Here is an 83692-nt window from a genome sequence, read left to right as displayed (position 1 = left end):
CGGATCTGCACCATAGCAAGTGTGGCATTCGTTATTACGGGAGCCGAAAACGGCTCCCCTACAACAGTCTTCGGCTTTGTGTAGGGGCGGCGTTCTCGCCGCCCGTGTCGCGGATTTGCACCATAGCAAGTGTGGCATTCGTTATTACGGGAGCCGAAAACGACTCCCCTACAACTGCCTTAGGTCTTGTGCAGGGATGGCGTTATCGCCGCCCGGAAGATCACTCACACCGTCAGCCAATCGCCTGAATGGCATGTTCCAGTGCCATATGCAGTAACCGACGGTCATGACGATATTTAATATCGGCCGCTTCCAGCGGTTCACGGATCACCAGCCGGTCTTCCACGCCCTCAATATCACTATGCGGACTTACCACTACCGCATCAATCACCTTCTTACCGATATATTTTTCCATCAGCGACAGTTTATCGGCCAGCGTCAGGCTGGCCGCTGCCGGGCTGAGTTCGCGTCCCAGGTTATCAATAAACACCATAGTGGCCGGAGTACGCCGCAGCGCCTGCGCCATTTCACCCATCAGCAATACCGGCATCAGGCTGGTATAGAAACTACCAGGGCCTATTAAGATCAAATCGGCATCCGCAATTGCCTCAACCGCTTCGCGCGTGGGGCTTACCGACGGTGACAGCATCAGCTCCTGTGGTGGCAGTTTCATCTGGTCGATATCGGTTTCGCCGTAAATCAGGTGGCCTTCACTGTCCAGCGCTACCAGATCCACCGGTTGTTCTGACATCGGGATCAGAAAAGCATCAACCTTCAGCAGATTGCGAATCAGGTTAATCGCTTCAATCGGCCGCACGCTAAGATGATCGAGCGCTTTCAGCATCAGGTTGCCAAGGTTATGGCCGGAGAGTTCGCCATTACCGCTAAAACGATACTCAAACATTGCTGACGCCACGCTGGGCTCGGTAATCAGCTGATTCAGACAGTTGCGCATATCACCCCAGGCAATACCGCCTTCTGAACGGCGAATACGTCCGGTGGAACCGCCATTATCGGTGGTGGTCACGATGCCAGTCAGCCGTGAACCCAGCGGCGAAAGCGCCGACATTACGCGACCTAATCCATGTCCCCCGCCAAGGGCGACGACGCGGTCTAAGTCCGCCAGGGTGCGATTACGCATAATTCTCCAATAACACTTATTGATAAATGTAAATATTGGCGCATTTTACCCGATTGTGCGGTGAAAATGCGTGTAATTCGTTATATATCATAATATACAACGAAAAGTGTTTGTGGTATCGCCATGCAGTTAGCGTTAGAATTATTTTACCGCGATTGACAGCCTTGCTGCCGATCACACTCTAGCCTTTATGCCTAAGTCCTCGCGATAAGGTGTACTGGCCGTAGCCTTTGAGCTGCCAGGGTGCAGAAAGAAATGACTGCATCTCCCGTATTTGGAAAGGTGTTCTGGTGTCACAATTTACTGATAATTTTGAGCGCAAGTTTTATTACTTGCGCTTGTCGATCACTGACGTATGCAACTTTCGTTGTACCTATTGCCTGCCCGACGGTTACAAACCGCAAGGCGTCACCAACAAAAGCTTTCTGTCACTGGACGAGATCCGGCGCATTACCCGTGCTTTCGCCGCTTCGGGCACCGAAAAGGTGCGCCTGACTGGCGGGGAACCTTCGCTGCGCCGTGATTTCTGCGACATTATCGCCGCAGTGCGCGAAAACCCGGGGATTCGTCAGCTGGCGGTCACTACCAATGGTTATCGCCTTGAGCGCGATGTTGCTGCCTGGCGCGATGCCGGACTGACTGCGCTGAATGTCAGCGTCGACAGCCTTGATGCCCGCCAGTTTCACGCCATCACCGGTCAGGATAAATTCCATCAGGTGATGCGCGGTATTGATGCCGCATTTACTGCCGGTTTCAGCAAAGTCAAAGTCAATGCCGTACTGATGCGCGATGTCAATCATCACAGTCTGGAGACCTTTCTCGACTGGATCCGCGATCGTCCGATTCAGCTGCGCTTTATCGAACTGATGGAAACTGGCGACAGCAGCGCGCTGTTTCGCCAGCACCATATCTCCGGTGAAGTTATCCGCGATCGGCTGCTGGCGCGCGGCTGGCAACGACAGGCGCGCGAGCGCAGCGATGGTCCGGCGCAGGTATTCCGCCATGCGGATTATCAGGGCGAAATCGGCCTGATTATGCCTTACGAAAAAGATTTCTGCGCCAGCTGTAACCGTCTGCGCGTCTCCGCCGTCGGCAACCTGCATCTGTGCCTGTTTGGTGAGGGAGGGGTGCCGCTGCGCGATCTGCTGGCCCGCGACGACCAGCAGCAGGAGTTGCAGGCGCGAATTGCCGCCAGCCTGAACAGCAAAAAACAGACTCATTTCCTGCATCAGGGCAATACCGGCATTACTCAGAATCTGTCATTTATTGGTGGCTAACCGGCCTGGAGAAGCGTAATGGACAAACCCGAATCAGAATTTAAAGCCGCGGCGATTGCGGTACTGACCGTTTCCGACAAACGTGATGCCTCGAATGACAGCTCCGGCGACTATCTGCGTGAAGCCGCCAGTGAAGCGGGTCATGAAGTGATTGATCACGCCATCGTAAAAGATAACAAGTACCGTATTCGCGCCATCGTCTCCAGCTGGATCGCCAGTGACGACGTGCAGGTGATCCTGATTAATGGCGGCACCGGCTTTAGCGCCAGCAACAGCACGCCGGAAGCACTGCAACCGCTGTTTGACCGCGAGATTGACGGTTTTGGCGAGCTGTTCCGCATGGTCTCTTATGAAGATATCGGCAGCGCCACCCTGCAATCGCGCGCGCTGGCCGGAATGGCAAATCAGACGCTGATCTTTGCGATTCCCGGCTCCGGCAACGCCTGTCGCAGCGCCTGGGAACGGATTATTGCCGACCAGCTGGATGCCCGTACCCGCCCCTGTAACTTTATTTCGCATTTGAAGAAGCCATAAGTATGTCGCAATTAACCCATATCAACGCCTCAGGCGAAGCCCATATGGTGGATGTTTCCGCCAAAACTGAAACGGTGCGCGAAGCGCGCGCCGAAGTATTTGTGGTGATGCATCCTGACACCCTGCAAATGATCATTGATGGCAGCCATCATAAAGGCGATGTGTTCGCCACCGCACGCATTGCCGGAATTCAGGCGGCGAAGCGCACATGGGAGTTGATCCCGCTCTGCCATCCGCTAATGCTGAGCAAAGTGGAAGTGACCCTCTGCGCCGAGCCGCAGCATCATCGGGTGCGCATCGAATCACGCTGCCGTTTAACCGGTAAGACCGGCGTGGAGATGGAAGCACTGACCGCTGCCTCGGTGGCCGCGCTGACCATTTATGACATGTGCAAAGCGGTGCAAAAGGATATCACCATCGATAATCTGCGCCTGCTAAGTAAAAGCGGCGGCAAGTCCGGTGATTTTCAGGCGGTAAGCCATGATTAAGGTGCTGTTTTTTGCTCAGGTTCGCGAGCTGGTGGGGGTTAATCAGCTGGAGATGGCGGCAGAGTTTGCCGATGTTGAAGCGCTGCGCGTGTCGCTGGCCGCGCAAAGCCACCGCTGGTCGCTGGCGCTGGAGTCCGGCAGGTTACTGGCGGCGGTTAATCAGACGCTGGTGGCGTTACAGCATCCGCTAAAAGATGGCGATGAAGTGGCATTCTTCCCGCCGGTTACCGGAGGCTGATATGGAAACCCGTATTCGTGTTGGCCATCAGCCATTCAGTATGGCCGATGAGTACCAGTGGCTGGCCGCCTGTGACGAAGATGGCGCCGTGGTGACCTTTACCGGCAAAGTTCGTAATCACAATCTCGGCGATGATGTCTCGGCGCTGACGCTGGAGCACTATCCGGGGATGACGGAAAAAGCGCTGGAGGAGATTGTCGCCGAAGCGCGTCAGCGCTGGCCGCTGCAACGTGTGACCCTGATTCATCGTATCGGCGAACTGTTTCCCGGCGATGAAATCGTGATGGTGGGGGTGACCGGCGCGCATCGCAGCGCTGCCTTCGCCGCCGCTGAATTTATGATGGATTATCTGAAAACCCGCGCGCCGTTCTGGAAGCGCGAAGCCACACCGCAAGGCGACCGCTGGGTCGATGCGCGTGACAGCGATAAGCAGGCTGCCCGCCGCTGGGAGTAAGTAGCAAGCCGCATAACAACAGGTGCTAAATAGTCCCCGTAACGTTAAGATTAGCGTTACGGGCAAAACCTCGTTTTTTCACACACCATAAAAGGGACTTTTATATGTGGATCTTACTTGCCTTCTCGCTGCTGGCTGCCGGCTTTAACCGCTATATCGGTGCTTTACTGCTGCTGCTCACCACCGTCTGGGCTGTTTGGGCTGGGGTACTGGAGCCGGTTGGGGTTGGAGTGATGGTGACAGTCGCTCTGATTGCGTTGCTGCTGCATCGCTATCGCCATATCAGCACGCTGGCGATTGGCGCGGAATTACTGCTGTTATTTGTGGCTATCAATTTGCTCAGCCATTTTGCTCCCGGTTTTAACAACGTCAGGGTGCTGGATCAGGTACGCGCAGGGGAGATGAGTGCACCGTTTTCAATGTACTTTAATTTTGATAAAGCGCTGTTACCCTTTGTTTTTCTGGCGATTATACCCACGCTGTTTCGCTCACGCCCGTTGCGTCAACCCTCCGCTTTTCACTGGCTGCTCCTTATACTCAGTTTGCCGTTGCTGCTGTTGATAGCGACTGCGTTTGGTGGCTTAAAAATTGAACCCCATGCGCCGCAGTGGATTGGCCAGTTTTTCCTCGCCAATCTGTTTTTTGTCTGCCTGGCCGAAGAGGCGCTGTTTCGTGGCTATCTGCAGCGGCGTCTTAGTCAGTTTATCGGGCCACTGGCGGGTCTGCTGATCAGTGCGCTGCTGTTTGGCATCTGTCACCTGTCGGGCGGTGCGCTGCTGGTGCTGTTTGCGACGCTGGCCGGGGTGATTTACGGGCTGGCATGGATGTGGACTGGCCGTCTGTGGGTCGCAACCCTGTTCCATTTTGCGCTTAATCTGCTGCACCTGCTGTTTTTCACCTGGCCAGCATATCAGCCCTGATCGGGAAAACTGGCCTAATCTGATGGATTCACGGCGACAGGTTAGTTAAGGTGCCTGCAGCATAAAAATTCCTGAGGATCTGCATGTTATCTCCATTTTCCCCGCGCGGTATTGCGCTGCTGGCGTTGCTGATGCTGGCGGGATGTAGCAGTAAAAAAACCATTGAAGCACCGGCCAAAAGCCCGGCCGATGTCAAAGCCGATATCATCAGACTGATGCCGGCGAAGGTGACCAATAAAGCGGGCTGGGCGACGGATATCGCCACCGCCTTACGTACCCAGGAGATTGCGCCGAGCGCCAGCAATATCTGCGCGGTGATTGCCGTTACCGACCAGGAATCAACCTTTAACGCTGACTCGGCGGTTCCCGGTCTGCCGAAAATCGCCTGGGGCGAGATTGAACGTCGTGCCGCTAAAGTGCATGTGCCAGCGTTTGTGGTGCGTACCGCATTACTGATTAAATCGCCTGACGGCAAAAGCTACAGCGATCGCCTCGACAACGTGCGCAGCGAAAAAGAGCTGAGCGCCATTTTCGATGACTTTATTGATATGGTGCCGATGGGACAGAAGCTGTTTGGTAATCTCAATCCAATTCACACCGGCGGGCCGATGCAGGTGAGTATTGCCTTCGCCGAAGCCAATGCAAGGGGTTATCCGTATCCTGTAGATGGCAGTATTCGCCATGAAGTGTTTAGCCGCCGTGGCGGGATCTGGTTTGGCAGTAAACATCTGCTGGGCTATCCGGTCAGTTACAGTCAGCCGCTGTATCGTTTTGCCGATTTCAATGCCGGCTGGTACGCCAGCCGAAACGCCGCGTTTCAGGCGGCAGTAACGCGCACGACCGGGATGAAACTGGCGCTGGATGGCGATCTGATTATCTATGGTTCTGACCAGCCCAGCTCGACGGAACTGGCGGTACGCACCCTGAGCAAGCGGCTGGATCTCAGTGAGCGGTCGATCCGCCGGGCGCTGGAGAAGGGCGATAGCGAAGAGTTTGCCGATACCGACCTGTATCGCGATCTGTTTACGCTTGCCGATAAGATGGCGGGCCGACGAGTGGCGCGTGAAATGTTGCCCGGTATCAAACTGGAAAGCCCGAAAATTACCCGTAACCTGACCACCGCCTGGTTTGCGAAGCGGGTGGACAGTCGCTATCAGGCTTGTATGGCGCGCTAAGGCGCCATACAGCGACGATTAAACCTGATCCAGCTGGAATTTATCGACCGTTTGCGCCAGATGTTTTGCCTGATCTTCCAGTGATGCGGCGGCGGCAGACATCTGCTGCACCAGCGCTGAGTTCTGCTGGGTTACGCCATCCATTTCGTTGACGGCGATGGTTATCTGGCTGATCCCCTGTGACTGTTCGTCGGAGGCGTGGACGATTTCGCCGATAATACTTTGTACCGACCCTACGGCATGGGTCATCTCCTGCATGGTTTTTCCGGCGTCACGTACCAGCGTGACGCCGCTGGTGACGCGCTGAGTTGACTCTTCAATTAATGCGGCGATCTCTTTAACCGCGCCAGCACTGCGTTGCGCCAGGCTGCGCACTTCCGCCGCCACCACTGCAAAACCACGCCCCTGTTCACCGGCACGCGCCGCTTCCACTGCGGCATTCAGCGCCAGAATATTGGTCTGAAAAGCAATGCCGTTAATCAGGCTGGTAATATCGCCAATCTTGCGGGAACTCTCGTCGATTTGCTCCATAATCGCCACCACCTGGCTGACCAGCAGTTCGCCGCGGCGGGCAATATCGGTGGCCTGTCCGGTAAGGGCCGTAGCCTGATGAGCATTATCAGCGTTGTGCTTCACCGTGGCGGTAAGCTGTTCCATACTGGCGGCGGTCTGTTCCAGCGCGGCGGCCTGCTGCTCGGTTCTGGAAGCCAGATCGAGGTTGCCACTGGCAATTTCACTGGCACCGTCGCGTACCGAACTGCTGGCGACCAGAATATCGCTGACAATATGGCGTAAATGCTGCTGCATGGTGTACATGGCAAAGAAGATGCTCTGACGGTCATTGTGGCGTACCGGCACTTCCCCCGCGAGATTACCCTCAGCAATCGCCAGTGCGATTTCCGCAGCCTGCGACGGTTCACCGCCAATCGGCTTCACCACTTTTCGGCTGAAAATACTGCCGAGCACCGCACAGACAATAATGATACTGAGCAGCATCATTCCCAGCGCATAGCGGAGCTGGCGATTGGCTTCGGCCATCACGTTGCTGACCGGGGCGACAACTGCCAGCTGCCATGGCGTGGCGCTGTTACCGATAATAATCGGTTGCCACACCACCAAGGCGTCCTGTTGTAAGACCACATCAAAGATTTCACTAATCCCCGCAGCGGCCTGCTTGCCGTTGGCGTTATACACTTTGCCGATGCTGCTTTTATCCGGGCTGGAGACCACTTTGCCATCGTGAGACAGCAGTAGTGCGTAGCCGCTACCCTGCCAGGGTTTAATCGCATCAATGGTTTTTTGCAGGGTTTCCAGCGAGAAATCTGCGGTGGCCGAGCCGATAAACTTGCCGTCCACCATGATCGGTGCGGCAATCGATGTCAGCATGACATCCACGCCGTTATAAGGATAAATATAGGGTTCGAGAATCACCTCTTTCTGCCGCTGACGTGGCAACAGGTAGTAATTACCGCTGCCGGCGACGTTATAATCGGTGAGGTTATGCGCGGCGGGTTGCCCGGCGCTATCGCGATCGACATAACGCACATAGCGTCCTGCCGGATCCTGCCCGGACTGAGTGGCGAATTCGCTGTCTCTGCCATCAAAGGCGTTGGCTTCAAATGCCAGCGACATTGAGAGAAAATCGCGGTGGGCGGCGAGGCTATTTTTCAGCAGCACATCGGCGCCCTGACGTTGCGCAAGATTAGCCTGTTTCAGGCTGTAAGCGCCCTGTCCGAGTGCACGCGCGGCATACAGGGCAACATCCAGTTTTTGCTGGACGACAAGGGTGTTAGAGCGCGCAATCTGCTCCAGATAATCCTTAGCCAGGTTGCGCTGCTGCTGACTGGACTGCCAGCTCAGCAGACCAATCGTCACGCTAAAACCCAGGCCGATAGTCAGGACACCCGTGATTAGCATCAGGGTGCGGGTGCTCATTTTGTTTTTGCGCAGCGAGATGCTGGACATAGAATTCCCCGGTGAACAGTGAAGTTATTACAGTAAAAACGATGATAACTTCCTGTCAGGCGAGCTCCTGTGTGCCTCACTATCGGCCTGGCGGCGGTAATCTTGATAGTTATCGCGCATTGATGGCGAAATGAATGGTAAAACTGTAACGATGCCAATTTGCTGCGGCTTGTGCCAAACTTCAAAGTGGTCACTTTTACTTAACGCTAAGGAGCGCATCATGGATCGATTTCCACGGTCGAACGATTCGATTGTTCAACAGACGAGCACCGGACTACAAACCTATATGGCGCAGGTGTATGGCTGGATGACCTGTGGCCTGTTACTGACGGCATTTGTCTCCTGGTTTGCGGCCAATACGCCAGCGGTCATGGAGCTGGTGTTCGCCAACCGCATCACCTTTTTCGGACTGATTATCGCCCAGCTGGCGCTGGTGTTTGTGCTGTCGGGGATGGTGCATAAGATGAGCGGGGTGGTCGCCACCGGGCTGTTTATGCTCTATTCGGCGCTAACCGGTTTGACGATGGCCAGCATTTTCCTTGTTTACACTTACTCCTCCATCGCCAGTACCTTTTTTATTACCGCCGGGATGTTTGGCGCCATGAGTTTCTGGGGCTATACCACCAAACGCGATTTAAGCGGAATGGGCAGTATGCTGTTTATGGCGCTGATCGGTATTGTGCTGGCGTCGCTGGTCAATATCTGGCTGAAAAGCACTGCACTGATGTGGGCTGTGACCTATATCGGCGTAGTGGTGTTTGTCGGTTTAACCGCGTATGACACCCAGAAGCTGAAAAATATCGGTGAAGGGATCAATGTCGATGATAAAGAGAATCTGCGTCGTTTCTCGATTATGGGCGCGCTGACCCTCTATCTCGACTTTATTAACCTGTTCCTGATGTTGCTGCGTATTTTCGGTAATCGCCGCTAAACGTAATACAAGGTACGGCGCCCGCCGTACCTTGTCGTGTTACGCCGAGGGTTCGCGTTCCAGCTCATTCTTTTTTCGTAACGTACTGGCGCGCCCCTCCAGCCACAGATAGAGCACCAGCGCCAGCAACAGTGGGGCGATAAAATAGATCACCCGGTAGGCCAGCAACGCGGCGATAATCGCGCCATGTGAGGCATGTTGCCCGCTCAGCAGCGCCAGAAATACCGCTTCCAGCACGCCAATTCCTGCCGGAATATGAATAATCACCCCGGCAATACTGCTGATCAGCAACACGCCCAGCACAATCGGATAATCGACTTTCTGCGCCAGCAGCAGCCAGATAATGGTGCCCATCACCATCCAGTTGGCACAGGAGACGGCAAACTGAAACAGCGCCATACGCAGTGACGGCAGCGCCAGTTTCTGTCCTTTTACCGTCCAGCGGCGACGTTTTGAGAAGGCGCACAGGCCGAGGTAAAGCACCACCACCGCCAGTAGCACCATGCCGATAATGCGCAGAGTGCCTTCGCCGATAAACCAGCCGGCGGGAATCGGCACCATTCCCCCGCTAAAGACCACTCCGGCCAGCAAAATATACCCCAGCCAGTTAGTGGCAATACTCAGTGAGAAGATGCGTGTAATGGTGCTGCCGGAGAGGCCGAGACGGGAATAGAGGCGATAACGCATCGCCACGCCGCCGACCCAGGTACTGAGCGTCAGGTTAAAGGCGTAGCAGATAAATGACACCAGCATGACCTGACGCTTCGCCAGTTTATGACCGCAGTAGGCGCGACCAATCAGATCGTAGAGGCCATAGGTCGCGTAGCTGACCACCACCAGCGCAACCGCTGCCAGAATGGCCGTGCGGTTGTAGTTGATAATGACGTCCCAGACATCTTCCCAGTTCACTTTTTTGGCGTATACCACCAGCAGTGCAATAACGGCGATAAAAAACAGCCACGTCAGCGCTTTTTTGACCCGCGCCCAGGTTGGATGAGCTTTTGACATCAGGATTTTGCCCCCGGATTATCTGTTTCGACACGATCCTGAGTTTCCATTTCCGGTTGCACCGGCGGTTCCACCAGCGCCAGCTTTGGCGTATGGGCGGGCAACCAGCCGGCAATTGCCGGGAAGTGGCGTAAAAAGTGGAACACCAGCACGCTTTTGCTCAGCTGCCACCAGCTGCGCTTCGGCAGTTTGCTGCCGTCAACGCGCTGACAATCGCGTGCGATTAACCCTTCCAGATTGTCGCGCAACAGCTGATTAAACTGACGGTCATGAATCACCAGATTGGCCTCCAGGTTCAGCGACAGGCTCAGCGGATCGAGATTGCTGGAACCCACGGTGGACCACTGCTGATCCTGCACGGCGATTTTGCCGTGCAGCGGGCGGCGAATGTACTCATAGATCTCCACCCCGGCATCCAGCAGATAGTTGTACAGCAGCTCGGCGCCGACTTTGACGATCGGCATATCCGGTTCGCCCTGCACAATCAGTTTCACCCGGACCCCGCGCTTTGCCGCCTCACGCATCTCACGCAGCAGGCGATAGCCAGGGAAAAAGTAGGCATTGGCAATAATCACCTCCTGTTGCGCCTTGCGCAGCATATCCATGTAGTGCTGCTCAATATCATCACGGTGCTGATCGTTATCGCGAAACACAAACAGCGCTTGCGCATCGCCCGGCGTACTGTTGTGCGCCGGGCGATGAGAGCGATGTCCCCACCAGCGGCGCGTCACCTGTTCGCTGCCGATCTGCTGCTGCACATAGCGCGCAATATCCTCGACAATCGGTCCTTTCACCTCAACCGCATAGTCCTGCTTGGCCTGTGGGCCGTAGCTGGAGATATGCTCTTCGGAGAAGTTAATGCCGCCAACAAAGGCAATTTCGCCATCCGCCACCACGATTTTACGATGCAGGCGGCGAAACACATTGGTACGCATACCAAACACCAGCGGGCGCGGGTCGTAATAGATAAAGCGCACCCCTTCGGCGGTCAGACTGTGAACATACTCGTCCGACAGATCCGGTGAGCCATAGCCATCGACCATCATTTCAATTTTTACGCCGCGCCGGGCGGCGGCCAGCAGTTCGGCGTGCAGATCCTTGCCGACCTGGTCTTCAAACAGAATAAAAGTTTCCAGCAGCAGGTAATGTTGCGCACGCCGGATCGCGCCATGGACCCGGGGGAAAAACGCTTCGCCATTTTCCAGCAAGCGAATGCGGTTGCCATCGCGCCATTGCATACTCATAGATGAATCTCCACAGCCAGCGGCGCATGATCGGAGAGATGTGACCAGGGTTTGCGCGGGAGTTTCTGCGGATGACTGGCGCTGGCATTGCGCACATAGATTCGATCGAGGCGCAGCAGCGGGAAGCGGGCAGGGAAGGTGCGTGCTGGCCGTCCATTTTCACGGCTGAACACCTCTTCCATACCTGCACCTTCCGCCAGCAGCTGATTGGCGCGCTGCTGCCAGTCATTGAAATCCCCGGCAACCACTACCGGCGCATCGGCGGGTAGAGATTGCAGTAGCTGACACATCATATCCATCTGCGCGTTGCGGTGCGCGTCGCGCAATCCAAGGTGAACGCAGATAACATGCAGAGTGATATCCCGGTCCGGCACCTGCACTTTGCAGTGCAGCATGCCGCGTTTTTCACTATCGGGAACCGAAATATCGAGATTTTCGTAAGTAACGATAGGAAAACGCGACAGCACCGCATTGCCATGGTGTCCTTCGGGATAGACCGCGTTACGGCCATAGGCATAATCATTCCACATGGTATCGGCAAGAAATTCGTAATGGGGTGTTTCAGGCCAGTTCTCCACGTTTAACAGATGCGTTTCGTGGGTGCCCATCACCTCCTGTAACAAGACAATATCTGCACTGGTTGCACGCACTGCTTCACGCAGTTCTGGCAGAATAAAGCGCCGGTTGGAGGCGCTAAAACCCTTGTGAGTGTTAATCGTCAGGACTTTAAATGAAAATCCTTGCGCATTTTGTGACATACTGTGTGCGCTCTCCTTTTCGTTTTGTTAAGGATAAAGTGTAGTCTTTGTCACAAAAGAGTGCCGATATGAGCGGTAATTTGCGGCAAAATCCGAAAATTGCGTTAGTCTGAGGAAATTGTCACCGGCACCTGTCGGTAACAGCTTGGGCGACCTTTAATTGGGTCTGCCAGGAGAAAATGATGAAATGGTCGAACCGTATTCAGATTGTCACCGGACAAACCTGTGTACATATTTCACTGCACCTGTTGCTTATCGCCGCCCTGGTGTGGGGCTGGAAGCATCAGGCGCTGGTCCAGGTCAGCATGGTTTTACTGGCGATGTATAGCAGCGTGTTCGTTGCTATGATGCTGACACAGCGCATTCCACGCCTGCGCAACCTCGGTGACTTCCTTGAAGACGTCACCACCACGTACTACTTCGGTGCCGCGATGCTGGTGCTGTTGCTGCTGTCACGGGTGATTCACAACAACCTGTTGCTCGGCGGTATTGGTGTATTGATGGTAGCCGGACCGGCCGTGGTCTCGTTGCTGGCGAAAGAGCCAGCACGCAATGTAGAAAAAAAGCGCGGCTAAAGGCGGCGCGGAAAAAAAGAGGCTGAGCAATCAGCCTCTTTTTTATTGCTCTGTCAGGTAGAATTAGGGAGTTGGCGGCAGAGATGTTACAATCCCAAACTTACGCACCGTAGTTTGTGCCCCCCTTTCAAACGTCAGGCTCGCCTGGCGTCAAGTTATCCCCCTGGAAACTACACCGTCGAACACGGTCAGGGCGGATCCGGAGTTACTCTAATTTATGTCATTTGATTCTCTCGGCCTGAGTGCCGACATTCTGCGCGCTGTTGAAGAGCAGGGCTATACTGAGCCAACGCCAATCCAGCGTCAGGCGATCCCGGTAGTGCTGGCAGGTCGTGACCTGATGGCCAGTGCGCAAACCGGTACCGGTAAAACCGCAGGCTTTACCTTGCCGCTGTTGCAGCTGTTAAGCAGCAGCAATCCGCACGCGAAAGGCCGTCGCCCGGTGCGCGCGCTGATCCTGACACCGACCCGTGAACTGGCGGCGCAGGTGGGCGAAAACGTCAGCGAGTACAGCAAACATCTGAACATCCGTTCAATGGTGGTGTTTGGCGGCGTCAGCATTAACCCGCAGATGATGAAACTGCGTGGCGGCGTTGATGTGCTGGTGGCGACACCTGGCCGTCTGCTGGATCTGGAACATCAGAATGCCGTGGATCTCTCCCACGTTGAAATTCTGGTGCTGGACGAAGCTGACCGTATGCTGGATATGGGCTTTATCCACGATATCCGTCGTGTGCTGTCTAAACTGCCTGCGAAGCGTCAGAACCTGCTGTTCTCTGCGACCTTCTCTGATGAGATTAAAGGTCTGGCGGAAAAACTGCTGAGCAATCCTGAGCAGGTGGAAGTGGCGCGTCGTAATACCGCTTCTGAGCAGGTCACTCAGCATGTGATGTTTGTTGATAAGAAACGCAAACGCGAACTGTTGTCCTTCCTGATTGGCCGTGACAACTGGCAGCAGGTGCTGGTGTTTACCCGTACCAAACACGGTGCTAACCATCTGGCGGAACAGCTGAACAAAGATGGCATCACCGCAGCGGCGATCCACGGTAATAAAAGTCAGGGCGCCCGTACCCGCGCACTGAGTGATTTTAAAGATGGCGGTATCCGTGTGCTGGTCGCCACTGATATCGCGGCGCGTGGTCTTGATATTGAAGAGCTGCCGCATGTGGTTAACTATGAGTTGCCTAACGTACCGGAAGATTATGTCCACCGTATCGGCCGTACCGGTCGTGCTGCAGCAACCGGCGCAGCGCTGTCACTGGTGTGCGTCGACGAGCATAAACTGCTGCGTGATATTGAGCGTGTGCTGAAGCGTGAAGTGCCACGCAGCGCGATCGAAGGCTACGAGCCGGACCCAAGCATCAAAGCTGAGCCAATTCAGAATGGTCGTGGTTCAGGTGGCGGCGGTGGTGGTCGTGGCGGCAATGGCGGCGGCCGCGGTCGTGGGCCAGCGCAGGGCCAGCGTGGTGGTCAGAGCAGTGGCGATCGCAGCGCGAGCAACGGTGAACGTAGCCAGGGCAATGGTCAGCGTCGTCAGGGCGCAGCGCCTGCCGCGCGTGGCAGCAAACCGGCTGGCAGCAGCAGCGGTGCACCACGGACCAACGTGACGCGTCAGCGCCGTTCGAACCCAGGCAATAACGGTTAATCACCGTGGTAGTGGGCCGCATTAGCGGCCCATGATTTTTTCTTCTCCCGCGCTTTATCCCCGTTTCACATCTTCGCGAAAACCCTTAAACTTGCGCGTCAATTTTTATGAGTGTAATCAGCATGCGGGTTTTACTGGCTCCAATGGAAGGCGTTCTCGACTCTCTGGTACGTGAACTGCTCACTGAGGTGAATGACTACGATCTCTGCATTACCGAGTTTTTGCGGGTGGTCGATCAGCTATTGCCGGAAAAGTCGTTCTATCGTCTCTGTCCTGAACTGCGGCATGCCAGCCATACGCCGTCGGGCACCCGCGTGCGTCTGCAGCTTTTAGGTCAGTACCCGCAGTGGCTGGCGGAAAACGCCGCCCGCGCGGTGGCGCTTGGCTCCTGGGGTGTTGATCTTAACTGCGGTTGTCCTTCAAAGCTGGTTAACGGCAGCGGCGGCGGCGCGACCTTGCTGAAAGACCCCGAGCTGATCTATCGCGGTGCGAAAGCGATGCGTGAAGCGGTGCCGGACCATCTGCCAGTCACGGTGAAAATTCGTCTTGGCTGGGATTCCAGTGCGCGTCAGTTTGAAATTGCTGACGCCGTGCAGCAGGCCGGGGCAACCGAGCTGGCGGTGCATGGCCGCACCAAAGAGGATGGCTATAAAGCCGAAAGGATTAACTGGCAGGCGATAGCGGATATCCGCCAGCGGCTGACCATTCCGGTGATTGCCAATGGTGAAATATGGGACTGGCAAAGTGCGCAGGATTGTCTCGCCGTCACCGGCTGTGATGCGGTCATGATTGGCCGTGGTGCGCTAAATGTGCCCAATCTGAGCCGGGTAATTAAATACAACGAGCCGCGAATGCCATGGCCGCAGGTGGTGCAGCTGTTGCAGAACTACACCCGGCTGGAGAAGCAGGGCGACACCGGGTTATATCATGTGGCGCGCATCAAGCAGTGGCTGGGTTATCTGCGTAAAGAGTATGCCGAGGCCAGCGAGCTGTTTAGCCAGATTCGCACCCTGAAGCGCTCAGCGGAGATTGCCAGCCTTATCCAGCGCGTTGCCGGTTAAGTTATCTCGCGGATCGGCTGCTGATCGAGCCAGGCGCGGATATTTTCCAGCGCTTCGGTAAAATAGCGCTGATAATTGCTGTCACTGACATAGCCCAGATGCGGCGTAGCCAGCAGATTGGGTAACTGACGATACTCATCATCAACTGCCACCGGCTCCTGCTCAAACACATCAATGCCCGCGCCCGCGATTTGCTGATTTTTTAAGGCGTTAACCAACGTTCCGGGCGCGATCAATCCGGCCCTTGAGGTATTGATCAGGTAAGCGCTGGCTTTCATCGCCGCAAAATCTGCGCTGTCGATCAGCCTGGCGCTTTGTTCTGACAACACCATATGCAGGGTGACAAAATCACTTTGCGCTAACAGCGTGTTTTTCTGCGCGCAGAATTCAACTCCAGCCGCTTCGGCCCGTGCTGGCGTCAGATTCGGGCTCCAGGCGCAGACCTGCATGCCAAATGCCTGCGCGATAGTGGCGACCCGGCTACCGATTTTCCCCAGGCCGATAATTCCCAGCCGCTTGCCGGCAAGCGTGGTGCCCACCGTTTGCTGCCAGACGCCGCCGCGGGTGAATGCATTATTCTCAGTAACCAGATGACGCGCCAGCCCGAGAGTCAGCGCCCAGGTCAGTTCCAGTGGCGCATCCGCAGCGCTGGCGGTGCCGCACACCGTCACGCCTTTTTCCCGCGCCGCAGTGAGATCAATAGCCGCATTGCGCATGCCAGAAGTAATCAGCAGCTTAAGATCAGGCAACTGATCAAGCAGCTGGCGATCGATCGGGGTTCTTTCGCGCATTACGATCACAATAGCGGCGTCTTTTAACCGCGCGGTCAGCTGTGCGCGGTCGGAGAGGTGATCAGTGAAGGCGACGACGCTAACGCGATCGCTGATGCTGTGCCAGTTCGCGAGGCTTAACGCGACGTGCTGATAATCATCGAGAATGACACATTTTATCTGACTCATAAGCCTCCGGTGAATGCGCTGAGCAATCTTAGCAAGATCTCTTAGCATGCTATGCGTATGATAGGGTGTTAATTATATACCGTTAACGGCTTTAGCATGTCTTCGACCGCAGCACTCAGCAACACCCAGCTTAATAAGCGTATTTTCTCGGTAATTGTTTTTACCTTTTTCTGTTATCTCTCAGTGGGTTTGCCACTGGCCGTGCTGCCGGGTTTCGTGCATAACCAGCTCGGTTACAGCTCGCTGCTGGCCGGTTTAATTATCAGCATTCAGTATTTCGCTACCCTGGTGAGTCGTCCGCAGTCGGGGCGTCTGGCCGATATGCTCGGACCCAAACGCGTGGTGATGCTGGGACTGGTCTGCTGTGGTATGAGCGGCGTACTGACGATTGTGGCGATGCTGGCGCAGAACCTGCCCTGGTTAAGCCTGCTGCTGCTGGCGGTCGGACGACTGTTTCTCGGTGTCGGCGAGAGCTTTACCAGTACCGGTTCAACCCTGTGGGGCATTAATGTGGTGGGGACAACGCAAACCGCCCGGGTGATTTCGTGGAACGGCGTGGCGACTTATCTGGCAATGGCGGTCGGTGCGCCGCTGGGTGTGATGCTGAATCAGCTGTCTGGTCTGGCTGGCTTTGCTTCGCTGATTGTTCTGATGGGCGTAGTGGGGTTCTGGATGGCGAGCAGAAAACCGGCAATCAAAGTCAGCGTCACCAGCCGCACGCCGTTTCGTCAGGTCTTTTCCCGCGTCTGGTTGTATGGTTTCGCACTGGGACTCGGCACTATCGGCTTCGGCGTTATTGCTTCATTTATCACCCTCTACTACGCCAGTCGTGACTGGAGCGGCGCGGCGCTGGCGCTGACGCTGTTCAGCCTTGGCTTTATTATGATGCGCATCGTATTCAGCAGTTATATTACCCGTTTTGGCGGGCTGAAAGTGTCGCTGTTCTCGTTGCTGATTGAGTGCGCCGGTTTGTTAATTATCTGGCAGGCCAGTTCGCCACTGCTGGTGGATTTCGGTGCCTTTCTGACCGGCGCTGGCTTCTCACTGGTATTCCCGGCGCTCGGCGTCGAGGCGGTGAAGCAGGTGTTGCCGCAGAGCCAGGGCAGTGCGCTGGGCACCTATTCCGCCTTTCTGGATTTGGGATTAGGGCTGAGCGGTCCGGTCGCCGGGATATTAATCGGCTTCTGGGGCATGCAATCGATCTACCTGGCGGCGGCGCTGGTGGTGCTACTGGCAGCGGCCATCACTGTGCGGATGCTCAGTCTGCCGCAGAAAACCCCGGTCTAAATCTGGCTAAACAGCCAGTAGAGCAATGCTGACAGCAGCACTGAAACTGGCAGGGTGAGCAGCCAGGCGCAGGCCAGATTGCGTAAGGTGGCGATTTGCAGTCCGGAACGGTTCGCCGCCATGGTTCCCGCTACTCCTGATGAGAGAACATGGGTAGTGGAAACCGGCAAACCGAAACCATCAGCGGCGCCAATCGTCGCCATCGCTACCAGTTCCGCGCTGGCACCCTGCGCATAGCTGAGATGGCTTTTACCAATCTTCTCACCGACGGTCACCACAATCCGTCGCCAGCCCACCATGGTGCCAAGACCCAGCGCAATCGCCACCACCACTTTGACCCAGAACGGGATAAAGCGCGTGGCGCGATCCAGCTCTTTTTTTATCGCAGTCAGGCTCTGTTGCGTGGCGGCAGGCAATTTTAGCTCGCTGGATTTCAGCAGCTTGATGCTCTCCGATGCCAGATACATATCATTGCGGGTATTCGCCACCGCCTGCGCCGGAATATTATCCAGATCGCCATAGTGGCCGATCTCGTCGCCAATCGAGCCTATCAGTTGCCCCAGCGCCGGCATCACCTGCGGCAGCACTTCGCCATTGGCCACATAGGCGGTAAGTACCGATCGCGGCGCATCCATCCGGGCGTGGGGCGGAAATTGTTGCAGCAGTTGTTGTTCGGTCTGGTTCGCCAGCACCACCACGCGCGGAATCTCTTGTGGCGGAATCGAGCGATTCAGCGCATAAGCAATCGGCATACTGCCCACCAGGATCAGCATAATCAGCCCCATGCCTTTTTGCCCGTCATTCGAGCCGTGGGCAAAAGAGACGCCGGTACAGGTCAGAATCAGCATACCGCGGATCCACAGCGGCGGTGGATGGTTGCCGTCCGGCGCGCGGTATAGCTGGCGATTGCGAATAAACAGCTTCATTAGCAGCAACAGTAGTCCGGCAGCGATAAAGCCAATCAGCGGCGACAGCAGCAGTGCGTAGCCTACCTTCAGCGCCTGATCCCAGTCGACGCCGCTGGTGCCGCTGCGGCCATGGATCAGCGCGTTCGCGATGCCGACACCAATGATTGAACCAATCAGCGTATGCGATGAGGAAGAGGGCAGGCCCAGCCACCAGGTGCCAAGATTCCAGATAATCGCCGAAAACAGCAGGGCATAAATCATGGCGAACCCTTTGCCGCTGCCCGCCTGCAAAATCAGCTCAACCGGCAGCAGCGAAATAATGCCAAACGCCACCACACCACTGGAAAGCATCACGCCAAGAAAGTTAAAAAAGCCTGACCAGATCACGGCAAAGGTCGGCGGCAGTGAGTGGGTGTAGATCACTGTGGCGACCGCGTTAGCGGTGTCGTGAAAACCGTTGACGAATTCAAAACCTAGCGCGATTAACAGCGCGAGTCCCAGCAGCAGAAAAGGGATATAGCTGACGCCGCTGATACCCGCATCCTGCACATCCCGAAACAGATTCACCCCGGCAAAGGCAATACCCAGTACCAGCAGCAGAATAAACAGCAGTATTGAGCCACGGCTGTTTTTGGCATAAATATCCGGGCGTCCGCTGGCAGGCTGGCGATACGGAGCAATTGCGTTATGCTGGCTCATTACACACCTTTTCGGTCTGACGTTGGCGACAGTACGCTATCTGAGCTGTATTACGCGGTTTCTGTGACAGAAAAATGATCGCCGGGCCGACTACTTTTTCAGTGCGGCAATAAATTCGCGGCTCATCTGCGGCGAGGTGAGACGCACAAAATGCAGATGCTGATAGCGGCGGTCATTGAGCATCGCCTCGTAGCGCTGACGGTTGCTGCGCCATGTTTTGATGGTCCACAGAATAATCGAGTCGCGGCTAAAGAAGCTTTTGCGGAAGGTTTCCCGGCAGTTGGTGTCTGGCCAGATCTCCTGCTGCCGCCATGCGCGGCTGACCGCGCGACGCACCGCCTGATACAACGTGCGCAGAAAACCGTAATCGACCCAGATAATGGTATCGACCTCGCGCCATTTAATCGGCTGGCTGCGTTTATAGTTACCATCGAGTACCCAGCCCGGCTGTTGCAGCGCCTGTTCAAGGCGGGCAAACAGCTGCTCGTCACTGCTTTCACCCCAGTCGCGCTGCCAGAACAGGGCATCCATTTCGATACAGGGCAGTTCCAGCTGGCGGGCAATCGCACGGGCAAGGGTTGATTTCCCGCTGCCACTGGTGCCAATCACGTTGATCTTCATCACTTATCTCCATGTCGGTGATAATATTTAAGCATAAAAAAAGCGGGCCATCATGGCCCGCTGGTTCTGGCAGCCGTAAAACTTAGAAGTTGCTGCTGGCAGCCGGTGCGGCTGGCTCTTCTGCCGGGGTGTCAACGGGCTGAGCTTCTGCCGGGGCAGGGGCTTCAGCGTTGCTGTCGTCGCTCTGAGGCAGGGCTTCCGGGGTGGCCACATTGACGCCCTCGGTGGTGGCTGGCGTCAGCGCATGTTCCTGCGGTTGTGCACCGGCCGTTTCCGGCACCGCAACAGGTGCAGATTCGCCGTTGTCAGACAGGCCGGTAATCTTCGTCGGCATACCGCTACGGGCTTTCAGCGCCGCATCCATTTCCGTCTGATTAACCGTCGCATCAATCACCACTTTGCTTACCGCAGGGGTAATGGTGATTGGCATTGGCTCACGCGAGTTAAACTGCTCTTCAGTCTGCGAAAGCGGATTGTGGATTTCCACATAACGCGAACCATCTGGCTCAACGCTGGCTTTTACCGGCTGGTTAATAAACTGCACGCGCGTGCCGACCGGCACGTTGTCGAACAGCCATTTGATATCGTCAGCACGCAGACGGACGCAGCCGTGGCTTACACGCAGGCCAATGCCGAAGTTGGCATTGGTGCCGTGGATGGCATACAGACGGCCAATATAGAGCGCGTAAAGGCCCATCGGGTTGTCCGGGCCAGCAGGGAACACGTCCAGCAGCTTTTCACCGCGAGCAGCATACTCTTCATGCATCTTTTTGGTTGGCGTCCAGGTTGGGCCGTCTTTCTTACGCTGCACACTGGTCACCCAGTCCATCGGCGTATCTTTGCCTAACTCACCGATACCGATTGGCAGAACCACCACGGTTTTGGTGCCTTTTGGATAATAATAGAGACGCATTTCAGCGCTATTGATCACAATGCCTTCGCGTGGCGCATCCGGCAACAGCAGCTGCTGAGGGATAATCAATTTGCTGCCCGCTTTCGGCAGGTAGACATCCACACCCGGGTTAGCTTCCAGCAGATTGCTGAGGCCCATTTGATATTGCGCAGCAAAAGCCTCCAGCGGCAATTTGCTGTCTTGTGGAACGGTAATTTCCAGGTTTTCCCCGGTTAACCGGCTATTTTTGGCCGGAAGAGGATAAACCACAGCAAAAGCAGATTGGCTAAAAGCCGCAACTACCAGTGCCAGTGTGACGATCGCGCGCATGCTCTTTTTCATAGTTCTTCAGGTGTTAGCGCCTTAGCAGGCTGTTAGAGAATCGACCCATTTCCGGACTGTGACCGGGTGCACATTATATGTGCATAATGGTGCCAGAAGGAACCAGGATTTTTCGTAGTTGAACTAACTTTACGTAGAATTGTCTCTCAGAGCGTCAATATTTACCGGCAGTGACAATTTTTTTTCGCTTAAGGCTGCCAGAGTGGGACTTCACCGCTGAGTTTGCGGTTAAGAAAGAAGGCGGTACTGATCAATGCCAGATGGCTAAGTGCCTGCGGCGTATTGCCCAGCGGATAGCCGCGTGCGTCAAATTCCTCGGCATACAGCCCCAGCGGATTGGCGTAACTCAACAGCTTTTCAAATTCAAAATGAGCTTCCTCCACGCGGCCAGCCCGCGCCAGACATTCAACATACCAGAATGAACAGGCGGCAAACGCGCCTTCGTCGCCACGCAAACCATCGGCTGGCGTTTCCGCCATGTTATAGCGCCGCACCAGGCCATCGCTGACCAGGTTCTCTTTAATCGCATCCAGGGTGGAGATCCACTCCGGATCGGTAGCGCCGACAAAACGCACCAGCGGCATCAGCAGCATTGAGGCATCCAGCGCATCGCCATGACGGGTGGCGGTAAAATGCCCCAGATCTTCGTTCCAGAAATGGTTCCAGATATCGGCACGGATCTCGGCGCGCACTTTATCCCAGCGTTCGTAGGGCATCGACAGCGAGCGTTTCATGCCCAGCCGCAATGCGCGGTCCAGCGCCACCCAGCACATCAGGCGTGAATGCAGAAAGTGCTGCGGCTCGCCGCGCATCTCCCAGATCCCGGCGTCCGGCTGGTTCCAGTTTTCGCAGACGTAATCGATCATCCGCTGCACATTTTCCCAGCCGCGATGAGAGATCGCTTCGCCATATTTGTTCGCCAGATAGATGGCATCCATTAATTCGCCGTAAATATCCAGCTGCGTCTGCTGCCAGGCATCATTACCAATGCGTACCGGCGACGAGCCTGCATAGCCGGCGAGATTAAGCAGTTCGATCTCATGCAGTTCCGTGCCGCTGTCGAGGCGATACATCACCTGCAACTTCTCTTCGTCGTGGTGGCTGTTTTCGACGCAGCGCGCCACCCATTGGGTAAAACGTTTCGCTTCCGAGACATAGCCGAGGCGCATCAGGGCATACATGCTAAATGACGCGTCACGGATCCAGGAGGCACGGTAATCCCAGTTACGTTCGCCGCCCAACTCTTCCGGCAGCCCGAAGGTGGCGGCGGCGGCAATCGAACCATGTTGCCACGAGGTGAGCAGCTTCAGTACCAGCGCTGAACGGTTGACCATCTCCTGCCAGCGGCCGTGGTACTGGCTTTTGCCCGCCCAGCGTCGCCAGAAACTCAGGGTTTCCTGAAAACAGTAGTCGGTTTCCAGTTTATCCAGATGTTCATCGTCGGCGCCGCCAAACATAAACTCAGCATACTCGCCGCTTTTCAGGGTAAAGCTGGCCACCGCGGCGCAGCCTTCGATAGCCAGTTCGCGGCTGCCCGCCAGGCACAGCGTTGGCTGTCCGGCGGCGGAAAACTCGACTAAACCTGCTTTCAGACTGGCCTGCGTATTGGCGCGGGCATAATCATGCACCGGCGCGCAGCGCAGTTGAAAACGAGCTTCGCCATGCACCATTTTTACCCGACGCACAATACGCGGCTGCTTATCCAGATCGTTACACAGCGGCATATAGTCGGTAATTTCGGCCACCCCTTCGTCTGCCAGCCAGCGGGTTTGCAGAATATTGCTGTCGGGCAGGTAGAGCTGCTGGCGTCGCGCTTGCGGCCAGTCGGGGGCAATGCTGAACAGCCCCGACTCATCGTTGTCGAGCAGCGCAGTAAACACCGAGGGACTGTCAAGATTAGGCCAGCAGAAGTAATCAATAGCACCATCACTGGCGATCAACGCACAGGTTCGCAGGTCGCCAATCACACCGTGATCACCAATTTCTCTTTTTACGTGGTTCATAACGCTCCCGTTTTAATTCGTTAGCCTTAAGTGACTATAGTCAATCAACCGAACCGCCGGGCGGCGTAAGCGCAACGAAGTGTAAATCAGGTTATAGATTGTTAAAGAAAAACAGCGCGTTGCTGCAGGGGTCTATACTTGCAGGTCAGCCATTACTGAGTTCAGGAGGAAACTATGAGTAAGCCGACGAACAAAGTTGCCATTGTCACCGCATCGGATTCCGGTATCGGTCAGGCTTCGGCGATTATGCTGGCAGAGCAGGGTTTTGATATTGGCATTACCTGGCGTTCGGATCACGAAGGAGCGGAGCAGACCGCGCAGCAGGTCAGGGCGCTCGGCAAGCGAGCCGAAATTGTGCAACTGGATCTCGCCGATCCTGAGCAGGGCGGCCAGTCGTTGCTGAAACTGATTGAGACGCTGGGGCGGATTGATGTGCTGGTGAATAATGCCGGCGTCAATATTAAAGCCGATTTTCTTGAAACCACGTTTGCCGACTGGCGCAAAGTGTTTACCGTCAATGTTGACGGCGCGTTTATTTGCGCACAAATCGCCGCACGTCAGATGGTGCAGCAGGGAGAAGGGGGGCGAATTATTAATATCACCTCGGTGCATGAACATACCCCGCTGCCCGGCTCCGTCGCCTACAGCGCCAGTAAACACGCACTGGGTGGTTTAACTCAGTCGATGGCGCTAAGCCTGTTGCCACATAAGATTCTGGTTAACGCCGTTGCGCCGGGCGCGATTGCCACGCCAATGAATCAGATGAGTAACGGTGATGCGCATCAGGTGTCGATGCCGGAGATCCCTGCCGGACGCCCGGGCGACACGCGTGAAATCGCCAGTATGGTCGCCTGGCTCTGTTCGCAGTGGTCGACCTATACCACCGGCCAGTCGTTTATTATTGATGGCGGCTTTAGTCTGGCGAATCCGCAGTTCTTTATGCAGAAGTGATCCCATCCCCCGCCCGGCGGGGGAAGCCGTTACTCTTCGCGCTTATTTGACCAGTGGCGAAAGGCCAGCCGCAATCCCCATGCCAGCGCCAGTGCGCCGATCAACCACAGCAGATGTTTCAGATGCTGATCAAGCTGATGCAGCCATGGCGCGATCACCTCACCGCCAACATAACCGAGGCTGACAAAAATCAGTGACCACAGCAGGGCGCCAGTCACATTGAGCAGAAAGAATTTCAGCGGGTTTAAGCGGCTGGAGCCAATAATAATCGGGCCGATAAGCCGCAAGCCGTACATAAAGCGCACGCCAATGACAAACAGCACCGGGCGGCGGCGGATCATCTTATTCGCTTTGGTGATTTTGCCCTGATGTTTACGAAACCGTTGCAAAATGCTGGCGCCATAGTAGCGACCAATAAAGAACAGGATTTGATCACCAAGCGTGCCGCCCAGCGCCGCGACCAGCACCACCCAGCCATAATGCAGCAATCCTTCATGGGCCGCTACGCCGCCAAGCAGCGTAAAGGTTTCCCCTTCGGCCAGGCAGCCAATCAACAGCGCCCAGTAACCATATTGTGAAATCAGTCCATTTACATCAATCGGCAAAACTTACCTTCCCGTGATTACGTTCGAAGCCCTAATTTTATACCCGGATGCACGATGGGTGCGCGAAAAGCGCCAAATTTCGGTTTTTTCCGCAGTGGCTTCGTTTAATTGATGGAAAAATGTGCGATCCAACAGCTAAAAGCGCCAGCGGCAATTATACTTGTTTATGAATCCGCCGCAGGCGTTCGCTAGCGGTAAGTCGTTTCAGAGGAGTGATTTTATGAATCATGTCTGGGGACTGATAGCGCATCCCAACCGTGAAATGCGCAATATTAAGCAAGAAAACGAGAGCGTCTCGCACCACTACACGCACCACGTACTGATAATGGCGGCGATCCCGGTGATCTGCGCATTTATCGGCACTACCCAGCTGGGGTGGGATCTGGGCGCAGAGCGGACCATTCAACTGAGCCTGTTTACCGGCATTGCGCTGGGTATTCTGTTTTATTTGCTGATTCTTGGTGGTGTGGCGGTAATGGGCCGGGTGATCCACTGGATGGCGCGCAACTATCCGCAACGCCCCAGCCTGCAACGTTGTACGGTGTTTGCCGGTTATGTCGCTACGCCGCTATTTTTAAGCGGACTGGTGGCGCTCTATCCGCTGGTATGGCTCTGCTTGCTGGTGGGAACACTGGCGATGGTCTATACCGGTTATCTGCTGTATGTCGGCATCCCGATGTTCCTGAATATCGACCGTGAGGAGAGCCTGCGTTTCTCTGGTTCGACGCTGGCAATCGGTATTCTGGTATTTGAAGTCTTACTGGCGCTGACCGTGGTGATCTGGGGTTATGGCTATCTGATGTTTTGAGTGCGGGCTTCTCAGGTTGCAGCGACGCTTGCGCCGCTGCAACATTCTCGCCGTTTGTTTACGCCCGGAAACGAATCTCCTGTAGGAATTTACTGAATCGCCGGAGTATGATGCTGCGGCCAGCCCCCGTGTGGCTTTACTTTCGCGGATGGCGGCCTGTGCGTTTTGCACTGTTAAACATCCACCCGCTTAAGTTTTCACACGATGCCTGCAAAAATCCGTTATTCACTGTTGAGTTTAGCCATTCTTTTTTCTGGTCAGGCACTGCTGAACCAGGCGGTTGCCAGTTCCGCAATTAGCGCGCAGTCACAGCCGGAAATTGCCTCTGGTAGCGCCATGGTGATCGATTTAAATACCCATAAAGTGATCTACGCCAGCCATCCCGATCTGGTACGGCCGATTGCCTCTATCACCAAGTTGATGACGGCGATGGTGGTGCTGGATGCGCATCTGCCGCTGGATGAGAAATTAAAGGTCGATATCAGCCATACCGCTGAAATGCGCGGCATCTATTCCCGCGTACGCCTGAACAGTGAAATCAGCCGCAAAAATATGTTGCTGCTGGCGCTGATGTCATCAGAAAACCGCGCGGCGGCCAGTCTGGCGCACCATTATCCTGGCGGCTACGATGCCTTTATCCGCGCGATGAATGCCAAAGCGCGCGCGCTCGGCATGACCAATACGCGCTACGTTGAGCCAACCGGTTTGTCGATTCACAACGTATCGACAGCGCGTGACTTAACCAAATTGCTGATCGCCAGCAAAAGCTATCCGTTAATCGGCCAGTTAAGCACCACCCATGAGGATATGGCGAATTTCAGCAGCCCGAACTACATCCTGCCATTCCGTAATACTAACCATCTGGTTTATAAGCCGGACTGGAATATTCAGCTGACGAAAACCGGCTTTACCAATCAGGCCGGACACTGCCTGGTGATGCGCACCATCATTAAACAGCGTCCGGTAGCGCTGGTGGTGCTGGATGCGTTTGGCAAGTATACCCATTTTGCCGATGCCAACCGCCTGCGCGCATGGATGGAAACCGGCAAGGCTGCCCCGGTTCCGGCGGCTGCGCTAAGCTATAAAAAACAGAAAGCAGCGGAAACCGCCAGTAATCGCGCCAGCGACGACAGCGTAGCCGAGTAGGGGTTTTCCGGCCCTGCGTGTAGCTGGCGCGGGGCGGTTAATTGCCGGGGTGCAAAAACCCACGCTGACGCGGCCTGGTGCGGCGGCGGCCAGCAAAAAAGCTTATCGTGACAGCGCCCCGATTTGACCATAAATCCTATAGTGAAGGCCGCTGCAAAAGCATAAACTAACGCGCTGAATTGCTGCGGCCTGATGCCGTGCCAGCCATCGATAACCGTATGGATCGCTCTTCTTATGTCTATGTTGTTAACTTATTGTCGTATTTTTTTGCTGGCGCTGATGACCCTGACGCCAGTGGTCAGCATGGCTGCGGAGGTGAACTCCCCTCCGGTTGCAGAAGGTGATGCAGCGCCTAAGGTCAATGCGTCGGTGGAACTGCCGAAAATGCAGAAGATCCTCGACAAGATTAAAGGACAGGTTTCCGGCGAAAATAACGACGGCAAGCTGGTGCAGCTTAACGATATGGCGCTCGAACTGTCCGCTAACGCGGATACTCTCGGTCAGGCGCTGATCCCACAGCGTGTGCAGCTGATTTCGCAGCTGGCGGTGCTGGGTCCGGCGCCGACGGCGGAAAGCGGGGTGAAAGAGACGCCGGAAGTGACGCGCAAGCGTAATACGCTGGAGAATCAGAAGAGCAAGCTTGACGATCAAATCAAGCAGGCTGACGCGATTAAAAACAGCGCGCAAAATCTCTCGGCACAAATTATCAACCTGCGTCGCGATGCGATGAAAACCCAGCTGGCGCTGAACTCCGGCAGTATTTTTGGCGCGCGTTTCTGGGCGCCGCTGTTTGGCGATCAAAACCTCGACGCTGAGAAAATCAGCGGCTTTGCCAATGAGCTGGCCGCTACCGCGGCGCTGTCGTGGGAGTCAGGCTGGCGCTTTGGCACGGTCGCCTGGGTGCTGTCAGCGATTCTGATTGCCACGCTGGGCCGCCGCTATTCTGAAGAGTTTTTCGCCTGGATCAGCATCCATAAAATGCCGGAAGGGCGTCTGCGTCGCAGCTTCCTTGCGGCGACGATTGCGCTCAGTACCCTCGCGGCGATAGTGCTGGCGTTTAATTTTATCGACCTCGCCTTTACCCGGCGTGAAGAGGTCTCTGACGACGTACAGAATTTTGTCGATAAACTGGTGCAGCTCAGCGTGTTCTGCGGCCTGATTGCCGGACTGGGTCGTGCATTTCTCTCTACACGTCGGCCATCATGGCGACTGCCCGCCATCTCGAATGAAGTGGCGACCGCGCTGAAACCTTTCCCGCCGCTGACCGCTTCACTGGTGTTTGTGTTCCAGGCGCTGGAATCCTTTAACAGCAGCGCTGGCACCAGCGTCGGCACCACTATCTGGGCCAACGGCCTGACGGCGTTGCTGATCGGCGCCACGGCGCTGTCGATCAGTTTCCGCACCAGCCGTGCGCGGCGCAAAATGGTGCAGGAAGGCAATCAGCCGGAAGCGCGATCTACGCTGGTCGGGCTGATTCAGATGGCGATTACCCTGACCGGCGGCGCAATCCTCGCGTCGCTGGTGATTGGTTATGTCACCCTCGGCCGCTTCCTCAGCTATGAATTGATCTGGATGGGCATCGTTATTGGCTCGTTCTGGCTGCTCAGCCATCTGGTCACCGATGCCTGTGAAAGCCTGCTCTCCACCAGCAACACCACCGGTAAACGCCTGCAGAGTTCGTTAAATATTGATGAACGTCATCTGGCGCAGGCGGCGGCGCTGCTCTCCGCGCTCGGCAAGACCATCCTGATTCTGTTCGCCGCTATGTCGCTGCTTAACGGCACCCTCGGCAGTTCGACGCCGATTGAGCTGCTGCAAAAAGCGGTGGAGTTCTGGGGCGGTAAGGGACTGGAGTCACTGAATATTGTGCCGGCGCATATGGTTAACGCGCTGCTGTGTCTGGTGATCGGTATTTATGTATTGCGCTCGGTAAAGCGCTGGCTGGATAAAGATTTCCTGCCGAAAACCACCATGGACGTGGGAATGCGCGTCTCGCTGGTGACGCTGTTCAGTAATATCGGCTATGTGCTGATTATTCTGCTGACCCTGTCGATTATGGGTCTGCAGTGGAACAAGCTGGCGTGGATTGTCAGTGCGCTGTCGGTCGGTATCGGTTTTGGTTTGCAGGAGATTGTGAAGAACTTTATCTCCGGTCTGATTCTGCTGACCGAGCGTCCGGTGAAAGTCGGCGATCTGGTGAGTATCAGCGGGATTGAAGGGGATATCCGCCGGATTAACGTGCGCGCCACTGAGATTCAGCTCGGCGATAAATCAACGGTGATTGTGCCTAACTCACAGCTGATTTCACAGAACGTACGTAACGCCACTATGGGTAATGCACAAGGGGTGGCGACGATTACGCTGACCTTCCCGCTGGATATCGATCCGGTGCTGGTGCGCCAGCTGCTGCTGGATGTGTATAACGATAATGAGCGCATTCTCGAAACGCCGGAACCGTCGGTCTCCTTTAAGGATCTGACGCCAGCAGGGATTGTGCTGAGCGTAACCGGCAATGTCGCCAGCCCGCGTCAGGTGAGCGGCGCGAAAAGCGATCTGCTGTTCGATATGCTGACCCGCTTGCGTAAAGAGGGCGTGATGCTGTCAACGCCGCAGACGATGGTGATTGAGCGCAGCAAGTCTGGCAATGTGACGCTGAAAGAGGCGCCGGAGCAGTAAATCGGTTACAGAGCAGGGGCATCGATATGCCCCTGCTCTGTAAACAGGGTCGCCAGCATATGGCGGGAAGTTGGCACTAAACCAACCTGCAGGCCAAAAGGTTTGAATAATTTGTTGATGATATCTGAAGTATAATTTCCTTTATCGTTTTCTACTTCAGACAGCGTTTTGCGTGATACCGACACCAGTCTGGCAAAAGACTCCTGTTTCAATCCCAACACATCTATTCTCAGGGTTTTTAGCGCCTCTCCCTGGGTCATCTCTCCAAGTAGTAACGCTTTAATGATCGCCAGCCTGGCGGTATTGCGGCCATCAACAGTAATCGCCTGCGAAAGACCAGACGCCCTCTGGCGTGAAACGCTTTTTTTAGCAGAGGGAATATCGGTTCTGGATGTTGTCGCGTTCACTGTGCCAGCACTTTGCTTCACACTATTTTGTTTTGCTCTGATTCTGTTAATTGTGTCTCTTGCCGAGTCGGCGGCGCGGTCTTTCATAGTAAATTCCACCGGGTTAATTTTTCAGCAATAAAATTAAGGTTTATTGCGGGCATTTCAAGAATTTGCTCTGGAACGCCTCTGGCCTGCAGCCGCTGCTTGAGCTTAACTAATTGCTGAGCGGTCACTTTCAGTGCTTGCAATAATTTATCCGCAGGGACCAGATCGGCAAGTGCCCCGGCAATACCAGCAAAATCATACTCACCACCAATTTCTAACGGGGGCACCCATTTAGTGGTTCTGGCGATGCCTTCCGGATCGGCCTTCATGGGGGCGAAGTCGTAGATTGGCGCGAGCCTGATACTTTGTTCGTCTTTAATAAACGAGGTGTTTCGTCCATGGTTATCGCTGTTGCCGAAAATAATATTCAATAAATCCCGCCGCACCCACTCGATAACAAATGCTGCAATATCAAAATGAAACCCCTCGCCGGTGACCATATTGCTGTGAGTGATTTTATCGATCAGCGCTCTAATCGTCTCCTCATGGTACAGGGTGACGCCAGGGGATTTTTTCAATAACGAATAGACGGATTCCATGCCAAACCGTTTAACCTGGTTTTGAGCCACAAAAGCGATATCAAATCTGGGCAGCCACAAGGAAGGATAATTTAAACCTTCCTCAAGGCGCATATGTCGGGTCGGGATGGTATCAAATCCCATTGTTTCCAGTTCATGGTAGTAATGGAATTCAGCCCTTAAAATATTACAGTCGACTTCACTCCTTGATCCGCGTGGATATTTGACTAAATAATGGATATCGCGATTAGTTAAATCATTTTGCCAGGTGTCGATCCAGATACGTTGATCCTGACTGCAACGTAGCAGCAGTTTCGGTGCTTCCCCACCTGCTCCTGTTGCACCACCTGCGGTAGCGCCTCGCTGCTGGGCATAATCCAGAAAGTCACCCGCTCTGTTTTTAACGTCATCAACCGTAAAAAACAGCGTTTCGGCCAGAGGATAGTACTCAGGTAACGATTCTTTGATACGTAAATTGCCGACCGGGGAAATGGTGCCATGTTTTAGCAACACAAAGCTTTTTTGATCTGCGGTTAACCCCGCAAGATCCAGATAATTTTCCCAGTAGCGTTTGCTGGCACCGCTGGGAATGATGTCATCAAGGAACCTCAGCCAGCCGGGCTGTCCGTTATCTTCAAAGAACAGCGATACGGGATGATTGAGCGACACGGCATGATTATCATCGCGATCAAGATTTTCAATCGCATAGTCAGATTGATACTCTAATTCGCTAACCAGATAAGAATTAATATCACTATCGGGAAAAGTAATATAAGCAATATCAACCCATTGATTGCTCAGGAAAGCTTGCAGTGTTAAAGATTCCATATTAATCCCCCACTTGTTTGTGAGTGATATACTACACGTTAAACAGTGAAATCTCAATTATTGTAACCTTTAGCACTCATTATTTGGGTTTTGTGTTTTATTGGTAACCTATATCACTCATTAGCGGCGGCAAACCTGTTAGCTGCCAGAAGCGATTGCCATATTTATACGCGAGGAAGTTGACAGCTGGATTCTGAAGGTGGTTGTATAGTGCAACTATTAATTTCTTTGGTCAGCCCCGATGCCCAGTCACCCTTTAATCGAAAAAATTCGCTCATCTTCACGTCTGATGGTTCGCGAGCTTGGATTTATGCATTCAACACTGGCGGCAACAGCGTATTCCCCTTCCGCAGTCCATAGCCTGCTTGAAATCGAACATCGGGAGGCAATGACCGCAGCGCAGCTGGTGCAGGTGCTGGGGCTGGAAAAATCCACTGTCAGTCGGATGCTTTCCAGGCTACTGGCCGCCGGTGAGCTGTTGGAAACTCAGTCCAGTGAAGATGCGCGATTTAAACAACTCAGGCTGACGGCAAAGGGTGTGGATACTGTCAGCAGGATCAATGAATACGCTTCCATGCGGGTTATCAACGCGTTAGGGCATCTTGACTTAATACAACAACAAACGGTTGCTCAGGGGCTTTCGGCGTATGCCCATGCACTTGAGCGCTGCCGTCATGGCGACGATCCTCCTGAACAACGAACCCTTGATATTATTACCGGCTACTTGCCTGGCATGATCGGCAGAATTACGGCAATGCATGGGGAATACTATGCAAACCATTATCATTTCGGGCATTTCTTCGAAGAGAAAGTCGCCAGCGGACTTGCGGAGTTTTCCGGTCGCCTGGATAACGAATGCAACCAGGTCTGGCTGGCTGTGCGCGACGGCAAAATTGTCGGTTCTGTGGCTATCGATGGGGAAGACTTAGGAAATAATCAAGCTCATTTGCGCTGGTTTATTCTCGATGATGACTGCCGCGGAACGGGGATTGGCAGAAGACTGCTGAGTGAAGCTATCGCATTTTGTGACCAGCGTAAGTTTACTGGTGTCCAGCTCTGGACCTTCAGTGGTCTCGATGCAGCACGTCGCCTGTATGAGTCGTTCGGGTTTACGCTTTTCAAAGAGTGGCAGGGTGAGCAGTGGGGCAAAATGATGACGGAACAGCAGTTCAGCAGACAGAATAACGCTTCTTAGCGAATGCGATAACCTGCCAGGCCCGGTTTAACGAAGCGCAGGGCAAATTAACCGGGCCTGGAACGTGCATTTATTGCCGATGCGAATCGCCGCAGCCGCAATCCGCCCAGTTTTTCACTTTGCTGGTTTTACCAATGCCGGGGTTAAAACTGTTGGTGGGATCCAGCTGGCGATAAAAGGCTTTTAGCTGCGGCTTCGCTTTGTACAGATGGCCAACGTTATGCTCCGCCGGATATTCCGCGCCGCGCGCCGCCAGCAACGCCAGCATCTTCTCCTTCAGCGCATGCACATCTGCTCCTTTCTTCACAATGTAATCCTGATGGAAGACATGGCACAGGAAGTGGCCATAGTAGAGCCGGTGCACCAGTGCATCGTCAAATTCTGCCGGGAGTTGCTCAAACCACTGTCGATCGTTGCGACGCAGCGCAATATCCAGCGCCAGAATATCTTCCACTTCCTGATGATGTACCGCGTGATAGCGCACGGCGGCGCCAGCGGCGGCAAAACGATGCAGAAACGCTTTAGCGCCTTCCTGAGGATCGCACTCAAAGAAGTCGCCATCGGCCTGCGTAAAGTAGTGTTTTAAAAAGTCGCGCGCTTCCTGGATGCCTGCACCAGACATCTTGAGCATCAGATGATGCTCAAAACGGTCGCGGTACTGCTTCAGGCGCTGCGGCAGATGGGACGGCAACAGCGAACTGACTTTTTGCAGCAGACGATCGATAGCGTTGGGCTTGATAAATGACAGGCGACTAAGCAGGGCGTCAGCGCGTCCCTTCAGGGTGAAGAACAGCGGCATTTTATCGGTGCCCAGCTTGTCGATCATGACAAAGGTATCTTTGCCATACACTTCGGCGATATCAAAAATATCGCGATGCATATATTCGCCGGCCACCGGCAAGTGAGTGAAGTTCGCCAGCATATGTCGGCGCAAATCATCAAGCACCGCTGTATGGTTGGTGCCGATATAGAACACCTGCTGCGCGCTTTCGGCGACAAAGGTATCGAGGCGGACGGCAAATACCGCCAGCTTGCCAGCGCAACCCGAGGCTTCAAACAGACGGCGTGCATCAGCGTTAAAACGCGACGGTGTATCCGCTTCGACATCGCGCACCCGCGCAGCATAATCGTTGTCTGAGGCGTGGCGCTGGTCATGCAATACATCGCTGGCGCGCCAGTTTTCATCATCAAGGCGGCCAAGGATCTGCTCAGGCGTGACGCCAAGATCGATGCCCAGATGATTGACCAGCTGTAGTTCACCTTGTGCCGTAATCTGCGCATACAGCGCCATCTCAGTATATGCCGGGCCGCGTTTCACCAGTGAACCGCCGGAGTTATTACAGATGCCGCCCATTACCGAAGCGCCAATACAGGAAGAACCAATCACCGAATGGGGTTCACGTCCCAGCGGTTTCAGCACTTTCTCCAGCTGGTACAGGGTGCTGCCCGGAAAGGCCAGCACCTGTTTACCGCTGTCGATTAACTGAATCTTATCCATCCGCAGGGTGCTGATAATCACGATGTCACGCTGATAGTCGTTACCGTTTGGCGTCGAACCTTCGGTAAGACCGGTATTCGCCGCCTGCATCAGAATAATTTTATCGGCGGCGACAGCGATTTTCAGCACGCGCCACAGTTCGGATAACGAACCAGGGAAAATCACCGCCAGCGCCTCGCCCTGGCCCGAACGGAAGCCTTTGCGATAACGTTCGGTTTTCGCCGGGTCGGTTAACAGATGGCCGCGGCCAACGATGCGGGCAAACTCGCTAATCAGGGTTTTATTGCTGTCGGTTTCAGAGGGTTGCATATCCATTGTCCTGTTTTATCTCTCGATAATACTGTAGCAGACCCTGGTGTTCATTATGGGAAAGGGCAACGATAACGCCGCTCCTGCATCAGATCAGCGTAGGGGCGGTGTTATCGCCGCCCGTGCCAATGATACGCATGCCGCTACACTGAACTCTCTGCCACTCGCCAGTGCACCGCACTGACGCTTTTCTCCAGGCTGATGCGGCAAACAATATTTTCCAGTTCGCGCTGGGCATGCGGAAACGCCAGAATCCTGGCGCTGACTTCCAGCTGGCCGGGGCGGGCGATATCCGCGCTGCACAGTGACTGCAGGCGCAACGCCATGCCGTTAATCGCCTGCAGAATCAGGGTGCGCACCAGAATTTCATCTTCGGCGCCACAGGTGATCTGAATGCAATAACACTGCTCGATGTCCAGTTCCGGCGTCTTTGGTTGCAGATTAATGCGCTGCGCGGCTTCACGCAGCAGAATATTCGCGCACAGCAGCACCAGCGTCGCGGCGCTGGCATTGGCAAATTGCCCCAGCCCGCACAGCACGCCCACTGCGGCGGAACACCACAGCGTGGCCGCGGTATTCAGTCCACTGATGCTCATCCCCTGACGCATAATCACGCCCGCGCCGAGAAAGCCAATACCGGAAACCACCTGCGCGGCAATTCGCCCGGGGCTTTCCGGCGAGGTGCTGGCGGAACTTAAAATAAAAATTGCTGCCCCGGTAGCGACCAGCGCATTGGTGCGCAGACCTGCCATCCGTTGCCGCCACTGACGCTCTGCACCGATTACAGCGCCGAGCAGAACCGCCAGCGCCAGATGCACGATAAAAGGAGACCATGCCATGATAACGACCCGTATTTTCCCGGCGCAGAACGCCAGGCAATGATTAATCAACGGGTAGCATCAGCGAAAAAATCGGGGTGAGTGCCTTGCCCGCCGTGGAGTACGGCAAGCAACGAAACAGGAGAGACGTCAGATTGCCGTGGAGATGTAATGACGACTTTGCGTGTCCAATGAGTTTCTCCATAAAAATTTGCCGGGACTATAAGGGGTAATTTTCAGGCTGTAAATTGTGAGCTGGCGGTTGGTTTAATCACGGTTAAGCTATCGCCAAATAAAGATTCTGCCGCTAGCATTGAAGTAAGCCATGAATTTTCAGGCGATTTTTCCCGATGGTGGTGGTTTGTTAACGGGTGCAGAGCGCTAACTTATGGCACACTGCAACTATCACTACCGTGTAGTGAAACAATAAATCGTTATTGCGCAGTTACTTAAGAGAAGCCAATCTGATGAAATGGATTTACTCTGTCAGCCTTGCTGTCACACTGGCGATGCAGCCAGCTTTTGCCGATGAGCTCTTTGGCCAACATCCGTTAACCCCTGAAGCACGAGACGCCTTTGTCACCGATTTGCTGAAAAAAATGACCCTCGACGAGAAGATCGGTCAGTTGCGGCTGATTACCGTCGGTCCGGTGGTCACCAAAGAGGTGATCCGCGACATGATTCAGCATGAACAGGTGGGCGCCATCTTTAATACCGTGACCCGCCAGGATATTCGCGCCATGCAGGATCAGGTTATGCAACTCAGCCGCCTGAAAATCCCCCTGTTTTTCGCTTACGATGTGATACACGGGCAGCGTACCGCGTTCCCGATTCCGTTAGGACTGGCCGCCAGCTGGGATCTGGATGCGGTGGCGCAGGTCGGACGGATTTCAGCGTATGAAGCGGCCGACGATGGCCTGAATATGACCTGGGCGCCGATGGTGGATGTCACCCGCGAGCCGCGCTGGGGCCGGGTATCGGAGGGCTTTGGTGAAGATACTTTTCTCACTTCCGCCATGGGCCGTACCCTGGTAGAGTCGATGCAGGGTAAAAGTCCGGCAGATCGCTACTCGGTGATGACCAGCGTAAAACACTTCGCAGCCTATGGCGCGGTGGAAGGTGGTCGTGAATACAACACGGTTGATATGAGTCCGCAGCGGCTGTTCCAGGATTATCTGCCGCCGTATAAAGCGGCGCTGGATGCGGGCAGCGGTGGTGTAATGGTGGCGCTGAACTCGGTCAATGGCGTGCCCGCCACCTCCGACAGCTGGCTGCTGAAAGATGTTTTGCGTGATGACTGGAAATTTAAAGGTATTACCATCAGCGATCATGGTGCGATTAAAGAGCTGATTAACCATGGCGTCGCCAGCGATCCGCGCGATGCAGTGCGGGTGGCGATCAAGTCCGGCGTCAATATGAGCATGAGCGACGAGTACTACAGCAAATATCTGCCGGGCCTGGTAAAAAGTGGCGAGGTTAGCGAGCAGGAAATTGATGATGCTACTCGTCATGTGCTGAATGTTAAGTACGATATGGGACTGTTTAACGATCCCTACAGCCATTTAGGGCCGAAGGGCAGCGATCCAGTGGATACTAATGCCGAAAGCCGCCTGCATCGTAGTGAAGCGCGCGATGTGGCGCGCAAAGGTATCGTGCTGCTGAAAAACCGTCTGGAAACACTGCCGCTGAAAAAATCGGGCACGATTGCGCTAATTGGCCCACTGGCAGACAGCCAGCTCGATATGATCGGCAGCTGGTCGGCGGCGGCGGTCGCGGCCCAGGCCGTCACGTTGCGTCAGGGGATGGAAAATGCCGTCGCCGGTAAGGCGACGCTACTGTATGCCAAAGGGGCGAATGTCACCGACAATCAGGGGATTAAAGATTTCCTTAATCTGTATGAAAATGCCGTGCAGGATGAGTCGCGCAGCGCACAGCAGATGCTGGATGAAGCGGTAGCCACCGCGCAGAAAGCTGATGTGCTGGTGGTGGCGGTGGGTGAGGCGCGCGGGATGGCGCATGAAGCATCCAGCCGCAGCGATATCACTATTCCACCGAGCCAGCTGAAGTTGCTGGATGCACTTAAAGCCACCGGTAAGCCGCTGGTGATCGTGCTGATGAATGGTCGTCCGCTGGCGCTGGTGAAAGAGCATCAGCAGTCCGATGCGCTGCTGGAAACCTGGTTTAGCGGCACGGAAGGCGGTAATGCGATCGCCGATGTGCTGTTTGGCGATTACAATCCGTCAGGTAAGTTGCCGATGTCCTTCCCGCGTTCGGTGGGACAGATCCCCATCTATTACAACCATCTGAATACCGGCCGTCCGTATAATGCGCAGAAACCGAATAAATACACTTCGCATTACTATGATGCGGCAAATGGTCCGCTGTTCCCGTTTGGTTACGGCCTCAGCTACACCAGCTTTGATGTGTCGCCGGTAAAAATGTCAGCTACCACCATGCCGCGTAATGGCAAGGTTACTGCCAGCGTAACGGTCACTAATACCGGCGATCGCGACGGTGCGACGGTGGTGCAGATGTATCTGCGCGACCAGGTGGCCAGTATCAGCCGCCCGGTGAAGGAGCTGAAAGGCTTTAAACGCATTATGCTGAAAGCGGGCGAATCACAAACCGTGAGCTTCCCAATTGATGTCGAAGCTTTGACGTTCTGGAACGCACGTATGCAGCAGGTTGCCGAGTCGGGTAAATTTAGCGTGATGATTGGACTGGATTCCGCCAAAACGCAAAATGCCGAGTTTACTTATCTGTGACTGCCAGTGAACTCAGGGGCGCAGGCCCCTGAGTTTGTCGTAAAGCACACAATCAGCAGAGGCAGGATGAACGGGTTGCGCGCAAAGATTCAGCAGCAGGTGTTTCGTCTGAACGGCCTGGCGCTGAATGAGTTTGATATTTCTCAACCGCCGGGCGATGCGGGACTGTATGGCCCGGACAGCGTTATCTGGCGGGTACATGGCGATTTTACCTCGATGTTATGTGGCGGCATTAGCGCGCTGCTGATGCAGATGTTGCATCCGCTGGCGCTGGCGGGTGTCTGGGACCACTCCACTTTTCGCGATGATATGCTGGGGCGTTTACGACGCACCAGCCAGTTTGTTGCGGTCACCACCTTTGGCAACCGCACTGATGCCAGCACGTTGATTGAACGCGTCAAACGTATTCATCTGCAGGTTAACGGCGTGGATGCCGAAGGGCATACTTATGCCGCCAGCGATCCGGCGCTGCTTACCTGGGTGCATGTGGCGGAGTCCAGCCGCTTTCTTGCTGCGCATCTGCGTTACAAAAATCCTCATCTCAGTCTGGCGGAACAGGACCGTTACTATGCCGAGGCCGCCGTGGTGGCAGAAGCGCTTGGCGCCGCTGCAGTGCCAAAAAGTCAGCGTGAGATCGGCGACTATCTGCATGATATGCGCCCGCAGCTGCGTTGTGACGATCGCACCCGTGAAGTCACGAGGTTGCTGCTGAATGCGCCTGCGCCGAGCTGGCAGGCGAAGCCAGTGATGAAAACCATGATGCTGGCGGGGATTGCCTTATTACCGGACTGGGCGCAGCAGCAGTCGGGGTTTCGCTTCTCGCGTTTGCAGCGTTTTACTATCGACAGCCAGATTGGCATTATCGCCGCCGGATTACGCTGGGCGGTGCAGAATGGAGCTTATCAACGGGCGATGCGGCGGATGGGAAGGGAAATTTGAGAGTTTTGCCTCTTGCTCTGTACTGCTACAACAGCGAAGCTACCCACTTGATTTGCTGTAATTTTAATTTTTCTGAGAGCAGGTTAGCAAGATGATTCAGATGCAGATGGTGTATGACGACGCGGCGCGAAAGACCGGGCGCGCACAGTTAACGGTGTATGGTGTTGGCACATACGCGGTGCTCTCCGGGCGCGATAAGTTTATCAACAATGCCAACTGCTCATTTGTCACCGACTATGGTTCGATCCCAGTGGGGGAGTATTGGATCGTGGCTTTACCTTCCGGCAGTTTTGCCAATAGCGTGTTACGCGAGGTAAAAGATCTGGTTAATCGTACTAACCACGATGAATGGTTTGGCTTGTTCAGTACTAAAACTATGTCTGATCATGTACTGGTCAATGAAGTTCAGCGCGGATCGTTCCGTCTGCATCCTTTACGACCCGACGGGTCGGGAGAGTCTTGGGGTTGCATCACTTTTTTCAAGGTTCAGGAATTTCAGATCGTCAGGCAGGCGCTGCTGCGTACTGAGCAGAGCAGCGTTGCGGGTTCGCGCAATGGATTAAAAGCCTACGGGAAAGTCACAGTCAAAGGGACGCCAGATTATGCGCAATGTGATGTTTAAAGCCGCTCGCGCGGTAATCTATATCGTGCTGGCGATGTTACTAATCCGCTTTGTCTGTCCGTTGGGCAATCTGGTCGGCAGACTGCAGGATAAATCGTATCATCTGCTGTCACCTGAAGGGCTCGGCCTGATCGATCATGCGCAGGAGTGGGGCAATGACTGGGCGAGTTTTATCACCGGTGTCGCCTGCATTCTGTTGATTGCACTGATTATCGCCCTGCTGATCAGAGTGGTGATATACACCGCTAAACGCAATTTTTGAGAGTTTTACCCTTGTCCTGACGTGGCGTGAAGGAGGATCCTGCTCTATTCTCGGGGAAAAGGATCCCTCCACGCTACGTAGAGGCTTTATGACACAGTCGCATCTGATTGCTGAAGTAGCGAATCAGCAACAAACGCTAACCGCCGTCATCGAACAGGATGAGCGTGCCGCCTACTTCTATATCTGGCCTGCTGAGCCGTTTCGCACGCAATTTGCGGTGCGTGGTTGCTGGCTACGTAATCTGTTACCCGCCCCCCAACAGGAAGATCGTGAGGCCATGGCGCAGGGGATTGCGCCGTTGCTGAGTGCCGAATATTGCCGCACGCTGGAAGCCGAGCCGCCGCTCGATCCTGCTGGTATCCAGATTATCTGGGAGCCAGCCGATGATGGCGCTGCGGTCTGGTATCAGGGACAGCTGCTGGCGGTGATCCCCGGCTGGAGTCTGTATCAGCAACAGCAGGTCAGTTTCTCCGCCGGTTGCATCAAAGAAAATCGCCTGACCGCACCTCTGGGTTCCGCCTCCACCAATGAACATTACGAGCAGGCCGGTAAACACCGTCTGTTCTGGCGCGACTGGCACGATGGCCATCTGTGGGAGCCGATGCAACGTGAGATGCTGAAGTGCTACGAAGCACATTATGGCGAGTCGTTAAAATATTACGCTATCGATCAGGGCAACTGGCCGCCGATGGCGATTTCCCAACACTATCATCAGGGTGTCTGGTATTTCCTGACGCTGGGGATGAGTATCCGTCCGATGCCATGGGTGGATTTCCTGTATGAAGATCTGGCGCCGCAATATCGCCGTACAGAACTGGCGATGGCGATCGATGCCGAAGTGATGACCGAAGATAACGCGGTGCAGATGGCCAGTGCGCTGGCGGGCTTTGCCCATCTTCCGTGGGGCCGCTTAAGCTGGATCGGCGAGGGGCATACGCTGGAATCGGCGGTTGCGCCGGTCGGTTTTGAAGGCTTTATTCTCTCGGGTGCGCTGGCGCGCGAAGAGGGGCAGTTCCCGCTGCCGAAGCGCGAAGGGGAGAAAGTTAATCTGCTCTGGGCCAGTCCGGTGACCACCGCTGAGCGCGAATTTGCGCAGGCCGATGAGAATGGCGGCTATCAGCTGGTCGCGCGTCTGTTGCAATATGGTTCTGGTCATATTTTCCGCCCGCGCCAGCAGGTGGTGGAGATCGACAGCTAAATCCATTCAGCTACTTCCCCGATCGCGTTGCACAAATCTTTACGCAGAATGTGACGTTGATCGCCTCAAGTTGTCGCCGTGTACGCCGTTAACTCGATCAGGTAATCGTGCCTTTATCGAGTCAAGTGGTGTGCATATGCTAAAAACAACACAGTCCCGCTTTACCGTTATGATAGTCAGCTTTTTTCTGCTGTTACTGCTGGTGACGGTAGTGGTCATAAAACAATTTGTCGCACCACAATTAACGGCTAATGAGAGTCAGCGGGTGCGCTATCAGGTAGACGCGCTGGCGGCGAATATCGTCGAACAGATGAATCGGGTGCAGGCGCAGCAGCGCAGTATCACCGAAGCCGCTGGCGTGATGGACAGCAGCACTATTGATACCCTGTTGCCGGTGCTGGTTAACCAGTATCAGGACGTAAACGTATTCGGCGGAGGGATCTGGCCACTGCCGAATATGCGTGATCCCGCCCGTGAAAAATTCAGCAGCTTTTTTGCCCGCGACAGCAGCAACCAGCTGAAAGTCAACACCTTCTGGAACTCCGCCGAAGCGCCAAAATATTATGAGCAGCCGTGGTATAAGGATGGCCTTGCCGCGCCAAAAGGGCAGTGCGCCTGGGCAAAAGCATATCAGGATGCCGCCAGTCCACAGCCGCGTACCAACTGCGCCATGGCGATTTATCGTGATGGTACCGCATGGGGCGTGGCGACCATCGACGTTACCCTTGGCTTCTTTAACCATCTGGCAAAACAGATGGGCGAAGCGATTGAAGGACGGGTGCTGATTGTCGAAGCCGATGGCAAAGTGGTCGGCGATGCCGCGCTGGCCGACGGCAGCGCCAAACTGCAAAGCCTTAAGGATCTGTCACTACCGATGGCGGCGCCATTGCAGGAACTGTTAGCTAAAGCCAATGGCGAACCGACTCAGGTGGAGTACAGCAGCGACGATGGCGACCATACGCTGCTGGTGCAGCCGATTGCCGGTAGTCCGTGGTATCTTGCCAGCGATGTCCCTTCCAGCCTGCTGGTGCAGCAAACCAATTCAATGTTAACCCGTCTGGGTCTGGTACAGATCCCGCTGGCGGTGATCCTGTTGTTAGTGCTGCTGGGCTTTATCCGTACCATGATGAAGCGTCTGGGCGGACTGAATGACAATATCCTCGCGCTCTCCACCGGCGGTGCGGATTTAACCCAACGGCTGCCACAGAGCAGCAGCCCGGAATTTAATGCCGTGGCGCAGAGTTTTAACAATTTTATTGAATACCTGCAGGGGCTGATGCGCCAGGTGGGTGACAGCGCGCTGGCGATTACTGCCGCTTCACGTGAGATTGCCAGCGGTAATGCCGATCTCTCTTCACGTACCGAAGAGCAGGCCAGTTCGATTGTCGAAACGGCGGCGTCAATGGAGCAGTTAACCGGCACCGTCCGTCAGAACGCCGATAACGCCACGCATGCTAATCAGCTGGCTGGCGATGCCTCGCAAGTGGCGGCGCGCGGTACCGAAGTGGTGCGTCAGGTGGTGTCGACTATGGGAGCGATTAACTCCTCGTCGCGCAAAGTGGTGGATATTATCAGCGTGATTGACAGTATCGCCTTCCAGACCAATATCCTGGCGCTTAACGCTGCGGTAGAGGCGGCGCGCGCCGGTGAGCAGGGACGTGGTTTTGCGGTCGTGGCGTCTGAAGTACGCAACCTTGCGCAGCGTTCCGCCAACTCGGCGCGTGAAATCAAAAAGCTGATTGAAGAGTCGGTCGCCAATATTGACACCGGTAGCCAGCTGGTTGAACAGGCGGGCAGCACCATGGACGAGCTGATGCAGGGGGTAAGCAGTGTCACCACCCTGATGAGCGAGATTATGTCCGCCAGCCGCGAGCAGAGTATGGGAATCGATCAGGTGAATATCGCGATTAACCAGCTCGACAGCACCACTCAGCAAAACGCCGCGCTGGTGGAGCAGGTCTCTTCCGCCGCCCAGGCAATGGAAGAGCAGAGTGTGCAGCTTGAGCTGGTGGTCAACAGCTTCCGCCTGTAATACCCCTTAACTGAGAATGGTTATCAGGCGGGATTTATCCCGCCTGAGTTATTTTTCTCACATTTGTCATAAATTCGCACGATTTCATACGCCAGATCTGGCCAGGGATATGTCAGAATAGTGAGATAAGTCCTAAGGAGTAGTCATGTCCGCGATAGAAGTCATCCTGGTCGACCATCTTGATCGTCCGACCGGCCGCATGGAAAAGCTGGAAGTACACGAGAAAGGGTTGCTGCATCGTGCCGTGACGGTCTACGTGTTTAACTCGCAACATCAGTTGCTGTTGCAGCAGCGCGCCAGTGATAAATATCACTGTGGCGGTCTGTGGAGCAATACCTGCTGCGGCCATCCTTACCCGCTGGAATCAACGCAACATGCGGCGGAACGTCGTCTGTACGAAGAGATGGGGATGCGTCTGACCCTGACGCCAATGTTTGAATTAAGCTATAACCTGCCAATGAGCAATGGGCTGACCGAGCATGAATATGGTCATGTCTACTTTGCGGTCAGTGACGATCTGCCCCGTCTCAATCCACAAGAAGCGGATAACTGGTGTTATGCCTCGATTGAAGAGGTTACACGCCGGGTTGAGCAGGACCCTGATGCTTTTACGCCATGGTTTTTACATACCTTCGCGCGTATTCCGCAACAGCTGAAATACTTTACCCGCAAAATGTAAGGCCGGGTCACCCCGGCCTGAGCATTATTGTGCAAAGTCCTCGGCATCAACGTCGTAGCCAGATGGCTCCCAGCGCATCAATAGCATCGCCAGTAAGCCAATCACCGGCGCAAGCGCAATGACCCAGAACACGCCGGTGTCCAGCATCGCCGCCAGTACCGGGAACAGGAACAGCGACAGCGTCGAGCTGGCGCGTACCACCGTCTGGTTAAAGCCGACACCGACGCCACGCAGTGAGGTCGGGTAGCTTAATGAGGCGTAAGTCATGGTGTGCGCACCTGGACCAAAACCCTGGCCCAGCAGGAACAGCGCCAGCATGGCGATGGCGAATGCTGCTTCTCCGCCGCCATCCGGGCGTCCGGTCAGCGCCAGTCCAAGCAGCGCCACCAGCTGGAAACTGTAACCGAGTACGGTCATTTTCCACGCGCCAAAGCGCGGCACCAGGCGTACGGCGAAGATGCCACCGACAAAAGCAAACAACAGATTCAGCGCCAGCGAGATCAGAATGGTGGTCAGCAACGACTGGGCGAGGAAGCTGGAGATAATCACCGGCAAACCAAAGGCTACCGCGTTGTAAGCAAACGGCGAGACGGTGGAGATAATTGTCGCCAGCACGGTGCGCTTCAGATAGACCCCTTTCAGCAGTTCACCGTAGTTACTCCAGCTGGCACGCCGCACAGGTTTCGCTGGCGTCAGATCGGCGTCCTCAGCAACATGTGCATTAATGCCATAGGAGTTGCGCAGAATATGGGCCGCCCCCTTAAGATCGCCCTGATTGGCAGCCCAGACCGGTGATTCACTCATATAGCGACTACGAATGGCAATAATGATCAGCGCTGGCACCGCGCCAAAGCCGAGGATCAGACGCCACAGCCAGTCGGTATGGCTCTCCGGCAGCACCGCATACAGCAGCAACACCAGCAGATAAGAGGTGCTGATCGCCGCGTACCAGGTCGGACACCACATCGCAATACTGGCGGCTTTATTGCCGCGCCCCTTCAGCTTTGAGAACTCGGCGAGAAACGCCATCGCCACCGGCAGGTCAATCCCCACCCCCATACCCATCACAAAACGGGCGGCAGCCAGCACATACTCATTCGGCGCAAAAGCGCAGGCCAGTGCGGCAAAGACAAAAAACAGCATATCGGCCATAAATACACGATAACGGCCAATTTTATCGGTGAGATAGCCGCCAATCAGCGCACCGACAATCGCGCCAAAGGTAATTGCTGACGCGACCATACCGGTACCGGCCGGTGTCAGATTAAATTCGCGCGTAATATCTTTAATGCCAAACGCCAGCGAGCCGAGATCGTAGGCGTCAAGAAATACGCCACCGAGCGCGATGCCGATGACGATGCGCGCATTGCTGCGTGAGTGGCTGCTGTGGTTAACCAGTTGCGAGACGTCAGCCGCGCTGCGAATCAGTTCCGCCTTGCCAGACGGTGCTTCCCCTGCCAGCGCGACGTGCGCCGAAGATGTAATTTCAGACATGATGTTGTAAACGCATTATTAGAATGGAACCAGCAGCATACTCAGCACCAGCCGGGCGTTAAATTCTTTCTGGTTATATGTTACAACCGTTTGGCGGTTGATTAAGAGAACGGAAAACTGTTATCGACATCTGTTGTGGCGAGAAGCACGTTTTTCCTGCTTGATGCTCAGCGACCGCAAGATTTGCGCTACGCTGAAAGAGCTTGCTTAAGGGTATGTTTAATCAATCATAAGGATAAAAAAAGATGACTTTCAACGCATTGCGTAGCGGGTTACTGGGATTTGCCGCACTGATGACGCTGGCCGGGACCGCGTCGGCGGCCGATCCGGTGCGTGTTGGTTCAAAAATTGATACTGAAGGCTCATTGCTGGGCAATATCATTCTGCAGGTACTGGATAAACACGGGGTGAAAACCGTTAATAAAATTCAGCTTGGCAATACGCAAGTGGTGCGCGGCGCGATTACCGCTGGCGAGCTGGATATCTATCCTGAATATACCGGCAATGGCGCGTTCTTCTTTAATGATGAGAAGGATGCGGCGTGGAAAAATGCCAAAGCCGGCTTTGAGAAGGTGAAAACCCTCGACCAGCAGAAAAATCAGCTGACGTGGTTAACCCCGGCACCCGCCAATAACACCTGGACCATTGCGGTACGCAGCGATGTGGCAGAGAAAAATAAGCTGCACTCGCTTGACGATCTCAGCCGTTATCTGAAGTCGGGCGGTGAGTTTAAACTGGCGGCGTCAGCGGAGTTTATTGAACGTGCCGATGCGCTGCCGGCATTTCAGAAAGCCTACGGTTTTCAGTTAAACCAGGATCAGTTGTTGTCGCTGGCCGGTGGTGATACTGCGGTGACGATTAAAGCCGCCGCACAGCAAACCTCCGGCGTCAATGCCGCGATGGCTTACGGTACTGATGGTCCGGTGGCGGCGCTGGGTCTGCAAACGCTAAGCGATCCGAAAGGCGTACAGCCGATCTATGCGCCCGCTCCGGTGGTGCGCGCTGCGGTGCTGAAACAGTATCCGGATATCGCCAAATGGTTGCAGCCGGTATTTGCCTCCCTTGATGAAAAGACGCTGCAACAGCTAAATGCCAAAATCGCGGTTGAAGGACAGGACGCAAAAAGCGTGGCGGCCGACTATCTGAAACAGAAAAAACTGCTGTAAGTCGCCGTGCAGACGTCGTTATCACGGCGCCTGCACGTCAGCCATCTGAACCAGACGGGCGCCGAACCGCTGGCTGAACGGAGTCATTTTGCGAATCACACTGTATAACCGCGTGTTGCTGGTTCTGACGCTGCTGATGCTGATTGCCATCAGCACGCTACCTTTCCTGACTTATGCTGCTAATCGCCTGGTTTCTGGTCAGCCGCTAACGCTATGGTCGCTGCTGGACGGCGTGAATAGTCTGCTGCTGCTGCCGTTGCTGCTGTTATTACTGCTGGCCTGGCGTCCGGTGACGCGCGGCAATCTGGCGCTGGTGGTGATCCTCAGTGAAATTCTGCTTACCCTGTTGGTGGCGTTTAGTGGCCACCAGGCGACAACGCTGGCGCAGCAGGGCAGTCCGCTGGCACGCACCTCATTTGGCAGCGGTCTGTGGCTGGCGGCGGCGCTCTGTCTGTTAATCGCCGCCGACGCGCTGGCGCGCGCCACCCGCAGCGCCTTCTGGCGGCTGTTGCTGAATGCCCAGATGTGGCTGCCGGTAATTGCTCTGCTGCTGCTCGGTCAGCTCGATCAGCTGGCGCTGTTAAAAGAGTATGTTAATCGCCGGGAGGTATTTGATCAGGCGCTGTCGCGTCATCTGCTATTGCTGCTCAGTACGCTGCTGCCGACATTGTTGCTGGGACTGCCACTTGGGCTGCTCTGTTACCGCCAGCCGCGTTGGCAGTCATCGGTGTTTGCGCTGCTGAATATTATTCAGACCGTGCCATCGGTAGCGCTGTTTGGCCTGCTGATTGCGCCGCTGGCGGGACTCGCCAAAAGCTTTCCGTTGCTGGCGGACATCGGTATCAGCGGCATCGGTATGGCGCCAGCGCTGATTGCCTTAGTGCTGTATGCGTTGTTGCCGCTGGTACGCAGTGTGGTTGCCGGCTTGCAGCAGGTGCCTGCCGGAGTGATTGAGACCGCCAGAGGCATGGGTATGACGCGTATGCAGGTGTTCTGGCATGCGGAAGCGCCGCTGGCCTTGCCGGTGATGCTGAGCGGCCTGCGGGTGGTGGCGGTGCAAACTGTCGGTATAGCGGTGATTGCCGCGCTAATCGGCGCCGGCGGTTTTGGCGCGATTATCTTTCAGGGCTTACTGAGTAGTGCGCTGGAACTGGTGCTGCTTGGAGTGATCCCGGTGATTGCTATGGCGGTAGTGGTCGATGCGTTGTTTAAATTTGTGATTTCGCTGCTGGAGGCCGAACGCCGATGATCCATTTTAACCAGGTGAGTAAATATTTTAATGGCAGTGCGGCGGTCAGTGACTTAACCCTGAATATTGCTGAGGGCGAGTTTACCGTGCTGATTGGCACCTCCGGCTCGGGCAAGTCCACCACCCTGAAAATGATTAACCGGCTGATTGAGCACGATGAAGGCACTATTCGTTTTGCCGGTGAGGAGATCCGCAGTTTTAATCCGCAGGATCTGCGACGTCGCATGGGGTACGCCATTCAGTCGATTGGCCTGTTTCCGCACTGGACAGTGGAGAAAAATATCGCCACCGTGCCGTCGCTGCTTAACTGGCCAAAAGCACGTATCCGTGAGCGGGTGAGCGAATTGCTGGCCTTGCTGAATCTGGATAACGAATTCCGCCAGCGTTATCCGCATCAGCTTTCGGGTGGTCAGCAGCAGCGGGTGGGGGTGGCGCGTGCGCTGGCGGCCGACCCGGAAGTGCTGCTGATGGACGAGCCGTTTGGTGCGCTCGATCCCGTCACCCGGGCTGCGCTACAGCAGGAGATTATCCGCATTCATCAGCTGTCGGGACGCACCATCGTGCTGGTAACGCACGATATTGATGAAGCGCTGGCGCTGGCGGATAAAATTGTGCTGATGGATGGTGGACGCGTGATCCAGCAGGGCACGCCGGTTGAGTTGTTAACCCGTCCGGCCACTGCTTTTGTACGCGATTTCTTTGGTCGTAGCGAGCTGGGCGTACGCCTGCTGTCGCTGGGCAATGCTGGCGCCGCCGCCAGACGCGGTGAGTGGCTGGAGGCGGAACCGGTGGCAGCCGATATCAGCCTGCGAGAGGCGCTTTCGCTGTTTATTGCCCGTCAGACCGATAAGTTACCGGTCGTGGATCAGCAGCAAAAGCCACTGGGCGTGCTGCATTTTATCGATCTGCTGCGTCAGCGGGAGGAGATATGATGCGCTGGTTGCGCGATCCGCTGCTGTGGCTGTTGCTGTTATTTATTGCGCTGCTGCTGGCGCTGCCACACAGTGGTGAACTGTTTGCTTACTGGTTTCCGCAGCTGGAGCGGCCGCTGTATCAGCAGGACAGCTTTGCCCGGCTGGCGCTGGCGCATATTGAACTGGTGGCGATCTCCAGCCTGCTGGCGACGCTGCTGGGCGTGGGCGCCGCGATTCTGGTGACGCGCGGCGCCGGACGCGAGTTTCGTTCGCTGGTCGAGACGCTGGTGGCGGCCGGACAAACCTTTCCGCCGGTGGCGGTGCTGGCGATTGCAGTGCCGGTGATGGGATTTGGCGATCGACCGGCGATTATTGCGCTGCTGTTATATGGACTGTTGCCGATTTTGCAGGGCACGCTGGCCGGGATCAGTGCGGTGCCAGCCAGTGTGCGGGAGATTGCCGAAGGGACAGGTATGAGCGCATGGCAGATCTTATGCAAAGTGGAGCTGCCGCTGGCGGCGCCGGTGATCCTCGCTGGCGTGCGCACCTCGGTGATCATTAATATCGGCACTGCGGCCATTGCCTCAACGGTTGGCGCCAAAACCCTTGGCTCACCGGTGATTATCGGTCTCAGCGGCTTTAATACCGCCTATATAATTCAGGGCGCGTTGCTGGTGGCCCTGCTGGCCATTCTCACTGACAGAGTGTTTGAACGGCTACTGCAGCGACTTAAGAAGCATGCAGAATAATGGCGTAGCCCACCAGCATCAGGCCGCCAACGCCGCCGATAGCCAAAACCAGGAAGCCAGAGATAATCGCAACTTTTTGCAGGTTCATTACCGTGCCTTTTAACAAAAAAAAGAGGGCGGATCATAGCGCGATCCGCCCTCTCAGCATAGACGATTAAAGGGTTTTTATTTCACGTCATCCGCTTCTTTATTGAAAAAAATCGTCACGCGCGCCACTTCGATGCCAAATTTTTTCAGCGAGGTGACGTTGAGTAAATGGCGTTCATCCTGCTGCCAGATCCAGTCATCAAAGTTCAGACGGTAGCTGGAGGAGTCGGTTTTCACCTCCATCTGATAGCGCCAGTTAAAGGCGTTGCCCGCCGTATGGCCGATGGCGCGACCAATAATATCGTTTGCCGTGCCGACATAACTGCCATCCTGCAGACGGCGAATCTGCCAGACGCGCGTCTGCTTCTCGCCATCATCCCAGGCAAACTGCTCATGCAGGGTCAGGGTGTCGCCCAGCACCTCACCGCGAATGGTGACTTCAAAACGTCGAATCTGTTTGCCACTGAAATCCTGCATCATCCCCCAGGCGCGCGACTGACCGTCAAAATAGCGGAAGATATCGATCTTCGGTGTGGCGGACTGATATTCATCAATACTGCTGCCGCAGCCGCTGATCACCAGGCATAGTCCCAGACAGAGTGCTTTCCACATATCAGACTCCTTCAGTCAGACCCTGACGGATTTCAGGGTACTTGTGTTGCGCTGACAGCCCGCTTTTTATGCTATCGGTTCCGCAATATCCAGCCTGTTAGCGGCAGATAGATCGCCCAGCCACAGGCCAGCAACGGGTAAACCAGCGCGGCGCTGCGTTGCAACTGCATCGCGCCGAGCTGGGCACCAATCAGATAACTTAACGGCCCGCCGATAGCGCCCAGCGCGATCAGCCCGCTGACAGGCAATTTCAGCGTCGCCATCAGCGTTCGCCACCAGCAGGCAAAGGCCAGCCATAACGACAGCATCCACAGCGGCAGCCAGTGACTGCCGCTAAAGTGAAACAGATCAAGCGCCAGCCACAGGCTGTCGAGGGCAATGCCGAGGATCGCCAGCGTTAACAGCGGCCAGCGGCTGCCATTGGGCGACAGCAGCAGCGCCAGCACAGCAATCGCCGCGGCGATCAGTTCGCCACGCTCCCGCAGGCCGACGGCCAGCGCCCAGTAAGCGTCGAAGCCGAGGGTCAGCAGCCAGAAGCGCCAGTTTTTCATGCGCGTGCGGCAGTCAGCTGCACAGTGCCAATGGTGCGTGCCATAAAGCCCGCTTCGCAGTAGCAGAGATAAAACAGCCACATGCGGCGAAAACGCTCATCAAACTGGTTGCTTTCCAGCTGCGGCCAGGCGTGGTCAAAACGCAGGCGCCATTCACGCAGCGTTCTGGCGTAGTCGTTGCCCATCTCAAACACATCCTGCACCACGTAGTCGCTGACCTCGCTCATCGTCTGTTGCAGCAGGGTGACGGAGGGTAAAAAACCACCGGGAAAGATGTAGCGTTGAATAAAATCAACCCCTTTGGCGTAACTGCCGTAGCGTGCTTCGCTGATGGTTATCGCCTGCAATACCATGCGGCCACCCGGCTTCACCAGCTCCTGACAACGCTGGACAAACAGCGGAATATAGCGGCGACCTACGGCTTCAATCATCTCTACCGATACCAGCTTGTCATACTGGCCCTGCAGATTGCGGTAATCTTCACACAGCACCGTGACCCGATCGCTCAGTCCGGCCTGCTCAATACGCTGGCGGGCAAACTGATACTGCTCGCGCGAGATGGTGGTCGTGGTCACCCGGCAACCGTATTCACGGGCAGCAAATTCCGCCAGCGCGCCCCAGCCGGTGCCAATCTCCAGTAAGTGATCGCCAGGGCGCAGCGCCAGCTTGACGCAAAGGCGGCGTAATTTCGCGTCCTGCGCCTGTTCCAGCGTGGTGCTGTGGTCGTGAAACCAGGCGCTGGAGTACTGCATCGATTGATCGAGAAACGCGCGATAGAAGTCGTTGCCGAGATCGTAATGAGCGGCGATATTGCGTTTCGCCTGACGCACGCTGTTACGTCGTAAGGCGTGAATCAGTTTGTTAACCGGGACAGTGAGCCAGCTTAAGCGCGTTTCCAGTTTATCCATTACCGCCATATTCAGCGCCAGTGTCTGAATCACCGCGGTCAGATCCGGTGTATCCCAGTCATCGTCCATATAGCTTTCCGCTGCCGCAATGCTGCCGCCAAGCAATACGCGGCGATATGCCCGGGTATGCTTAACCTGCACTTCCGCCTGTAGCTCGGCCTGGGGATCGCCAAAAAACTGCTCTCCCAGATGCGGATCTGAAATGCGTAACCCGGCGCCGCGAATGTGGTTTAACAGCGCAAAAATCACGCGACGTGAGGCGGAGAGTCGCTTGCCGGGTTTATTGCCGTGCGTAAAGCTAACTTCAGAGATGCACATGGTCTATTTCTCCGACTTCGGATGGGGATGCAGCGTTGCGCCTTTGCGCCATAACCTGAAAGCCTGCCAGTAAATGGCCAGCGCGGTACGCAGCGTTATCAAGGGAAACCGCCACAAATGGTGGCGCAGAGTGCGTCGCGTCAATGGCTGCTGGCGCAGATGCAGCGTCGCGTCGAACTCCCGCCCGCTGCGGTGATTTTCAATATGCACGGAGAGCGATTTTGCTGGCGGTGACAGCCGCCAGTGATAAACCATCTCCATGGGGTTAAACGGCGAGACATGAAAGGCTTTGTCAGTGGTCTCACTGCCGTCGGGATTGACCGCATAGGTATGGCGCTCATTCCACGGCGTATTACGCACCTCCGCCAGCATCCAGCGCAGCTGGTCGTGCTGATCATAGAGGTAGTAAAAATTGACCGGATTAAACGAGCAGCCAAGATAGCGCAGCTGACACAGCAGCATTACGCGACCAGTCAGATGGTCTCCGGTCAGCTCGGCGATGCGCTGCTGGGCGCGGGTTTTAATATCACCGCCGCCGAGATAATCCTCAGGATAAAACGAGGCGGGGGAGAAACGTCCGAGGCGGATCCCCACTTGTGACAACAGCGGCAGCTCATCAAGGTCGATCAGCGGCATAAAGATGCGATAGCTGAACTGATGTTCGATGGGCGTAAAACGCCGGTGGCGCACATGGCCACTGTAGAGGGTACTGTTCATAACAGCGCCGCCTGTTCCATGCCAGCGACTACGTCCAGCGCACTGCGGATGCCATCTTCATGAAAGCCGTTATAACTCCAGGCGCCGCAAAACCAGCTGCGCCGCTGGCCGTTCAGCAGCAGGCGCTGCTGCTGCGTAATCAGGCTTTGCGCACTAAATTGCGGATGGTGATAGTAATATTTACCCAGCACTTTGCTGGCATCAATCGGCCGCGTCGGATTGAGCGAAACGCAGAATGTGTGCGGGGAATTAATGCCCTGCAAGCGGTTCATGTTGTAAGTCACGCTGGCGCCTAACAGCTCATCACCGTTTTGCGTATCATCGAGATGATAATTCCAGCTGGCCCATGAGCGGCGGTTGTTGGGAAGCATGGAGGTGTCGGTATGCACCACCACCTCATTGGCGCTGTAAGGCACCCCGGACAGCATGATCTGCTCTTCCGCTGTGGCGTCCGGCAGCATCTGTAGCGTCTGGTCGCAGTGGCTGGCAAAAATCACCTGATCAAACCGCTGGTTGCCGTTAGCAGTGGATACTGTGACACCCTCTGCATCACGCTCTACGGCGAGCACTGGCGTGTTCAGATGCAGTTGCAGCTTATTCTCCAGCAGCGCCAGCAGGCGGCGAACATACTGGCGCGAGCCACCCGGGATCACATACCACTGCGGCCGGTTAACCACATCCAGTAAACCGTGATGGTTAAAAAAATGCAGAAACAGCGACAAAGGCATATTGCGCATTTCAGCCAGCGATGTTGACCAGATCGCTGCCCCCATCGGCAGAATATAGTGCTGGGCAAAAAAGTTGCTGAATCCCTGGCTGTTGAGAAAGTCATTCAACGTTTCATCATTATTTTGCTGCTGGAGCCACAGCTTTGCGCGCTTATTAAAACGCATAATCTCGCCGATAAAACGCAGGAATTTCGGTCTGAACAGGTTGCTGCGCTGGGCGAACAGACTGTTCAATGAGTGGCCGTTATATTCGAGCCCACTGCGACGATTACTGACGGAAAAGCTCATCTCGGTTTTCTGGCTTTCCATGCCCAGTTCCGCCAGCAGTGAGAGAAACCTTGGGTAGGTGCGGTCATTAAATACAATAAAACCGGTGTCGATCGCCCAGCTTTTACCTTCCAGCTCGACGTCGATGGTAGCGGTATGACCGCCCGGCGTGGCTGAAGCCTCAAACAGCTGCACATCGGCGCGTTCAGCCAGTTTCCAGGCGCAACTAAGCCCGGCAATGCCGCTGCCGATAATGGCAATCTTCACAAAACTACCTCGCTATCTGCTGGGTTAAAAGTCGCTGCCACGACTGGGGTAAGCGCGAAATCAGACGCAGCAGCAGGGCGAACAGCGGTGGGAAAACCACTTCCCGCTTGCCCCGCGCCAGACCACGACGAATAAAAGCTGAAGCCTGTTCCACGCTGATTTTCATTGGCATACTAAAATCGTTGCGAGCGGTGAGCGGCGTATCGACAAACCCCGGTAATACCAGCGAAATATGGATCTGCTGCCGGGTTAAATCCTGTGCCAGACTGCGGGCAAAGTAAGCGAGCGCTGCTTTGGACGCACCATAGGCTTCCGCGCGCGGCAGTGGCACCAGACTGGCGGTAGAGCCGACCAGCGCCACCCGGCTCTGCGGCAGCAGCTGAGGCAGCAGGGCATCAAGGCAATTAACCGGGCCACTGAAATTGGTGCTCATCACCCGATGGACCATTTCGGCATCGACCACTCCATTATTGAGATACTCACAAGTGCCGGCACACAGGATCACCAGCCCGGCGTTTTTACCGGCCAGCGCCGCACGCGTGTCAGCCAAATCGGTGATATCGAATACGCAGAGAGTGATGTCAGCCGCATGGCTGTGCAGCTGTTGCAGTTTTTCGCGGTCACGACCGCAGGCGATAACCGCCCAGCCGTCGGCGGCATAATCGCACGCCAGCTGAAAGCCGATTCCTGAACTTGCGCCGGTAATCAGCACGCTTTTCATGATTTCAGCCTCCTTTTCAGGGCGCCTATCACGCGTCCCAGCAGCGGCACTTTTTCATACAGCATTTCGCCGAGGTCATAATAATCGCGCTGAAAGTGAATGCGCTCGTTGCGAAACGTCAGATAACTGCTGCCTTCCAGCGACAGCGGCGCGCCTTTTTGCAGCGCCGGATGCGCATATTCCATCCGCCATAACAGCAATGCACACTGGTCAAAATAGTGCTGGTGCGTCACTTCAAAACGGCAATAGCGCAAGTTTTTCAGTAGTGAAGCAAAATAGCGTTCCAGGGCTTCGAGCCCGTGATGCTGGCCCACGGGATCGACCAGCAGCATATCCTGATGGTAAATCTCAGCCAGTTGGCTAAGTTGTCCTGCCTGCATATTCTGGTAAAACGCCACCAGGCTATTCAGTGTAACCTGTTGTGCATGCTGCATAATTATCCCTAAACTGCTTTAACCGCTAAGGGGATTAATGGAGAACCCTTGCTCCTGCCAGTGCGCGATCTGTTCCTGCTGACCGCGCGTGAGTTTTTTACCGGTCCACAGGAACAGATGCTGACCAGGAAACAGTTCCGGGCGCAGGGTATCCAGTGGTTCTGCTAATACATCAACACGCCAGCCGTGCTGTGATAAGCGCCATCCTTCCAGCCAGAGCCGGGTGCGATCCTCGGTTCCCCAGCCAATCAGTAGTGCATCTTTGCCGGCCTTTTTACGTGATCCTGTCAGGCAAAAGGCAGCATAGTCGATGAGCGCGCCATCCAGCAGACTACTCATGGCTTTCGCCGTAGCCTGATCTAAACCCAGACGCTGACGAACCGGTATAATCACATTATCTATTAGCGCATCTGATGGGTTTTCGCGACCCATAGTGGCAATTTTCACGCGCAATTTGGATGGGCGTACGCTACGCAGCACCAGCATTAACTCATCCTGCAAGATCATCCAGCCATCATGGGCATGGACATTTTCACCCTCCAGCAGCGCTTTCACTTTGCCCACCGGCACGCCGCTTTCTACCCAGCGTTTGATTTCTTCAATACGGCGGATATCCTCATCATCAAACTGACGATGACCTCCCTCCGACCGCTGTGGTTTTAATAAACCATAACGACGCTGCCATGCACGTAGCGTTACCGGGTTGATACCACAACGTTCAGCGACTTCGCCGATGCTATAAACGGCCATGTTTTTCCTCTTTATGCGACCATCTCCACCTCAACGTTAGCCCGACGGCGTTAACTTGTACAATTATTTTTACATTGTACAGGTTGACCTGGCGCAATATTAAGGTTAATTCTCATATGTGAGATTAAATCCCTTATTTGAGAATAAATCATGACGCAGCAGGATGGCACTGAGCAACGGCTGGCATTAAGGCTGGCTGAATTGCGGCTTGAAAAAGGCTGGTCGCTGGAACAACTGGCGGAGATTACTGGTATCAGCCGCGCCTCGCTGTCACGTATTGAGCGTGCAGAAACCAGTCCGACGGCGTCACTGCTCAATAAGCTGTGTGCAGCCTATGGCCTGACAATGTCGCGTTTGCTGAGTGATGTGGAAGAGAATATCGCCCAGCACCTGCGGGCGGATCAGCAGCTGGTATGGCGTGATAAAGAGAACGGTTTTGAGCGGCGCAGTCTGTCCCCGCCTGCCAGCGCCTTTCGCGCTGAACTGGTTGAAGCACGACTGCGCGCCGGGTCGCGAATTGAATATGATACGCCGCCGCTGCCAGGCCTCGAACAACATATCTGGATACTCGATGGCGTGCTGGAAATCAGTATGAATGAGCAGCAGTGGCGGCTGGTCGCTGGAGATTGTCTGCGTTTTCATCTTTTTGGCCGTTCCTCTTTTCACGCGCCGGAAACTACGGCGCACTACGCTCTGGTGGTATGCCGACCATGATTGATTACGAAATGCTGAATGCCGCACAGGCGCAACAGGAACATCCTGCGCTTTGCGAAGTGTTAACCGCCTGCGTGGCGCAAGGGGCGAGCGTCGGTTTTATCGATGCCGCGGATCATTTATCGATTGCCCGCTTCTGGCAGGATGTGGTTTACAGTCTCGCCAGTGGTGATAAGCGACTGCTGGTGGCGCGTGAACAGGGCAGGATTGTGGGCACCATTATTGTGGTGCTGGGCATGATGCCGAACGGGGCACACCGGGCGGAGATCAGCAAATTGCTGGTGCATCCACGGGCGCGGCGGCAGGGGATTGCGCGCCAGTTGATGTTACAGGCCGAGCAGATCGCTGTACGGGCGCAGCGCACACTGCTGGTGCTGGACACGCGCAGTGGAGATGTGGCTGAACAGCTCTACCGCTCGCTTGGCTGGCAGGCGGCTGGCAGCATTCCCCATTATGCACGTTCAACGGCAGGTGAATTTGATGCCACCACTCTGATGTATAAGCTGGCAGGACAAGACAGTGAGTGATCATGGCGGCCTGATTATTACGCGTGAGCCGGTAACTTCTGATGATGCCGCGTGGTTGATGGCGCAGCTGTCAGCCACTTTGCAATGCATTACCGGCGACAGTGGCCTTAGCTCGTTTGATCCACAGGATTTACAGCATGCTGGTGCCTGTTTTGTTGTGGCACGTAATTACGCCGGAACTGCCGTTGGCTGTGGCGCATTGCGGCCACTCAGCACCGGCATTGCAGAATTAAAGCGTATGTATGCGGCAGAACCCGCTCAGGGAATTGGTCGCGCACTGCTCGCTTTTCTGGAACAGGAGGCGTGTCAGTTGGGATATCGGGAAATCTGGCTGGAAACGCGGCGGGTCAATCAAGCGGCGGTCAGATTTTATCTGCGTCATGGCTATCAGCTGATTGACAATTATGGCCGCTATAACGGTAATTTGCAGGCAGTTTGTTTCTGTAAAGTATTGGTATAAATGCTAAATAGTTTAGCTGGTGAAGACTTTGATGATGGCAGGAATAAACTGCGCCAGAAACACTGCGCCCATCACCCACATAATGATTTGGCTCTTCGCCTCACTGATTTCACTTCTGATGGCGCTAATATCGGCTTTGGTAGCATAGTTTGATTTGATCACCGCAACATCTATTTTCAGGTCTGCGACATCGGTTTTCAATACTTCGACATCAGTTTGAAGTTTACCCACATCATATTCGAGTTTTTCCAGTCTCGGTTGCATATTATCACCTCCTTTGTGATTAACGCCGGAGAAGCGGCAGTTTCCCCAGGCGATTTTGGTCTGTTTTTCACTGTGCATATTTTATCCAATCTCCTTTTGGTTGTCCTGATTTTTTTGTCAATTTTTGCCGCAGTATGTTGCTCTGGCAGCTGATTCAAGCATGAGTTCGCAGGGATGAAAATCACTACAGACGGAATTTGGAATGCGTCACGCATATGTTAAACTTCGCGGCAAACCCGGGCTGAATAGCTGCAATTCTCTGTAGAGCACTGTTGTGTTTTATGATGATATGTTGTGCATAATATAAGCTGATTTTTCGACAACTAACTGAAATAAAACAGAACCTAAAATAAATGCTTACCTCCGCGCTTAAAGCGCAAATCGGCCAGTGGTACAAGGCCCTGCAACAACAGGTTCCCGATTTTATCCCGCGAACACCGCAGCGTCAGATGATCGCCGAAGTGGCGAAAACGCTGGCGGGCGACGAGGGACGACATCTGGCGATTGAAGCGCCGACCGGTGTCGGGAAAACGCTCTCCTATCTGATCCCCGGCATTGCAGTTGGCCGTGCGCAGGAGAAACCGCTGGTGGTCAGCACCGCCAATGTGGCGCTGCAGGATCAGATCTTCAGTAAAGATTTACCGCTGCTGAAAAAGATCATCCCCGACCTGAAATTTACCGCTGCCTTTGGTCGCGGGCGCTATGTGTGTCCGCGTAATCTGTCGGCGCTGGCGGCTGACCAGGATCAGCAGGGCGATCTGTTGCTGTTTCTTGATGATGAACTTACCGCCAGTAAAGATGAGCGCGCCCAGTGTACGATCCTGCAAAAGTCCCTCGACCGTTATCAGTGGGATGGTCTGCGCGATCACAGCGACGAAGCGATTGAAGACTCCCTGTGGCAGCGCCTGAGCACCGATAAAGCCAACTGCCTGGGACATAACTGTCACTGGTATCGCGAATGCCCGTTTTTTGTGGCGCGCCGCGAAATAGAACATGCTGATGTGGTGGTGGCTAACCATGCGCTGGTAATGGCCGCACTGGAAAATGAGTCGGTATTACCGCCAGCGAAGAATCTGTTGCTGGTGCTGGATGAAGGCCATCATTTACCTGAAGTGGCGCGCGATGCGCTGGAGATGAGCGCGGAAATTACCCCCGGCTGGACCAGCGTGCAACTTGATCTGTTTGTACGCCTGGTGGAGCTGTGTATGGCGCAGTTCCGGCCAAAAACGCCGCCGCCGCTGGCCAATATTGAGCGGTTGAAGGGGCATTGCGAAGAGATGCGCGAACAGTTGCAGATCCTGTCGGCGATGCTGGCGCTGTGGCTGCCAAAAGATGAGATCGTCGGTGAGTACCGCTTTGAGATGGGGCAACTGCCGGAAGAGATTCTGACCCTCTGCGCGCGCCTGTTTAAACTGAGCGACGCACTGCGCGGTCTGTCGGAGGCGTTGCTTAACGATCTGAGCGACAAAACCGGTCAGTACGATGTCGTACGCCTGCACCGCACGCTGTTACAGATGAATCGCGCTTTTGCGTGGTTCGAGTCGATCAGCAAGCTATGGCGTCTGGCGGCGATGGAACAAGCCTCGGGTGCGCCAGTCTCGAAGTGGGTGACGCGTGAAAACCGTGAAGGCAATGCGCACCTGCTGTTTCACTGCGCCGGTATCCGCGTCAGCGAGCAGCTGGAAAAATTGCTGTGGCGCAAAGTGCCGCATGTGGTGGTGACTTCCGCCACGCTGCGTTCGCTGAGCAGCTTTAATCGTCTGCAGGAGATGTCTGGCCTCAGTGAAAAGCCCGGTGACCGTTTTGTTGCGCTGGATTCGCCGTTTAACCATATTGAGCAGGGGAAGCTGGTTATCCCGCAGATGCGTCATGAGCCGGTGATGGCCAGTGAGCCGCAACATATTGCGGAAATGGCGCATTTTTTCCGCCAGCAGATTATCGATGCGCAGCATAAAGGCATTCTGGTTTTATTTGCCAGCGGCCGTGCCATGCAGTTGTTTTTGACGCATGTCACCGATTTACGGCTGATGATGCTGGTGCAGGGTGATAAACCGCGTAGCCGCCTGGTGGCGCTGCACCGTCAACGGGTGGAGCAGGGTGAAACCAGTATTCTGGTGGGGTTGCAATCGTTCGCTGAGGGGCTGGATCTTAAAGGTGAACTGCTGACGCAGGTGCATATTCATAAAATTGCTTTTCCCCCGATAGACAGTCCGGTAATTTTGACCGAAGGGGAGTGGCTTAAAAGCCTGAAACGTTATCCGTTTGAGGTGCAGAGTTTACCCAGCGCGTCGTTTAATCTGATTCAACAGGTAGGCCGTCTGATTCGTAGTCACGAATGTTTTGGTGAAATTGTGATTTACGATCGACGCTTAATCAGCAAACGTTATGGTCCGCGTCTGCTGGCCGCGCTGCCGGTATTCCCGATTGAGCAGCCCATGATGCCGGCAGGGGAGCCACCGCCGGCGGTGAAAGAAAAAAGTGCCAAAAAAACCAGGCGGCGGCGTTAATCTGCCGTCAATAGTGTCAATGTCGTGTATGACGCCAGTTTCCGCACTATCCGATCAGGAAAAACAGAGCGATGGAATACAGCAAAATTATCAAAGAAGTGGGGCGTGGCAAAAACCATGCGCGTGATATCGATATTGAGACAGCGCGTGCACTCTATCGCCGCATGCTGGCGGGTGACGTGCCGGAACTGGAGCTGGGCGGCCTGTTAATCGCCTTACGTATCAAGGGGGAAGGCGAAGAGGAGATGCTGGGCTTTTACCAGGCAATGCAAGAGCAGGTGATGCAGCTGACGCCACCTGCCGGTAAACCGCTGCCGGTTGTTATTCCCAGCTATAACGGCGCACGTAAGCAGGCTAATCTTACGCCATTGCTGGCGCTGCTGCTGTCAAAGCTCGGTTTTCCGGTGGTGGTGCATGCGGTTAGTGACGATCCTACGCGCGTCACCAGTGAAGCGATATTTAGTGCGCTTGGCATTGCGCCGGTGACGGATGCGCTCGCCGCCCAGCAACAGCTGAATGCCGGTGAGCTGGTATTTATGTCGGTGGCCACGCTCTGTCCACCGCTGGCAACGCAACTCTCCCTGCGCTGGCGTATGGGGGTGCGTAACAGCGCGCATACGCTGGCGAAGCTGGCGACGCCGTTTGCGGAAGCCGCTGCGCTGCGTCTCTCCAGTGTTTCCCATCCGGAATATATTGCGCGAGTGGCGAAATTTTTTACTGCTATTGGCGGCACCGGTTTGCTGATGAATGGCACCGAAGGGGAAGTGTATGCCAGTCTGCAACGTTGTCCGGCCATCACCCTGATTGGTGGGCAGCAGGCGGAACCACAGCTATTGCTGGCGCGCCAGGAGGAAGTGACGATCGCGCGTGAGGCGCTGCCGCTATCAAAAGAAGCCGCAGAGACCGCTGGCTGGATCCAGCGCGTGGTCAATAAAGATCTGCCGGTGCCGCACTCGTTACGATTACAGCTAGCCTGCTGCTTTGTTGCCAGTGGACAAGCGGTTGATATCGCCAGCGGCCTGGCTGAACTGGATGCTGCAGGTTATTAACGCCAGATAAACATTACGGGCGGCAGTGCCGCCCGCATTAATTAACGCTATCCGTTAAAAAAAGAATTAACCGTTTCCTGCCTGGATATTTCTGAATAAAATCGTGCTTTTTGGAAATTATATTCCCGCTATTTCTTATCGAGTAACCGCTTATTTCATTTTACTCTGCTCTGAGGAGTTTCAGTCATGCTGATTCTGCATCACTGACTGAGATTTTATTTTCCCAGGGAAAGTTAAGTATTAATGAGGTTAAAATGAAGAAGTCGGTTTATTTACTGTTAACCGGTGTTGTTATGACTCCGCTGGTTGCAGCCGCTGCGGATGCTGGTCCGCAGGAGAATTACTGGTGGAGTGGCGAAGTACAAAACACGGGTTTTCAGCAAGCGCTGAAGCAATTTGATCTGACGCCACAGCAATTAACGTCAGACCCGCAAACTGCGCTGGCGCGCTCGCGGGACAGAAACGATCCGCTGTACTGGATCAAGCGGACTCTGGAGATCTATCCTGCGGATAACGGCCGTGAATTTAAGATTCCTGTCACTGAGGTGCATGCCAATGGCCGTGCACGTACCCACGCACACGGCAGAACCGGGCATTTTATTACACCGATATTTGTGCAGGCGGGTGATAAAATTAAAGTCAGCGCTGGCAATTACAACGATAATCAAATCGACTGTAGCGTTTCAACGGGCGTAAAATTTAATGATGAAAACCATATTTTTGATGTAATCAAACTGGTTAAAAACAGTAACGTTGAATATCAGGCCAAACAACAAGGTACATTGATGCTGGCCTGTTTTGATAAAACCCGTGATATACAGCATTACGAAACCATGGTGCCAATTACTGTCGGATCCGGCGGTAAAACGCATCCGATTTTTATTTTTGGCCGTTCGTCGCAGCAGGAGTGGGAAACACAGATCAGTCAGACGCCTAACCCTCTGGGACAAGTACTGCTGTTTAGCGGGCGTTCACGCCTCTATGCGCCAGCTGCGAAAGCGAAAGCCTCTGCGCACGACGACATCATTAGTTTAATGCGCGAACACCTGCTGATGACCATCGAGAGTGATAAGGTTAATGGCTTTGACAGCACGCAAAGTGCGTTAAACCTGCCGACGCAGGGACTGATTAATGCCTCTTATGAAGGATGCTGTTCTGCAGCTGGCGGTCAGGGGTTGGTGCGGATTGGCTTCAGTAACAAACTCAGACCGACCGCTTGGGGCGAATGGCATGAATATGGTCATCAGTACCAGTTTGGCGGCGTGACCTGGTCAGGTCTTACTGAGGTGAGTGTCAATATCTACTCGGTGGCGATTCAGCATTTGTTAACCGGTAAAGTGAATGCTAAAGCCTGTTTTCAGAATAAAAGTGACAAAGATGGCGTTGTCCCACGCGATCCTGATGCTGTCGTAAACTTTCTGAAGTCTGGTGAGCCTTATCAGTTTGATCAGGGCGGCAGCGGCACTGAATTTGCCCGGATGGTGATGTTCTGTCAGCTGTTATCCAGCTATGACAATCTTTATCCGCAACTGGGCAAAGCATGGCGCGCGGCTTATCACTACGGTGATAATGCGGCACAGTTTAACACTGCGCAGAAAACCAAAGACTGGTTTGTCATTAATGCCAGCCGTTTCTCTGGCCATGATTTACGTAGCTTCTTCGATAAATGGGGGCTGGGTTATAGCGCCGCAGCTGCCGCTGAAATCGTCAACCTGCGTCTGCCGGCTCCTGATGAGCTGATTAGCGAACCGGAACCGCAGCCGGAACCGCAGCCTGAGCCACAGCCGGAACCGCAACCTGAGCCACAGCCGGAACCGCAACCTGAGCCACAACCTGAGCCACAACCTGAGCCACAGCCGGAACCGCAGCCTCAACCCGGTTATCCGGCTTTCAGTGACAACACGGTTTATCATGCCGGTGATATTGTGAAATCACGCAATGGTAAGCTTTATCAGTGCAAACCCTGGCCTTATACCGGTTGGTGTACGGTGAAAACTGCAGCACAAATGTTGCATTATGAACCGGGGATGGGTCTTAACTGGAAAGAGGCGTGGACGCTGTATCAGTAGTCTGACTTGTAGCTGGCAAGCTGCCAGCCGTCACTGTTAACCCACAAGCGAACCCCATTCTGGTGGTTCGCTTGTTATTTTATGGCCGCCCTATTTTGGCGTCAGCAGGCGCTCCACCAGCCGCAGCCAGATGCCAATTCCCTGCTCAATTATCGCATCGTTAAAATCATACCAGGCATTATGCAACGGGCGTGAAGGGGTGTCGCCGTCGGCGCCGATCCAGAAATAGGCGCCCGGACAGGCTTCCAGCATGCAGCCAAAATCTTCAGATGCCATTGATGGGCTGACTTCCCAGCGCAGCGCATCTTCACCCAGCGCGCTAATCGCAGCATCGCGTACGTTCAGTGCCGGTTGCGGATGATTTTTGGTTACCGGATAGCCGGGATACCAGTTAATCGCCCCTTCGACATCAAACGGAGCCGGTAAAGTCGTGACAAAATCGTCAATCAACCCGCGAACTTTAGTGCGCACTTCGCTCTGCAAACAACGCACCGTTCCGCGCAGCTTCACCTGTTCAGGGATCACATTGATAGCTTCGCCGCCGTTAATCTGGGTAATGCTGACCACCGCAGAAGCAAGCGGCGACAGGCGACGGGCCGGAATGGTTTGCAGCGCCATAATCAGTTCAGCGGCGGTCACAATCGGATCGGCACCGCTCTCGGGCATCGCAGCATGGCAGCTTTTGCCGGTTAAGGTGATTTCAAACGAATCCAGTGACGCCATCATTACGCCACTATTGACCGCTACAGTTCCGAGCGGCAATCCCGGCCAGTTATGCAGACCGTAAATGGCGTCCATCGGAAACAGGGTAAACAGTCCGTCTTCGACCATTTTGCGCGCGCCGCCAAGATTCTCTTCGGCTGGCTGGAAGACAAAGTGCAAAGTGCCGCTAAATCGACGCGTCTGGCTTAGCAGCTTAGCGGTAGCCAGCAGGATCGCGGTATGGCCATCGTGCCCGCAGGCGTGCATCACACCGGGATTGTTCGATTTATGTGCCGGATTACCCAGTTCGGTAATGGGCAGTGCATCCATATCCGCGCGCAGGCCAATCACCGGGCCCGGGCCATTTTCCAGCGTGCCGACCACGCCGGTGCCCGCCAGTCCTGTATGCACCTGCAAACCAAAGGCGCGCAGCTGTTCAGCGACCATTCGCGATGTCTGATGTTCCTGATAGCCCAGTTCGGGCTGCGCATGTAGCTGGCGTCGCCAGTTAATCGCTTCTTCAATTAACGAAACAGGAATGGTCATAAATGCGCTTTTCTCCATGTTATTGCCGTAGATCCCCAGCATTACCGCGAGCTGATTTGACTTCCACTTTAGTTGCAACAGAGGCGCGTCGTCCATCTGTCGCAGCAGAAAATCCTTTTTATCCTGGCAATGGCGGCCAGGCAACGAAACTTTGTGAGCCAGACTGAATAATTATCGATGTTATTTTGCAGTTGCAGCGCGGTGTCGTAAACATAACCCATTGCTGCTCTTTTTCTGCGCAATTATGGTGCACTGCGGGTGGTGATTTGCGCCATAAAGGGGCGTGAGAAAATGGAGAAGCCAGCAGATTGGGCTTTGCTGATTGGCATTGCTCTTGCATGAACTTGTATATACATGAGCGGACAGAGCTATAACAGCTTGCCGTTAAATTCACCAGAAGGAAACCAACATGCTTTCTCTCCGTGCGTTGAAAAACACTCTCGCCGCTGCCTGCTGTTTTGGTCTGCTGGCTTCCACCTCGTCAATGGCTGCTGTGGAAGCAGGAACCCTGAAAATGGGGGTTGAACCCTGGCTTGGCTACGGCCAGTGGCATGTTGCCGTTGAGCATGACCTGTTTAAAAAACAGGGATTTGAAAAGGTCGAAGTGATTAACTTCGCCGAAGATAAAGATATTAACGCGGCGCTGGCCAGCGGGCAAATTGATGCGGCAAATATCGCTTCGCACACCGCGATGGGCATGATCTCCGCCGGACTGCCGGTGAAAGTGGTGCTGCTGCTCGATCAAAGTAACACCGCCGATGCGATGCTGGTGTCAAAAGAGATCGGCTCGTTAAAAGATCTGAAAGGTAAGCAGGTCGCCTACGAAGAGGGGACTACCAGCGATATTCTGCTGCGCAGCGCGCTGGCGTCCGCGGGCATGTCTTTCAGCGACATCAAACCGGTGCCGATGCCTGCGGCTTCCGCCGGCAGTGCGCTGATTGCCAAACGTGTGCCGGCGGCCGTCACCTATGAACCCTATCTGTCGGTGGCGATGCAGGGCGATGCCAGCCTGAAAATGCTCTACAGCGGCCACTCCGATCCGGGCCTGATCAGTGACGTGCTGGTGGTGCGCGATGACGCGATAAAAAATAAACCCGGCCAGATTGCCGCCCTGATTAAAACCTGGGATGCCGCGCTGGCACACTATCAGGCTAACACGGTTGCCGATCGCGCAGTGATTGCCAAAGCGGTCGGCGCCACGCCGGATGAACTGAAAACCGCCTTTGATGGTGTGAAGTACTACACGCTGGCAGAAAACAAACAGCTGCTGGGCCATGACTACTCGAGCAAAACCTTCCCGCACATTCTGAAAGCCGCTACGGAAGCCGGCATTATCCAGCAACCGGTGACCCCGGCGCAGGTGATTGACGCCCGTTTTGTTAATGCCGATTAAGTTCGGAGGTGATATGAGTTCGTTAAAGCTGGAGGGCGCAGGCCCTCCATCCAAACCGCGTCGTCGTCGCTGGAGCCTGATGACTATCGGCAAAGCGCCCACGCAGAGTCAGTTTCTGACGATCGCCATTATTGTCTTTGTGGTGCTGATTGGCAGCTGGTGGCTGGCGACACGTAGCGGTGCGATTCCGCCGCTGTTTCTGCCGGGGCTCGATCGTGTCTGGCAGCGCATGCTGGCGTTAGCGGTAAACGGCACGCTGTGGAGCGATGTACAGAGCAGCTTGTACCGGATTGTTATCGCTTTTGCCATTTCGTCGCTAATGGCGATTGTGATTGGCGTGCTGGCCGGTTGCTACGGGCTGTTTAAGGCAATTGTTGAACCGCTGGTGGATTTTATCCGTTATATGCCGGTGGTGGCTTTTGTGCCGCTGACCATCTTATGGACCGGCACCGACGACTTCCAGAAGTTTCTGGTGATCTGGATTGGCACCTTTTTCCAGCAGGTGCTGATGATGATTGATGCGGTAAAACGCGTGCCGATCGATTTTATCGGGCTGGGCCGCACGCTGGGCATGCCGGATCGCAAAATCCTGTTCCGTATTGTGTTACCGGCGGCGTTTCCGGCGATCTGGGATGCCTTGCGGATCAGCCTTGGCTGGGCGTGGACCTGGCTGGTGCTGGCTGAACTGGTGGCCTCGACCTCCGGCCTTGGCTATCGCATTGTGGTTTCGCAACGCTATTTCCAGACTGACACCATTATTGGCTACATCCTGCTGCTGGGGCTGCTGGGATTAATCACCGACCAGCTGATGCGCGCCGCCGAGCGTGTGCTGTTCCGCTACAACCGGAGACGTTCCTGATGGCGACATTAACCTTAAAAAATCTGGATAAGAGCTTCTCTCTGGGGAAAACGCGGCGTCAGGTGCTGCACGGTATCGATTTAACCCTGCATGATAACGAATTTGTCTCGGTGGTCGGTTCATCCGGCTGCGGCAAAAGTACGCTGTTATCGATTGCCGCCGGGCTGGAAGAGTTCGACAGCGGCGATGTGCTGGTAGATGGCCGCTCGATTACCGGCCCCGGCATCGACCGTGGCGTGGTATTCCAGTCCTACACGCTGCTGCCGTGGCTCACCGCACGGCAGAATATTGAATTTGCGCTGAAAGCGGCGGGGATCCCGGCGAATCAGTGTCGCGATATTGCGCAGCAGCATCTGGAGCTGGTGAAGCTCGGCAGTTCCGGCGACCGCTGGCCGGGCGAGCTTTCCGGCGGCATGAAGCAGCGTGTCGCCATTGCGCGCGCGCTCTCCTACCGGCCAAAAATCCTGCTGATGGATGAGCCATTTGGCGCGCTTGACGCCATGACGCGCCATCAGATGCAACAGTTGCTGATTGAAATCTGGGAGAAGCATCGTCTGACGGTGATGTTTGTCACCCATGATATCGAAGAGGCGGTATGGCTGTCGGATCGCATTGTGGTGATGGGGCCAGGGGTGATTGACTCAACCTTTGACGTCAATCTGCCACGTCCGCGTCTGGAAACCATGAACCGTGAGCCTGAATTTATTGACCTGCAACATCGCGTGCTGGATCGCATTCGCCAGCCTGCGCTCGCTAACTAATGAAGGAATAGATGATGTCTGTAACTTTTCACGATCTCTCGGCTGCCGATCACCTGCCGACCCAGCTGTTTAAACGTACTGAATCGGATCTCTCTTTTTTCAGCGAGCGCGTGACGCCGATTATTGCCGCCGTTAAAGCGCAAGGTGACGCGGCGTTGATCCGTTTTGGCCGTGAGTTTGATGGCGTGCAGCCGGAACATTTTTCCCTGCGCGCGGAAGAGCGCGAATTTGACGAAGCCTTTGCGCGTATGGACCCGGAAGTGATTGCGTCAATTCGCTTCTCAGTCGAGAACGTGCGCGCTTTCCATGAAGCGCAGAAGCCGGAAGAGATGTGGCTGAAAGAGATGCAGCCAGGGGCGTTTGCCGGCGATCGTCATGTGCCGATTGATGCGGTGGCCTGCTATGTGCCGCGCGGTAAAGGTTCATTCCCCAGCGTACTGATTATGACGGCGGTGCCCGCGGTGGTGGCCGGGGTGCCGCGCGCGATTGTGATTACACCGCCAGGGCCGGATGGCAAAGTGGATGATGCGACGCTGGTGGCGGCGCGGCTGGTGGGGATTACCGAGATCTATAAATGCGGCGGTGCGCAGGGCGTGGCGGCGGTGGCTTATGGCACTGAAACGGTACCGAAATGCCTGAAAATTGTCGGGCCAGGCAGTCCGTGGGTGGTGGCCGCGAAACGTCAGCTCACCCATCTGCTGGATCCGGGGGTACCGGCTGGCCCGAGTGAAAGTCTGATACTGGCCGATGACAGTATTGACGGTGCGCTGGCGGCGCTTGATTTGCTGATCGAATCTGAGCATGGTCCTGACTCCTCAGCATATCTGGTGACCTCCAGCCGTCGCGTGGCGGAACAGGCGATTGCCGCGCTGCCGGGCTACTGGGCGCAGCAAACCGCGCAGCGCGCCGGGTTCTCGCAGCAAGTACTGTGTGGCGATCACGGCGGGGTGGTGCTGACCAAAGATTTCGCCACTGCGGTGGAGTTTGTTAATCAGTATGCACCGGAGCATCTGGAGATTCTGACTGCGGAACCGATGGCGGTCATGACGCAAATCCGCAATGCCGGTGAGATATTGCTGGGAAAATATACTCCGATTACGCTGGGCAACTTTGTCCTTGGCCCGAACGCGGTGCTGCCCACCAATGGCGCGGCAAAAACCGCCGGACCGCTGTCGGTATTCGACTATATGAAACGTATTTCAGTCGGTTATGTCACTGCGGCGGGCTACCAGCCATTAGCCGATAAAGCCAAACGCTTTGCTGAATACGAAGGTTTCCCGGGCCATGCGCTGGCGGTTTCCGGGCTGCGTAATACCCTGCTGGAAGGGGATAAGCATGGCTGAATATTTACGTCAGCCGCTCGCCGCTGAGGCGCGCACTCTGGCGCGCGCCGGAGAGTGGCAGCAGGCCAGTGAGAAACTGTGCCAGTTAATCAGCGAAGTGACCGGCACCCGGGCGCTGAATTTGCAGATTAACCGCGATCAATACAGCCTTAACTCGCTAAATGGCCGGGTGACGCTGGCTGACGACCGCACACTGTTTTTTAAATATCACCATGAAGAGGGTGAAGATCACACCATCGAAGAGTATTACCGCGCGGAGCTGCTGCGTGAACATGGCTTTCGCGTCGATGTGCCGCTGTATGCCTGCGGTGAGCCGGGGCGGCAGATTCTGCTGTATCGCCTGCGCGACGATCGCCGGCTGGCGGATATCTGTCGTGATATCGAACTGCAACAGTCAGAGGTGGCGGAACAGCAGGTGATCGATGCGCAGCGCCGCGCCGATGCGGAAATCCTGCAGCAAACCCTGCCGACCTTGCAGGCCGGGTGTGCCACTGAAGTGGCCGCCGAGCCGATTCATCAGCTGTTTTATCACCGGTTGATCACCCCAGGCGAACAGCCCGGGCTGGGCGGGCGGGTAAAGCAGTTTTATGTTGATAAAAGCTTTCAGCTCGCCGACCAGCAGATGAGCTGGCAGACCCTGAGCAATCTGCAGTGGGAAATTAACGGTGTACGTTACCGCCACACGCTGCGTCAGCTGTTCCTTGAAGCAGCAACCACGCTGGCGCCCGCTGCACTGGCGCAGCATGGGGTGGTAGTGGCGCATGGCGATGCGCATAACGCCAATGTCTGGTATGAAACCCACGACAACGCGGCGCAGCTGGTAAGTTTTGATCCGGCCTTTGCTGGCAGCCATATTCCGGCGCTGCTGGCGGAGATTAAAGCCACTTTCCATAATATCTTTGCCCATCCCTGCTGGTTATACGAACCGGCGCTGGCTGACGATTTGTATCAGGTCGCGGTGGCGCGCGTCGGCGATACCTTAAAGGTCAGCCACAACTGGCAGCTGACCTCGCTACGCGCGGCGTTTCTGCGCAGTAAAGGCGATCTCTACTGGCGGCCGCTGCTGAATGAGCTGAAAGCGCGCGGACTGTTGCCGGGCAACTGGCAGCGGATTATGCGGCTGGCGCTGTTTTGTTGTCCGACGCTGGTGCTCGATCTGCGCGCCGCTGGCGGCAGCGGTCACACGGCGACCAGTTCAGTATTAGGGCTGGCTATCGCGGTGATGCTCGGCAGTGAAGGTGACGATGAATTTAACCGCTGGCTGCAACAGCTGGTGTGAGGAGCAGGCGATGAAAGCGGTGCGTTTATATGGCGTCGGCGATTTGCGGGTTAAGACGCTTGATCTTCCGCAGATGGCCGCGAATCAGCTACGGCTGAAAGTGCTGGCGGCGGGCATTTGCGGCTCGGATCTGCATAACTATCGTACCGGCAAGTGGATAGCTCAGCTGCCGGTGACGCCGGGGCATGAGATTTGTGGCGAAGTGCTGGAAGTGGGTGCCGATGTGCGCGGTTTCCAGCCTGGCGATCGGGTGGTTGCCGATTCGCGCGTCTGGTGTGGTGAGTGTCCGGCCTGTCAGCGCCGCAGCTTTAATCTCTGTACCGCGCTGGGTTTTGTCGGTGAAGTCTGTGATGGCGGTTTTGCTGAACAGACGGTATTACCTCCAGAGGGGGTACTCAAAGTGCCAGCGGATCTGCCGCCTGCGGTGGCGGTGCTCAGCGAACCGCTGGGGGTGGCGCAGCGGGTGGTGAATCAGTTGCGTATTCCGGCGGGTGCCCGGGTGCGGGTGGCCGGAGGCGGCACGATAGGCGGGCTGGTGGCGTTGCTGTTACATGATGTCGCGCATTGCCAGGTGCAGCTGTCAGAACCCAATGCTGCGCGTCATCATCTGCTGGCGCAGATTATTCCGCTACAGCCGCAAGGTGAGTTTGACTATGCGGTGGAGGCCACGGGTATCACCGGCGTGCTGCAACAGCTGGTAGACGAGATTACCGCCGGTGGTCGTATCGCGCTGGTCGGGCTGTTTCATCATCGCGCGGATTTTGATTTTAATCGTCTGGTGGAGCGTGAAATCGATCTGGTGGGTTGTAGCGTATTTGCCGATGAGCAGCGTCAGGCGCTGGCGCTGCTGCCGCAACTGGCGGATAAACTGGCGACGCTGACCGCGCCGCCCATCGCGCTGGATGCGGTGCCGCAGACCTATCGCGAGCTGATTGCCGGCAACAGCCGCTGGTTAAAGTCGTGGGTGCAACCATGAATGCGACGATGCAACGTTTTTTATTATCCGGTAAGCGCGCACTGGTAACCGGCGGCACGCGCGGCATTGGCTTCGCGCTGGCGGCGGGACTGGCGCAGGCCGGTGCGCAGGTGATCATTACTGGTCGCCAGCAGGCAACGCTCGACGCAGCGGTGGCGCAGTTGCAGCAGCTTGATGTCACCGCCAGCGGTCTGCTGCTGGATGTGACGCAACCCGAACAGATCCGCGCCGCGTTTGCTGCGCTGGAGGCGCCGGATATTTTGATTAATAACGCCGGAACTGAGCAGCTGTGTGCGTCGCTGGATGTTGATGAAGCGCTGTGGCAGCGTATTGTCGATACCAATCTGAAAGGCGCGTTTTTCTGTGCGCAGGCGGCGGCGCGTCTGATGAGCAGCAACGGCGGTGGAGCGATAATCAATCTCTGCTCGCTAACCAGCAAAGTGGGCGTGCCTGGCGCGGCGGCTTATGGCGCATCAAAGTCCGGTCTGGTGGGGCTGACGCATACCCTGAGCAGCGAATGGGCGTCACTGGGCATTCGAGTAAACGGTATCGGGCCGGGCTATTTCAGCACCGATATGACTGAGGTGTTTTATCAGGACAGCGCCTGGTGCGCCGCGATGCTGGCGAAAATTCCGCTGGGTCGCTTTGGTGAGCTGGACGATCTGGTCGGAGCGACGATTTTCCTCTGCTCCGATGCCGCCCGCTATATCACCGGCCAGGTGCTTTATATCGATGGCGGCTATTTAGCGTCGATTTAAACCCGCCTTCCTCCAATATCATGCTGTCTCTCGATTAGATCTGCTGATCGAGAGACTTCAGATGCTATTAATTAAATAATAATTTTAAATGACATTATTATTTTGCGTAGATAAATATCAACCAAAGTCATTTGCATCAGTGCAAAAAATGATCTTTAATCTTTTAAAGGATTGGGTTTACGCCGGGGATAAGGAAAGGTCACGTATGCCAATAAGCATCCCCATCATCTGCACAAAGTATGTAAAGGTGTCGATACCAATCCGCAAAACTCATTACACAGTGATGTTGCAATAAACTATATTAACGGGCATTTACGCTCTCACCCGATGTTGCCAGCAAATTTTACAGCAAATGGATGCGCGAAAATGGATAAAAAACTGATAGTCATTACCGGCGCCAGTTCTGGATTTGGTGCAGAGATCGCCAGGCAATTTAGCGCGCTTGGACATCCGTTATTATTGTTAGCCCGGCGCACAGGGCGTCTCTATGCACTTAACTTACCGCACACTCTGTGCCGTAGTATTGATGTTAACGATCGACAAAGTTTCGTCGAAGCTATCGATGAGGCGGAAGAGCGATATGGGCCGGTAGACTGTATCGTTAATAATGCCGGTATTATGCTGCTGGGCAGTATTGAGCAACAGGGCGATACTGAATGGCGCAAGATGTTTGAAACTAATGTATTAGGATTACTCAATGGCATGAGCATTGTGCTGGAGAGCATGAAGAAAAATCAACGGGGCACCATCATTAATATCAGTTCACTGGCAGGCCGCAAAACCTATGAGCATCATGCCGCCTATTCGGGGACTAAGTTTGCGGTGCATGGTATTTCGGAAACGGTAAGATGGGAAATGGCGCCTTATAATATTCGGGTGATAACTCTTGCGCCGGGGGCTGCCGAAACGGAGTTACTTGACCATATTACCAGCGATCAGATTGTTGACGAATACCGTCAGTGGAAAAGTGATATTGGCGGTGTAATGTCCGCAGAAGAGGTGGCAAAATCGGTAGTTTTCGCCTACTCACTACCACAAAGTGTATGCATTCGCGAGCTGGTTATTGCCCCAACTAAACAACAAAATTAATCCTCATGATAAATTATCGATCAGTTTAAATCTTTCCGTTTATTGAGGATTTTTTGTATGGCTTCCTGCTCCGTTTCTGCACCTTCAATATTATCTTCAAAAATGGCGACCCAATAGTCTGATAACGATCCTTTTTGATGGGGTAAGTTTTTTGTTTTTATCCGTTGATCTTTCTTTTTATCGTTCATAACTTTTCCATAAGTTATCTGCATTGATATTGAGGTGATATATATAGTTAGCTAATGATTATTTTAGGGGGTGAAGATGGTTGATTTATATCGTAGAGAAAAATCGCAAACAACACAAGCAGTCAAGAGAAATATTGAATGGTATTATCATAATCCGATTATCCCATGGGATGTCGGTATTATGTTAGTTATGGCAATGCTATCAACGTGGTTTTCATCATCTTATCCCCTCTCCAGTTATTATCAATTATAAATAAAAGCTCCAAAACTTCGGAGGTTTTATTTTTTCAGCAATTGACGGTTAGCATGAATATTTTTATATTGCTTTTATCAGGGAGTTATCTCTTTTTATTTAGCCTGGGCTGTACCTGATATTATTCATGCCAACACCGGGAGGCCACTGTTGGGTACTGCCCAGACTAAAGCAAGCCGGGAGGGAGATAGCATTTTATAGCTGAGGGCGTATTGCACCGGCATAATGCAGCAAATGTGGACCCAGTTGCGCCAGATTACTGCAACCCAGTTGCGCCAGCGTGCGGTCGATCTCGCTACGCAACAGGGTTAACGCCTGTTCGACACCCTCCTGACCATTGACTGCTACCGCATACAGCAGTGGGCGGCCAATCAGTACGGCATCGGCACCCAGCGCCAGCGCTTTCACCACCTCGGTGCCGCGACGGAAACCGCTGTCGATTAAAATGGTCGCTTCTGCGCCCACCGCCTGACGAATTTCCGCCAGCATCAGCAGCGGACTGAGGGTGCCATCCAGCTGACGGCCGCCGTGATTGGACAGCACCATGCCATTGGCACCGCAGGCCATCGCCTGCTGCGCGTCCTCTGCCGTCAGAATGCCTTTAATCAATAATTGCCCCGGCCACTGCTCGCGCAACCAGCGGATAGTCTGCCAGTCGAGCTGCGTCTCCATCTGCTCTGCGAAATAGGCCGCGCCGCCGACGCCACGCTGATACTGCGGTGGAATATAGGGCTTAAGATTGCCAAAACCCGGCATGCCTTGCGGCTTTAGCGTGCGCCACACCCAGCCAGGTTTACTGGCGACATTGAGCAGGCTGCTGAGCGAGAGTTTCATCGGGCGGCGGTAATGGCGTTTATCGCGTTCACGATTGCCAAAATGCACCGCATCCACTGAAACCACCAGTGTGCTGCAACCCGCTTTACGCGCACGTTTCAGCAGATCGATAGTGACCAGGCGATCTTTTAACACATACAGCTGAAACCAGTGATTGCCATCGCCGTCGGCGGCGATCTCCTCCATCGCCGCTGTCGACACGGTACTCTGGATCCAGGCGATATTGGCGGCGCGTGCGGCGCGCGCCAGCATCAGATCGGCCTGATAGCGCAGCATGCCGTTATAGCCGGTGGGGGCAATCAGCAGCGGCGCACTGAGTTTTTCATTGCCCAGTTGCAGGCTGAGATCGCGCTCGCTGGCGTCTTTCAGCACCGGCGGCACAAACTGCCAGCGATCAAAGACCTCACGGTTATGACGCAAAGTGATCTCATCTTCTGCACCGCCATCAACGTAATTAAAAGCAAACGCGGGCAGCACGCGTCTGGCCTGCTGACGAAAATCGTTAAGATTGAGGATCATAGCACCTGCCTGAGCGCGGCAATAAATCGCTGGTTATCGCCTGCGCTGCCAACTGACACCCTTAACCAGTCGCGGTAACCTGGTTCCAGCCAGGGTTTGATAATAATGCCAAACGCTAACAATTTTTTTGCCAGTTCGGCGCCGTCGCCATCAATGCGGAAAAACAGGAAATTGGCTTCAGAGGGGGCGATCTGCCGTACCAGAGGCTGCAATTCTGCTGCCAGCCACTGGCGTTGCTGCACCACCCAGGCGGCACTGTCGCGTACATGTTGCTGATCGTCCAGCGCCACCAGTGCGGCGGCTTGTGCGCTGCGATTGATATTAAACGGCGTACGCACGCGATTCAGCAGATCAACCAGCAGCGGATCGCTTGCCAGACCATAGCCGACGCGTAAACCGGCCAGGCCATAAGCTTTGGAGAAAGTGCGCAGCACAATCCATGGCCGTGACTGCTGACGCAGTAACGTCAGGCTGTCGGGATACGCTGCCAGATGGGCGCAGTACTCAAAATAGGCTTCGTCGACCACCAGCAGCGCATCCTGCGGCGCGGCATCAATCAGACGCTGAAATCCGCGCTGATCGAGCATGCAGCCCACCGGATTCGAGGGATTACTGAAGACAACCAGCTTGGCTGGCGTCGCCAGTGCGGTTTCCCATGCCGGGAGGTCGTACTCCATCTGCTGATTAACCGCCACCAGATCAACCTGCGCACCCATCAGCTGCGGATAGAGCTGATGCAGTCCGAAAGAGGGCAGCAGGGTGACTACGCGATCGCCGCTGTTAACAAAGGCGAGGCACAACAGTTTGAGCAACTCTTCCGAACCGTTGCCGATGGCGATGCAGTCAGCGGCGATGCCGGTTTTTACCGCCAGCGCATCGCGTAACGCGCTGCTGGCGGCATCGGGATAAATGGCGCTGCGCTGACTGCTGCTATTCAGCGCTGCCTGCACTGCCGGGCTGGCGCCTAACGGATTCTCATTGCTGGCCAGCCTTGAAATGGTTTCAACCTGCCAGGTGCTTCTTACGGCTTCATCTGAAAGCCCGGCGTTATATACGCCGAGTTCCAGCACATCCTTGCGCGCCAAAGCGTGGAGCGTATTGCTGAGCATAAAATCCCCCAAAATTATCAATCCAACCCCCTCCCCATAACATGGGGGAGGGCTGGGTGGGGGAGCCGCTATCTGGGGTCCAGAGTCGTTTGCTCCCCCATCCTGGCCTTCCACCGCCTGACGGGGGAAGGGACGCCAGCTCTGTCGTTATTTCACCATCGGCAGATTCAGCTGATGCTGCTGCGCGCAGGACTGGGCCAGTTCATAACCGGCATCCGCATGACGCATTACGCCGGTAGCCGGGTCATTCCACAGTACGCGTGACAGCCGCGCGTCGGCTTCGTTTGTGCCATCACAGACGATAACCATGCCAGCATGTTGCGAAAAGCCCATACCGACCCCGCCGCCATGATGCAGACTGACCCAAGTGGCGCCGCCAGCGGTATTCAGCAGGGCGTTCAGCAGCGGCCAGTCGGATACCGCATCGGAGCCATCTTTCATCGCTTCGGTTTCGCGGTTTGGCGAAGCCACCGAACCACAGTCAAGATGATCACGGCCAATCACAACCGGCGCTTTCAGCTCGCCATTACGCACCATTTCGTTAAATGCCAGTCCGGCCAGGTGGCGTTCACCGAGGCCCAGCCAGCAGATACGCGCCGGTAAGCCCTGGAAGGCGATACGCTCCTGCGCCATATCCAGCCAGCGGTGCAGATTGGTGTGGTGCGGGAACAGCTCTTTCAGTCTGGCATCGGTTTTATAGATATCTTCAGGATCGCCGGACAGCGCCACCCAGCGGAACGGTCCTTTACCTTCGCAAAACAGCGGACGGATATAGGCCGGTACAAAGCCCGGGAAATCAAAAGCGTTTTTCACCCCTTCTTCCAGCGCCACCTGACGAATATTGTTGCCGTAGTCGACAGTAGGAATGCCCATATGGCAGAAGTCGAGCATCGCCTGCACATGCACCGCCATTGAGGCGCGCGCGGCTTTCTCTACGGCTTTCGGGTCGCTGGTGCGTTCGCTGGCCCAGCGGTCGAGATCCCAGCCCTGCGGCAGATAGCCGTTAATCGGGTCGTGCGCGGAGGTCTGGTCGGTAACGATATCCGGTTTGATGCCACCCGCCTGTGCGCGTTTCACCAGTTCCGGCAGAATGTCTGCTGCATTGCCCAGCAGGCCGACCGAAATCGCACGTTTTTCATGCCTGGCGTCGGCAATCATTTTCAGCGCTTCATCAATGCTGAAAGCTTTGTAATCGAGATAGCGGGTGCGCAGACGGAAGTCGATACGTGACTCCTGACACTCTACTGCCAGCACCGATGCGCCCGCCAGTACGCCAGCCAGCGGTTGCGCGCCGCCCATGCCGCCGAGTCCGGCGGTCAGAATCCATTTGCCGCTCAGGTCGCCGTTATAGTGCTGACGTCCCGCTTCGACGAAGGTTTCAAACGTGCCCTGCACAATGCCCTGCGCACCGATATAGATCCAGGAACCGGCGGTCATCTGGCCGTACATCATCAGTCCGGCTTTATCCAGCTCGTGGAAGTGATCCCAGGTCGCCCAGTGGGGCACCAGATTAGAGTTGGCGATCAGCACGCGCGGTGCATCGGCATGGGTGCGGAACACGCCTACCGGTTTGCCGGACTGCACCAGCAGGGTCTCTTCAGGTTGCAGGGCGCGCAGTGAGCGCAGAATCTGCTCAAAGCACTCCCAGTTACGTGCCGCTTTACCAATCCCGCCGTAGACCACCAAATCTTCCGGACGCTCGGCAACATCCGGGTCGAGGTTATTCTGGATCATGCGGTACGCGGCTTCGATCAGCCAGTTGGCACAGTGCAGTTCACTGCCGTGCGGGGCTCGGATTTCGCGGGCTACCGCTTTGCTCAGGGATTCGCTCATTATGTCCTTCTCCTCAATTAGTGGGCTTCGCGTGCATGGCTTGGCAGCAGGGCGGCAATATGCGCGGGCCAGCTGTCGCTGCTTGCCCACAGGCGCATCTGTTCGATATCGGGGGCCATCAGACGATCTTTATCGAGGAAGGCGACGCGCTGACGCAGCTGCGCCAGTTCTGCTTCCAGCATCGCCGAGCTTTGCAGCGGACGATGGAAATCGATCCCCTGCGCTGCGGCCATCGCTTCAATCCCCACCACGGCGGCAGTGTTAAAGCACATGGCGCCCAGACGACGTGCGGCGTAAGTCGCCATCGAGACATGATCTTCCTGATTGGCGGACGTCGGCAGACTGTCGACGCTGCCGGGATGGGCGAGGGATTTGTTTTCGGAAGCCAGCGCCGCGGCGGTCACCTGGGCAATCATAAAACCGGAGTTGACGCCGCCATCGTTAACCAGGAACGGCGGCAGGCCGGAGAGGCCGGTATCCAGCAGCAGCGCCATGCGACGTTCGGAGATGGCGCCGATTTCCGCCACCGCCAGTGCGATAATATCGACGGCAAAGGCGACCGGTTCGGCGTGGAAATTGCCGCCAGAGATCACATCACCGGTTGCGGAAAACACCAGCGGGTTATCGGAAGCGGCATTGGCTTCAATCTGCAATACGCGTGCGGAGTGGCTCAGGTTATCGAGACAAGCGCCCATCACCTGCGGTACGCAACGAATTGAATAGGGATCCTGCACGCGGCCACAGTTGGCATGCGATGTAAGGATTTCACTGCCTGCCAGCAGCGTTGAGACCGCCTCAGCCACGGCAATTTGTCCGCTTTGACCGCGTGCCTGATGAATACGTGAATCGTAAGGTTTAATCGAACCTTTAATTGCTTCCAGCGACAGCGCGCCAGCCACCAGCCCGGCGGCAAACACTTTTTCCGCCTCGAACAGACCGCGCAGCGCCAGCGCAGTAGAGACCTGGGTGCCGTTGAGCAACGCCAGGCCCTCTTTTGGACCCAGCACAAAAGGTTGCAGTCCGGCCAGTTTCAGCCCCGCAACCGCGTCGATCAGTTTGCCCGCTACGCGCACTTCGCCTTCGCCGAGCAGCATCAGGGAAAGATGTGCTAACGGCGCCAGATCGCCGGACGCGCCGACGGAACCTTTTTCCGGGATGCAGGGCATAATGCCGGCATTAAACAGGGTGATCAGCGCATCAATCAGCTCGATACGCACCCCGGAGTGGCCGCGCGCCAGGCTGATCACTTTGGTCGCCATCACCAGGCGCACCACGTTATCGGGCAGCAGATCGCCAAGCCCCACACTGTGCGATAACACCAGATTGCGCTGCAATTCGGCCAGACGCTGCGCCGGAATCGAGGTCTGCGCCAGTTTGCCAAAGCCGGTGTTGATGCCGTAGGTAACCTTGCCCGAGCTGACGATGGCGGTCACGGTATCGTGCGCTTTCAGCACTTCTTCACGTGCGCTGTCATCCAGTGTCAGGGTTACGCCGCCATGGTAAATGGTCTTGAGCATCGCTAAATCCACCGCGCCGGGGATTAAACGACATTCTTGCGTAGTGAGCGACATAGTATACTCCTGTCTATACAAGTTCGGCGAAGAGAAAACCCGGTTATTACCGGGTATATCACCCGCTGCTAAAGAGCAACAGGCTGAGTGAGGGTTGACTATATTGAGTGAAGCATAAGTGTATAGTCTTGTCTATACAACCAAGCAATCACTGTGCCAACCCGATCACAAAATGGCTTTACCGTGCTGCGCGGCTTCTGAGACAGGTAGCGGCAAGTGACGGCGTGCAGTTGCACCGTGATAAGGCAGTGATCGCACCACCGGCGTGCAAGGTGGCAGCCTGCAGATGTATATACATTTGCGCAATCAGGCAGTAAACTGAGGTTAATTCGTTTATTAAGGATCTCTAATATGGTCGAGCAGACTGCCATTTCGCAACTCGCAGCCGCAATGAGCGATCAGCCTGCGCCGATCTATCAGCGTGTTAAACAGGCGATCGTCAGCCAGATCAGTGAAGGGGTGTGGAAAGCCAACCAGCGCGTGCCATCGGAAAGCGAACTGGTGAATCGGTTAGGCGTCAGTCGGATGACCATCAACCGTGCGCTACGCGAGCTGACCAGCGAAGGCTATCTGATCCGTATGCAGGGCGTCGGCACTTTTGTCGCCGAGAGCAAAGGCTATACCGCGATGCTGGAAGTGCATAATATCGCGGAAGAGATTGCGCAGCGTGGTCATAAACACAGCAGCAAGATTCTGACCCTCGGCGAAATAAAAGCGGACCCGGAACAGGCGGCGGTGCTGGGACTGGCTACCGGTCAGTCGATTTTCCATTCGCTGATTATCCATTACGAGAATGAGTTGCCGGTGCAGCTGGAAGATCGTCTGGTGAACCCGCAAATGGCGCCAGATTATCTGCGGCAGGATTACGCCAGTCAGACGCCTTACACCTATCTGATGCATGTGGCGCCGCTGACGGCGGGCGAGCATATTGTCGAAGCGGTATTGCCGGATATGCGTCAGCGCAAGCATCTGGCGCTGGACGAGCATGAACCCTGTCTGCTGATTCGTCGTCAGACCTGGAGCGAGGCGAAAATCGTCACCTATGCCAGACTGCTCTATCCCGGCTCGCGCTATAAGTTGTTAGGGCGGTTTAAAGGCCACGGCTGAGGCTTTGGCAGTGGGTGACAATAACGCCACCCCTGCAAAATTTCGCAATCCGGTGCAGGTCGGCGTTCCCGCCCCCCGTGCCGATGATTTGTACCAATGGTTATGACGGCATTATCGCCGCAAACAGCAACACCGCATCGTCCGAAAGCGGTGTTAAGGTTTCACCCGCCTGCTCCCACCAGGCGCCTTCACCGCGCGACAATCGTTGTGCACCAGATTGCCACTCCCCGGCAATCACCCAACAAACGCCCATCTCACTGCGCTGCGCAGTCCTGCTGACCACCACTTGCGCGCTAAACTGTTCACGCCGGGTCATAATATTAAAGTCGAGGCTGGTGTTGCCGAACAGTTTCGCGCTGATCGCCTGTTCGCCTGCGAAACAGAACGGCTGATTCAGTAACAGCGCATGGGAGGGCTGCTGCGGACCAGACAGTTCAACTTTTTCGCCATCAATCAGGGTAATCACCCGGTCCACACCGGGAAAGCGCGAGAAATCACCGCTGGCGGCGATAGTCGCAATGCTGGCGCGCCAGCCAAACTCGCTGTTATCCGGCGGGAAACTGACGATTTCCCGGGTTTCACCGCCGCCATTGCGCCATTTACTGACCGGCAGTTTTTGCGTCTGGTAGAAATGCATCATTGCAGTGCCGCCATAACCGCCGCAAAGCGCCGATCGCTCTCTTCCTGCAGCGCATGTCGGCCTTCAGCAATCAGCTGTTTACCGGCAACCCAGACATCGCGGATCTGCGTGCGATTGCCGGCAAACAGCCAGCGGTTAAGCAGGGCGTGGTCCGGGCAGCTGCCCAGCCAGGCGTCCTGCTCCAGCACCAGCCAGTCGGCGCGCTGACCGATGGCCAGCGAACCGCTATTTACGCCACAGGCCTGCGCACCGCCCGCCGCCGCCTGACGATACAGCAGGTCGCCCACCGAGTGCTGTTGTGGCGTGACGATACGATTGCGGCGTTGGTCGCGCAGACGCTGGGCATACTCCAGCCAGCGCAGCTCTTCAACCACATCGAGAGAGACATGGCTGTCGGAACCAATGCCCCAGCGGCCGCCCGCGGCGATATAGTCGGTGGCGGGGAAAATGCCGTCGCCAAGGTTGGCTTCGGTGGTCGGGCAGAGACCGGCTACCGCCGCGCTGCTGGCCAGACGGCTGATTTCACCCTGATCGAGATGTGTGGCATGGATCAGACACCAGCGCTGATTAACGTCAAAGCGATCCAGCAACCAGTTAACCGGACGTTCGCCGCTCCAGGCCAGTGAGTCATTGACCTCTTTCTCCTGTTCGGCAATATGAATATGTACCGGAAGGGTAGTGGAACTGGCGGCCAGCACGTCGTCCATCTGCTGTTGCGATACCGCTCGCAGCGAATGGAAACAGAGCCCCTGATTATGCAGCGGTTTATCGCGCAGCAGCGTGCTGAGATTTTCCTGTTGGCGCAGATATTGCTCAGTATTCTGAATAAAGCGTTTCTGGCCTGCCTGCGGCGGCAGTGCGCCAAAACCGGCGTAGCTGTAGAGCACCGGCAACAGCGTCTGGCCGATACCAGCCTGTTCCGCCGCTGCGACCAGCTGCTGCAACATCTCATCCTCAGGATAAGGAACACCGTTCAGGTCATGATGCAGATAGTGGAATTCCGCCACCTGGCTATAGCCGCCCTTCAGCATATCGATATACAGATGGCGGGCGATATCCCCGACCTGCTCAGGCGAAAGACGTTGCACCATGCGATACATCAGGTCGCGCCAGGTCCAGAAACTGTCCTGCGGATCGCCAGCTACTTCGGCCAGTCCGGCCATCGCGCGCTGGAAGGCATGCGAGTGCAGGTTGGCGATCGCCGGGACCACTGCGCCGGGCAGGGTAATGGCGCCGTCGGCGTCACTGCTGGTGTGGATACCGGTGATAATTCCCCGCGCATCGACTTCAATACGAACCGCGTGTTGCCAGCCGTCTGCCAGCAGTACGCGCGACGCAAAATAACTCGACATGGTTGATCCTCAGGCTATGTGGTTGTATATACATATACATACTTTAACGGTTTCTGTAAATGGCGCGACCGACGGGGAGAACAGATGGCAGTCAGAATAGAGTGTGACAGTTTATGGTATGGGGCCGACCTGGTCACCATGCGCGACGGCCAGTATAACCTGATTGCCGATGGCGCCATCGCGGTAGCGGACGGACAGATAGTCTGGATTGGTACGCGCAGTGAGGCGGCGGATATTCAGGCGCTACAGCGCACCGATTTTGGCGGCGGCATCATTACGCCCGGCCTGATCGATTGCCATACCCATCTGGTATTTGGTGGCGATCGCAGCGCGGAGTTTGAACAGCGTCTGAATGGCGTCAGCTATGCGGAGATTGCCGCGCAGGGTGGCGGCATTCTCTCTACGGTGCGCGCCACACGCGCCGCGTCGCTGGATGAACTGATCAGCAGTGCGCGCTGGCGCATCGAGCGGCTGCTGGCGGAGGGGGTGACGACGCTGGAGATTAAATCCGGTTACGGCCTTGATGAAGAGAGTGAACTGCGGATGTTGCAGGCTATTCGCCTGCTGGCGCAGCAGGTTCCCGCCGATGTGCTGGCCACCTGTCTGGCGGCGCACGCCTTCCCGCCGGAGTTTAAACAGAACCCTGATGGCTGGGTCGATATTATCTGCCAGCGACTGCTACCAGAAGTAAAAGCACAGCAGCTGGCGGATGCGGTCGATGCTTTCTGTGAACATCTCGCTTTTTCGCCTGAGCAGGTTACCCGCGTATTTGAACGGGCGCAGCAGCTGGGTCTGCCGGTAAAACTGCACGCTGAGCAGCTTTCATCACTGGGCGGCGGCGCGCTGGCGGCGCGCTTTAATGCGCTCTCTGCCGACCATCTGGAGTACGCCACCGAGAGTGACGTGCAGGCAATGGCACAGCATGGCACGGTAGCGGTGCTGCTGCCGGGGGCATTTTATCTGTTGCGCGAAACGCAGCGTCCGCCGGTCGGACTGTTCCGCCAGTATCAGGTGCCGATGGCGCTGGCCAGCGATGCTAATCCCGGTACCTCTCCGGCTCTGTCACTGCGTTTAATGCTGAATATGGCCTGCACGCTGTTTGGCTTTACGCCGGAGGAGGCGCTGGCGGGCGTCACGCTGCATGGCGCAAAAGCGCTGGGACTGGAGAAAACTCACGGCACGCTGGAGAGCGGTAAAGTCGCCAATTTCGTTCACTGGCCGCTGGCACGTCCGGCGGAGTTAGTTTACTGGCTGGGCGGACAGCTGCCTTGTCAGGTTATCTATCGAGGAGAAGCGCAATGACCCCTTATCATTTCACAGCCGGCACTCTGCCGCTGCTGATCAGCATTCCCCACGCCGGTACCGCTCTGACGCCGGAAGTTGCAGCCGGGCTCAGCGATGCTGCGCGCGGCCTGCCGGATACTGACTGGCATATTCCGCAGCTGTATGATTTTGTGCAAACGATGGGCGCCAGTGTGCTGGTGGGAAACTACTCACGTTTTGTGATCGATCTCAACCGTCCGGCGGATAATCAGCCGCTGTATACCACTGCGACGACCGGACTGTATCCGGAGACCCTGTTTGATGGCA

Annotated in this window: 79 protein-coding genes and 1 riboswitch (1 of these 80 running past the window's edge); of the genes, 45 read left to right on the top strand and 34 right to left on the bottom strand. The window is 55.4% G+C overall.

The window, feature by feature from the left end:
• Window positions 1-232 precede the first annotated feature (232 nt).
• Window positions 233-1141 (bottom strand): gluconeogenesis factor YvcK family protein, encoded by a 909-nt coding sequence (locus N5923_RS24695; RefSeq protein WP_267142247.1) that lies wholly within the window; start codon window positions 1139-1141, stop codon window positions 233-235.
• A 165-nt stretch (window positions 1142-1306) separates the two neighbouring features.
• Window positions 1307-1441: riboswitch (molybdenum cofactor riboswitch) on the top strand.
• Between N5923_RS24695 and moaA the strand changes: the two genes are divergently transcribed.
• The 7 genes from moaA (at window position 1429) to N5923_RS24660 (ending at window position 6227) form a co-directional block, all read left to right on the top strand.
• Window positions 1429-2418, top strand: coding sequence for a GTP 3',8-cyclase MoaA (gene moaA / locus N5923_RS24690; RefSeq protein ID WP_267142348.1), 990 nt, complete (start codon window positions 1429-1431; stop codon window positions 2416-2418). (Overlaps the previous riboswitch by 13 nt.)
• An 18-nt stretch (window positions 2419-2436) precedes the next feature.
• Window positions 2437-2952, top strand: coding sequence for a molybdenum cofactor biosynthesis protein B (gene moaB / locus N5923_RS24685; RefSeq protein ID WP_267142248.1), 516 nt, complete (start codon window positions 2437-2439; stop codon window positions 2950-2952).
• A 2-nt stretch (window positions 2953-2954) separates the two neighbouring features.
• Window positions 2955-3440, top strand: coding sequence for a cyclic pyranopterin monophosphate synthase MoaC (gene moaC / locus N5923_RS24680; protein WP_267142249.1), 486 nt, complete (start codon window positions 2955-2957; stop codon window positions 3438-3440).
• Window positions 3433-3678: a molybdopterin synthase sulfur carrier subunit gene (gene moaD, locus N5923_RS24675; RefSeq protein WP_267142250.1), complete on the top strand. Its 246-nt coding sequence runs from the start codon at window positions 3433-3435 to the stop codon at window positions 3676-3678. Before moaC ends, moaD begins: the two co-directional genes overlap by 8 nt.
• A gap of 1 nt (window position 3679) precedes the next feature.
• On the top strand, window positions 3680-4132 hold the full coding sequence (gene moaE / locus N5923_RS24670; protein ID WP_267142251.1) for a molybdopterin synthase catalytic subunit MoaE: 453 nt from the start codon (window positions 3680-3682) through the stop codon (window positions 4130-4132).
• 104 nt (window positions 4133-4236) lie between these two features.
• A complete protein-coding gene (locus N5923_RS24665) occupies window positions 4237-5052 on the top strand; it encodes a CPBP family intramembrane glutamic endopeptidase (RefSeq protein WP_267142252.1) in 816 nt (271 codons plus the stop codon).
• Between the two features lie 83 nt (window positions 5053-5135).
• Complete coding sequence (locus N5923_RS24660; RefSeq protein ID WP_267142253.1) at window positions 5136-6227, top strand: DUF1615 domain-containing protein; 1092 nt, start codon at window positions 5136-5138, stop codon at window positions 6225-6227.
• 18 nt (window positions 6228-6245) lie between these two features.
• On the opposite strand, the gene N5923_RS24655 is transcribed toward N5923_RS24660, so the two are convergent.
• Window positions 6246-8192, bottom strand: a complete 1947-nt coding sequence (locus N5923_RS24655; RefSeq protein ID WP_267142254.1) for a methyl-accepting chemotaxis protein — start codon at window positions 8190-8192, stop codon at window positions 6246-6248.
• Window positions 8193-8412: 220 nt separating this feature from the next.
• On the opposite strand from N5923_RS24655, the gene N5923_RS24650 reads away from it, so the two are divergent.
• Window positions 8413-9123 carry a Bax inhibitor-1/YccA family protein gene (locus N5923_RS24650; protein WP_267142255.1) on the top strand — a complete coding sequence of 237 codons (711 nt, stop codon included), beginning with the start codon at window positions 8413-8415 and terminating at the stop codon, window positions 9121-9123.
• 39 nt (window positions 9124-9162) lie between these two features.
• Here the strand turns inward: N5923_RS24650 and N5923_RS24645 are convergent, their stop codons facing one another.
• The 3 genes from N5923_RS24645 to N5923_RS24635 are packed head-to-tail and all read right to left on the bottom strand — an operon-like array spanning window position 9163 to window position 12133.
• Window positions 9163-10131: a lysylphosphatidylglycerol synthase domain-containing protein gene (locus N5923_RS24645; RefSeq protein WP_267142256.1), complete on the bottom strand. Its 969-nt coding sequence runs from the start codon at window positions 10129-10131 to the stop codon at window positions 9163-9165.
• The gene (gene clsB / locus N5923_RS24640) at window positions 10131-11375 is read right to left on the bottom strand and encodes a cardiolipin synthase ClsB (protein ID WP_267142257.1); all 1245 of its coding nucleotides are present in this window, start codon (window positions 11373-11375) and stop codon (window positions 10131-10133) included. The genes N5923_RS24645 and clsB overlap by 1 nt, the downstream gene beginning before the upstream one ends.
• Window positions 11372-12133 (bottom strand): endonuclease/exonuclease/phosphatase family protein, encoded by a 762-nt coding sequence (locus N5923_RS24635; protein ID WP_267142258.1) that lies wholly within the window; start codon window positions 12131-12133, stop codon window positions 11372-11374. The genes clsB and N5923_RS24635 overlap by 4 nt, the downstream gene beginning before the upstream one ends.
• Window positions 12134-12315: 182 nt before the next feature.
• Between N5923_RS24635 and N5923_RS24630 the strand changes: the two genes are divergently transcribed.
• The 3 genes from N5923_RS24630 to dusC all read left to right on the top strand — a co-directional run bounded on the left by N5923_RS24630 (window position 12316) and on the right by dusC (window position 15414).
• The gene (locus tag N5923_RS24630) at window positions 12316-12708 is read left to right on the top strand and encodes a YbhQ family protein (protein WP_267142259.1); all 393 of its coding nucleotides are present in this window, start codon (window positions 12316-12318) and stop codon (window positions 12706-12708) included.
• Between the two features lie 217 nt (window positions 12709-12925).
• Entirely contained in the window at window positions 12926-14353 is a 1428-nt protein-coding gene (gene rhlE, locus N5923_RS24625) for an ATP-dependent RNA helicase RhlE (protein ID WP_267142260.1), read from the top strand.
• A gap of 122 nt (window positions 14354-14475) precedes the next feature.
• Window positions 14476-15414, top strand: coding sequence for a tRNA dihydrouridine(16) synthase DusC (gene dusC, locus N5923_RS24620; protein WP_267142349.1), 939 nt, complete (start codon window positions 14476-14478; stop codon window positions 15412-15414).
• Here dusC and N5923_RS24615 read toward each other — a convergent pair.
• Window positions 15411-16373 carry a D-2-hydroxyacid dehydrogenase family protein gene (locus tag N5923_RS24615; protein WP_267142261.1) on the bottom strand — a complete coding sequence of 321 codons (963 nt, stop codon included), beginning with the start codon at window positions 16371-16373 and terminating at the stop codon, window positions 15411-15413. The two genes, dusC and N5923_RS24615, sit on opposite strands and share 4 nt — an antisense overlap.
• 96 nt (window positions 16374-16469) lie before the next feature.
• On the opposite strand from N5923_RS24615, the gene N5923_RS24610 reads away from it, so the two are divergent.
• Window positions 16470-17660, top strand: a complete 1191-nt coding sequence (locus tag N5923_RS24610) for an MFS transporter (RefSeq protein WP_267142262.1) — start codon at window positions 16470-16472, stop codon at window positions 17658-17660.
• Here N5923_RS24610 and N5923_RS24605 read toward each other — a convergent pair.
• The 4 genes from N5923_RS24605 to N5923_RS24590 form a co-directional block, all read right to left on the bottom strand.
• The gene (locus N5923_RS24605) at window positions 17657-19267 is read right to left on the bottom strand and encodes an inorganic phosphate transporter (protein WP_267142263.1); all 1611 of its coding nucleotides are present in this window, start codon (window positions 19265-19267) and stop codon (window positions 17657-17659) included. The two genes, N5923_RS24610 and N5923_RS24605, sit on opposite strands and share 4 nt — an antisense overlap.
• Before the next feature lie 90 nt (window positions 19268-19357).
• The gene (locus N5923_RS24600; RefSeq protein WP_267142264.1) at window positions 19358-19888 is read right to left on the bottom strand and encodes an AAA family ATPase; all 531 of its coding nucleotides are present in this window, start codon (window positions 19886-19888) and stop codon (window positions 19358-19360) included.
• A gap of 82 nt (window positions 19889-19970) precedes the next feature.
• Entirely contained in the window at window positions 19971-21122 is a 1152-nt protein-coding gene (locus N5923_RS24595; RefSeq protein ID WP_267142265.1) for a L,D-transpeptidase family protein, read from the bottom strand.
• Between the two features lie 188 nt (window positions 21123-21310).
• Complete coding sequence (locus N5923_RS24590; protein ID WP_267142266.1) at window positions 21311-23125, bottom strand: glycoside hydrolase family 15 protein; 1815 nt, start codon at window positions 23123-23125, stop codon at window positions 21311-21313.
• A 174-nt stretch (window positions 23126-23299) separates the two neighbouring features.
• Between N5923_RS24590 and N5923_RS24585 the strand changes: the two genes are divergently transcribed.
• Window positions 23300-24076 carry an SDR family oxidoreductase gene (locus tag N5923_RS24585; protein ID WP_267142267.1) on the top strand — a complete coding sequence of 259 codons (777 nt, stop codon included), beginning with the start codon at window positions 23300-23302 and terminating at the stop codon, window positions 24074-24076.
• 29 nt (window positions 24077-24105) lie between these two features.
• Here N5923_RS24585 and N5923_RS24580 read toward each other — a convergent pair whose 3' ends face one another.
• On the bottom strand, window positions 24106-24681 hold the full coding sequence (locus tag N5923_RS24580) for a DedA family protein (RefSeq protein ID WP_267142268.1): 576 nt from the start codon (window positions 24679-24681) through the stop codon (window positions 24106-24108).
• Window positions 24682-24901: 220 nt separating this feature from the next.
• Here N5923_RS24580 and N5923_RS24575 point away from each other — a divergent pair, with 220 nt between their 5' ends.
• The 3 genes from N5923_RS24575 (at window position 24902) to N5923_RS24565 (ending at window position 29311) form a co-directional block, all read left to right on the top strand.
• The gene (locus N5923_RS24575) at window positions 24902-25489 is read left to right on the top strand and encodes a Yip1 family protein (protein WP_267142269.1); all 588 of its coding nucleotides are present in this window, start codon (window positions 24902-24904) and stop codon (window positions 25487-25489) included.
• 204 nt (window positions 25490-25693) lie between these two features.
• Window positions 25694-26635: a D-alanyl-D-alanine endopeptidase gene (pbpG, locus tag N5923_RS24570; protein ID WP_267142270.1), complete on the top strand. Its 942-nt coding sequence runs from the start codon at window positions 25694-25696 to the stop codon at window positions 26633-26635.
• A 234-nt stretch (window positions 26636-26869) separates the two neighbouring features.
• Window positions 26870-29311 carry a DUF3772 domain-containing protein gene (locus N5923_RS24565; protein ID WP_267142271.1) on the top strand — a complete coding sequence of 814 codons (2442 nt, stop codon included), beginning with the start codon at window positions 26870-26872 and terminating at the stop codon, window positions 29309-29311.
• A 5-nt stretch (window positions 29312-29316) separates the two neighbouring features.
• Here N5923_RS24565 and N5923_RS24560 read toward each other — a convergent pair whose 3' ends face one another.
• Window positions 29317-29805, bottom strand: a complete 489-nt coding sequence (locus N5923_RS24560; RefSeq protein ID WP_267142272.1) for a helix-turn-helix transcriptional regulator — start codon at window positions 29803-29805, stop codon at window positions 29317-29319.
• Complete coding sequence (locus N5923_RS24555; RefSeq protein WP_267142273.1) at window positions 29802-31151, bottom strand: type II toxin-antitoxin system HipA family toxin; 1350 nt, start codon at window positions 31149-31151, stop codon at window positions 29802-29804. The genes N5923_RS24560 and N5923_RS24555 overlap by 4 nt, the downstream gene beginning before the upstream one ends.
• 241 nt (window positions 31152-31392) lie before the next feature.
• Here N5923_RS24555 and N5923_RS24550 point away from each other — a divergent pair, with 241 nt between their 5' ends.
• Window positions 31393-32346: a bifunctional helix-turn-helix transcriptional regulator/GNAT family N-acetyltransferase gene (locus N5923_RS24550; RefSeq protein WP_267142274.1), complete on the top strand. Its 954-nt coding sequence runs from the start codon at window positions 31393-31395 to the stop codon at window positions 32344-32346.
• Between the two features lie 70 nt (window positions 32347-32416).
• Here the strand turns inward: N5923_RS24550 and dld are convergent, their stop codons facing one another.
• Window positions 32417-34153, bottom strand: coding sequence for a D-lactate dehydrogenase (gene dld, locus N5923_RS24545; RefSeq protein WP_267142275.1), 1737 nt, complete (start codon window positions 34151-34153; stop codon window positions 32417-32419).
• Window positions 34154-34296: 143 nt separating this feature from the next.
• Window positions 34297-34992 carry an MgtC family protein gene (locus N5923_RS24540; RefSeq protein ID WP_267142276.1) on the bottom strand — a complete coding sequence of 232 codons (696 nt, stop codon included), beginning with the start codon at window positions 34990-34992 and terminating at the stop codon, window positions 34297-34299.
• 446 nt (window positions 34993-35438) lie between these two features.
• Between N5923_RS24540 and bglX the strand changes: the two genes are divergently transcribed.
• The 7 genes from bglX to idi all read left to right on the top strand — a co-directional run bounded on the left by bglX (window position 35439) and on the right by idi (window position 43468).
• Entirely contained in the window at window positions 35439-37736 is a 2298-nt protein-coding gene (bglX, locus tag N5923_RS24535; RefSeq protein ID WP_267142277.1) for a beta-glucosidase BglX, read from the top strand.
• Window positions 37737-37802: 66 nt separating this feature from the next.
• A complete protein-coding gene (locus N5923_RS24530) occupies window positions 37803-38675 on the top strand; it encodes an oxygenase MpaB family protein (protein ID WP_267142278.1) in 873 nt (290 codons plus the stop codon).
• A 91-nt stretch (window positions 38676-38766) separates the two neighbouring features.
• A complete protein-coding gene (locus N5923_RS24525) occupies window positions 38767-39297 on the top strand; it encodes a DUF2778 domain-containing protein (RefSeq protein WP_267142279.1) in 531 nt (176 codons plus the stop codon).
• Complete coding sequence (locus N5923_RS24520) at window positions 39278-39559, top strand: hypothetical protein (protein WP_267142280.1); 282 nt, start codon at window positions 39278-39280, stop codon at window positions 39557-39559. The genes N5923_RS24525 and N5923_RS24520 overlap by 20 nt, the downstream gene beginning before the upstream one ends.
• An 88-nt stretch (window positions 39560-39647) precedes the next feature.
• Complete coding sequence (locus N5923_RS24515) at window positions 39648-40757, top strand: suppressor of fused domain protein (RefSeq protein WP_267142281.1); 1110 nt, start codon at window positions 39648-39650, stop codon at window positions 40755-40757.
• A gap of 136 nt (window positions 40758-40893) precedes the next feature.
• Window positions 40894-42789, top strand: coding sequence for a methyl-accepting chemotaxis protein (locus N5923_RS24510; protein ID WP_267142282.1), 1896 nt, complete (start codon window positions 40894-40896; stop codon window positions 42787-42789).
• A 145-nt stretch (window positions 42790-42934) separates the two neighbouring features.
• Entirely contained in the window at window positions 42935-43468 is a 534-nt protein-coding gene (idi, locus tag N5923_RS24505; RefSeq protein WP_267142283.1) for an isopentenyl-diphosphate Delta-isomerase, read from the top strand.
• A gap of 24 nt (window positions 43469-43492) precedes the next feature.
• On the opposite strand, the gene N5923_RS24500 is transcribed toward idi, so the two are convergent.
• Window positions 43493-44962, bottom strand: a complete 1470-nt coding sequence (locus N5923_RS24500; protein WP_267142284.1) for an MFS transporter — start codon at window positions 44960-44962, stop codon at window positions 43493-43495.
• 245 nt (window positions 44963-45207) lie between these two features.
• On the opposite strand from N5923_RS24500, the gene osmF reads away from it, so the two are divergent.
• The 4 genes from osmF (at window position 45208) to N5923_RS24480 (ending at window position 49040) form a co-directional block, all read left to right on the top strand.
• On the top strand, window positions 45208-46128 hold the full coding sequence (gene osmF / locus N5923_RS24495) for a glycine betaine ABC transporter substrate-binding protein OsmF (RefSeq protein ID WP_267142285.1): 921 nt from the start codon (window positions 45208-45210) through the stop codon (window positions 46126-46128).
• Window positions 46129-46216: 88 nt separating this feature from the next.
• A complete protein-coding gene (locus N5923_RS24490; protein ID WP_323372717.1) occupies window positions 46217-47377 on the top strand; it encodes an ABC transporter permease in 1161 nt (386 codons plus the stop codon).
• On the top strand, window positions 47374-48309 hold the full coding sequence (locus tag N5923_RS24485) for an ABC transporter ATP-binding protein (RefSeq protein ID WP_267142286.1): 936 nt from the start codon (window positions 47374-47376) through the stop codon (window positions 48307-48309). Before N5923_RS24490 ends, N5923_RS24485 begins: the two co-directional genes overlap by 4 nt.
• A complete protein-coding gene (locus N5923_RS24480) occupies window positions 48309-49040 on the top strand; it encodes an ABC transporter permease (protein ID WP_267142351.1) in 732 nt (243 codons plus the stop codon). Before N5923_RS24485 ends, N5923_RS24480 begins: the two co-directional genes overlap by 1 nt.
• Here the strand turns inward: N5923_RS24480 and N5923_RS24895 are convergent.
• From N5923_RS24895 to N5923_RS24435, 9 genes are all read right to left on the bottom strand, one after another.
• A complete protein-coding gene (locus tag N5923_RS24895; protein WP_017799119.1) occupies window positions 49021-49128 on the bottom strand; it encodes a hypothetical protein in 108 nt (35 codons plus the stop codon). The two genes, N5923_RS24480 and N5923_RS24895, sit on opposite strands and share 20 nt — an antisense overlap.
• A 77-nt stretch (window positions 49129-49205) precedes the next feature.
• Window positions 49206-49739 carry a DUF3833 domain-containing protein gene (locus N5923_RS24470; RefSeq protein ID WP_267142287.1) on the bottom strand — a complete coding sequence of 178 codons (534 nt, stop codon included), beginning with the start codon at window positions 49737-49739 and terminating at the stop codon, window positions 49206-49208.
• A 71-nt stretch (window positions 49740-49810) separates the two neighbouring features.
• Window positions 49811-50290 (bottom strand): DUF2878 domain-containing protein, encoded by a 480-nt coding sequence (locus tag N5923_RS24465; protein ID WP_267142288.1) that lies wholly within the window; start codon window positions 50288-50290, stop codon window positions 49811-49813.
• Window positions 50287-51516 carry an SAM-dependent methyltransferase gene (locus N5923_RS24460; RefSeq protein ID WP_267142289.1) on the bottom strand — a complete coding sequence of 410 codons (1230 nt, stop codon included), beginning with the start codon at window positions 51514-51516 and terminating at the stop codon, window positions 50287-50289. Before N5923_RS24460 ends, N5923_RS24465 begins: the two co-directional genes overlap by 4 nt.
• Before the next feature lie 3 nt (window positions 51517-51519).
• Entirely contained in the window at window positions 51520-52233 is a 714-nt protein-coding gene (locus N5923_RS24455) for a DUF1365 domain-containing protein (protein ID WP_267142290.1), read from the bottom strand.
• Window positions 52230-53495 (bottom strand): NAD(P)/FAD-dependent oxidoreductase, encoded by a 1266-nt coding sequence (locus N5923_RS24450; protein WP_267142291.1) that lies wholly within the window; start codon window positions 53493-53495, stop codon window positions 52230-52232. Before N5923_RS24450 ends, N5923_RS24455 begins: the two co-directional genes overlap by 4 nt.
• Before the next feature lie 4 nt (window positions 53496-53499).
• Complete coding sequence (locus N5923_RS24445) at window positions 53500-54216, bottom strand: SDR family NAD(P)-dependent oxidoreductase (protein ID WP_267142292.1); 717 nt, start codon at window positions 54214-54216, stop codon at window positions 53500-53502.
• A complete protein-coding gene (locus N5923_RS24440; RefSeq protein ID WP_267142293.1) occupies window positions 54213-54650 on the bottom strand; it encodes a nuclear transport factor 2 family protein in 438 nt (145 codons plus the stop codon). The genes N5923_RS24445 and N5923_RS24440 overlap by 4 nt, the downstream gene beginning before the upstream one ends.
• Window positions 54651-54668: 18 nt before the next feature.
• A complete protein-coding gene (locus N5923_RS24435; protein WP_267142294.1) occupies window positions 54669-55400 on the bottom strand; it encodes a MerR family transcriptional regulator in 732 nt (243 codons plus the stop codon).
• A 150-nt stretch (window positions 55401-55550) separates the two neighbouring features.
• Here N5923_RS24435 and N5923_RS24430 point away from each other — a divergent pair, with 150 nt between their 5' ends.
• Genes N5923_RS24430 through N5923_RS24420 form a run of 3 tightly spaced genes read left to right on the top strand, consistent with a single transcriptional unit; the run spans window position 55551 to window position 57101 of the window.
• On the top strand, window positions 55551-56114 hold the full coding sequence (locus N5923_RS24430; protein WP_267142295.1) for a helix-turn-helix domain-containing protein: 564 nt from the start codon (window positions 55551-55553) through the stop codon (window positions 56112-56114).
• Window positions 56111-56641: a GNAT family N-acetyltransferase gene (locus N5923_RS24425; RefSeq protein WP_267142296.1), complete on the top strand. Its 531-nt coding sequence runs from the start codon at window positions 56111-56113 to the stop codon at window positions 56639-56641. Before N5923_RS24430 ends, N5923_RS24425 begins: the two co-directional genes overlap by 4 nt.
• On the top strand, window positions 56634-57101 hold the full coding sequence (locus N5923_RS24420) for a GNAT family N-acetyltransferase (RefSeq protein WP_267142297.1): 468 nt from the start codon (window positions 56634-56636) through the stop codon (window positions 57099-57101). The genes N5923_RS24425 and N5923_RS24420 overlap by 8 nt, the downstream gene beginning before the upstream one ends.
• Before the next feature lie 12 nt (window positions 57102-57113).
• Here the strand turns inward: N5923_RS24420 and N5923_RS24415 are convergent, their stop codons facing one another.
• Window positions 57114-57443, bottom strand: a complete 330-nt coding sequence (locus N5923_RS24415) for a hypothetical protein (protein ID WP_267142298.1) — start codon at window positions 57441-57443, stop codon at window positions 57114-57116.
• A gap of 275 nt (window positions 57444-57718) precedes the next feature.
• On the opposite strand from N5923_RS24415, the gene dinG reads away from it, so the two are divergent.
• The 3 genes from dinG to N5923_RS24400 all read left to right on the top strand — a co-directional run bounded on the left by dinG (window position 57719) and on the right by N5923_RS24400 (window position 62990).
• Window positions 57719-59872 carry an ATP-dependent DNA helicase DinG gene (gene dinG, locus N5923_RS24410; protein ID WP_267142299.1) on the top strand — a complete coding sequence of 718 codons (2154 nt, stop codon included), beginning with the start codon at window positions 57719-57721 and terminating at the stop codon, window positions 59870-59872.
• Window positions 59873-59943: 71 nt separating this feature from the next.
• Window positions 59944-60921 carry a DNA-binding protein YbiB gene (ybiB, locus tag N5923_RS24405; protein ID WP_267142300.1) on the top strand — a complete coding sequence of 326 codons (978 nt, stop codon included), beginning with the start codon at window positions 59944-59946 and terminating at the stop codon, window positions 60919-60921.
• A 254-nt stretch (window positions 60922-61175) separates the two neighbouring features.
• Window positions 61176-62990, top strand: a complete 1815-nt coding sequence (locus N5923_RS24400; protein WP_267142301.1) for a M60 family metallopeptidase — start codon at window positions 61176-61178, stop codon at window positions 62988-62990.
• Between the two features lie 90 nt (window positions 62991-63080).
• On the opposite strand, the gene N5923_RS24395 is transcribed toward N5923_RS24400, so the two are convergent.
• A complete protein-coding gene (locus N5923_RS24395) occupies window positions 63081-64238 on the bottom strand; it encodes a M20 aminoacylase family protein (RefSeq protein WP_267142352.1) in 1158 nt (385 codons plus the stop codon).
• Window positions 64239-64647: 409 nt separating this feature from the next.
• Between N5923_RS24395 and N5923_RS24390 the strand changes: the two genes are divergently transcribed.
• From N5923_RS24390 to N5923_RS24355, 8 genes are all read left to right on the top strand, one after another.
• The gene (locus N5923_RS24390; protein WP_267142302.1) at window positions 64648-65631 is read left to right on the top strand and encodes an ABC transporter substrate-binding protein; all 984 of its coding nucleotides are present in this window, start codon (window positions 64648-64650) and stop codon (window positions 65629-65631) included.
• A gap of 13 nt (window positions 65632-65644) precedes the next feature.
• A complete protein-coding gene (locus N5923_RS24385) occupies window positions 65645-66490 on the top strand; it encodes an ABC transporter permease (RefSeq protein WP_267142303.1) in 846 nt (281 codons plus the stop codon).
• Window positions 66490-67251, top strand: coding sequence for an ABC transporter ATP-binding protein (locus N5923_RS24380; protein ID WP_267142304.1), 762 nt, complete (start codon window positions 66490-66492; stop codon window positions 67249-67251). The genes N5923_RS24385 and N5923_RS24380 overlap by 1 nt, the downstream gene beginning before the upstream one ends.
• A 14-nt stretch (window positions 67252-67265) precedes the next feature.
• Window positions 67266-68594, top strand: a complete 1329-nt coding sequence (gene hisD / locus N5923_RS24375; protein WP_267142305.1) for a histidinol dehydrogenase — start codon at window positions 67266-67268, stop codon at window positions 68592-68594.
• The gene (locus tag N5923_RS24370) at window positions 68587-69873 is read left to right on the top strand and encodes a hypothetical protein (protein ID WP_267142306.1); all 1287 of its coding nucleotides are present in this window, start codon (window positions 68587-68589) and stop codon (window positions 69871-69873) included. The genes hisD and N5923_RS24370 overlap by 8 nt, the downstream gene beginning before the upstream one ends.
• On the top strand, window positions 69839-70849 hold the full coding sequence (locus tag N5923_RS24365; protein WP_267142307.1) for a zinc-dependent alcohol dehydrogenase: 1011 nt from the start codon (window positions 69839-69841) through the stop codon (window positions 70847-70849). The genes N5923_RS24370 and N5923_RS24365 overlap by 35 nt, the downstream gene beginning before the upstream one ends.
• An 8-nt stretch (window positions 70850-70857) precedes the next feature.
• Window positions 70858-71607, top strand: coding sequence for an SDR family NAD(P)-dependent oxidoreductase (locus N5923_RS24360; protein WP_267142308.1), 750 nt, complete (start codon window positions 70858-70860; stop codon window positions 71605-71607).
• 366 nt (window positions 71608-71973) lie between these two features.
• The gene (locus N5923_RS24355; RefSeq protein WP_267142309.1) at window positions 71974-72696 is read left to right on the top strand and encodes an SDR family oxidoreductase; all 723 of its coding nucleotides are present in this window, start codon (window positions 71974-71976) and stop codon (window positions 72694-72696) included.
• A 20-nt stretch (window positions 72697-72716) separates the two neighbouring features.
• Here N5923_RS24355 and N5923_RS24350 read toward each other — a convergent pair whose 3' ends face one another.
• The 5 genes from N5923_RS24350 to hutH all read right to left on the bottom strand — a co-directional run bounded on the left by N5923_RS24350 (window position 72717) and on the right by hutH (window position 79003).
• The gene (locus N5923_RS24350) at window positions 72717-72884 is read right to left on the bottom strand and encodes a hypothetical protein (RefSeq protein WP_267142310.1); all 168 of its coding nucleotides are present in this window, start codon (window positions 72882-72884) and stop codon (window positions 72717-72719) included.
• A gap of 448 nt (window positions 72885-73332) precedes the next feature.
• Window positions 73333-74490, bottom strand: a complete 1158-nt coding sequence (locus N5923_RS24345) for an alpha-hydroxy acid oxidase (RefSeq protein WP_267142311.1) — start codon at window positions 74488-74490, stop codon at window positions 73333-73335.
• A complete protein-coding gene (gene hisC / locus N5923_RS24340; RefSeq protein WP_267142312.1) occupies window positions 74487-75599 on the bottom strand; it encodes a histidinol-phosphate transaminase in 1113 nt (370 codons plus the stop codon). The genes N5923_RS24345 and hisC overlap by 4 nt, the downstream gene beginning before the upstream one ends.
• Before the next feature lie 147 nt (window positions 75600-75746).
• The gene (hutU, locus tag N5923_RS24335; RefSeq protein WP_267142313.1) at window positions 75747-77432 is read right to left on the bottom strand and encodes a urocanate hydratase; all 1686 of its coding nucleotides are present in this window, start codon (window positions 77430-77432) and stop codon (window positions 75747-75749) included.
• A 17-nt stretch (window positions 77433-77449) separates the two neighbouring features.
• Window positions 77450-79003, bottom strand: a complete 1554-nt coding sequence (hutH, locus tag N5923_RS24330) for a histidine ammonia-lyase (RefSeq protein WP_267142314.1) — start codon at window positions 79001-79003, stop codon at window positions 77450-77452.
• A gap of 351 nt (window positions 79004-79354) precedes the next feature.
• On the opposite strand from hutH, the gene hutC reads away from it, so the two are divergent.
• Entirely contained in the window at window positions 79355-80110 is a 756-nt protein-coding gene (gene hutC, locus N5923_RS24325; protein ID WP_267142315.1) for a histidine utilization repressor, read from the top strand.
• Between the two features lie 100 nt (window positions 80111-80210).
• Here the strand turns inward: hutC and N5923_RS24320 are convergent, their stop codons facing one another.
• Both N5923_RS24320 and N5923_RS24315 read right to left on the bottom strand, forming a co-directional pair.
• On the bottom strand, window positions 80211-80750 hold the full coding sequence (locus N5923_RS24320; RefSeq protein WP_267142316.1) for a HutD/Ves family protein: 540 nt from the start codon (window positions 80748-80750) through the stop codon (window positions 80211-80213).
• Window positions 80747-82102 (bottom strand): formimidoylglutamate deiminase, encoded by a 1356-nt coding sequence (locus N5923_RS24315; RefSeq protein ID WP_267142317.1) that lies wholly within the window; start codon window positions 82100-82102, stop codon window positions 80747-80749. Before N5923_RS24315 ends, N5923_RS24320 begins: the two co-directional genes overlap by 4 nt.
• A gap of 84 nt (window positions 82103-82186) precedes the next feature.
• On the opposite strand from N5923_RS24315, the gene hutI reads away from it, so the two are divergent.
• Together hutI and hutG are read left to right on the top strand one after the other, a co-directional pair.
• Window positions 82187-83404 (top strand): imidazolonepropionase, encoded by a 1218-nt coding sequence (gene hutI, locus N5923_RS24310; RefSeq protein ID WP_267142318.1) that lies wholly within the window; start codon window positions 82187-82189, stop codon window positions 83402-83404.
• Window positions 83401-83692, top strand: the start of a protein-coding gene (gene hutG / locus N5923_RS24305) for an N-formylglutamate deformylase (RefSeq protein ID WP_267142319.1). The gene runs 500 nt beyond the window's last position; 292 of the gene's 792 nt are visible here — the first part of the coding sequence; its start codon is at window positions 83401-83403; its stop codon lies beyond the right edge, outside the window. Before hutI ends, hutG begins: the two co-directional genes overlap by 4 nt.

Source organism: Winslowiella arboricola (assembly GCF_025527015.1).
Lineage (GTDB): Bacteria > Pseudomonadota > Gammaproteobacteria > Enterobacterales > Enterobacteriaceae > Erwinia > Erwinia arboricola.
The sequence above is the reverse complement of the archived record's forward strand: the minus strand, read 5'-3'. Positions and strand labels throughout refer to the sequence as shown.

Excerpts from the sequence above, each read along its gene's own strand:
- N5923_RS24695 (WP_267142247.1), bottom strand. The coding sequence starts at position 1,141 with ATGCGTAATCGCACCCTGGCGGACTTAGACCGCGTCGTCGCCCTTGGC.
- moaB (WP_267142248.1), top strand. The coding sequence starts at position 2,437 with ATGGACAAACCCGAATCAGAATTTAAAGCCGCGGCGATTGCGGTACTG.
- moaC (WP_267142249.1), top strand. The coding sequence starts at position 2,955 with ATGTCGCAATTAACCCATATCAACGCCTCAGGCGAAGCCCATATGGTG.
- moaD (WP_267142250.1), top strand. The coding sequence starts at position 3,433 with ATGATTAAGGTGCTGTTTTTTGCTCAGGTTCGCGAGCTGGTGGGGGTT.
- moaE (WP_267142251.1), top strand. The coding sequence starts at position 3,680 with ATGGAAACCCGTATTCGTGTTGGCCATCAGCCATTCAGTATGGCCGAT.
- N5923_RS24665 (WP_267142252.1), top strand. The coding sequence starts at position 4,237 with ATGTGGATCTTACTTGCCTTCTCGCTGCTGGCTGCCGGCTTTAACCGC.
- N5923_RS24660 (WP_267142253.1), top strand. The coding sequence starts at position 5,136 with ATGTTATCTCCATTTTCCCCGCGCGGTATTGCGCTGCTGGCGTTGCTG.
- N5923_RS24655 (WP_267142254.1), bottom strand. The coding sequence starts at position 8,192 with ATGTCCAGCATCTCGCTGCGCAAAAACAAAATGAGCACCCGCACCCTG.
- N5923_RS24650 (WP_267142255.1), top strand. The coding sequence starts at position 8,413 with ATGGATCGATTTCCACGGTCGAACGATTCGATTGTTCAACAGACGAGC.
- N5923_RS24645 (WP_267142256.1), bottom strand. The coding sequence starts at position 10,131 with ATGTCAAAAGCTCATCCAACCTGGGCGCGGGTCAAAAAAGCGCTGACG.
- clsB (WP_267142257.1), bottom strand. The coding sequence starts at position 11,375 with ATGAGTATGCAATGGCGCGATGGCAACCGCATTCGCTTGCTGGAAAAT.
- N5923_RS24635 (WP_267142258.1), bottom strand. The coding sequence starts at position 12,133 with ATGTCACAAAATGCGCAAGGATTTTCATTTAAAGTCCTGACGATTAAC.
- N5923_RS24630 (WP_267142259.1), top strand. The coding sequence starts at position 12,316 with ATGAAATGGTCGAACCGTATTCAGATTGTCACCGGACAAACCTGTGTA.
- rhlE (WP_267142260.1), top strand. The coding sequence starts at position 12,926 with ATGTCATTTGATTCTCTCGGCCTGAGTGCCGACATTCTGCGCGCTGTT.
- dusC (WP_267142349.1), top strand. The coding sequence starts at position 14,476 with ATGCGGGTTTTACTGGCTCCAATGGAAGGCGTTCTCGACTCTCTGGTA.
- N5923_RS24615 (WP_267142261.1), bottom strand. The coding sequence starts at position 16,373 with ATGAGTCAGATAAAATGTGTCATTCTCGATGATTATCAGCACGTCGCG.
- N5923_RS24610 (WP_267142262.1), top strand. The coding sequence starts at position 16,470 with ATGTCTTCGACCGCAGCACTCAGCAACACCCAGCTTAATAAGCGTATT.
- N5923_RS24605 (WP_267142263.1), bottom strand. The coding sequence starts at position 19,267 with ATGAGCCAGCATAACGCAATTGCTCCGTATCGCCAGCCTGCCAGCGGA.
- N5923_RS24600 (WP_267142264.1), bottom strand. The coding sequence starts at position 19,888 with ATGAAGATCAACGTGATTGGCACCAGTGGCAGCGGGAAATCAACCCTT.
- N5923_RS24595 (WP_267142265.1), bottom strand. The coding sequence starts at position 21,122 with ATGAAAAAGAGCATGCGCGCGATCGTCACACTGGCACTGGTAGTTGCG.
- N5923_RS24590 (WP_267142266.1), bottom strand. The coding sequence starts at position 23,125 with ATGAACCACGTAAAAAGAGAAATTGGTGATCACGGTGTGATTGGCGAC.
- N5923_RS24585 (WP_267142267.1), top strand. The coding sequence starts at position 23,300 with ATGAGTAAGCCGACGAACAAAGTTGCCATTGTCACCGCATCGGATTCC.
- N5923_RS24575 (WP_267142269.1), top strand. The coding sequence starts at position 24,902 with ATGAATCATGTCTGGGGACTGATAGCGCATCCCAACCGTGAAATGCGC.
- pbpG (WP_267142270.1), top strand. The coding sequence starts at position 25,694 with ATGCCTGCAAAAATCCGTTATTCACTGTTGAGTTTAGCCATTCTTTTT.
- N5923_RS24565 (WP_267142271.1), top strand. The coding sequence starts at position 26,870 with ATGTCTATGTTGTTAACTTATTGTCGTATTTTTTTGCTGGCGCTGATG.
- N5923_RS24560 (WP_267142272.1), bottom strand. The coding sequence starts at position 29,805 with ATGAAAGACCGCGCCGCCGACTCGGCAAGAGACACAATTAACAGAATC.
- N5923_RS24555 (WP_267142273.1), bottom strand. The coding sequence starts at position 31,151 with ATGGAATCTTTAACACTGCAAGCTTTCCTGAGCAATCAATGGGTTGAT.
- N5923_RS24550 (WP_267142274.1), top strand. The coding sequence starts at position 31,393 with ATGCCCAGTCACCCTTTAATCGAAAAAATTCGCTCATCTTCACGTCTG.
- dld (WP_267142275.1), bottom strand. The coding sequence starts at position 34,153 with ATGCAACCCTCTGAAACCGACAGCAATAAAACCCTGATTAGCGAGTTT.
- N5923_RS24540 (WP_267142276.1), bottom strand. The coding sequence starts at position 34,992 with ATGGCATGGTCTCCTTTTATCGTGCATCTGGCGCTGGCGGTTCTGCTC.
- bglX (WP_267142277.1), top strand. The coding sequence starts at position 35,439 with ATGAAATGGATTTACTCTGTCAGCCTTGCTGTCACACTGGCGATGCAG.
- N5923_RS24530 (WP_267142278.1), top strand. The coding sequence starts at position 37,803 with ATGAACGGGTTGCGCGCAAAGATTCAGCAGCAGGTGTTTCGTCTGAAC.
- N5923_RS24525 (WP_267142279.1), top strand. The coding sequence starts at position 38,767 with ATGATTCAGATGCAGATGGTGTATGACGACGCGGCGCGAAAGACCGGG.
- N5923_RS24520 (WP_267142280.1), top strand. The coding sequence starts at position 39,278 with ATGCGCAATGTGATGTTTAAAGCCGCTCGCGCGGTAATCTATATCGTG.
- N5923_RS24515 (WP_267142281.1), top strand. The coding sequence starts at position 39,648 with ATGACACAGTCGCATCTGATTGCTGAAGTAGCGAATCAGCAACAAACG.
- N5923_RS24510 (WP_267142282.1), top strand. The coding sequence starts at position 40,894 with ATGCTAAAAACAACACAGTCCCGCTTTACCGTTATGATAGTCAGCTTT.
- idi (WP_267142283.1), top strand. The coding sequence starts at position 42,935 with ATGTCCGCGATAGAAGTCATCCTGGTCGACCATCTTGATCGTCCGACC.
- N5923_RS24500 (WP_267142284.1), bottom strand. The coding sequence starts at position 44,962 with ATGTCTGAAATTACATCTTCGGCGCACGTCGCGCTGGCAGGGGAAGCA.
- osmF (WP_267142285.1), top strand. The coding sequence starts at position 45,208 with ATGACTTTCAACGCATTGCGTAGCGGGTTACTGGGATTTGCCGCACTG.
- N5923_RS24485 (WP_267142286.1), top strand. The coding sequence starts at position 47,374 with ATGATCCATTTTAACCAGGTGAGTAAATATTTTAATGGCAGTGCGGCG.
- N5923_RS24480 (WP_267142351.1), top strand. The coding sequence starts at position 48,309 with ATGCGCTGGTTGCGCGATCCGCTGCTGTGGCTGTTGCTGTTATTTATT.
- N5923_RS24895 (WP_017799119.1), bottom strand. The coding sequence starts at position 49,128 with ATGAACCTGCAAAAAGTTGCGATTATCTCTGGCTTCCTGGTTTTGGCT.
- N5923_RS24470 (WP_267142287.1), bottom strand. The coding sequence starts at position 49,739 with ATGTGGAAAGCACTCTGTCTGGGACTATGCCTGGTGATCAGCGGCTGC.
- N5923_RS24465 (WP_267142288.1), bottom strand. The coding sequence starts at position 50,290 with ATGAAAAACTGGCGCTTCTGGCTGCTGACCCTCGGCTTCGACGCTTAC.
- N5923_RS24460 (WP_267142289.1), bottom strand. The coding sequence starts at position 51,516 with ATGTGCATCTCTGAAGTTAGCTTTACGCACGGCAATAAACCCGGCAAG.
- N5923_RS24455 (WP_267142290.1), bottom strand. The coding sequence starts at position 52,233 with ATGAACAGTACCCTCTACAGTGGCCATGTGCGCCACCGGCGTTTTACG.
- N5923_RS24445 (WP_267142292.1), bottom strand. The coding sequence starts at position 54,216 with ATGAAAAGCGTGCTGATTACCGGCGCAAGTTCAGGAATCGGCTTTCAG.
- N5923_RS24440 (WP_267142293.1), bottom strand. The coding sequence starts at position 54,650 with ATGCAGCATGCACAACAGGTTACACTGAATAGCCTGGTGGCGTTTTAC.
- N5923_RS24435 (WP_267142294.1), bottom strand. The coding sequence starts at position 55,400 with ATGGCCGTTTATAGCATCGGCGAAGTCGCTGAACGTTGTGGTATCAAC.
- N5923_RS24430 (WP_267142295.1), top strand. The coding sequence starts at position 55,551 with ATGACGCAGCAGGATGGCACTGAGCAACGGCTGGCATTAAGGCTGGCT.
- N5923_RS24425 (WP_267142296.1), top strand. The coding sequence starts at position 56,111 with ATGATTGATTACGAAATGCTGAATGCCGCACAGGCGCAACAGGAACAT.
- N5923_RS24415 (WP_267142298.1), bottom strand. The coding sequence starts at position 57,443 with ATGCACAGTGAAAAACAGACCAAAATCGCCTGGGGAAACTGCCGCTTC.
- dinG (WP_267142299.1), top strand. The coding sequence starts at position 57,719 with ATGCTTACCTCCGCGCTTAAAGCGCAAATCGGCCAGTGGTACAAGGCC.
- ybiB (WP_267142300.1), top strand. The coding sequence starts at position 59,944 with ATGGAATACAGCAAAATTATCAAAGAAGTGGGGCGTGGCAAAAACCAT.
- N5923_RS24400 (WP_267142301.1), top strand. The coding sequence starts at position 61,176 with ATGAAGAAGTCGGTTTATTTACTGTTAACCGGTGTTGTTATGACTCCG.
- N5923_RS24395 (WP_267142352.1), bottom strand. The coding sequence starts at position 64,238 with ATGACCATTCCTGTTTCGTTAATTGAAGAAGCGATTAACTGGCGACGC.
- N5923_RS24390 (WP_267142302.1), top strand. The coding sequence starts at position 64,648 with ATGCTTTCTCTCCGTGCGTTGAAAAACACTCTCGCCGCTGCCTGCTGT.
- N5923_RS24385 (WP_267142303.1), top strand. The coding sequence starts at position 65,645 with ATGAGTTCGTTAAAGCTGGAGGGCGCAGGCCCTCCATCCAAACCGCGT.
- N5923_RS24380 (WP_267142304.1), top strand. The coding sequence starts at position 66,490 with ATGGCGACATTAACCTTAAAAAATCTGGATAAGAGCTTCTCTCTGGGG.
- hisD (WP_267142305.1), top strand. The coding sequence starts at position 67,266 with ATGTCTGTAACTTTTCACGATCTCTCGGCTGCCGATCACCTGCCGACC.
- N5923_RS24370 (WP_267142306.1), top strand. The coding sequence starts at position 68,587 with ATGGCTGAATATTTACGTCAGCCGCTCGCCGCTGAGGCGCGCACTCTG.
- N5923_RS24365 (WP_267142307.1), top strand. The coding sequence starts at position 69,839 with ATGAATTTAACCGCTGGCTGCAACAGCTGGTGTGAGGAGCAGGCGATG.
- N5923_RS24360 (WP_267142308.1), top strand. The coding sequence starts at position 70,858 with ATGCAACGTTTTTTATTATCCGGTAAGCGCGCACTGGTAACCGGCGGC.
- N5923_RS24355 (WP_267142309.1), top strand. The coding sequence starts at position 71,974 with ATGGATAAAAAACTGATAGTCATTACCGGCGCCAGTTCTGGATTTGGT.
- N5923_RS24350 (WP_267142310.1), bottom strand. The coding sequence starts at position 72,884 with ATGAACGATAAAAAGAAAGATCAACGGATAAAAACAAAAAACTTACCC.
- N5923_RS24345 (WP_267142311.1), bottom strand. The coding sequence starts at position 74,490 with ATGATCCTCAATCTTAACGATTTTCGTCAGCAGGCCAGACGCGTGCTG.
- hisC (WP_267142312.1), bottom strand. The coding sequence starts at position 75,599 with ATGCTCAGCAATACGCTCCACGCTTTGGCGCGCAAGGATGTGCTGGAA.
- hutU (WP_267142313.1), bottom strand. The coding sequence starts at position 77,432 with ATGAGCGAATCCCTGAGCAAAGCGGTAGCCCGCGAAATCCGAGCCCCG.
- hutH (WP_267142314.1), bottom strand. The coding sequence starts at position 79,003 with ATGTCGCTCACTACGCAAGAATGTCGTTTAATCCCCGGCGCGGTGGAT.
- hutC (WP_267142315.1), top strand. The coding sequence starts at position 79,355 with ATGGTCGAGCAGACTGCCATTTCGCAACTCGCAGCCGCAATGAGCGAT.
- N5923_RS24320 (WP_267142316.1), bottom strand. The coding sequence starts at position 80,750 with ATGATGCATTTCTACCAGACGCAAAAACTGCCGGTCAGTAAATGGCGC.
- N5923_RS24315 (WP_267142317.1), bottom strand. The coding sequence starts at position 82,102 with ATGTCGAGTTATTTTGCGTCGCGCGTACTGCTGGCAGACGGCTGGCAA.
- hutI (WP_267142318.1), top strand. The coding sequence starts at position 82,187 with ATGGCAGTCAGAATAGAGTGTGACAGTTTATGGTATGGGGCCGACCTG.